This window comes from Neorhizobium sp. 05N33, assembly GCF_056397445.1.
Genome location: NZ_JBFTNK010000001.1, coordinates 1 through 113506 on the forward strand (window position 1 = coordinate 1; position 113506 = coordinate 113506).

The 113506-nt window shown below is 59.3% G+C and carries 104 protein-coding genes and 6 pseudogenes (1 of these 110 cut by a window edge); 58 read left to right on the forward strand and 52 right to left on the reverse strand.

The genetic code is table 11. The annotated features are described in order from the left end of the window. Positions 1-150: 150 nt before the first annotated feature. Together istA and istB are read left to right on the forward strand one after the other, a co-directional pair. A pseudogene (gene istA, locus AC1DLT_RS00005) lies at positions 151-1311 on the forward strand (IS21 family transposase); the annotation flags it as partial. Next, positions 1311-2111: an IS21-like element ISSme2 family helper ATPase IstB gene (istB, locus tag AC1DLT_RS00010; RefSeq protein ID WP_477485466.1), complete on the forward strand. Its 801-nt coding sequence runs from the start codon at positions 1311-1313 to the stop codon at positions 2109-2111. The pseudogene istA and the gene istB, both read left to right, overlap by 1 nt. A 202-nt stretch (positions 2112-2313) precedes the next feature. On the opposite strand, the gene AC1DLT_RS00015 is transcribed toward istB, so the two are convergent. Next, positions 2314-3786 (reverse strand): aldehyde dehydrogenase family protein, encoded by a 1473-nt coding sequence (locus tag AC1DLT_RS00015; protein WP_436112822.1) that lies wholly within the window; start codon positions 3784-3786, stop codon positions 2314-2316. 990 nt (positions 3787-4776) lie between these two features. Between AC1DLT_RS00015 and AC1DLT_RS00020 the strand changes: the two genes are divergently transcribed. Further along, positions 4777-5604, forward strand: a complete 828-nt coding sequence (locus AC1DLT_RS00020) for a MoaF C-terminal domain-containing protein (RefSeq protein WP_436112821.1) — start codon at positions 4777-4779, stop codon at positions 5602-5604. A 124-nt stretch (positions 5605-5728) separates the two neighbouring features. Then, positions 5729-6772, forward strand: coding sequence for an ABC transporter substrate-binding protein (locus AC1DLT_RS00025; RefSeq protein ID WP_436112820.1), 1044 nt, complete (start codon positions 5729-5731; stop codon positions 6770-6772). Between the two features lie 660 nt (positions 6773-7432). On the opposite strand, the gene AC1DLT_RS00030 is transcribed toward AC1DLT_RS00025, so the two are convergent. From AC1DLT_RS00030 to AC1DLT_RS00075, 10 genes are all read right to left on the reverse strand, one after another. Next, positions 7433-8011: a YceI family protein gene (locus AC1DLT_RS00030; protein WP_436112819.1), complete on the reverse strand. Its 579-nt coding sequence runs from the start codon at positions 8009-8011 to the stop codon at positions 7433-7435. A 47-nt stretch (positions 8012-8058) separates the two neighbouring features. Next, positions 8059-8925: a hypothetical protein gene (locus AC1DLT_RS00035; RefSeq protein WP_477485467.1), complete on the reverse strand. Its 867-nt coding sequence runs from the start codon at positions 8923-8925 to the stop codon at positions 8059-8061. Between the two features lie 630 nt (positions 8926-9555). Next, complete coding sequence (locus tag AC1DLT_RS00040) at positions 9556-10596, reverse strand: ABC transporter ATP-binding protein (RefSeq protein ID WP_436112817.1); 1041 nt, start codon at positions 10594-10596, stop codon at positions 9556-9558. Between the two features lie 37 nt (positions 10597-10633). Continuing rightward, entirely contained in the window at positions 10634-12688 is a 2055-nt protein-coding gene (locus AC1DLT_RS00045) for a beta-galactosidase trimerization domain-containing protein (protein WP_436112816.1), read from the reverse strand. A gap of 100 nt (positions 12689-12788) precedes the next feature. Further along, entirely contained in the window at positions 12789-14099 is a 1311-nt protein-coding gene (locus AC1DLT_RS00050) for an ABC transporter substrate-binding protein (RefSeq protein WP_436112815.1), read from the reverse strand. A gap of 65 nt (positions 14100-14164) precedes the next feature. Further along, on the reverse strand, positions 14165-15046 hold the full coding sequence (locus AC1DLT_RS00055; RefSeq protein ID WP_436112814.1) for a carbohydrate ABC transporter permease: 882 nt from the start codon (positions 15044-15046) through the stop codon (positions 14165-14167). Further along, positions 15046-15942, reverse strand: a complete 897-nt coding sequence (locus AC1DLT_RS00060; protein ID WP_436113228.1) for a carbohydrate ABC transporter permease — start codon at positions 15940-15942, stop codon at positions 15046-15048. Before AC1DLT_RS00060 ends, AC1DLT_RS00055 begins: the two co-directional genes overlap by 1 nt. A 226-nt stretch (positions 15943-16168) precedes the next feature. After that, on the reverse strand, positions 16169-18457 hold the full coding sequence (locus AC1DLT_RS00065; protein ID WP_436112813.1) for an NADP-dependent malic enzyme: 2289 nt from the start codon (positions 18455-18457) through the stop codon (positions 16169-16171). Positions 18458-18625: 168 nt separating this feature from the next. Next, positions 18626-19303 (reverse strand): 2,3-bisphosphoglycerate-dependent phosphoglycerate mutase, encoded by a 678-nt coding sequence (locus AC1DLT_RS00070; protein WP_436112812.1) that lies wholly within the window; start codon positions 19301-19303, stop codon positions 18626-18628. Between the two features lie 17 nt (positions 19304-19320). Then, on the reverse strand, positions 19321-20577 hold the full coding sequence (locus AC1DLT_RS00075) for a glycerate kinase type-2 family protein (protein ID WP_436112811.1): 1257 nt from the start codon (positions 20575-20577) through the stop codon (positions 19321-19323). Between the two features lie 190 nt (positions 20578-20767). On the opposite strand from AC1DLT_RS00075, the gene AC1DLT_RS00080 reads away from it, so the two are divergent. Genes AC1DLT_RS00080 through glcF form a run of 3 tightly spaced genes read left to right on the forward strand, consistent with a single transcriptional unit; the run spans position 20768 to position 24740 of the window. Further along, the gene (locus AC1DLT_RS00080; protein WP_436112810.1) at positions 20768-22204 is read left to right on the forward strand and encodes an FAD-linked oxidase C-terminal domain-containing protein; all 1437 of its coding nucleotides are present in this window, start codon (positions 20768-20770) and stop codon (positions 22202-22204) included. After that, a complete protein-coding gene (locus AC1DLT_RS00085) occupies positions 22201-23406 on the forward strand; it encodes an FAD-binding protein (RefSeq protein WP_436112809.1) in 1206 nt (401 codons plus the stop codon). The genes AC1DLT_RS00080 and AC1DLT_RS00085 overlap by 4 nt, the downstream gene beginning before the upstream one ends. Beyond that, entirely contained in the window at positions 23406-24740 is a 1335-nt protein-coding gene (glcF, locus tag AC1DLT_RS00090) for a glycolate oxidase subunit GlcF (RefSeq protein ID WP_436112808.1), read from the forward strand. Before AC1DLT_RS00085 ends, glcF begins: the two co-directional genes overlap by 1 nt. A gap of 226 nt (positions 24741-24966) precedes the next feature. Here the strand turns inward: glcF and AC1DLT_RS00095 are convergent, their stop codons facing one another. The 3 genes from AC1DLT_RS00095 to AC1DLT_RS00105 all read right to left on the reverse strand — a co-directional run bounded on the left by AC1DLT_RS00095 (position 24967) and on the right by AC1DLT_RS00105 (position 27301). After that, positions 24967-25392: a GlcG/HbpS family heme-binding protein gene (locus tag AC1DLT_RS00095; RefSeq protein ID WP_436112807.1), complete on the reverse strand. Its 426-nt coding sequence runs from the start codon at positions 25390-25392 to the stop codon at positions 24967-24969. A gap of 164 nt (positions 25393-25556) precedes the next feature. Then, the gene (locus AC1DLT_RS00100; RefSeq protein WP_436112806.1) at positions 25557-26387 is read right to left on the reverse strand and encodes an IclR family transcriptional regulator; all 831 of its coding nucleotides are present in this window, start codon (positions 26385-26387) and stop codon (positions 25557-25559) included. Between the two features lie 44 nt (positions 26388-26431). Continuing rightward, complete coding sequence (locus AC1DLT_RS00105; protein WP_436112805.1) at positions 26432-27301, reverse strand: 2-hydroxy-3-oxopropionate reductase; 870 nt, start codon at positions 27299-27301, stop codon at positions 26432-26434. Between the two features lie 170 nt (positions 27302-27471). Between AC1DLT_RS00105 and AC1DLT_RS00110 the strand changes: the two genes are divergently transcribed. The 4 genes from AC1DLT_RS00110 to AC1DLT_RS00125 all read left to right on the forward strand — a co-directional run bounded on the left by AC1DLT_RS00110 (position 27472) and on the right by AC1DLT_RS00125 (position 33009). After that, positions 27472-28905 carry an aldehyde dehydrogenase family protein gene (locus AC1DLT_RS00110; RefSeq protein WP_436112804.1) on the forward strand — a complete coding sequence of 478 codons (1434 nt, stop codon included), beginning with the start codon at positions 27472-27474 and terminating at the stop codon, positions 28903-28905. Positions 28906-29171: 266 nt separating this feature from the next. Beyond that, the gene (locus AC1DLT_RS00115) at positions 29172-29891 is read left to right on the forward strand and encodes a ribonuclease activity regulator RraA (protein WP_436112803.1); all 720 of its coding nucleotides are present in this window, start codon (positions 29172-29174) and stop codon (positions 29889-29891) included. A 187-nt stretch (positions 29892-30078) separates the two neighbouring features. Then, a complete protein-coding gene (locus AC1DLT_RS00120; protein ID WP_436112802.1) occupies positions 30079-32247 on the forward strand; it encodes a malate synthase G in 2169 nt (722 codons plus the stop codon). A 309-nt stretch (positions 32248-32556) separates the two neighbouring features. After that, positions 32557-33009: a GlcG/HbpS family heme-binding protein gene (locus tag AC1DLT_RS00125; RefSeq protein WP_436112801.1), complete on the forward strand. Its 453-nt coding sequence runs from the start codon at positions 32557-32559 to the stop codon at positions 33007-33009. 470 nt (positions 33010-33479) lie between these two features. On the opposite strand, the gene AC1DLT_RS00130 is transcribed toward AC1DLT_RS00125, so the two are convergent. Together AC1DLT_RS00130 and AC1DLT_RS00135 are read right to left on the reverse strand one after the other, a co-directional pair. Next, positions 33480-33947: a FadR/GntR family transcriptional regulator gene (locus tag AC1DLT_RS00130; protein WP_436112800.1), complete on the reverse strand. Its 468-nt coding sequence runs from the start codon at positions 33945-33947 to the stop codon at positions 33480-33482. An 83-nt stretch (positions 33948-34030) separates the two neighbouring features. Beyond that, entirely contained in the window at positions 34031-34729 is a 699-nt protein-coding gene (locus tag AC1DLT_RS00135) for a FadR/GntR family transcriptional regulator (RefSeq protein WP_436112799.1), read from the reverse strand. A 718-nt stretch (positions 34730-35447) separates the two neighbouring features. Here AC1DLT_RS00135 and AC1DLT_RS00140 point away from each other — a divergent pair. The 7 genes from AC1DLT_RS00140 (at position 35448) to AC1DLT_RS00170 (ending at position 43884) form a co-directional block, all read left to right on the forward strand. Beyond that, entirely contained in the window at positions 35448-35663 is a 216-nt protein-coding gene (locus tag AC1DLT_RS00140) for an NAD-binding protein (protein WP_436112798.1), read from the forward strand. A 680-nt stretch (positions 35664-36343) separates the two neighbouring features. Then, positions 36344-38413, forward strand: coding sequence for an alpha-amylase family protein (locus AC1DLT_RS00145; RefSeq protein ID WP_436112797.1), 2070 nt, complete (start codon positions 36344-36346; stop codon positions 38411-38413). Between the two features lie 166 nt (positions 38414-38579). After that, entirely contained in the window at positions 38580-39548 is a 969-nt protein-coding gene (locus AC1DLT_RS00150) for a TRAP transporter substrate-binding protein (RefSeq protein ID WP_436112796.1), read from the forward strand. 64 nt (positions 39549-39612) lie between these two features. After that, positions 39613-40113: a TRAP transporter small permease gene (locus AC1DLT_RS00155; RefSeq protein WP_436112795.1), complete on the forward strand. Its 501-nt coding sequence runs from the start codon at positions 39613-39615 to the stop codon at positions 40111-40113. Beyond that, complete coding sequence (locus tag AC1DLT_RS00160; RefSeq protein ID WP_436112794.1) at positions 40110-41390, forward strand: TRAP transporter large permease; 1281 nt, start codon at positions 40110-40112, stop codon at positions 41388-41390. Before AC1DLT_RS00155 ends, AC1DLT_RS00160 begins: the two co-directional genes overlap by 4 nt. A 706-nt stretch (positions 41391-42096) precedes the next feature. Continuing rightward, complete coding sequence (locus AC1DLT_RS00165) at positions 42097-42660, forward strand: transcriptional regulator (RefSeq protein WP_436112793.1); 564 nt, start codon at positions 42097-42099, stop codon at positions 42658-42660. A gap of 222 nt (positions 42661-42882) precedes the next feature. Then, complete coding sequence (locus AC1DLT_RS00170; protein ID WP_436112792.1) at positions 42883-43884, forward strand: IS30 family transposase; 1002 nt, start codon at positions 42883-42885, stop codon at positions 43882-43884. Positions 43885-44204: 320 nt separating this feature from the next. Here AC1DLT_RS00170 and AC1DLT_RS00175 read toward each other — a convergent pair whose 3' ends face one another. Genes AC1DLT_RS00175 through AC1DLT_RS00190 form a run of 4 tightly spaced genes read right to left on the reverse strand, consistent with a single transcriptional unit; the run spans position 44205 to position 48056 of the window. Next, entirely contained in the window at positions 44205-45023 is an 819-nt protein-coding gene (locus AC1DLT_RS00175) for an SDR family oxidoreductase (RefSeq protein WP_105427080.1), read from the reverse strand. After that, positions 45020-46582 carry a tripartite tricarboxylate transporter permease gene (locus AC1DLT_RS00180; RefSeq protein WP_436112791.1) on the reverse strand — a complete coding sequence of 521 codons (1563 nt, stop codon included), beginning with the start codon at positions 46580-46582 and terminating at the stop codon, positions 45020-45022. Before AC1DLT_RS00180 ends, AC1DLT_RS00175 begins: the two co-directional genes overlap by 4 nt. Further along, positions 46579-47049, reverse strand: a complete 471-nt coding sequence (locus tag AC1DLT_RS00185; protein WP_105403653.1) for a tripartite tricarboxylate transporter TctB family protein — start codon at positions 47047-47049, stop codon at positions 46579-46581. Before AC1DLT_RS00185 ends, AC1DLT_RS00180 begins: the two co-directional genes overlap by 4 nt. Positions 47050-47072: 23 nt before the next feature. Then, the gene (locus AC1DLT_RS00190) at positions 47073-48056 is read right to left on the reverse strand and encodes a tripartite tricarboxylate transporter substrate binding protein (protein WP_436112790.1); all 984 of its coding nucleotides are present in this window, start codon (positions 48054-48056) and stop codon (positions 47073-47075) included. A 173-nt stretch (positions 48057-48229) separates the two neighbouring features. On the opposite strand from AC1DLT_RS00190, the gene AC1DLT_RS00195 reads away from it, so the two are divergent. From AC1DLT_RS00195 to AC1DLT_RS00210, 4 genes and pseudogenes are all read left to right on the forward strand, one after another. Then, complete coding sequence (locus AC1DLT_RS00195; protein WP_105427083.1) at positions 48230-48979, forward strand: FadR/GntR family transcriptional regulator; 750 nt, start codon at positions 48230-48232, stop codon at positions 48977-48979. Then, positions 48979-49638: an RraA family protein gene (locus AC1DLT_RS00200; RefSeq protein ID WP_105403650.1), complete on the forward strand. Its 660-nt coding sequence runs from the start codon at positions 48979-48981 to the stop codon at positions 49636-49638. The genes AC1DLT_RS00195 and AC1DLT_RS00200 overlap by 1 nt, the downstream gene beginning before the upstream one ends. A gap of 153 nt (positions 49639-49791) precedes the next feature. After that, positions 49792-50016: pseudogene (locus AC1DLT_RS00205) on the forward strand (integrase core domain-containing protein); the annotation flags it as partial. 87 nt (positions 50017-50103) lie between these two features. Next, a complete protein-coding gene (locus AC1DLT_RS00210) occupies positions 50104-50337 on the forward strand; it encodes a hypothetical protein (protein ID WP_477485468.1) in 234 nt (77 codons plus the stop codon). Positions 50338-50607: 270 nt separating this feature from the next. Here AC1DLT_RS00210 and AC1DLT_RS00215 read toward each other — a convergent pair whose 3' ends face one another. Then, positions 50608-50778: a hypothetical protein gene (locus AC1DLT_RS00215; protein WP_436112789.1), complete on the reverse strand. Its 171-nt coding sequence runs from the start codon at positions 50776-50778 to the stop codon at positions 50608-50610. Positions 50779-51062: 284 nt separating this feature from the next. On the opposite strand from AC1DLT_RS00215, the gene AC1DLT_RS00220 reads away from it, so the two are divergent. Genes AC1DLT_RS00220 through AC1DLT_RS00230 form a run of 3 tightly spaced genes read left to right on the forward strand, consistent with a single transcriptional unit; the run spans position 51063 to position 54807 of the window. Continuing rightward, positions 51063-52559, forward strand: coding sequence for a sugar ABC transporter ATP-binding protein (locus AC1DLT_RS00220; RefSeq protein WP_436112788.1), 1497 nt, complete (start codon positions 51063-51065; stop codon positions 52557-52559). 35 nt (positions 52560-52594) lie between these two features. Beyond that, on the forward strand, positions 52595-53659 hold the full coding sequence (locus tag AC1DLT_RS00225; protein ID WP_436112787.1) for an ABC transporter permease: 1065 nt from the start codon (positions 52595-52597) through the stop codon (positions 53657-53659). 47 nt (positions 53660-53706) lie between these two features. Then, entirely contained in the window at positions 53707-54807 is a 1101-nt protein-coding gene (locus AC1DLT_RS00230; RefSeq protein ID WP_105403723.1) for an ABC transporter substrate-binding protein, read from the forward strand. A 105-nt stretch (positions 54808-54912) separates the two neighbouring features. On the opposite strand, the gene AC1DLT_RS00235 is transcribed toward AC1DLT_RS00230, so the two are convergent. Then, positions 54913-55941, reverse strand: a complete 1029-nt coding sequence (locus tag AC1DLT_RS00235; RefSeq protein ID WP_436112786.1) for a LacI family DNA-binding transcriptional regulator — start codon at positions 55939-55941, stop codon at positions 54913-54915. A 239-nt stretch (positions 55942-56180) separates the two neighbouring features. Here AC1DLT_RS00235 and AC1DLT_RS00240 point away from each other — a divergent pair, with 239 nt between their 5' ends. The 4 genes from AC1DLT_RS00240 (at position 56181) to AC1DLT_RS00255 (ending at position 59124) form a co-directional block, all read left to right on the forward strand. After that, positions 56181-56984 (forward strand): transporter substrate-binding domain-containing protein, encoded by an 804-nt coding sequence (locus AC1DLT_RS00240; RefSeq protein WP_436112785.1) that lies wholly within the window; start codon positions 56181-56183, stop codon positions 56982-56984. 67 nt (positions 56985-57051) lie between these two features. Beyond that, positions 57052-57756: an amino acid ABC transporter permease gene (locus AC1DLT_RS00245; protein ID WP_105403720.1), complete on the forward strand. Its 705-nt coding sequence runs from the start codon at positions 57052-57054 to the stop codon at positions 57754-57756. Further along, positions 57753-58412: an amino acid ABC transporter permease gene (locus tag AC1DLT_RS00250; protein WP_436112784.1), complete on the forward strand. Its 660-nt coding sequence runs from the start codon at positions 57753-57755 to the stop codon at positions 58410-58412. The genes AC1DLT_RS00245 and AC1DLT_RS00250 overlap by 4 nt, the downstream gene beginning before the upstream one ends. Next, positions 58393-59124: an amino acid ABC transporter ATP-binding protein gene (locus AC1DLT_RS00255; RefSeq protein ID WP_105427522.1), complete on the forward strand. Its 732-nt coding sequence runs from the start codon at positions 58393-58395 to the stop codon at positions 59122-59124. Before AC1DLT_RS00250 ends, AC1DLT_RS00255 begins: the two co-directional genes overlap by 20 nt. Positions 59125-59259: 135 nt before the next feature. Here AC1DLT_RS00255 and AC1DLT_RS00260 read toward each other — a convergent pair whose 3' ends face one another. From AC1DLT_RS00260 to AC1DLT_RS00285, 6 genes and pseudogenes are all read right to left on the reverse strand, one after another. Next, the gene (locus AC1DLT_RS00260; RefSeq protein WP_436112783.1) at positions 59260-60279 is read right to left on the reverse strand and encodes a LacI family DNA-binding transcriptional regulator; all 1020 of its coding nucleotides are present in this window, start codon (positions 60277-60279) and stop codon (positions 59260-59262) included. Between the two features lie 163 nt (positions 60280-60442). Next, positions 60443-60775 (reverse strand): hypothetical protein, encoded by a 333-nt coding sequence (locus AC1DLT_RS00265; protein WP_105403716.1) that lies wholly within the window; start codon positions 60773-60775, stop codon positions 60443-60445. Beyond that, positions 60772-61659, reverse strand: a complete 888-nt coding sequence (locus AC1DLT_RS00270) for an NAD(P)-dependent oxidoreductase (RefSeq protein ID WP_105403715.1) — start codon at positions 61657-61659, stop codon at positions 60772-60774. Before AC1DLT_RS00270 ends, AC1DLT_RS00265 begins: the two co-directional genes overlap by 4 nt. Next, positions 61656-61799: a hypothetical protein gene (locus tag AC1DLT_RS00275; protein ID WP_477486000.1), complete on the reverse strand. Its 144-nt coding sequence runs from the start codon at positions 61797-61799 to the stop codon at positions 61656-61658. Before AC1DLT_RS00275 ends, AC1DLT_RS00270 begins: the two co-directional genes overlap by 4 nt. 70 nt (positions 61800-61869) lie before the next feature. Beyond that, a pseudogene (locus AC1DLT_RS00280) lies at positions 61870-62178 on the reverse strand (gluconokinase, GntK/IdnK-type); the annotation flags it as partial. Beyond that, positions 62138-62896 (reverse strand): SDR family oxidoreductase, encoded by a 759-nt coding sequence (locus AC1DLT_RS00285; RefSeq protein ID WP_105418253.1) that lies wholly within the window; start codon positions 62894-62896, stop codon positions 62138-62140. The gene AC1DLT_RS00285 and the pseudogene AC1DLT_RS00280, both read right to left, overlap by 41 nt. 84 nt (positions 62897-62980) lie before the next feature. Here AC1DLT_RS00285 and AC1DLT_RS00290 point away from each other — a divergent pair, with 84 nt between their 5' ends. The 3 genes from AC1DLT_RS00290 to AC1DLT_RS00300 all read left to right on the forward strand — a co-directional run bounded on the left by AC1DLT_RS00290 (position 62981) and on the right by AC1DLT_RS00300 (position 66085). Beyond that, positions 62981-63928: a 2-hydroxyacid dehydrogenase gene (locus AC1DLT_RS00290; protein WP_477485469.1), complete on the forward strand. Its 948-nt coding sequence runs from the start codon at positions 62981-62983 to the stop codon at positions 63926-63928. A 10-nt stretch (positions 63929-63938) separates the two neighbouring features. Beyond that, complete coding sequence (locus AC1DLT_RS00295; protein WP_105403711.1) at positions 63939-64970, forward strand: L-idonate 5-dehydrogenase; 1032 nt, start codon at positions 63939-63941, stop codon at positions 64968-64970. A gap of 218 nt (positions 64971-65188) precedes the next feature. Continuing rightward, on the forward strand, positions 65189-66085 hold the full coding sequence (locus tag AC1DLT_RS00300) for an SMP-30/gluconolactonase/LRE family protein (RefSeq protein WP_477485470.1): 897 nt from the start codon (positions 65189-65191) through the stop codon (positions 66083-66085). 86 nt (positions 66086-66171) lie between these two features. Here AC1DLT_RS00300 and AC1DLT_RS00305 read toward each other — a convergent pair whose 3' ends face one another. The 4 genes from AC1DLT_RS00305 to AC1DLT_RS00320 form a co-directional block, all read right to left on the reverse strand. Next, complete coding sequence (locus AC1DLT_RS00305) at positions 66172-66465, reverse strand: hypothetical protein (protein WP_477485471.1); 294 nt, start codon at positions 66463-66465, stop codon at positions 66172-66174. 51 nt (positions 66466-66516) lie between these two features. Next, complete coding sequence (locus AC1DLT_RS00310) at positions 66517-68088, reverse strand: GMC family oxidoreductase (protein ID WP_477485472.1); 1572 nt, start codon at positions 68086-68088, stop codon at positions 66517-66519. Positions 68089-68168: 80 nt separating this feature from the next. After that, a complete protein-coding gene (locus tag AC1DLT_RS00315) occupies positions 68169-68699 on the reverse strand; it encodes a gluconate 2-dehydrogenase subunit 3 family protein (protein WP_477485473.1) in 531 nt (176 codons plus the stop codon). Between the two features lie 57 nt (positions 68700-68756). Next, positions 68757-69152, reverse strand: a complete 396-nt coding sequence (locus AC1DLT_RS00320) for a VOC family protein (protein WP_477485474.1) — start codon at positions 69150-69152, stop codon at positions 68757-68759. 184 nt (positions 69153-69336) lie between these two features. On the opposite strand from AC1DLT_RS00320, the gene AC1DLT_RS00325 reads away from it, so the two are divergent. The 4 genes and pseudogenes from AC1DLT_RS00325 (at position 69337) to AC1DLT_RS00340 (ending at position 72194) form a co-directional block, all read left to right on the forward strand. Beyond that, a complete protein-coding gene (locus AC1DLT_RS00325) occupies positions 69337-69642 on the forward strand; it encodes a ribbon-helix-helix domain-containing protein (RefSeq protein WP_046665716.1) in 306 nt (101 codons plus the stop codon). Positions 69643-70003: 361 nt separating this feature from the next. Further along, positions 70004-70114 (forward strand): annotated as a pseudogene (locus tag AC1DLT_RS00330) (arginase family protein); the annotation flags it as partial. Positions 70115-70840: 726 nt separating this feature from the next. Then, entirely contained in the window at positions 70841-71500 is a 660-nt protein-coding gene (locus AC1DLT_RS00335; RefSeq protein ID WP_477485977.1) for a transcriptional regulator, read from the forward strand. Between the two features lie 133 nt (positions 71501-71633). Then, positions 71634-72194, forward strand: a complete 561-nt coding sequence (locus AC1DLT_RS00340) for a hypothetical protein (RefSeq protein ID WP_477485475.1) — start codon at positions 71634-71636, stop codon at positions 72192-72194. 435 nt (positions 72195-72629) lie between these two features. On the opposite strand, the gene AC1DLT_RS00345 is transcribed toward AC1DLT_RS00340, so the two are convergent. After that, positions 72630-73496, reverse strand: a complete 867-nt coding sequence (locus AC1DLT_RS00345; RefSeq protein WP_477485476.1) for a LysR substrate-binding domain-containing protein — start codon at positions 73494-73496, stop codon at positions 72630-72632. Positions 73497-73637: 141 nt separating this feature from the next. On the opposite strand from AC1DLT_RS00345, the gene AC1DLT_RS00350 reads away from it, so the two are divergent. The 12 genes and pseudogenes from AC1DLT_RS00350 (at position 73638) to AC1DLT_RS00405 (ending at position 84816) form a co-directional block, all read left to right on the forward strand. After that, a complete protein-coding gene (locus tag AC1DLT_RS00350; protein WP_477485477.1) occupies positions 73638-74399 on the forward strand; it encodes an SDR family NAD(P)-dependent oxidoreductase in 762 nt (253 codons plus the stop codon). 29 nt (positions 74400-74428) lie between these two features. Continuing rightward, the gene (locus tag AC1DLT_RS00355) at positions 74429-75268 is read left to right on the forward strand and encodes a transketolase (protein WP_477485478.1); all 840 of its coding nucleotides are present in this window, start codon (positions 74429-74431) and stop codon (positions 75266-75268) included. Beyond that, on the forward strand, positions 75265-76302 hold the full coding sequence (locus AC1DLT_RS00360) for a transketolase family protein (RefSeq protein ID WP_477485479.1): 1038 nt from the start codon (positions 75265-75267) through the stop codon (positions 76300-76302). Before AC1DLT_RS00355 ends, AC1DLT_RS00360 begins: the two co-directional genes overlap by 4 nt. A 65-nt stretch (positions 76303-76367) precedes the next feature. After that, complete coding sequence (locus AC1DLT_RS00365) at positions 76368-77372, forward strand: TRAP transporter substrate-binding protein (RefSeq protein WP_477485480.1); 1005 nt, start codon at positions 76368-76370, stop codon at positions 77370-77372. A gap of 26 nt (positions 77373-77398) precedes the next feature. Continuing rightward, the gene (locus AC1DLT_RS00370) at positions 77399-77929 is read left to right on the forward strand and encodes a TRAP transporter small permease (protein WP_477485481.1); all 531 of its coding nucleotides are present in this window, start codon (positions 77399-77401) and stop codon (positions 77927-77929) included. Next, a complete protein-coding gene (locus tag AC1DLT_RS00375) occupies positions 77926-79185 on the forward strand; it encodes a TRAP transporter large permease subunit (protein WP_477485482.1) in 1260 nt (419 codons plus the stop codon). The genes AC1DLT_RS00370 and AC1DLT_RS00375 overlap by 4 nt, the downstream gene beginning before the upstream one ends. 12 nt (positions 79186-79197) lie before the next feature. Next, positions 79198-80703, forward strand: a complete 1506-nt coding sequence (locus AC1DLT_RS00380; protein WP_477485483.1) for a sugar ABC transporter ATP-binding protein — start codon at positions 79198-79200, stop codon at positions 80701-80703. Next, the gene (locus AC1DLT_RS00385) at positions 80700-81710 is read left to right on the forward strand and encodes an ABC transporter permease (RefSeq protein ID WP_477485484.1); all 1011 of its coding nucleotides are present in this window, start codon (positions 80700-80702) and stop codon (positions 81708-81710) included. The genes AC1DLT_RS00380 and AC1DLT_RS00385 overlap by 4 nt, the downstream gene beginning before the upstream one ends. 44 nt (positions 81711-81754) lie before the next feature. Next, complete coding sequence (locus AC1DLT_RS00390) at positions 81755-82735, forward strand: substrate-binding domain-containing protein (RefSeq protein ID WP_477485485.1); 981 nt, start codon at positions 81755-81757, stop codon at positions 82733-82735. Positions 82736-82802: 67 nt separating this feature from the next. Then, the gene (locus tag AC1DLT_RS00395) at positions 82803-83696 is read left to right on the forward strand and encodes an amidohydrolase family protein (RefSeq protein WP_477485486.1); all 894 of its coding nucleotides are present in this window, start codon (positions 82803-82805) and stop codon (positions 83694-83696) included. Positions 83697-84019: 323 nt separating this feature from the next. Beyond that, a pseudogene (locus AC1DLT_RS00400) lies at positions 84020-84259 on the forward strand (SMP-30/gluconolactonase/LRE family protein); the annotation flags it as partial. Between the two features lie 221 nt (positions 84260-84480). After that, on the forward strand, positions 84481-84816 hold the full coding sequence (locus AC1DLT_RS00405; RefSeq protein WP_477485487.1) for a helix-turn-helix domain-containing protein: 336 nt from the start codon (positions 84481-84483) through the stop codon (positions 84814-84816). Between the two features lie 52 nt (positions 84817-84868). On the opposite strand, the pseudogene AC1DLT_RS00410 reads toward AC1DLT_RS00405, so the two are convergent. From AC1DLT_RS00410 to AC1DLT_RS00445, 8 genes and pseudogenes are all read right to left on the reverse strand, one after another. Continuing rightward, positions 84869-85033 (reverse strand): annotated as a pseudogene (locus tag AC1DLT_RS00410) (ribbon-helix-helix domain-containing protein); the annotation flags it as partial. Beyond that, positions 84957-85607 carry a beta/alpha barrel domain-containing protein gene (locus AC1DLT_RS00415; protein WP_477485488.1) on the reverse strand — a complete coding sequence of 217 codons (651 nt, stop codon included), beginning with the start codon at positions 85605-85607 and terminating at the stop codon, positions 84957-84959. The gene AC1DLT_RS00415 and the pseudogene AC1DLT_RS00410, both read right to left, overlap by 77 nt. Beyond that, positions 85604-87097, reverse strand: coding sequence for a sugar ABC transporter ATP-binding protein (locus AC1DLT_RS00420; RefSeq protein ID WP_477485489.1), 1494 nt, complete (start codon positions 87095-87097; stop codon positions 85604-85606). Before AC1DLT_RS00420 ends, AC1DLT_RS00415 begins: the two co-directional genes overlap by 4 nt. Positions 87098-87162: 65 nt before the next feature. Next, on the reverse strand, positions 87163-88119 hold the full coding sequence (locus AC1DLT_RS00425) for a substrate-binding domain-containing protein (RefSeq protein ID WP_477485490.1): 957 nt from the start codon (positions 88117-88119) through the stop codon (positions 87163-87165). 62 nt (positions 88120-88181) lie between these two features. Beyond that, the gene (locus tag AC1DLT_RS00430) at positions 88182-89210 is read right to left on the reverse strand and encodes an ABC transporter permease (protein ID WP_477485491.1); all 1029 of its coding nucleotides are present in this window, start codon (positions 89208-89210) and stop codon (positions 88182-88184) included. Then, positions 89179-90669 carry a xylulokinase gene (locus AC1DLT_RS00435; RefSeq protein WP_477485492.1) on the reverse strand — a complete coding sequence of 497 codons (1491 nt, stop codon included), beginning with the start codon at positions 90667-90669 and terminating at the stop codon, positions 89179-89181. Before AC1DLT_RS00435 ends, AC1DLT_RS00430 begins: the two co-directional genes overlap by 32 nt. 4 nt (positions 90670-90673) lie before the next feature. Continuing rightward, a complete protein-coding gene (locus tag AC1DLT_RS00440; RefSeq protein WP_477485493.1) occupies positions 90674-91303 on the reverse strand; it encodes an SIS domain-containing protein in 630 nt (209 codons plus the stop codon). Positions 91304-91382: 79 nt separating this feature from the next. Next, positions 91383-92327, reverse strand: a complete 945-nt coding sequence (locus AC1DLT_RS00445; protein ID WP_477485494.1) for a sugar-binding transcriptional regulator — start codon at positions 92325-92327, stop codon at positions 91383-91385. A gap of 592 nt (positions 92328-92919) precedes the next feature. On the opposite strand from AC1DLT_RS00445, the gene AC1DLT_RS00450 reads away from it, so the two are divergent. From AC1DLT_RS00450 to AC1DLT_RS00475, 6 genes are all read left to right on the forward strand, one after another. After that, positions 92920-93360 carry a helix-turn-helix domain-containing protein gene (locus tag AC1DLT_RS00450; RefSeq protein ID WP_151046383.1) on the forward strand — a complete coding sequence of 147 codons (441 nt, stop codon included), beginning with the start codon at positions 92920-92922 and terminating at the stop codon, positions 93358-93360. A gap of 12 nt (positions 93361-93372) precedes the next feature. Continuing rightward, the gene (locus AC1DLT_RS00455; protein WP_477485495.1) at positions 93373-95184 is read left to right on the forward strand and encodes a tetratricopeptide repeat protein; all 1812 of its coding nucleotides are present in this window, start codon (positions 93373-93375) and stop codon (positions 95182-95184) included. A gap of 31 nt (positions 95185-95215) precedes the next feature. After that, positions 95216-95434, forward strand: coding sequence for a hypothetical protein (locus tag AC1DLT_RS00460; protein WP_477485496.1), 219 nt, complete (start codon positions 95216-95218; stop codon positions 95432-95434). 19 nt (positions 95435-95453) lie between these two features. Next, positions 95454-96605, forward strand: a complete 1152-nt coding sequence (locus tag AC1DLT_RS00465) for a YcaO-like family protein (protein ID WP_477485497.1) — start codon at positions 95454-95456, stop codon at positions 96603-96605. Then, on the forward strand, positions 96602-97297 hold the full coding sequence (locus tag AC1DLT_RS00470) for a TfuA-like protein (protein WP_477485498.1): 696 nt from the start codon (positions 96602-96604) through the stop codon (positions 97295-97297). Before AC1DLT_RS00465 ends, AC1DLT_RS00470 begins: the two co-directional genes overlap by 4 nt. Before the next feature lie 116 nt (positions 97298-97413). Further along, positions 97414-97605: a hypothetical protein gene (locus tag AC1DLT_RS00475; protein ID WP_040124909.1), complete on the forward strand. Its 192-nt coding sequence runs from the start codon at positions 97414-97416 to the stop codon at positions 97603-97605. Positions 97606-98225: 620 nt separating this feature from the next. Here the strand turns inward: AC1DLT_RS00475 and AC1DLT_RS00480 are convergent. From AC1DLT_RS00480 to AC1DLT_RS00510, 7 genes are all read right to left on the reverse strand, one after another. Then, a complete protein-coding gene (locus AC1DLT_RS00480) occupies positions 98226-99914 on the reverse strand; it encodes an ABC transporter permease subunit (RefSeq protein ID WP_477485499.1) in 1689 nt (562 codons plus the stop codon). Then, positions 99911-100960 (reverse strand): ABC transporter substrate-binding protein, encoded by a 1050-nt coding sequence (locus AC1DLT_RS00485; RefSeq protein ID WP_041364942.1) that lies wholly within the window; start codon positions 100958-100960, stop codon positions 99911-99913. Before AC1DLT_RS00485 ends, AC1DLT_RS00480 begins: the two co-directional genes overlap by 4 nt. 22 nt (positions 100961-100982) lie before the next feature. Then, entirely contained in the window at positions 100983-102008 is a 1026-nt protein-coding gene (locus tag AC1DLT_RS00490; protein WP_477485500.1) for an ABC transporter ATP-binding protein, read from the reverse strand. Further along, positions 101998-103623 carry a CocE/NonD family hydrolase gene (locus AC1DLT_RS00495; protein ID WP_477485501.1) on the reverse strand — a complete coding sequence of 542 codons (1626 nt, stop codon included), beginning with the start codon at positions 103621-103623 and terminating at the stop codon, positions 101998-102000. Before AC1DLT_RS00495 ends, AC1DLT_RS00490 begins: the two co-directional genes overlap by 11 nt. 10 nt (positions 103624-103633) lie before the next feature. Further along, entirely contained in the window at positions 103634-104449 is an 816-nt protein-coding gene (locus tag AC1DLT_RS00500; RefSeq protein ID WP_477485502.1) for a creatininase family protein, read from the reverse strand. A gap of 22 nt (positions 104450-104471) precedes the next feature. Continuing rightward, entirely contained in the window at positions 104472-105986 is a 1515-nt protein-coding gene (locus AC1DLT_RS00505; RefSeq protein ID WP_477485503.1) for a class I adenylate-forming enzyme family protein, read from the reverse strand. A 140-nt stretch (positions 105987-106126) separates the two neighbouring features. Beyond that, the gene (locus AC1DLT_RS00510) at positions 106127-107110 is read right to left on the reverse strand and encodes a LysR family transcriptional regulator (protein WP_477485504.1); all 984 of its coding nucleotides are present in this window, start codon (positions 107108-107110) and stop codon (positions 106127-106129) included. A gap of 220 nt (positions 107111-107330) precedes the next feature. Here AC1DLT_RS00510 and AC1DLT_RS00515 point away from each other — a divergent pair, with 220 nt between their 5' ends. From AC1DLT_RS00515 to AC1DLT_RS00530, 4 genes are read left to right on the forward strand one after another with little or no spacing between them, the layout of a single operon-like run. Continuing rightward, positions 107331-107975 (forward strand): lysophospholipid acyltransferase family protein, encoded by a 645-nt coding sequence (locus tag AC1DLT_RS00515; protein WP_477485978.1) that lies wholly within the window; start codon positions 107331-107333, stop codon positions 107973-107975. Continuing rightward, positions 107972-108919 carry a phosphatidate cytidylyltransferase gene (locus AC1DLT_RS00520; RefSeq protein WP_247033379.1) on the forward strand — a complete coding sequence of 316 codons (948 nt, stop codon included), beginning with the start codon at positions 107972-107974 and terminating at the stop codon, positions 108917-108919. Before AC1DLT_RS00515 ends, AC1DLT_RS00520 begins: the two co-directional genes overlap by 4 nt. Continuing rightward, positions 108919-109311, forward strand: a complete 393-nt coding sequence (locus tag AC1DLT_RS00525) for a hypothetical protein (protein ID WP_477485505.1) — start codon at positions 108919-108921, stop codon at positions 109309-109311. Before AC1DLT_RS00520 ends, AC1DLT_RS00525 begins: the two co-directional genes overlap by 1 nt. Then, positions 109308-109985 (forward strand): CDP-alcohol phosphatidyltransferase family protein, encoded by a 678-nt coding sequence (locus AC1DLT_RS00530; protein ID WP_477485506.1) that lies wholly within the window; start codon positions 109308-109310, stop codon positions 109983-109985. Before AC1DLT_RS00525 ends, AC1DLT_RS00530 begins: the two co-directional genes overlap by 4 nt. Here AC1DLT_RS00530 and AC1DLT_RS00535 read toward each other — a convergent pair. The 4 genes in view from AC1DLT_RS00535 to AC1DLT_RS00550 are tightly spaced (at most 25 nt apart) and all read right to left on the reverse strand, a layout consistent with a single transcriptional unit that may run on beyond the window. Continuing rightward, the gene (locus AC1DLT_RS00535) at positions 109943-110860 is read right to left on the reverse strand and encodes an SMP-30/gluconolactonase/LRE family protein (protein ID WP_477485507.1); all 918 of its coding nucleotides are present in this window, start codon (positions 110858-110860) and stop codon (positions 109943-109945) included. The genes AC1DLT_RS00530 and AC1DLT_RS00535 overlap by 43 nt on opposite strands. Before the next feature lie 25 nt (positions 110861-110885). After that, on the reverse strand, positions 110886-111833 hold the full coding sequence (locus AC1DLT_RS00540; RefSeq protein WP_477485508.1) for an ABC transporter permease: 948 nt from the start codon (positions 111831-111833) through the stop codon (positions 110886-110888). Continuing rightward, on the reverse strand, positions 111830-112771 hold the full coding sequence (locus tag AC1DLT_RS00545) for an ABC transporter permease (RefSeq protein ID WP_477485509.1): 942 nt from the start codon (positions 112769-112771) through the stop codon (positions 111830-111832). Before AC1DLT_RS00545 ends, AC1DLT_RS00540 begins: the two co-directional genes overlap by 4 nt. Then, on the reverse strand, positions 112768-113506 hold the 3' portion of the coding sequence (locus AC1DLT_RS00550) for a sugar ABC transporter ATP-binding protein (protein WP_477485510.1). 725 nt of this gene lie beyond the right edge of the window; only the last 739 of its 1464 coding nucleotides appear in the window; the start codon falls outside the window, past its right edge; the stop codon is at positions 112768-112770. Before AC1DLT_RS00550 ends, AC1DLT_RS00545 begins: the two co-directional genes overlap by 4 nt.

The window sequence follows — 113506 nt, forward strand, 5'->3', positions numbered from 1 at the left end:
CAAAGCTAAAAGCCGAAGAAGATCATCACCCGCACTTGGCCTACCCTCTGCAACCCCGGCCAGCGCCGGGCAGGCCAAGCGCTGATCTACAGCACAGGGGGGTCAAAATTGGATAAGCAAAAGGGGTCAATGTTCGGTGCTGATTGACAATCGAAAGAGTTTGGCTGCGCTCGCAACACTGTCCGCCGATATCTGCGGGAGGGCGGAGCAGCGCCATTCAAAAAGCCGGTTCGCCGCAGTGCTTTCGATGGCTTGGATGATTGGCTCCGCGAACGCTTCTTCCGGCATGACGGCAATGCCGATGTGATCCGGCAGGAGTTGGCCAGCGAGCATGGAATTACCATCGGTTTGCGCTCGGTAGAGCTTCGGGTCCGGGAATGGCGGCGCGAACTCAAAGCGCAGAAGCGGGCAACAGTCCGGTTCGAGACACCGCCAGGCCGTCAATTACAGATCGACTTTGGGCAGACGCGTGTCTGGATTGGCGACGAACGAATCCGGGTAAACGTCTTTGTCGCCACGCTGAGCTATTCCCGACGCATCCATATACGTGCTTCACTGCGAGAGGGACAGACCGACTGGTTCGAGGGCATGGAAGGCGCGTTTCTTCGGTTCGGCGGCGTTCCCAGTGAGGTTCTACTGGATAATGCGAAGGCGCTTGTCGAGCATCACGACGCGGTTAGCCGGGAGGTTCGCTTCAATGCACGGCTATGGGCATTTGCGCGTTACTGGGGCTTCGTGCCACGCGCTTGCGCTCCATACCGGGCCCGGACAAAGGGAAAGGACGAGCGCGGGGTCGGCTACGTCAAGAAGAACGCCATCGCAGGTCGCCGGTTTGAGAGCTGGGCCTCGTTCGAGGCACATTTGGATCGTTGGATACGTGAGGTCGCCGATCAGCGCGACCACGGCACGACTGGTGAACCTCCAATTGAGCGCTTCGCTGGCGAGGCCGATGCCCTTCGGCCGCTGTCAGGCCGTGCACCGTTTGGACAGCTGCGCGATCTCGTGCGCAAAGTGCAGGCGGACTGCGCCATCGATCTCGACACGAACAGTTATTCCGTACCCTGGCGTCTCATCGGCGAAAGCGTCCAGGTCGTTGTGCTGGCGGGTCGTGTCATCGTCCGCCACGCCGGCCATGTCGTAGCTGATCATGCTCTCTGCCAGGGACGGCGACAACGGATCGTGGACCGGGCCCACTTTGTCGGCGTTGCGGGTATCGAAGGGTTGGTTCGTTCCGCTCCAGTCGAGACGACGCCAGCAGCCCTGCTGCGACCGCTTGCGGAATACGAGGCTGTGGTTGGAGGTGGCTGGTGATGACAGCCGTGGATAATGATTTACTCATCGCGACGCTCGATCGCCTGAAGCTGACGGCAATCCGTGATCAACTCGACAGCCTGCTGGATGAGGCCGCCCGCTCGAAAATGACTCTGCGCGAGGCACTGGCGTTCTTGGTGTCGCGCGAGATTGCCCGGCGCGACGAGCGGCGTATCTCCATGTCGAGCAAACTGGCGCAGTTCCCCTTCGTACGTGAACTCGACGGCTTTGACTTCGAGGCACAGCCATCGGTGGATCGAGGACAGATCAGAGAGTTGGCGACCTGCCGATGGATCGCTCACGGCGATACCGTCCTATTCCTGGGGCCACCCGGAACAGGGAAAACTCATCTTGCCGTCAGTCTCGGCCGCGAAGCGATCCGCCAAAATTACAATGTCCAGTTCGTGACGGCAGCCACGCTTGTCGCCATGTTGGCCAAGGCTCACAACGACGGAACCCTCGACAAGCAGTTAACGACCCTGTCACGGCCAAAATTGCTCATCATCGACGAACTCGGATATCTGCCCTTCGAAGCGAACGCGGCTCACTTGTTCTTCCAACTGGTCTCTCGCCGCTACGAGAAGGGATCGATCCTGATTACCTCAAATCGATCAGTCGGAGAGTGGGGGAGCGTCTTCGGAGACCCTGTCGTCGCCACCGCGATATTGGACCGCCTGCTGCACCATTCGACAGTGATCACCATCCGAGGTGATAGCTACAGGCTTCGCGAAAAGCGCCGTTCCGGCCTTCTGCAGAAGGCCGGAACGGCGCTCGAGACAAACGAAACAGCAAATCAATGAAGGGGGTCAGTTCTTCGTTTCGTCTACGGGGTCAAATCTTCACTTCGCTTGACAATAGAAGCAGCGTTTGATCGATTTAACGTCGGCATCCAATCCTAGATTTGCTTCTGGGATGGCGAGTTTGATTATCGCTCGGTTGGACCGAGCTGTTTATTAGCGATATTCGCCCGTATTTTACTCTGCGATTAGTCTATCACGGCCGTCAACTGACAATCGACACGGTTTTTTCGGTTGTGTTTGCAAGCAGACCCGACCGGCCGAGTTCCTCGCCGATACCGCTGGTTTTGCGGCCGAGCCACGGCAAGGCCGGATGCGGCGGCCCCCAAGCATTGACCCAAACCGAGCCCGAGCGGAGCTTCCGAATATAGTGATTGGCCGTTGCCAGATCGCGCGTCCAGACTACCGACGTCAGTCCATAGTCGGTCTCATTGGCAAGGTGAAGTGCTTCGTCGTCGTCGGCGAAGGGGATGATGGTGCCGACGGGGCCGAAAATCTCCTCCCGCGCGATCGTCATGTCGTTGCTGCCGCTGAAGATCGTCGGCCTGAAAAAAAATCCGGGGCGATCTAGCCGCGTGCCGCCGGTGAGAAGCGTCGCGCCTTCCGATTGACCCTTCGCCACATAACCGCTCACGCGCTCCAGCTGCCGCGCACTGATCAGCGAGCCCATCTGGGTGTCGGACGCGAACGGGTCACCCACCACGATGGACGCTGCTGCGGCGACCAGCCGTTCGGTGAATTCGCCGACGACGGATCGATGAACGAACAGGCGGCTACCGGAGGCACAGGTCTGCCCTTGGTTGGCGAAAAAGGAAATGGCCGCGCCCCCTATCGCCATCTCGAGATCGGCGTCTGCACGGACGATCTGGGGCGATTTGCCGCCCAGTTCAAGAGCTACTTTCTTTAACGATTGCCCGGCGATGGCTGCGATCCGCCGCCCGACCTCCGGGCTCCCCGTAAACGAGATCTTGTCGATGCCAGGATGCCTGACGAGCGCATCGCCGGCGATAGCGCCTGTCCCGGTAACCAGGTTGACGACACCGCCCGGGAAGCCGGCTTCCTCGATCAGCTCGATCAGGCGTATGGTAGAAAGAGAGGCATCTTCAGCAGGCTTGATGATCACCGTGTTGCCGACGGCGAGCGCGGCTGCCAGCTTCCACGACGCGATCATGGTGGGGGCGTTCCACGGGGTTATCGCAGCCACCACGCCGATCGGCTGGCGGAGCGTGTACGAATAGCGCGAGCGTCCATTGAAGTCTGGCAGGTCGAAGGTTTGTCCGGTGATCTTATCCGCCCAGCCAGCAAAGTGCCGGAAGGTATCGGCTGCGAGCGGTATTTCGATCTGAAACGGCTCGAAAAAAGGCCGCCCGATATCGGCAGCCTCGAGATAGGCGAGATGTTCGCGGTTCGCCTCGATTAGGTCTGCGAGCCGCCAGAGCAGCTTGCATCGGTCCGTGCCGGAAAGGCGCGACCATTCTCCGCTGTCGAACTGGTTGCGCGCCGCATTAACGGCGGCTCCAACATCCGCCGCAGTCGCCAGGCTAAGCATGCCGAGCGGCTGCTCTGTGCTCGGATTGATGGCGACTAGCGTGGCCCCATCGGACGATGGCTCCCATCTACCTCCTATGTAGAGCTCGCCGCGTGGAATGCGCCTGGCTGCTTCGTTTCGCTCGCTCATGATGTACTCTCTCCCTGCGGGGCCCTATCCGCTGAGTGCTTGGTTTCGTTAACCGAGGTACCGGTGGCGCCGACAAGCACCTGGCTTATCGCTCGGATTTCCGGATCCCAGCCGGCCCTCGCCTCGGCTCGCTGCCCCTGCTGCACTTTGAAGTGCCTGATAGGTAGCCGCTCCAGCCGGGTAGGTTATCTGGTGGATTCTTCCGAAGGCCAGCGAACAACCTTGTCTCCGAAGCTATAGGAGACCGGCGGCCGGCGGTTGAAATACAGGACATGTGTGGTACCCACCCGCGACATTGTCGCGTCCAGCCTGGGGCGCGGCGCCGCAGAAAAGCTCATCCGGAATGACCGAGTTAGGCCGCTTATTTTCTCTGCGATCTGACTCATCCCCAAGTCTTTCCTTATGTGGTTTCTCAGTCGGCGGCCATTCTCCAGGTGTCTCTCTCCGTACGCAGTTACGGCGGTCGATAATCGGACATCCTTCGGTCGATAGTCGACACAATATGGGGACTGTTTGGATTGGTCAAGCCAATCGATGACAAACTTGTCACTTTGCCGAGTCCAGATGTTTGCGCAACCTGGGAGAGCGGAGTTTTGTCTTTATATATTTGTTATATAAGGATAATTTCTGAGGCGGTGGCGCCCGGCAAATAACCTTCCGACCTCGCTTGACGCACGGACGCGCCTCCTGTAGCGTCAAATAGCGGACACATTGGTTCGATTATCGTGCATGATGAGATGCGATATTTGAAAGGGAATGGAGATGTTGGCGTCGCAATTCGCGAGACGGTGCGTCAAAATATACGCCGAGGTCAACGGATGCGACTGACCGATCATTCGAATTGGGGCCTGATGAAAGTCTGGCGCGCGTGGACGCCCGGAAAGGCCTTTGATGGGCTTGGCCACGATCAGAAATGCTCTTCATCTCAACCTCAACAAGCGCTGAGGTGCCTTCGGATTAGACACAGGGGTTAACAAGAGGAGAAAAGTCATGCAAAAAAAAGAAGCCGCAAAAGCAAGCTGGCCGCAGATTGGAGACATTCTGCAGAACCATTCCGGCGGAAGGCAGGATCCAACGGATGAACTCATCGACAAACACATTGCACTTACTCTCGCCGCCGGTTCGACTCTCGATCTGACCTTCCGCAGCGGGGCGATCCTGTCTTGGCGCGATAGCGGTGATGGCGGGCATGCTTCGCAGCCCTACCAAGCCTTTCTCGTACGCCCGGGGCAATACTTCGTAGACTATGTCCGGGTGGACGATGACTCCCAGTCGGTTAGCCTCTGGTTGGATCTCTCACTCGGAAAGGCGATGGTCATCAAAGGATCGGTCGTCAATCGGGAGGCCGATGGAGAAAATCTTGTATCACGCGTGGAAAAGACAGGGTCGCAGAGTGTCCCAACCATTACTTACCAGTCAGCGTCGATAAATGGCGCGCCGCTGCCGACTTTTGCCAGAACGTCCCGTCTTTCCGGCAAGTATTTGCGTTTCGTTTACAGCGACACACACGTTTACGACCATTTCTACATCAACGACAAGTTCTACTTCTGGTACTGCTGGCATGGTCCTGACGCCGGCATCGGTGACTATGACGAGGCCGACTATTTCGAACTCGACGACGATCTGTACCTGATGTGCTGGCGCGAAAAGTTCGTGCCGTGCCTGGCCGTGACGGTGGAGGACCATCGCGCGATGCGAACCATCGGCAAAGTCTACGGCGCGGATTCCCATACGTGGAAAACCGGCAACAGCACGGTTGGCGCAGCCATTAGTGTCATCACTGATATTCCGGCAGCTGCCCTTCCGCAAACGTTCTGAATGGCCCCTTAGCTGCGATGAGGCTGAAGAGGGCAATACGCAACTGAGCGGATCTATTACGACGAAGCGCTACCGAATCTACAACAACGGGGAAGCGCTCTAACCGGAGCAAGGGAGAACTGAAATGCTGAACAAACTAACTTTCACAATCTTCTCGAGTGCATTTCTCGCGGCGTCCGTCGCAGCGCATGCGCGCGACTTGACGGTCGTGTCTGCCGGCGGCATCTTTCAGGATGCGCAGCGGCAGGTCTACTTCGACCCGTTTCGCAAGCAAGCTGACATTCCGCTTGCGGAAGACAGTTGGGACGGCGGAATCGGCGTCCTACGCTCGAAGGTCGGTTCCGGCGACGCAAACAACTGGGATGTCGTTGAGGTAGAGTCCGAGGAGGAAGCGCTCGGCTGCGAGGAAGGCCTATTCGAAACCATGGACCCTGCTCTCATCGGCGGCCTCGACCGTTACATACCCGGGTCGGTGACCGAATGCGGTGTTCCGGCCAACATCTTCAGCATCGTGCTCGCTTATGACGGCGCATCCATCAAGGCCGGACCGAAGACCTGGGCGGATGTGTTCGACACAACCAAGTTTCCGGGCAAGCGCGCGTTCCGCAGCGGCCCGAAAATGAACCTTGAATTCGCGCTGATAGCCGATGGCGTTGCGCCGTCGGAGGTCTACAAGGTTCTGTCGACGCCGGCGGGCGTGGACCGTGCCTTCGCTAAGCTTGACACCATCAAGAAGGATATCGTCTGGTGGACCGCCGGCAATCAGCCGATGCAGCTTCTCGGCTCGGGCGAAGTTGCCATGACTACGTCCTACAACGGTCGCATAGGCGCCGCAAATCGCGACAACAAGCGCGATTTCCGCATCATGTGGGCCGGCAACATTCTCAATGTCGACAGTTGGGTCATCTTGAAGGGTACGCCCAACAAGGACCAGGCCACCAAACTCGTCGAATTCCTCGGCCGTCCGGACAGGCAAGTGGAATGGCCGGCGAAGCTTGGCTACGGCGTCGGCAGTATTGAGGCGCAGCAAAAGCTTCCAGCGGTTCTCGCGGCCACTCTACCGACCGCGCCAGAACACTTGGCGGTGGGCTTGAAGCTCGATGCCAACTACTGGATTGACAACATCGACGCGCTCAACACTCGCTTTGCGACGTGGGCGGCCCAATAGGTCATACAGGCAGGTTGCGGATCGCTCGGGTCCGCTGCCTTCCTGACTGGCGTGTCACATTTTTTTCTCTTCTTCCAGTACAGTCGCTTAGACTGCCACCATGCGCCGTCTTTAGGCATGTTTCAGCTTCCACCCCCGGTGGATGTGCGGCTTTCGGATTGACGGGACAACGATTCCGGCAAGTCCCGAACAGTCGTTTCGCTAAATAGCGAGCAGTCTCGCGGGATCGTCTTTCGTTCGCCTGGTTGATTCATTGGCTATTGATTTCGGCGTTTCGCGCTTCGATCACTGCGCAACGGGGAATTCAGCGGTGTTCAGAGTAGATTTCCGGCAGTAGCGCTCTTCGAGATTTGCAGGAGATCGAGCCGCTGCTGATCGCTGAGCGTGAGTTCCCGGGTGATAGAGGGTTATCAAGTGAACACGCGCGAACTGGGCGACTAATCGGAAAAGCCGCCCATCGAGGCGCGACAGCGCCAACCCCTCGAAGAGAAGAGGCATGCGGACATAGAGAACGGAACAATCGAGGGGGCACACTTGCCGTCCGATGGTCAAGCCAGCTGAGTTTTGCCCGTTCCCGTTTGCCCGTCATGATCTATGCAAAGGTGATGGGACCGGAAAAGCCTTACTTCGCCGGTCACCGGAACAAGCGGATCGATTGCGTTACTTCTTGATAGCTTCGATATCAATATCGAGTGACAGGTCGGGGCCAAGCCCGAAATCTGTCAGCTTATTGATGCCGAAATCCAGGCCGCTGAATTTTCCGGTCGCCGAAAATCCGGTCTTTATGGTGTTGGCATCCCACGGCAACGGTGATTCCGCATTCCAGATTACATCCAGCACTACGGGCTTGACGGTGCCGGCCAGCGACAGGCCACCCGTCACTTTGGCAGTCTTGTCGCCAGTCTTTTCGACGGCGGTGCTGGTGAATGTAATCTCGGGAAATTCCGCGACATTGAGGAAGTCAGGGCTCTTCAGGTCGGAATTTCGCTGTTCAAAATTGGTGTCGATGCTATTGGCATCAATCTTCAGGAAGATGTTGCTCTTGGCGACATCATTCTTGTCGAAAGCGATGGTGCCGCTCACAGCTTTGAATGTGCCATGGGCGTTGGACCAGCCTGCATGATTGGTCTTGAACGAAACCCAGGCGTGGGTCGGGTCGATTTCGTAGATGTCGGCGGCAAAGGCCGCCTGTGCGTTGAGTCCACTAAAAAGGACCGCAGCGAAGGCTACTTGCTTCATATTCTCTCTCCTCTCATGTGCCCCGATGGGCAGGACCTAGGTGGCCGTCATCCGTCAAAAAGCGTGGCGGCGATGGCAATTGAAATGATTGCGGGTAGGGCCGCGAGCAGGCCGGCGGCAAAGGGGCGCAGGACCCGAGGAACGCGGCCGAGGCCAGCGCCCCGAACGAGAAAATACGCGACAGCCAGCGGCAAGACTGCCAGCACCAGGGCGATGGGCGATGCCTTCGGGGTGAAGAGCGCCGTCATTATCACATGCACCGAGATGACAAAGCCAAAGGCCAGTCCTTCGGCACCACGCAGTGCTAGCGCGTCGTCATTGCCCATCAGATAGCGGACATAGCCAACCAGCAACCAACCACCAGTGAGCGCCGCCAGGGCCCCGTCGATCTGCGCCATGCCTACAAAAGCACCAAAAGCAGCGTTAAGTGCAGCCGCTAGCGAGACAGCAAGTAAGGCCACCGCTAAGCAAGATTCTCCACCCGGCCGGCCGGCCCGCGGTCTGGCGACGACTGCTCCGAGCGCGACCGATGCAATCAAAAGGATGACGATGGCGGCACCGGCCTTGGTCGGATCGGCCATCATCACGTTCTTTCCGAGAAGCCAGGTCGAGCCGCCGAGCACGACGACCGTCAGTACTGTGCTCATGTGGATTTTCAACGGTCGCCGCACCTTGGCCTGCAACCCGAAGATCAAGGCGCCGCCGAGAAGGATCAGGGGGAGCTTGTGCTTTGCGGAAATCGGCGGCAGGGCCGGCATCCCTTCAAGCAGGACATGGATCGCCACGGCCGCCAGCGGGATCAGGAGCGCGATCTGCAGCCTGCGTTGGCCGGGAATGATGATTGCGAAGGCTGCAATGAAGGTTCCAAAGAGGAAGGGTACGACGACCGTCGTCAATAGGATTTGCAGCAGCATGATTGTTTCTCAATTGGAAGGCCACGTCACCCCCTTCGCAATGCCCAGTCGCCAATTTACTTAACATGGTAACAAAATCGGTCGAGTCACATTGCTGTTACTCGGCGGCGGAAGGGTTGACTAGCCTCAGAAAGAATCGCGCGGAGCGGCTATAACGCCGACTCGTGTCCGGACTTGCCCGTGATTCCGCTTCGCCGCCCCCGATTTCTTTAGGTTAACTGGATCGATGACCTGTGCATCGGAACTAAGACAGATGACAGCGCCTTTCGGTCAAGTTGTACGCAATGCGCGTACAGCCTGATGTGGTTTCAGGACGGACCAGGCTCGTGCCGTTGCTTCTCTCTCTCTCTCTCTCCAGGTAGCTTACCCCAAATCGCGTCGCAAACATGCGGGGTGTGTAGATTGGTGATCTTCTTCCACCGTTCCGCTTGTTGGTAGCCCATTGCGCAGCGAGCCATTCGAGATAGGGCACCGCAACAAACTTTCTCTTGGCCGGAAGGCGTCGTTGCGGTGCCCTATCTCGAATGGCTTGACGCCCCTTACACCGAGTGTCTTGCAAATTTGCCGTATCGATTCGCGGACGGAGACACTGTGATCAGCAAGGGCGGCTTTTGCCGATCATGCGGTCTGTCAAGCCGCGCGCCGGCCGCCGCCGTCAAAGAGGTGCACATTGGTCACCATCGGCCTTAGGCGGATGATTTCGCCCGGAGAAAGAGGGATCCGTTCGCGAAAAAGCGCGGTTACGTTCTGCGTGCCAATAGTTCCGATTACCTGGGTTTCGGAACCCATCGGCTCAATGACGGAGACTGTGAATGGAACCCCATCGGGATCTACCTTCAGATGTTCGGGGCGCACGCCGTAAGTGACCGCCGTCCGAGACCCTGCTCCGTAGGGAAGAATGATGCCGTCAGAGGTCCTAAACCCGTTCTCTGTCAGTTCACCCCTTACGAAATTCATTGCCGGGCTTCCCATGAAACCCGCGACAAATTCATTGGCGGGATTGTCGTACAGTTCAAGTGGGGTACCGATTTGCTCAACTACGCCGTCACGCAGAACGACGATCCGGTCAGCCATCGTCATGGCTTCGACCTGGTCGTGCGTTACGTACACCGTAGTCGTCTTGAGCCTCTGGTGTAGTTGCTTAATTTCCGCGCGCATTTGCACGCGCAGTTTGGCATCGAGATTAGATAGAGGCTCATCGAATAGAAAGACCGAGGGATCTCGAACGATAGCCCGCCCCATGGCCACGCGTTGCCGCTGTCCTCCAGAAAGTTGGCGAGGATAGCGCCCCAGAAGAGCGCCCAGCCCGAGAATTTCGGCAGCACGTCGAATGCGAGTCTCGATCTCGGTCTTCGGCATCCTGCGCAGTTTCAGAGCGAACCCCATATTTTGCTCAACAGTCATATGAGGGTAGAGGGCATAGTTCTGAAAAACCATGGCGATGTCACGCTCCTTGGCGGGAAGCTCGCTAACAACGCGATCGCCGATCACCACGTCGCCGCCACTGATTTCTTCCAGGCCCGCAATCATACGCAAAAGCGTGGACTTCCCGCAGCCCGACGGACCCACAAGCACAACAAACTCTCCATCTTCAATCGAAACGGAGATGTTCTTCAGTGCGTGGAAGTTGCCGTAGTACTTTTCCGCGTGTTTGATTTCGAGATTTGCCATAGGTCAGCTTTCGTTGGATGATGTTTGAGAGGCGCGATTACTGTGAGGTCGGAACATAGAGGACCTCGAACAGCTCCAATTCAGGTAACTCGATCAGCATGTGATCTTCTTCAAACCGCGTGCTCGGTGTGGTGCGCGATTTCAAAAGCTTGGGGGTGCCCGTGCCGTTGCGGACACGGATGGTCGCACCCGAGACAGGAATATGCGGCCCGAACGACTTGCGGCGCGCACCGGTCTGATTGATGAGGTGAATGACCACACCGGTATCAATTCGACCAATCGTCATCTCGACCTGTTCAGGCAAATCAGCCGTTACATCGGTCTCGATGAGGTCATCGATTATACGTAGGAAATAATCTCTCACCGACGCTGCCCCGAATTCATGATAAGTGCGTCCTATCGCCCAGGGGAACTGCAAGACCGATCCCGCGGGGTGCGATAGGCGAACCGCTCCTGGTTCGTCGCTGCTTATGTGACCGTAGCACTTCTCGGGTGGGCCGTAGGGTGCCTGGGGAAGCAGGTTTCCCAGCTTCTTGCCGGTGGGCTTCCAAATGTATCTGGCGTAGCTGCCGAAGACTGGCAAAATTTGCCCGTCATACCTAAACTTTCTGCTGTCGAGCTGCGGCGTCTCCGCAACATACGTTGCCCACAAATCCATCCCCGATTTCGGGGCTTCGATCCGCATCACCGAAGGTGCCGTGGCAAGTTCGACGCTGCCGTCTTGCGTCACGCCACTGTTTGCGGTCAGGACCAAGTTGCCGCCAGCGGCGACGTAGGTGTCCAGGCAATCTGCCGTACCCGTTCCGATGTCGCGAATGTCTGGTAAAACGACAAGGGTGTAGCGAGCCAAATTACCTGCTTTTGCCATTCGCTGGATGAACTCGGCGCCGACCACGTCGAACGGGATATGCTTCTCTTTAAGCGCGTTATAGATCCCACGGTATTCGGAGACCGCTTCCCCGTAGTCGGCGTCTGCCCTGCGCAAGGGGTCGGGCCGGACCAGCGCTACGCGTGAGCTGGGACGGTAGGCAGCATATATATCGCGGTTCGACTGAAAAAAGTGCTGGATCTCGCTCGCTTGCGGCAAATTTGGGTAAGGTATTCGACCTGGCGAACCCATCAAATAGGTTGAAGGATTGCCTCCGCGTGCGAGCGCCTGCAACAGGTATTGTGCGAAGTGCTCAGGCTGCTCTCCGGCCATTCTGTAGGGCATATCTACGAAGCATGTCGAATTGACCAGGACTGCCGACTCCGGTATTCCTGTCCGATAAACGCTCACTGCTTCGGATGTGGCATGATGCCAAAGCTCACGTCCCAAGGCATTATTTGCCTCATAGTAGATAAGAGGCGACTCGCGACTCATGATCAGCCCGACATCAGGGTATTTCTCGTCGAGATGTCTCGCTATCTTATCGACAAGATCCTGGAGTGTCTTAGCCGCGAAACGCAGCCAGACGGAATAGTTGCCGTGTTGAGGGCCGTCAGGAAGCTCCGCATCATCGGTATAGCTCGCAAAAGCGGTTTTGCACCTCTCGCAGTGACAGACGCCGTGATATACGCGACTATAGTCGACCTCCGAGAACTTAAACCAATTAATGAAGAAGCCTTTGACGGGGTAGCGTGAGACGACCTCGTCGATGATATCCAAGGAGCGCTCCTGATAATAGTCTCCGCAGGGGCACGTGCTATAGAGCGTATTGTAGACCTGATATTGACCCTTCGGGGATTGAAAAAGCCATTCAGGATGTTCCCTTGCAATCCGCGCGGAGACTTTCGAGAAATCCATTCTCGCAAGAATCCTGATATTCCTCTTTTGCGCTGCCTCGCATGCGTCGCCGACAAGATCGCCCGAGGGCCGGTCGGCGAGGAAAGGCACTCGTGCCTGGAACGGAAGATCTGTCGGATAAAAAGATTCGATGCCGCCGACGTTCAGAAGCCAGGTGTCTGCTCCTTGGGCTTCGATGAAATCGAGAGCGTGATCGACGCTCATTGTTGCATCAATTTCCTGAAGGTTCGTCTGGATGTTCGAAAACGGCCGACTCCACCATTTCTGCCGTGCAGGCATGTCCGTTTTGGCAGTATTCTCAAGCATACGTTTTTCCCAGTCTGAACACTGATGCGACGTTGCATCAGGCGGCGCTAAGGCAACATGTCCATGCCCGCAGCGGGCATGGACATCGAGTTTTTTTGCTTCACGCTCTCTTCAAAATTGAGTTCGCCTGAGTGATGAACTCCTGAGCGGCATCTTTGACCGAGGACGACCCGAAGCCGACGCTTTCGTTGATGCGGCGCATCAAGTCCGTCATCGCGCGTTGAGCTCGGTGCGTTTGGGGTTCCTTGTTCGCTTTGGGCAAGGCCTCCTGGCTGTATTGCAAGACCTTTTGGTCAGCAGAACTCAGATTTTGCAGTTTGAGAACAGTTTCCAACGCCGGCCGGGATGCAGGAGGCCCGCTCACCAAACCAAGAATCTTGGCCGATTCCGGATCAGTTACAAACCAGTCGATGAGTTTTGCGGCAGCTTCCTTGTTCTGGCTACGTGCGTTGATCGTAAGTGAGCTAGATGGACGTGGATAATATCCTGGTCCAGTATCCTTGCTCGGGCACACCGGCGTCATGAGGTTGAGCTCGTCCTTGGTCAAAGCCTGGAAACCGCCCGCCAAGTCTTGCGAAGTGATACGCGCAAAAACTGCAGTACCACGAACAAGGGGAGCGTTTGGCCATTCCGTACCCGAAAATTGAGCTTGAAGGTCTGCCGGAACTGCTGCGCCGGTCTTGCGCATTTGGTCCCAAATCTCAAGCCAAGCAGCGACGTCATCAGCCTTCACTGCGAGTTGCTCCCCATTGTAAATCTGCCGCCCTTGAGCGACGAGATACATCTGGAAGTCTTCAATCCTCGACGCCATGTCGTGGCTACCGTAGATTTTCTTGTCAGCCTTGTTAATCTCGGCGCAAAACTTCGCGTATTCTGCAAAGGTGAATTTTTCAGGCAGGGAGCCCATCTTCAGTCGCTCGAGAGCGGTCTTGTTGTAGCAAAGGGCCTGGATGCTCACGGCGATCGGTATGCCAAAGAGCTTCCCGTCTCGGTGGCCGAGCTGAAGAACCGGCTCATCGAACAGATTTGTCCGCAGAAGGTGAGGGGCGTAGCCTTGCAGAGGCTCGATGGCACCCCGCTTCGCATACTGGCCGAAGTCGTCGTAACCCATGGTAATTACGTCGGGCGCGTTACCGCCCGCAACCATCGCAGCGATCTTGTCAGGCCAGCTGTCGCTGGGAACGCCTTCATAGACGACCTTTACCTGCGGATTGAGTTCTGCGTAACGTGCAACGGCTCGCCCTCGGATCGCGAGTTTCTCGGCATTGCCGAAGATGCCGAAGCGAACCGTTTCGCCGGCTCCAAACGACCGAATTGGTCCCATCGTGGCCAACGCGATGCCGCCAGCGCCGGCGGCAAGCAGCCGGCGTCGATTTATGGGCATGGCGAGAGAAGCAGATTTAATGTTCATGATATTCCTCCTCCTTTTGGAATACTTCGTGGTTGTAGAGCTGACCTATTCGTCAGTGCAGTCGATTATCCCTTCAGTCCGGATGTGCTGATGCCCTCAACCAGACGACGCTGGAAGAAAAGGAAAACGACGAATACCGGAATCATGCTGAGAACCGACATCGCGAGCAACTGACCATAGGATCCTCCTGACGAGTCGACCAATGAACGCAGGCCTACTGGGACCGTGAGGATCTCCGGCGATGTCAGGTAGATCAGTTGCGAGAAGAAGTCGTTGTACGTCCAGATGAACGTAAAGATGGTGGTGGTGATGATCGCCGGCTGCATCAACGGAAAGATGATGCTTATGAAAATTCTAAAGGTGCTGCAGCCATCGACCCTCGCGGCTTCATCCAGTTCCTTGGGAATCTTTCGAATAAACTGAACCATGAGGAAGATGAAGAATGCGTCCGTCGCCAGAAACTTAGGGACGATCAGAGGCAGATAGGTGTTCACCCAGTCGAGGTTCACGAATAGGACGTATTGGGGTATGAGCAAAACGTGAGACGGAAGCATCAACGTCAACAGCATGATGCCGAAAAGCGCTCGCTTCATCGGAAATTCGAGACGTGCGAACGCGAATGCCGTGAGCGAGCAAGCCAGCACGTTGCCGATCACAGATCCAAGGCAGATAATGAACGAGTTGATGAAATACCGAGTGAAAGATGGGTTTGTTGCCGTCCAACCGTCCACAAAGTTCGAGAAATTTAACGTGCTAGGGAGAGCCAGGGACCTTGAGAAAATCTCCTGGTCCGTGCGGAAGGACCCGAGGACCATCCACAACAGCGGATAGATCATCAGCGTGGCGCCGGCGATCAAAATTACGTAGGTTGCAACGCGTGAGGCGTTGAATCGTGCGGGACGCAGTGCTCGGTCCGAGATGCTCACCGCTTCATCAGCTATGGTCATTAGTTTTTGTCTCCGTAGAAGACCCATCGGCTGGATGCGAAGAAGTTCAAGGCCGTGAACGCGCCTATGATAAGCAGCAATATCCAGCCCATCGCCGAGGCGTACCCCATCCGGAAGTTCATGAAGCCTTCCTGGTAGAGATATAGCGTGTAGAAGAGGGTAGAATCTGCCGGTCCGCCGCTTCCGCCGCTGACGATGTAGGCCGAGGTGAAGGCTTGGAAGGAGTTGATAATTCCAAGCACCAAGTTAAAGAAGATAACGGGTGTCAGAAGAGGAAAAGTTACATTCCGGAACTTCTGCAGTGGACCTGCTCCGTCGACCTCGGCAGCTTCATACAACTCCTTTGGAACTTGCTGAAGCCCGGCAAGAAAGATCACCATTGCTGAACCGAACTGCCATACATGCAGTAGGATCAGTGTGTAGAGCGAGTAGCGGGGATCAGAAATCCAGTTTGCAGGCTCTATTCCCACCAGCGCAACCAGATCGTTGATGGCGCCTTCGCGGCCGAAAAGTTGCCGCCACATGACTGCTACGGCAACGCTTCCGCCCAGGAGCGAGGGAAGATAATAAACGGAGCGAAACAATCCCAGTGCCGCGACCTTTTGGTTCATGAGAACAGCAATCAGCAACGCGAATACGAGATTGAGCGGGACCCCGATCAAAACATAGGTAAATGTCACGCGCAGAGCTCTGAGATATCGAGGGTCGCTCGTAAAGAGTTCGACGTAGTTCTCAATCCCAATCCAGGCAGGCGCTTGCAGGAGATCAAAGTTGGTGAATGACAGATACAATGATGCGAGCAACGGGCCCGCTGTGAAGATTAGTACTCCGCCAAACCACGGAAGCAAAAACAAGAACGCCTCAATCGCTTGCCTGCGGCGTTCCCGTCTTCGCATGGGGGTAGTTGAATTCACGATAATAGCCTCCGGCTCCTCCCGCTCGCCTTTGAAGCGTGCATCCGGGTAGGTGAAAAGATCGATTTTCTGGCGCTTTGAGCTCAGGTCCGTCGCAGACTACAAATGTCAACTAATGACAACTTTGTCAATCTTGTTTTTTTCTGTTTAGCCCTGCGTGGGAATCTGAGGCTTTTGAGGCGGTTTGTAATGATTTGTATTATGCGCCCTAACCTTCGTCAGCTTTGAAAGCAGCGATTGCCGCCATGTTGACGATGTCGCTGTCCTTCGCACCCATCGAGGTGATCTGCACCGACTTGTCGAGACCGACAAGCAGCGGGCCGATCACTGTCGAAGCGCCGAGTTCCTGCAACATGCGGGTCGAGATCGAGGCGGAATGGATCGCCGGCATGACCAGCACGTTGGCTGTGCCCGAGAGCCGGCAGAACGGATATTGCTCCATCCGGTGTGAGTTGAGCGCCACGTCCGCGCCCATTTCGCCGTCATATTCGAAATCCACGCGGCGCTGATCGAGGATCTTGACCGCCTCGCGAACCCGCTCCGACCGTTCGCCGATCGGCTGGCCGAACGTCGAATAGGCAACGAGTGCGACACGCGGCTCATACCCCATCCGCTTTGCGACGCGGGCGGCTTCGACCGCGATGTCGGCGAGATCCTCGGCGTTCGGCATGTCGTGGACGGCGGTGTCGGCGACAAAAATCGTCCGGCCGCGGGCGATCACCAGCGATACGCCGATTATCTTGTGCCCCGGCTTCGGATCGATGCAGCGGCGGACGTCCTGGAGCGCCGTCGCATAATTGCGGGTCGTGCCGGTCACCATCGCATCCGCGTCGCCGATGGCGACCATGGTCGCGGCGAAATGGTTGCGGTCGTTATGGATAAGGCGCTGGACATCGCGATGGAGGAAGCCTTCGCGCTGCAGACGCGCATAGAGGTGGTCGATATAGGCATCGACACGATTGGAGAGGCGTGCATTGACGACCTCGATGCCGGGACGGTCGAGATCGATGCCGGCCTTTTCCGCCGTCGCGCGGATGACGTCGTCACGCCCGAGAAGGATGGCAGTGCCGAGCTTCTGGTTGGTGAAGGAAATCGCCGCACGCATGACCTGTTCTTCTTCGGCCTCGGCAAAGACGACGCGTTTCGGGAAGCGGCGGACGCGCTCGTAGATGCCTTGTGTGGTCGCGGCGATCGGATCGCGGCGGGCGGAGAGCTCTGAGGCGTAGGCGGCAAGGTCGGCGATGTTCTTGCGGGCGACGCCGCTTTCCATCGCCGCTTCGGCAACGGCGACCGGGATCGCCGAGATGAGGCGCGGATCGAACGGGACCGGGATGATGTATTGCGCGCCGAAACGGGGGCGGTTGCCCTGGTAGGCGGCGGCAACATCGTCCGGCACGTCTTCGCGGGCGAGATTGGCGAGCGCGTTGACGGCGGCGATCTTCATCGCGTCGTTGATCTGGCTGGCCCGCACATCGAGCGCGCCACGGAAGATATAGGGGAAGCCGAGCACGTTGTTGACCTGGTTCGGATAGTCCGATCGGCCGGTCGCCATGATTGCGTCGTCGCGGATGCGGGCGACTTCTTCCGGCGTGATTTCCGGATCGGGGTTGGCCATCGCGAAAATGATCGGCCTTTCGGCCATGGAGCGGATCATCTCTTCGGTAAAGGCGCCCTTCTGGGAAAGGCCTAACACGACATCCGCGTCCTTCATGGCCTCGGCGAGGGTCCGCTTGGTCGTGTTCACCGCATGGGCGGACTTCCACTGGTTCATGCCTTCGGTGCGGCCCTGATAGATGACGCCCTTGGTGTCGCAGAGAATGACATTTTCCGAATTGAAGCCCATCGCCTTGATGAGTTCGACGCAGGCGATTGCCGCAGCACCAGCGCCGTTGCAGACGAGCTTGGTGGTCTTGAGATCCCGGCCGGTCAGTTCCAGCGCATTGATCAGGCCGGCGGCGGCGATGATTGCAGTGCCGTGCTGGTCGTCATGGAAGACCGGGATATCCATCAGCTCGCGCAGGCGGCTCTCGATGATGAAACACTCGGGCGCCTTGATGTCCTCGAGATTGATGCCGCCGAAAGAGGGGCCGAGGAACCGCACGCAGTTGATGAACTCGTCGACATTTTCCGTATCGACTTCAAGGTCGATGGAATCGACGTCGGCGAAGCGCTTGAACAGCACGGCCTTGCCTTCCATCACCGGCTTCGAGGCAAGCGCTCCGAGATTGCCGAGGCCAAGGATCGCCGTGCCGTTGGAGATGACGGCAACCATGTTGCCGCGCGTCGTGTAGTCATAGGCGGTTGCCGGGTTTGCGGCGATTGCCAGGACAGGCACGGCAACGCCTGGCGAATAAGCGAGCGACAGATCGCGCTGGGTGGCCATCGGCTTGGTGGGATTGATTTCGAGTTTACCCGGGCGGCCTTCCGAATGGAAATCGAGTGCTTCCTGGTCCGTGACAAATGGACCGATACCTGCGCCCCTTTGCTCGTCTATCATTTCAACAACCTTTCTCGTAGCACATGTCGCACCATCGGAATGGTTGTGGTTGAGCCCACGGGTTCTTCACGATTGAAGAGTGGCGACGGAAGAAGACTTACAGGGGAGGGGCAAATGAGCGGGCAGCGCCGTTGCGGTTTTCCACGAGGTGGAAAGGAAAGCTCTATCTTAACCGTCAGCGGCGGCCTTGTTAGCGCAAAGGATGCGTCGTGATGCCACGGTGCTGTCGGAATTGAGCGTGTAGACCCTCGGGACGCCGGTGGCGACCTCCAGCATCGCAACCTGCACATCGGATATTCGCTCGAGAGCCATGATCAAAACTCTCAAGGAATTGCCATGCGCAACAATAAGAACCTTCTCGCCTCGCAGCGTGCGCGGCAGGATCTCCGTAATGAAGTAGGGCAGGACACGCGCCCCGGTGTCGCGCAGGCTTTCTCCACCGGGCGGTGCCACAACATATGATCGATGCCATTTCTCGACCTGCTCTTTACCCCATACCGAGCGGGCCTCTTCTTTTTTTAAACCAGTGAGGTCCCCGTAATCACGCTCGTTTAGTTCCTTGGCTTGAATAACATTGAGCGACGGCTGCCCTACTTCGTTCAGTATGATGTCAAGCGTGTGCTGCGCTCGCTTGAGTTTGGAGGTGAAGGCTATGCTGAAAGACAAGTGTTCGTGCGCTAAAACACGACCGGCCCACCTGGCCTCCAATACCCCTTGGGGCGTCAATCCCGGATCCTTCCATCCTGTAAACATATCGTTGAGATTACCGTCACTCTGGCCATGACGAACAAGGACCAGTATGCGCTCCTGGGGTTGACCTCGTTCGGGGAATCTCCGGTGTCTCATGCAACCTAAGGCGCCATTCAACGAACAAGCACAGCCCGGAAATCGTTTACATTGGTCCCTGTGGGCCCGGTCGAGAATAAATCACCGATTGCGTCGAATGCGGAAAAGCTGTCATTGGCGTCGAGAAGCTTGCGCCCGTCAAACCCGGCGGCCCGCAGCCGGCGCGCGGTCGTTCCATCGGCAAATGCGCCTGCATTAACCCCCGATCCGTCAATCCCATCTGTGTCGGCGGCCAATGCGGAAATCGGGTATCCATCAATCGCTAGTGCAAATGCTAGCGCAAATTCGCTGTTGCGTCCTCCCTTGCCGCCTTTGGCGCGAATGGTGACGGTCGTTTCTCCGCCAGACATGACAACTGCGGGCTTGGGGAATGGACGATCTCGCTGAGCGATCTCGCGGGAGATTGCCGCAAGCACTAGCGCCACCTGCCTGGATTCGCCCTCCACGGAGTCGGAGATAATGTACGGTGTCACCCCCTCTGCTCGGGCGAGTTCGGCGGCGGCTTCCAGCGATACCCCAGCCGACCCGATAACAAAGTGTGTGTGCTGGGCAAATACTGCGTCGCCCGGTTTCGGCGCCTCGGCGGCGGCCGAGTTCAAATGTGCGATCATCGCATCTGGCAGGCTCAACCGGTACTGCTCCAGGACCGCCAGTGCGTCGTGCCGCGTCGTGGCGTCCGGCACTGTTGGACCAGAAGCTACGAAGGCCGGGTTGTCGCCTGGAATGTCAGAGACGATCAAGCTTACAACACGAGCCTTGGTGGCCGCCGCCAACCTCCCGCCCTTGATGGTGGAGAGATGCTTTCTTACCACGTTCATAGCCGAAATTGGGGCTCCGGATGCCAGCAGCATCTCGTTCATTGCAATCTCGTCTTCCAGAGTAAGTCCGGCAGGCGGTGATGGAAGGAGAGCTGAGCCTCCTCCACAGATCAACGCGATCACGAGGTCGTTTTCGGACAGGTTTGAAATTGTCTCGACGAGGCGTCTGGCACCCGCAAGTCCTGCGGTATCCGGGACCGGGTGAGACGCTTCCAGGACCTCGACGGATCGCGTTTTGCAGCCGTAGCCGTAACGGGTTACGACCACTCCGGAAAGTGGTCCGTCCCAGACACTCTCAAGCGCTGCGGCCATCTGCGCCGCCCCTTTTCCGGCACCAATCACAACAGTTCGACCGTTTTTTGGGGGAGCAGGAAGGTGTCTGCGAATACCTGTCAGCGGATCGGCAGCCTTCACCGCGGCTGTAAAAAGGCGGGCTAGGAAATCTCGATCGTCCATGGGGAATAACCTTGGGTATCAGGCATCTGGCGCTGCCTTGCCGCACTGGGATTCCCATACGCTTCATAAAGCGCCGACTGAACCACGGTTGTCGGGATTTCCGCATTGTGGAAAGCCTATGAACAGGCAGCGATTTCAAATCGGCCAGGCGATATCGTTTTTTATAACCGTAGTGAACCTCGGGGTGGTCATGAGTAAGATACAATTTCTCCCCGCACGGACAGCCGTGCTGAATAACCGGCAATCGATTTTGTCCGACTTGCGCTCTCTCGTGCCCCTCACCAGCCTCGTGCATGAAGCACGGGAGCTTGTACCCTTTGAGACCGATGCCTTCGTCTCTTATAAACGCGTCCCGCTTGCAGTCGTGCTGCCTGAAACGACAGCACAAGTAGCTGCCGTACTTAGCTTCTGCCACCGAAGGGGTATCCCTGTTATTCCGCGCGGCGCCGGTACATCGCTTTGCGGAGGGGCGATCCCGCAGGAGGATGCGGTCGTGCTCGGCTTGTCCAAGATGTCGCGCATCCTGGAAGTCGACTACGCCAACCGCACCGCCACCGTGCAGGCCGGCGTCACCAACCTCAACATTTCCGAAGCGGTCGGCATCGACGGCTTTTTCTATGCGCCGGATCCAAGCTCGCAGCTCGCCTGCACCATCGGCGGCAATATCGGCATGAATTCCGGCGGCGCCCACTGTCTGAAATATGGCGTCACCACCAATAACCTGCTCGGCGTGAAGATGGTGCTGGTCGACGGCACGGTGATCGAGCTTGGCGGCAAACATCTGGATGCGGCGGGTTACGACCTGCTCGGCCTCGTCTGCGGTTCGGAAGGCCAGCTCGGCATCGTCACCGAGGCCGTGGTTCGGCTGATCGCCAAGCCGGAAGGCGCTCGTCCCGTCCTGTTCGGCTTCGATACCTCCGAGCATGCAGGCGCCTGCGTCGCCGATATCATCGGTTCCGGCATCATCCCCGTCGCCATTGAATTCATGGACAAGCCGGCGATCGAGATCTGCGAAGCCTTCGCCCATGCGGGTTATCCGCTCGACGTGGAAGCGCTGCTGATCGTCGAAGTCGAGGGTTCCGAGGCCGAAATGGACGCGATGCTGAAGGCGATCGTCGAGATCGCCGGACGCCACGGCGTCAAGACGGTGCGCGAAAGCCAGTCGGCGACCGAGGCGGCGCTGATCTGGAAAGGCCGCAAGTCCGCATTCGGCGCCACCGGCCGCATCGCCGATTACATCTGCATGGACGGCACGGTGCCGCTCGGCAAGCTCTCCTATGTGCTCAACAAGACCTCCGAGATCGTCGATCGTTTCGGGCTTCGGGTCGCCAACGTCTTTCATGCCGGCGACGGCAACATGCATCCGCTGATCCTGTTCAATGCCAACGACCCCGAGGATGCGGCCAGGGCCGAGGAGGCGGGCAACGAGATCCTGAAACTCTGCGTCGATGCCGGTGGCTGCCTGACCGGCGAACATGGCGTCGGCATCGAGAAACGCGACCTGATGCGCCACCAGTATTCGGAAGCTGACCTCAACCAGCAGATGGCGGTGCGCTACGCTTTCGATGAAGGCTGGATACTTAACCCGTCCAAGGTCTTTCCGCTCGATGGACGGCCTGCCGCATGACGCTGATCCCGAATTCCGAAACGGACGCCGCCTATATCATCGGCAATGCTGCCGGCGACGGCAAGAAGCTTGCGCTGTGCGGCGGCAACACCCGCGCCGGTTTCGGCAACTCCGGCGAGCCTGCCGAAATGATGAACTCGACCGGCCTTTCCGGAATTGTCGATTACGAGCCGGCGGAAATGGTGATGACGGTCAAAGCCGGTACGCCGGTCGCCGAGATCGAGGCGGCGCTTGCCGCCAACCGGCAGATGATGGCTTTCGAGCCGATGGATCATCGCGGCGTGATGGGCACGCTCGGCGAGCCGACGATCGGCGGCGTGTTTGCGGCCAATGTCTCCGGCCCGCGCCGTTTCGTGTCCGGCGCTGCCCGCGACAGCTTGCTCGGCATTCGGTTCATCAACGGCCGGGGCGAGGCGATCCGCGCCGGCGGCCGGGTGATGAAGAACGTCACCGGCCTCGATCTGGTCAAACTGCTCGCCGGCTCGCAAGGCACGCTTGGGTTCCTGACCGAAGTGACCTTCCGGGTGTTGCCGGTGCCGCAGACGGTGGAGACCATCGTCATCTCCGGCCTCGACGACGCGGCCGCCGCAAAGGCGATGGCGGCGGCGATGGCGCTGCCGGTCGAAGTATCGGGCGCGGCCCACCTGCCGCAAACGGTCAAAGGCCGCTTTGCCAGCGGTTCTTTGTCGGAAGGGGAGGCGACCGTTCTTCGTCTCGAAGGGCTTGCCGCCTCCGTGTCGGTAAGGGCAGAAAAGCTCGCAGCCGTTATGAAAGGCTTTGGCCCAGTCTCACGGCTCGGCATGGATCACAGCCATGCCCTCTGGCGCGAGATTCGCGACGTCCATCCCTATGCTGACGGCACCCAGAAACCTCTCTGGCGCGTTTCCGTCGCGCCGTCGGTTGGTCATCAACTCGTCGCTGCCCTTCGCCTCGACGCAGGCGTCGATGCCTTCTACGACTGGCAGGGCGGGCTGATCTGGATGCGCATGGAGGCTGATCCGGAAGCCGAGCTTCTGCGCCGTTATATCAAAGCGCTTGGCGGTGGCCATGCGACGCTCATGCGGGCACCGGAACAGGTGAAGACGGTGACGGCCGCTTTCGAGCCGCAATCCGAGGCGGTTGCGGCACTCTCGGCCCGAGTGAAGCAGAAACTTGACCCCGCGGGCATCTTTAGCCCAGGCAAGATGGCGGGAGCCCTCTGATGCAAACTTCCTTCACGCCCGAACAACTCGCCGATCCGCATGTGGCCGAATCCGAGCAGATCCTTCGCCGCTGCGTCCATTGCGGCTTCTGCACCGCCACCTGTCCCACCTACGTGACGCTCGGCAACGAACTCGACAGCCCGCGCGGCCGTATCTACCTGATCAAGGACATGCTGGAAAACGGCCGCCCGGCGGATGAGGAAGTGGTTACCCATATCGACCGTTGTCTCTCCTGCCTTGCCTGCGTCACCACCTGTCCGTCCGGCGTCGATTATATGCACCTGGTCGACCATGCCCGCATCCATATCGAGAATACCTACCGGCGCCCGCTGATGGACAGGTTGATCCGCGACCTGCTCGCCGCCGTTCTGCCCTATCCCGCCCGCTTCCGCATGGCACTTGGTTTCGCGAAGCTCGGTCGCCCCTTCGCGCCGCTCCTGAAGCGTATTCCTGCGCTGAGCCCGCTGACCGCGATGCTGGACCTCGCGCCGAAATCCGCCGCCAAGGTTTCCGACTCCGCGAGCCCCGGCACTCGCGCGCCTGGTGCCGAGAAGCGCGGCCGCGTAGCGATCCTGTCAGGCTGCGCCCAGCCGGTACTCGATCCGGGCATCAACGACGCCACGCTGCGGCTTCTCGCCCGGTTCGGTGTCGAAGTCGTGGTGCCGGAAGGCGAGGGCTGCTGCGGCGCGCTCGTCCACCATATGGGCCGCGAGGAGCAGGCGCTCGATTTTGCCCGCCGCAATGTCGACGTCTGGACGCGCGAGATCGACAATGGCGGCCTCGATGCGATCATCATCACCGCGTCGGGCTGCGGCACGACGATCAAGGACTACGGCCACATGCTTCGCCTCGATCCGGCCTATGCGGACAAGGCGGCCAAGGTTTCGAGCCTTGCCAAGGACATTAGCGAATATCTGTCGGCGCTCGACCTGCCGAGGCTCGAACCGAAACGGCTCAACGTCGCCTATCACTCCGCCTGTTCGATGCAGCACGGCCAGAAGATCACCATGGCGCCGAAGAACCTGCTGAAGGCGGCGGGCTTCACTGTCCGCGATCCGGGCGAGGGGCATCTGTGCTGCGGTTCGGCCGGCACCTACAACATCCTGCAGCCGGACATCTCGGCGCAGTTGAAGGCCCGCAAGGTCAGGAATATCGAAGCCACCAAGGCCGATGTGATCGCCACCGGCAATATCGGCTGCATCACCCAAATCGCCTCCGGCACCACAATCCCGATCCTGCACACAGTGGAGCTTCTGGACTGGGCTTATGGAGGCCCGAAGCCGGAAAAGATCGTCCTATTGGACGCAACGCACATCGGTATAAATGCACCTTGATCCCGATACCTCCTTCGGGATACGCCCTCGGGCAGGATGCTGTCCTAATCACTGTAAATGCTTTCGAGCAATCGAGGTTTTACGCTCGGCGACGGCTAGATAACGCGCCGCTCCTGGACGAGTTGGTACTCGCGGTCGAGGCGAAGATATCTGCACCGCTACCGGGGCAGGTTCTGAGGCCGAACATGCCCGCGTAGCGCTAATTGTATATCTGATAGCCCACACTTTATCGGATGCTTGAGAGAAAGTGGTCAATGCCGGCCTGAGCGCATTCTGCATCCTGGCTTGGAGTGCCTGAACTGATCCCAATTGCGCCAACGACGTCACCGTCCACGGTAACCGGTATGCCTCCAGCGACGGTCATCAGTCTGCCTCCGATCGCGGAGTTGATGCCATACGCAGGGCTTCCCGGTTGGCTTGCGGCTCCGTAGCTCTCTGTCGTTCGTTTTGCACCAGCCGCTGTGAAGGCTTTATCCATTGCGATGGTTGTGCTCGTGACCTTGCCCCCGTCCATTCTCTCAAAAGCAATCAGTTGTGCTGATTCGTCAGTGACAGCTATACACATCGGGACGCCAATCTCGGCTGCTTTGATGGCCGCGCCCTCTATCAAGATCCGAGCGTCATCCAAGCTCAGTCGCTTTATCGTCAGCATGTTCTCTCTATCTCCATATTAATGTGTTTCGCCAAAGTCTGCGCCAATCCATCTGCAGAGCGGCGGGCCTCTCCAGACGCACCACCATTTCTCGTCAGTCTAGGTTGCTCTCAAATGAGTGCTGGCTGGAACTCATCTCCCGCAACGAAACCGTCTTGTTGGTTTTAGAGGGGATTGATGCCACCTATTGCATCGGTAATTTTGCGAGCGGTATCGACGACTTTTGGCGCAATTTTGTCGATCCGATCCGGAGACATGCGATCAACTTGGCCAGAGATCGAGATCGCACATATCGCCTCACCTCGCTCATTGAACACCACGCTTGCGATGCACCTGACATTGCTCTGGTTTTCGGCGTCGTCGACAGCGTATCCTCGTTCTCTGGCCAGTTTCAACTCCTGGCGCAGGACATCCAATCGCAAGATCGACCGCGGGGTATGTTTCGTCGGCCGCCGCAGATAAATCAACTCATCAATATCGTCGGACGGATAAGTAGAGAGTATCGCTTTTCCCATGGCGGACGAGGTCATCGGGACCCGCCCGCCGACTACGCCGATCGATCTTACGATCTGGCGGCTCGGGATCTGGGAAATGAGGGTAATTTCTCCATCATCTGCCATCCCGAGGTTCGCGGTTTCCTTCGTGCGATCCCGCAAAAGATGGAGAAATGGCTGGGCCACCGATACGAACGCGCTACGCCTTATGGACGCTGCTCCTATCGTTAGCATTCCCAGCCCGATATTCCATCTCCCGGTAGCATGATCAAACTGGACATGTCGCCGCTTCTCAAGCGTCGTTAAGAGGCGATGTGTGGTGGAGGCAGGTAGCCCGGCATCTCGGCCGAGCTGCGACAGCCGGCATCCTTCACTTTGCTGACTGAGCAACTCAAGGAGCACCATTGCACGGTCTACGGACTGAACAGATCCTGATCTTTCGCTCTCATCCTGCACATTGGTCTCCTTGAAGTCGGTCAGGTTGTCTGACCTCGCGGCCACGCTTCACTCTTGGGCTCACCGACTTTTTTGGCTCACAGTGAGCGCTATTCGGCTAACTCTCGAACTTCAAGAAAAAGGGCGGAGTGATCGAGGCCCCCATTTCCTTTTGCGATCGCCGAAGCCATCAGTTCTCGCGTGGTCGTCGTATTGGGCAACTGAACACCCAATGCGGTGCCGGCACTCGTGGCCAAATTCAGATCTTTGTGGTGAAGGCGTATCGCAAAGCCTGGATTGAACGTTTGATCGATCATCCGCTTGCCATGTACTTCTAAGATGCGCGATTGGGCAAACCCGCCCAGCAGCGCCTCTCTGACTTTTTCGAGATTGGCACCTGCTCGTTCAGCAAGGACGAATGCTTCGCTGACGGCTTCGATCGTCAGCCCGACGATCATTTGGTTTGCAACCTTGGCCACCTGGCCCACACCATTGTCCCCGACGAGCGTAATGTTCTTACCCATGACCTCGAACAGGCTAAGTGCTCGCTGGAACTGGGCTTCCCGACCGCCAACCATGATGGAAAGGGTGCCGGCTTTCGCACCAATCTCGCCTCCAGAAACCGGAGCGTCGAGATAAAAGGCGCCTTTCGCTTCTACGCGTTCTGCAAACTCGCGCGTGGCGACTGGGTCGATTGAACTCATATCGATCACCACGGACCCAGCAGCTAGAGCGTCTAGAACACCGTCCTCGTGAAACAATACTTTTTCAACGTCCCCGGTGTTGGGTAGCATCAGGACTACGAACTCCGCCCCTGTTGCTGCCTGTGCAGCCGTCTCCACTGCCTCACCCCCCAGATCAACAAGATATTGCGATGCCTCTTTGACCCTATTCAGTCGGAGTTTGTGGCCTGCTTGAATCAGCCGTTCTGCCATTGGCTGTCCCATTGTCCCCAGACCGATGAATCCGATATTCGACATCGTAACCTCCTTGGGAGCATCCAAGCTCCAAACAAATTTCCGCAACTTAATTGCACAAATAACAAATCTGTGTCAATTCCTGCGCCGATGAGGGTTTTCTGGGCATCCTGTCTAATTTTGTCGCGCGGTTGCTCCCAACCAATTTATGAATAGAGAGAGGGACAGGCGATATGACCATCTACCAGAACCTGATCGCCGGCGAATGGGTCGGCTCGGACGCTTCCAAGAACATCAATCCATCCGATACCAACGATGTCGTGGGCATGTATGCCCAGGGCAGCGCCGAAGACGCCAAACAGGCGATCGCCGCGGCAAAGGCAGCATTCCCCGCCTGGTCGCGCTCCGGCATCCTCGAACGCCACGCGATCCTCAGAAAGGCCTCCGACGAAATCCTCGCCCGCAAGGACGAACTCGGCGCGCTTCTCGCCCGCGAGGAAGGCAAGATCCTTCCCGAAGCGACCGGCGAAGTCATCCGCGCCGCCCAGATTTTTGATTTCTTTGCCGGCGAAGCGCTGCGCCTGACCGGCGAACTGGTGCCGTCTGCCCGTCCGAATATCGGCGTCGAGATCACGCGCGAACCGCTCGGCGTCATCGGCATCATCACGCCGTGGAATTTCCCGATCGCCATCCCCGCATGGAAGATCGCGCCGGCGCTCTGCTACGGCAATACCGTCGTCTTCAAGCCTGCCGATCTCGTACCTGGCTGCGGCTGGGCGATCGTCGACATCCTCCACCGCGCCGGCCTGCCGAAGGGCGTCCTGAACCTCGTCATGGGCCGCGGCTCGGTCGTCGGTCAGGCCATGCTCGACAGCCCGGACCTCGCCGGCATCACGTTTACCGGCTCCACCGGCACCGGCAAGCGCGTCGCGCTCGCCTCGATCGAGCATAACCGCAAGTTCCAGCTCGAAATGGGTGGCAAGAACCCGATGGTCGTCCTCGACGACGCGGACCTCAACGTGGCCGTCGAAGCCGCCGCCAATTCGGGCTTCTTCTCGACCGGCCAGCGTTGCACCGCCTCCTCGCGCCTGATCGTGACGGAAGGCATCCACGACAAGTTCGTCGCAGCACTCACCGAGAAGCTGAAGACGATCAACGTCGACAACGCCATGAAGGCCGGCAGCCATATGGGCCCGGTCGTCGACGACAAGCAGCTGAAGCAGGACACCGACTATATCGAGATCGGCAAGAACGAGGGCGCCAGGCTCGCCTTCGGCGGCGAACTCGTGAAGCGCGACACGCCCGGCTTCTATTTGCAGCCGACGCTGTTCACCGAAGCGACCAACCAGATGCGGATCTCGCGCGAGGAAATCTTCGGGCCCGTCGCTTCCGTCATCCGGGTAAAGAACTACGACGAAGCCTTGGCGGTCGCCAACGACACGCCATTTGGCCTCTCCGCCGGTATCGCCACGTCAAGCCTGAAGCACGCGACGCATTTCAAGCGCAATTCAGAAGCTGGAATGGTGATGGTCAACCTCCCGACAGCCGGCGTCGATTTCCACGTGCCGTTCGGCGGCCGCAAGGCCTCGTCCTTCGGCCCGCGCGAACAGGGCAGGTATACCGCTGAATTCTTCACCGTGGTGAAGACCACCTACACGCTGCCCTAGTGAAGTCCTGCGGCACCACAAATATGCACGAGAAAAGACAACTATTGACATATTTACCCAGATCGGCTTCTCTGGACCCCATGGTGGGACAACCAGTCGAACAATAAACCAGGGTTCAATGAAGCAACCGTCTTTCAGAAAGGGCGGTCGAGCTCTTCCTTGACAGCCTTGGTGGAAGGTTCCCATTTCAAATTCCAAAACGGCGGGGATTGACCGCCGGTATCTCAGCCGTTCGCCGCGGCGACTGCTTTCGCGAGGAGCTAGAATTGACAAACCTTAAGGTCGAAACACGGGAAAAGTTGAAACTTGTTTCGACACCGACCCTGATGACGGCCCTCTACAAGAGGGGACTGAGGAACCAATGGATCCAGGACGTACACCGTATCAACAAGCAAGCCGGTACGATGGTCGGAGAAGCATTTACATTGAGGTATATGCCGGCCCGCGAAGATCTTAATCAGTTAGAGGTCTTTCGCGATCGAGAACACCCTCAAAGAAAAGCTGTCGAGGTATGTCCGGCTGGTGCGGTGTTCGTGATCGATAGCCGCAAGGATCCGCGAGCCGCATCCGCGGGGTCGATATTGATCTCTAGGCTTATGGTTCGTGGCGTCGCGGGTGTCGTGACAGACGGCGGGTTCCGAGATACGCCTGACCTTGAGAAGCTCGGAATACCAGCGTACCACAATCGCCCTTCCGCGCCGACAAATCTGACTCTTCACCAGGCGATCGACATTAACGTGCCTATTGGCTGCGGTGACACGCCGGTGTTCCCTGGTGATATAGTGGTCGGAGATTGTGAAGGCGTAGTCGTCATTCCGGCGCACCTCGCTGATGAGATTGCTGACGAGGCCACTGAGATGACGGCATACGAAGACTTTGTTGCCGAGGAGGTGCTGAACGGACGGTCGATCTTGGGTCTCTATCCAGCTACAGATGAGCAGAGCCTCATCGACTATCGAGCTTGGCGCGAAAAGACTGGTCGTTAAATTTAGTGCGCGAGCTTTCGATCGGCGGATGAAACCGCCATCCCTTGCTGTAACGTGTGCGAGTTTTTAATTTTGTTGGTCAATCCACCAACTCCCGCCTTCGCAGGGCGGGGTCCTTCCCATGCTCGCTGCAAGCACATCTTCCGGATCAATGCTCTTCGCCGCAGTGAAATGACAGGAAATGAAGATGGCCCGTATCGAAAAAAATGGTCTCGCAATCGACGAGAAGCTCCACGACTTCCTGGTCAAGGAAGCGCTGCCGGGCACCAGTGTCGACGCCGACCGCTTCTTCTCCGAGTTTTCGAAGATCGTCCACGATCTGGGGCCGAAGAACCGCGAACTTCTCGCCAAGCGCGACGCCTTCCAGGCAAAGCTCGACGGCTGGTACCGCGAGAACGGTGCGCCAAGCGATCTGGCCGCCTATGAGGCCTTCCTGCGCGACATTGGGTATCTGCTGCCGGAAGGGCCGGACTTTACGGTTTCGACCGACAAGGTTGATCCGGAAATCGCCGAGATCGCCGGTCCGCAGCTCGTCGTACCGGTCATGAATGCCCGTTATGCGCTGAATGCCGCCAATGCCCGCTGGGGTTCGCTCTACGATGCACTCTATGGCACGGACGCCATTCCCGAGACGGACGGTGCCGAAAAGGGCAAGGGCTACAACCCGATCCGAGGCGCCAAGGTCATCGCCTGGGCGCGTGACTTCCTCGATCAGTCGGTGCCGCTATCTGGAGCAAGCTGGACGGACGTCACCTCGTTTATCGTGACGGGCGGAACGCTTGCGGCGGCAGCCCAGGACGGCAAGACGGTCAACCTTGCCGATCCGGCGCAGTTTGCCGGCTATCTCGGCGAGCCTGCCGATCCGACCCATCTGCTGTTGACGAAGAACGGCCTGCATATCGAGATCCTGATCGACGCCACGACGGCGATCGGCAAGGACGACCCGGCCAAGATTTCCGATGTCTGGCTGGAATCGGCACTGACCGCCATCATGGACTGCGAGGATTCGATCGCCGCGGTCGATGCCGAAGACAAGGTCGTCGTCTACCGCAACTGGCTCGGCCTGATGAACGGCGACCTTCAGGAGGAGGTTGCCAAGGGCGGCAAGTCCTTCATCCGCAAGCTCAACCCGGATACCGCCTTCAAGTCGCCTGCGGGCGGCGAGATCACCGTGAAGCGCCGCTCGCTGATGCTGATCCGCAATGTCGGTCACCTGATGACCAATCCGGCAGTGTTGGATAGCGAGGGCAGGGAGGTGCCGGAAGGCATCATGGACGCCATGGTGACGGCGCTGATCGCCATCAACGATATCGGCCCCAACGGTCGCCGCCAGAACTCGCGGGCTGGGTCCATGTATGTGGTGAAGCCGAAGATGCACGGGCCGGAAGAGGTCGCCTTCGCCTGCGAGATCTTTGCCCGTGTCGAACAGGCGCTCGGTCTTCCCACCAATTCCATGAAAATGGGCATCATGGACGAGGAGCGCCGCACCACCATCAACCTCAAGGCCTGCATCCGGGAGGCGCGCGAGCGGGTCGTGTTCATCAATACCGGCTTCCTCGACCGTACCGGCGACGAGATCCATACCTCGATGGAAGCAGGCCCGATGATCCGCAAGGGCGACATGAAACAGGCGGCGTGGATCGCGGCCTACGAGAACTGGAACGTCGATATCGGCCTCGAATGCGGCCTGTCCGGCCATGCGCAGATCGGCAAGGGCATGTGGGCCATGCCGGACATGATGGCGGCGATGCTTGAGCAGAAGATCGCCCATCCCAAGGCCGGCGCCAACACCGCCTGGGTTCCGTCGCCGACGGCGGCCACGCTGCATGCCACCCACTATCACAAGGTTGACGTTACCGCCGTTCAGGCCGGCCTGAAGAGCCGCCCCCGCGCCAAACTGTCGGATATCCTCTCCGTGCCGGTCGCCGTTCGGCCGAACTGGACCGCGGAGGAAATCCAGCGCGAACTCGACAACAATGCGCAGGGTATCCTCGGTTACGTCGTCCGCTGGATCGATCAGGGTGTCGGCTGCTCCAAGGTGCCGGACATCAACAATGTCGGCCTGATGGAAGACCGCGCGACGCTGCGCATCTCGGCCCAGCACATGGCGAATTGGCTCTATCACAAGCTCACCAGCGAAGAGCAGATCGTCGAGACGATGAAACGCATGGCCGGCGTCGTCGATGGCCAGAATGCCGGCGATCCGCTCTACACACCGATGGCCAGGGATTTCGACGGTTCCGTCGCCTTCCAGGCCGCGCTTGAACTCGTGCTCAAGGGCCGCGAGCAGCCGAACGGTTATACCGAGCCGGTCCTCCATCGCCGCCGTATCGAGCTGAAAGCCAAGCTGCCATGAAGTAGATCCAAACAACGGCAGACGTGATCGAAAAAGCAACATCTGCAGGAAGCCGCGCCTCAACAACGCGTCTAGAAAAACGAGCGGTGGCAGGCGTATTCCGGATCGTGAAAAACTGAAACGGCCATCTGCACGTAAAGCTTTTTGCGGATTAATTCCAAACTCCGAATCTCGTTCGCTCGCCAGATGCTCAACCGTTTTATCGACGACTGAGTCCGACCCAGCTGAATAGCTATTGAAGCTGCCTTTCAGCGTGCCGCCTCAATCGAGCCCGGTCTTAAACCTTCACCGCTCCCAGGAGGATAAACTATGCTGAAGATCAACCGAGTCAGTCTGGACGAGGCCCGCGTTCTCATCGCCGGTGCGCGGGCGAAGGCGGAGCAAATCGGGGTGCCTATGTGCATCGCCGTTTCTGACGAATCTGGACAACTCGTTGCCTTCGAGCGAATGGACGGAGGCAAGGTTACGAGCACGATCATCGCGCAGGACAAGGCCTTTACTGCAGCAGGTGCCAGAAGAACAACTGAGAGTTATGGTCTTGCCAGCCAACCGGGAAGTCCGGCTTATGGAATCAACACGGCAATAGGCGGCCGTCTGGTTGTGGTGGCCGGTGGTCTTCCAATCATCGTCGACGGCGAGGTTGTGGGCGGCATCGGCCTTAGTTCTGGGACACCTGCAGAAGATAGCGCGTGCGCGCAAGCTGGCGCCGATTTGTTTCAGAAGTTGACGAAATCGTTGGCCTTCGACCAACTATCACTCTGATGTGCCGACGAAGCGCTTTCAGGGGGCCCCCGTAATCGGACATTTTAAGACATAGCTCGCGAATAATGAAGACAAGGTTCGAGCTCCCAGCCTCCTCCCGGGCACCTAGGCTGCCCTCGCAAAGGTCTCGGCGGCAGTAACTGTTTTCGGGGAACGACCATTATGGCTGGCTTTCACCAGCCTTCAAAGCAGGTACCCGGTACCAGACGTGCTGCTGACGCCTGGTTTCCGAGTGCAATGGGCCAGCGGCTAGGATCGCGTGTCTTGGAAATTCGCCGCCAGTACGTTGGCATCGGTAGTGCGTGGTTACGAGGGTGAACGAAGATCATCACAAACTGAGGACAGTCACCCTGAAGCGCAATATCTGGCTCCGCGAGATTGCAACAGCGGAACCCTCTGGAAAGAGCATGCGCAGGAAGTTGGGGGCGAACGAAGGTTTTCCGCAATATCTAAAACAAGTCCAAGCGACCTCAATAATGTTGTCGGTCAAACTCAACCGGATCCTCTACATCGTCCCAGTGCCTAGTCGACTGTCGGCATCGAGACAGATGTTCGCGCATCATTTGTCGCGCTCCCACATCATCGCGCCTTAGGATCGCCCGGAATACGGCGAGGTGCTGTTGGCGGATAGCCTTACCCTTCGTCTCAAGCATCAGGCTGGATGGTGCAATAGCAAGCAACATTCCGCTTCGGATTGTCAATCGCATGGCTTCAAGGGTGCTCAAGAAATAGCTGTTGTGGGTTGCCCGCGCAACCGACAGGTGGAACTCGAAGTCCGCCTCAAAAGAAAACTGCGAAGCAGAGTGCAGCGTCTCAAGTTCGATCATCGCTGCTTCCAGCCGGGCGATATCTAATTCGGTCCGGTGGAGTGCCGCCGCTGCCGCCGCCTCGCCCTCGACCCCGATCCGGTACTCAAAACAATAGGCGCGCGTATTCATGGTTGAACGTTCCCGTAGGTCACTGAGTCGTACCTTTTTCTCATCTAATAGCTGCGGCGCTGCGCCAAACTCCGACTATGGAACTATTCGACCTCACCCGACTGGCCGTTCATCAACCTGCTGTGAGTCCATCTAATGTGGTAACGCATGGCCGCGCGCGCTTGCTCGGGATTCCGGGCTTCGATAGCGTCTACAATGTCTTGATGCTGCTGGTTCACTTTGGTGCTGAACCCGACACTGAGTGCCGCGACCTTCCAAGTCAAAGTCATGAACAGAGTGACCTGGGTTCGAAGCGACAATAAAGTGTTGGCGTAAAAAGGGTTTCTCGAAGCGTCCGCGACCTTGACATGAAAATCAAAATCATGGTTGGCGCCCTCTTCGCCTGAAATGCCGTGGGGGCAGGAGGACATGGCACGCAGCCCGCCCAGTTGATGATCGCTGCGTCGTTCAGCCGCTAGAGCGGCTGCTTCGCCTTCGACCCCTTCGCGGAAGCTGGCGAAAGGCTCAAGATCGGCGATGCTCGCAATCGCCGGGTATTGTAATTCTGCGGAAGGCTCGCGCGTCACGAAACTGCCGGAACCTCGGCGCGACATAATCAAACCGTCCTCGCGCAGCCGGGCGAGGGCCTGGCGCACGACGGGGCGTGACACTCCCAACTGGCTCGCCATCTCGTATTCCGATGGCAGGCGCGTATTTGCCGCCCAGGTCCCGTCACGGATGAGGCCAATCATTTCCTGATAGGAGAGGTCCGACAGCTTCTGAGTCGTTTCGCTATCTGTCACGCTTCTCCTCCTATCGGTGTCCATGCTTTTGTTCTCTGTGAACCTGGATCAGTACAGCCAACCAAGACCGCACAAGAGAGGCCCATAGGCTCCCGGGTGCGAGCCAATCGCTCGCACCCTCAAGGGTACAACAGATTCGGAGAAATACATATAAGAGCTGAGCGATTAGTCAAAAGTTGTCATATCGATACTGCTGGGGCGAGCAAATAAGTGTTTCTCCAACCGCGATGCAGGAGCGGCCCTTCGAGAAGCTCAGGGAGGCCCCTAGATGTCAATGGTCGCTTTTTTCGGGCTTGGAATGATGGGCGACCGTTGGTCGACGGCTTGTTGAAGCCGGTCACGAACTCGATCGCTCGTGCAAAAGAAGCTTCACGATATTGGATGGGCTCGGGGCGACGGTCTGCGACTCGCCTTCGGAAGTCCCAGAGGGCGGCGATATAGGGATCTTAATTGTTCCCGACGCGCCTGACGTGGGCGCGGTGCTATTCCCCCAAAATGGCGTGGCAAGGACGCTTATTGCGAAAAGAGTTTGGAAACAAAATCAAGCGATTGTGGCGTGGTACGTGGAGGCGCCTGTGTCGGGTGGCGAACTGGCGCACGTGCGAGGACCTTTCAATGATGATGGTCGGAGATGTGAACACAGTTGCTGCTCTGGGCCCGGTGCTTGAAGTCTTGGGCAAGAACATCCCGCGTTGGAGATATCGGTGCTCGGCAAACTGTGAAGGTCGCGAACCAAATCGGGGTCGCACTAACCATCCAGGCGGTGAGCGAAGCTCTTGTTCTGGCGCGGCTTGCAGGCGTGGACCTTCAGGTGGTTCGCGACGCTAGGCTGGGCGGTTTTGCTGGATCGCGTATTCTGGAGCTGCACGATCAGCGGATGATCAACGAGATGTATGAACCCGGTTTCAAGATGGCACTACGCGGAAAGACCTAAACATTGCGATTATTACTGCTGGACAGCTCGATATGGCGCTTCCATGCACAGCTGGCGTCGTCCAAACCATGAAGGCGGCGATAGGACAGGGAGAAGACATAAAGATCACTCCGCATTGTTTTGCACATATAGGAAAATTCTCACGCCGGTGAAATAAAAAATGAACTCATATAGTCTTGAAATAGTGAAAGCCAATTCCGCCTGATATTCTACAGGATATCTACGCAGGTGGTACCAGTACACCGCAATCTATTGCGCGGACGATATTACGTTGTGTGCGAAAGATCTAGTAGTCCCGACTCCCATAGATCTCCTGGGTCGATACCGGAGCCGATCATTTGGTTGCCCGCAAAGTCACACATTTCGTTTGACAAATAAATACAGATATTCAAACATGGCAAAAGTTGTAAAGGTAGAAGTCGCCTGTGAACCGCCTGCAGTGTGATGACCACTGGAGAAGTCGCCGGCAACGGTGAGGATGGAGATATGGCGCAAGAAATGACGAGTCCACCGAGAGTGTGTGTTGCCACCATATCGGGCCGATGGCTGACAGCCCTGCAGTCCGAGTTCTAATAGATACTCTGAGCAAAGATTTTGATCGTGGCGAGAATGACGTGGCGCGTGCGGATCTTCGTCTCTGTCGCCTTCAGCTAGCGCCCAACGTGCCAGGAAAGACTAGTATGCCACCGGATACCGTACTGGATCATACTGCCGATCACGCGAACCCGATTTTTGAAAGGTGGTGGCGGCGCCCATTCTCGGTGTTCCAGACCAACCTGCAGGAAATCGACGCTACGATGGACGTTGAGCAGGCTCTGGATAGGATCGAAGCCCAGGGCGCGACAACATGGTTGCTTAACACTGGGGGTATCTCTTCTTTTTATCCGAGCGATCTGCCCTATCAAACCCGCAATCCGTTTCTTGCGGACCGTCCTTCGGGCGACCTTATTGGAGACGCCGTTTCCGCGGCGAAAAAACGTGGCATCAAAATCTTGTCGCGTTTGGATTTTTCCAAGGTGTCCCGCGGCATCGCGTTAGAGCATCCAGAGTGGTTGTTCGTGTCTCCCACAGGTGCGCCGCAGATCTACAACACCCTCTACAGCACATGTCCAAACCGTGACTATTATCAAATTAGGTCGCTTGATATCCTCGACGAGATAATGGACCGGTATTCGGTTGACGGCTTCTTTTTCAACTGGTTCGACTTCTCTGAAATGGACTACAGTCGCGTCTATCACGGCGTCTGCAACTGCGGGACGTGTCAGGAACGTTTCGCGACGTACTCCGATGGGAAGTGCCTCCCAGATGGTCCAACTCACCCGAACTATGCGCAATGGCTGCATTTCGCTGAGGAGGTTACTACGACCCTCTGCACCCGGATTGCTGCGCATATCAGTTCTCGACGCGCCGATGCGGCGCTGGTCCTGAAGCGTGGCGCTCCGATTGTTTATTACGAGGCGAACAACGCGATTGGTCGCGAGCCCTGGCATCATAATACATCAGAGAACGTTAGCGCGCATATGACCGGGTTGCCAGAGATCTCTCTATTGGTGAACTCGGTATCATTCATTGACATGCCTTACAGAATGTCGGGGGAGCAGCCAGAAATGTTTGCGCAGTACTTGCTGCAGGCTATGGCGCGCGGCGGTAATCCGTCGACCTACATTATGGGGGCGCCAGGGCGTATTCCTTTCGTGAACCTGCCGCTCGCAGGTAATATCGAAAGCTTTCACCGCGACCATCACGCGATATATCGCGGTCTTCGGCCAGCCTCTAACATAGCATTGGTCCGACCCGATCCGGTTCGCCGCTCAGACCCTGATTATCCGCAAAGGGTATCGGAGTTCCGTGGGTTATTCTCTGCAATGACGGAACGTAATCTCCCCTTTGACGTGATAGCCGCCGAGTTTATTTCGAAGATCGCTTCGGAAGGCCGGTTAAGCCAATTCCAAATGATCGTGCTGCCCAATCTCGGCCAAATTGGCTCCAACGTGGCCGAGGCGTTGGATGCTTACGTTCACGCTGGAGGAAATTTGGTGTTGACCGGAAGCAGCGCGACTACCGGTGAGGGCGAAGGCGAGCTTGCTACCGGCCCCTCAGTTATGCGCGTTGGAGAGACGACCACCGGGAGCGAGCTCTGGTCTACCTTCGTGACGGATGTCGAGCAGTGCGAAGCCAACGCTTTTGCTTTTACACCCCGGATCGTGGCGGTCCATGGCGCCTATGCTGATTATATCTGGAAGCCCCGTGCTGAGAAAATCGGATGTCTTTTCCCCCGGGCACCCTTCGGCCCACCCGAAAAATGCTATGGCCACGTGCCAAGCAAACGTCCCGCTGTTGTCCGGCTGGAAAATGGCGGTAGCGTAACGCAATTCCCCTGGACCATAGGTTGTACATATCGCGAATTCGGTACAACCGAGATTCGTGATTTCTTTCTAGATTGTGTAGCCGGTCTTGCGACTCCAGTTGTCACTGCCGATTTGCCCGATCAGGTCGAGATCGTGTTGGGGCGCTCGGAGGCCGGCCTCGTCATTCATCTGATCAATCAGAGCGGTATGCGGACCCGATCCTTCGGGCCCCACCTGCCGATTTCAGGAGGGGTATTGCGAGTTGAGGGACACGGCGGACCCGCTCACCTCTTGAAGTCCGGCACTAAAATCAAAGGCCGTATCGAAAGCGCAGGGGTTGTGTTTGAGCTACCGGAACTCGGTCTCTACGAGGTCCTCGTGCTGCCGGATGTGGTGCATTGACGATTACAGTTCACCCATCCCGGAAGGGTGGGGTGCTATCCCAGACAGCGCCCGCTCGTTCGCGGCGTGCCGCCCGGGGGGCGAGTGGCGTTAATCGAGCATTCGCATGTGAGCGGGGGCTCCCAAAGAACGAAGTCAAAAGTGACAAATAGTGGAGGAGAACGAGATGAAACACTTTATAATCGGCGCATTAGTCGCGATCGCACTGGCAGGACCGGCACAAGCTCAGCAGAAGATCATTCTTGCTACGATCACGTCACCCACATCACATTTCGGTATTGGCGCTGAAGCTTTCTTTGACAAGTTAGAGGAGCTCTCGAAAGGCAAGTTCACCGGTGAACAGGCGCCAGCTGGGCAACTTGGCGGTGAGCGCGATTTAATTGAAGGGCTACAAATTGGGGCGATCGACATGGCAATCGTCTCAACGGGCCCCCTTGGTAACTTTGTTCCAGATGTCTATGCGTTCGACCTTCCGTTTCTGTTCCGCGACTATGATCATGCGCGCAAGGTGCTTGACGGAGAGATCGGTCAGAAGATTCTGAAAAAGGTCGACGACAACAACCTGGTCGGTCTGGCTTGGGGCGAGAACGGCTTCCGGCATATTACCAATAGCACTCATCCGATCCGTAGGCCTGGCGATCTGAACGGCCTGAAGCTTCGTACGATGGAAAACAAGGTCCATATGGCGGCGTTTACTGGCATGGGTGCGTCTCCGACGCCGATGGCCTTTCCTGAGGTTTTCAGTGCGCTACAGCAAGGCGTCGTGGACGGGCAGGAAAATCCTGTAACCGTTATCTCGGCATCAAAGTTCTGGGAGGTGCAGAAATATGCCTCGCTGACGGGGCACGTTTATTCGCCGGCGATCTTTCTCGCGTCTGCCTCAATGTTTGCCGACCTGAATGAAGAAGAAAAGGGATGGTTCTACGAGTCGGCCAAGGCCGGGGTTGCGGCAAACCGAGCCGAGGTCAATCGACTGGAGGACGCCGGCGTTGCCTTAATGCGAGAGAAAGGGATGGAGGTTATCACCGACATCGATAAAACACCTTTCGCCGAATTGGCTGAAAAAGCGTCCTATCCTGTTTACACGAAAGAATATGGCACCGAAACGGTCGAACGGATCAAGGCTGTTCATTAAATCCGTATGCCGTGTACGGGCCGGTGCCTCGAACGCCGGTCCACTTTTCGGAACAGGACATCATATGAAGCTTTTTCTGCGTCTCGAAGCGCTTACTACCCGCTTGGCTCTCGCGCTAGCCATTGCCTTTTTGCTCACGGCCACTGCACTTGCGGTCTATCAGGTGTTAACGCGTTTGATTTTTGGTCATCCCTCGACGTGGTCCGAGGTCATAACCCGGTTTGCGATGATCTGGAGCGTCTTCATGGGGGTGGCGCCCGCTATTCGCGAAGGCGGCATGATCGCGGTAGATATCATCCAGCGTGCGCTGCCGCCGAAGTTTGGCCTCGCGCTCCACATGGTCGCCGCGCTGCTTACAATCGTCTTCTTTGCGATCCTGTTTTGGCAGGGATGGGCGATGGCCGAACGGGTCGCGGGCCAGAAAGTCGCCGCGCTCGATTTGTCAATGTCCTGGGCCTACGCCGCTGTGCCGGTTGCATCCGCCTTCATCGTGTTGGCAGGCGCGGCAAGTGCTATGCGCGCCATTCAAGGTGGGTGGCTCGAGCGTCCGGAGCCATCGAAATGAACACGGCAATCGCTCTTTCGCTCGTTATTTTCTTTTTTGTCGGCGTGCCGATTGCTGTCGCAATCGGTCTGGCATCGATCATCGGCATTGAGGTCCAGGGTCGCCTCCCTCTATTGCTAGTGGCGCAACGGATGTTCACAGGGCTGGATAGTTTCCCGCTGATGGCGATTCCACTTTTCATTCTCGCTGGTAATCTGATGTCAGCCGGAGGCATCTCCTTCCGACTGGTGGAGCTCGCTAAGTCAATAGTCGGTGGCGTCCAGGGCGGACTGGCGGTGTCATGCGTTCTGACCTGCATGCTTTTTGCCTCAGTTTCGGGGTCCTCCGTCGCGACAACCTTTGCAATCGGTGCGATCCTTATACCGGCAATGGTCAAACAGGGATATCCTGCGCCGTTTGCTGCGTCGATACAGGCCAGCTCGGCTGAACTTGGCGTGCTGATCCCACCCTCGATCCCACTCATCCTCTATGGAGTTGCGACCGAAACCTCGATTGGGGATCTGTTTCTTGCCGGCCTCGGGCCGGGTATTCTGGTTGCAGGATCGCTAATGGCGCTGGTGCTGGTTCTATGCCGTATCCGCGGGATCGGAAAACTTGGGAAGGGCGATCGTCCGCGTTTTCTGCCGTCTCTGAGCGCGGCGATGCCCGCGCTTCTTGTTCCCGTCGTCATTCTCGGTGGCATCTATTCGGGAATGTTCACACCTACGGAGGCCAGCGCCGCTGCCGTGTTGGCCGCGGTCGTCGTCGGAGCAATGCTCTATCGCGAACTCAAATTGCGGGACCTCTACCCGATCCTGAAGAATACAGTGCTTGCTACATCGGCGATCATGCTGATTATCTCGGCCGCAGCTCTATTCTCCTTCCTAATCGCCCGGTCCGGCTTGGCCAATGAGATCGCGGCCTTGGTCAAAGGGATGTTCGAAAGTAGGTTCGCGTTCCTGCTAGCAATCAACCTTTTGCTTCTTCTTGTTGGTATGTTCATCGAAACGGCGGCCGCCATACTCGTGCTGGCGCCGATCCTGACACCTATCGCAGTTGCTTATGGGGTCGATCCAGTTCATTTTGGGTTGATCATTGTGGTTAATCTAGCGCTCGGCATGATCACACCGCCTCTTGGGGTCAATCTCTTCGCCGCTTGCGCAGTCGCCAATCTGCCGATCGAAAAAGTCATTCCGCAACTCTTATGGTTCGTTCTGACGGTATTCGCCGCTTTGATGGTAATTACGTATGTTCCGTCGGTTTCGCTTTGGCCCGTGCACTTTATCAAAGGATTGTAATGCGGGTTTGCGACGCCGTCTTGACTTCGGAGAGATTGGCCGATGGCCCACAGGCTGCGGCGAAGTCGATGTCGCCGAGGCCACGGATGCAATCAGTCCTCCAACAGAGGAACCTGCGACGGCTTGTGTTTCACGGTGAAGCCCTCCGGTGGGTGTTTTTTGTTACGCTTATTGCCGTCGGCCGAGGAGGCGGCCCCGCCGTAACAAACCGTAATAATCGCGCAGCAGGAAACGCGGGATCTCGTGAGGGAATTCGCCTCTGCGCAGCGTTAAAGACGCTCGAGGCATCTGCGGGACTGGATAGCGCTAGATCGAGACGGCGGAAGCTGCCATGCTCCCGCACGTTCCCGGCGCGCCTTGTATAACATTGCCACCGGGATTTGAGGGGACGACGAAAGCGTTCGAATGTGGATGTGACTAAGGATACAACGGCGACACAAGGGGTGTTTGTGGCTCCGATCAATTCGCCGGCGGCATGGCATCGAAGATGATTTCTTCTTCGAGCCGACATGCCCAACGGCTTATCCATCATCTTCCGCGGCTGTGCCCGATGCGTCATTGACGGCAATAGCGTCCGAAAGGTCATGCGGCTTGCTGCGGAGGCCATGGGTCTGGACCGCCAGGGCGATAGGGGTTATCTGCATGGCTTGTTGCGATGCTGAAAGCGTCGCCGAAACATCACCGCAGACATCCAAGGCCTCTCAAAGTGAAAAAAGTCCAGCGCAGCTTTGCCGTCGAGTACAGATCGGGCCGGCGAAAACTCAATTCCAATCCGAACTCGATCTGGGGAGACATGGATCTCAAGTCCGTTGCGCAGGATCTGCAGGACGAGGCGATGCCGTTCCTGCCCGAAACTTCCCAGGTTCACAGCACCGGAATGTCTTTCGCCGGAGAACAACGGGCGGCGGCGTTGTTGACACCGCCGATCGAGCAGGAGACAAATGCACCGGCTCTACAGGAGACCATAATGGCCGACGAAAACAATACGATGACTGATGCTGACACGCCGACGGTTGCGGCGCCCGCAACGGTCAAGCCGAAGAGAGGACGCAAGGCAAAGGCTGACGAAGGTGCGCCAAGCGCCAAACGTGCGCCTGTCAAACGTGCTGCGAAGGCGGTGCTGGCAGCGACCGCACCGTCGGTGGCGGCAGTTGACGAGTTTGCGGACCTTCTTCAGCTGGAAGAGGAAAACCAAAGACTGCGCACGCAGTTGGCCGAGAAGCTGCGTGCTGAAAATGCCGATCTGCGAAAGCGGCTCAACCTCGGTTGATCGCCAGCCGTCGGTCGCCGTCGCAATGGAAGGCGATATTCCCGCCAGCGTCTACAAAGGCGAGCTTGGACGGCGCTCCGGTCAAGATGCTAAAGCCGCGCAGCGAGGCTGTGCGTGAGTTCCATAACAAGCGTTACGCCGCAAACGATGCTTCAGCGGTACATTCTATTTTCAAGTGCGACATGCCAATAACATCAATGGCTTCGCCTTGGAGAAATTTGCATGTCGCCCTGCTATTCGCAGCTCACCCTGTCCGATCGCCGCCATCTGTATCAGTTAAAGGAACGCAAGCTGCCGGTTGGTGAGATCGCCCGCCAACTCGGCCGTCATCGTTCGACCATATATCGCGAGCTCAGGCGCAACACGTTTCACGACCGCGAGTTTCCAGATTACACTGGTTACTTCGGCACCATTGCCGACGACATGAGCAAGGAGCGCCGCCGACGGCTGCGCAAGCTCAGACGACATCCACAGCTGCGAGACCTGATTATCGATCGACTGAAGGCCAAATGGTCACCGGAACAGATTGCCGGCCGGCTGTTGATTGACGGGATCAGCCCAGTCAGCATCTGCCCGGAAACGATCTATCGCTTCATCTACTGCAAGGAGGATTATCCACTTGGCCTCTACGAGCACCTGCCTGAGCGACGTCGCCGACGCTTGCCGCGTGGATCCCGCAAGCCGCGTGACGGGCTCATCCCGTTTGAGTGCCGGATCTCGCAACGGCCTGATTTTGTTGATGATCGGTCCGAGTTCGGCCATTGGGAAGGCGATCTGCTGATCTTCAAACGCGAGCTTGGCGAGGCCAACATCACCTCGCTCGTCGAACGCAAGAGCCGCTACACCGTGTTGATCAAGAACCGCAGCCGCCACTCGCGGCCGATCATGGACAAGATCATCAATGCGTTCTCGCCGCTGCCGTCTTTTGCCCGTCGCAGCTTTACCTTCGACCGCGGTACCGAGTTTGCCGGCTTCCGGGCTTTGGAAGACGGGATCGGCGCCAGGAGCTGGTTCTGCGACCCGAACTCGCCCTGGCAGAAAGGTGCTGTCGAGAACGCCAACAAGCGGATCCGCCGCTTCCTGCCTGGTGACACCGACCTATCCAACATCACGCAGCAACAGCTCGTCGACCTCGCCCATCACCTGAATGCGCAGCCACGCAAATGCCTCGGATACAAAACACCCGCCGAAGTGTTCATCGCCCATTTGCGTGAAACAGGCTGATCCCCTACCCTCCAATCGCGTATGTTGCACTTGATGTAGATTCTCCAAGCCGGTTAAGCCGTAATGTGGGTGCCGCGGGTTCGGTTCCCATCAAGGCGAGGGTTCGGCAGCTTTGCGGCCCGAAGTGGGTAGTAGGTGAACGCCTACCGATTGTTCTAGCCGATACAAGTGCTAACCTCATAATAGTGAGCGCTTGTCAAAGCGGGTCCACACGTCGGTTCACCGTTGAGACCTAGCGCGGAAGGGACTCCCTTTGGAGTTTGCTAAATTAAACCCGCTCAGCCGGCCAAGCGGGTTGGGGGTCAGATAAGCGCCTGCGGTCACCAGGCCGTGAAGCCACCGTCCAGAACCAGGTTGGCGCCGGTCATATATGTGGAGGCGTCGGAGCCGAGGAACTGCACGATCGGGCCGAACTCGTCGATCTCCGCCTGGCGGCCCATGGGGACGCGCTCGAGGAAGGCATCAATGAATTCCTTGTCGAAGGAGCCGGTCTTGACGCCGCCGAAGGTAACCAGGTTTACGCGCACGCCCTTTTTCGCCCAGTAGGTGGCAAGATAGCGGGTCATGTTGACCAAGCCGGATTTCGATGCGGCGTAGGAGATCGCCTTGATGAACGGCTTTCCGTCGCGTGCTTCGCGATAGGCATAGAGCGCTTGGTTGGGTGACACGAGACCATACATCGAGCCGACCATGATGATGGATCCGCAGCCGGCTTCGGCCATCTTGCTGCCGATCACCTGGGTGGTCAGCATCACGCCCGTAAGGTTGGTGTCGATCACTTCGTCCCAATATTTCTGCGGATAGTCTTCGAATGGCGCGTTCTGATCAGCGTCGCCATTTGGCTTACTGTCAATGCCGGCGTTGTTGATCAGGATGTGCGGGACGCCCCAGTCGGCAATCAGCTGGTCGGTTGCCTTGATCAGGCTCTCCTTATCGCGCACGCTGGCTTCGTAAACGCGGACGTTGTCGGCGAGTTCGCCAAATTTCTCGACGACCTGTTGGCGCGAGAATGGGCGGCGGCTATAGATCGCGACCTTGGCGCCTGCTCCGGCCAGCGTCTTGGTAAATTGGGTGCCGAGCTGGCCGAGACCGCCGGTCACTACGGCGACGCGATCCTTGACGGAGAATACATCTTTCATTGCAAATTTCCTTTTGTTGAATTGGGGACGTCGGGCAGGACTGTGGCAGGATCACTGGCATCCGGCCCTTGGCCGCGCCGCGTCCAGGCGCGGTGGATGGCAAGCACGAGGATGGTGCAAACCACGATGCCGAGGCCGCCGGCGACCGGCCGCTCGAAGAAGCCAAGCAAGTCGCCGCGGGCAATCTGCATCGACATGATGAAGTTCCGTTCGAGTACGGGTCCCAGAACGAGGCCCAGGATGATCGGGGCGATGGGAAAGCCGTTGCGCTCCAGCAGGTAGCCAACGACACCCGCGACCAGCATGGTCCAGACGTCGAACAGCGTGTTGTTGACGGCATAGGAGCCGACAAAGCAGCACAGCAGGATCATCGGCACGATGACGGCGCGGGGTACCGACAGAACATGCCGCGCACCTTTGATGGCGAACCAGCCCAGCGGCAGCAACAGCAGGTTGGCGACGAAAAACGTCAGGATGATTGCCGTCGGCATTGTCGGGTTTTCGATGAACAATCGCGGGCCGGGCGAAACTCCCTTCATGAACAGAACGCCGACCGCAATCGCAGTGACCGCGTCACCTGGGATCCCGAACACCAGCGCCGGGATCCAGGCGGAGGAAAGCCCGGCATTGTTGGATGAGGTTGCCTCTACCAGTCCTTCCGGGTGGCCGGTCCCGAATTTCTCCGGCGTCTTGGAGAACTTGCGGCTCATGCCGTAGGCTATCCAGGCCGCAAGATCACCGCCCACGCCTGGCAACGCGCCGACGGCGGAGCCGAGTGAAGTGCCGCGCACGACGCTCATTGGATACCTGCGCAGCAGCGCGAACATACCGCGATAGGGCTTGATGTCGCCCACCTTCGGCGCTGGCGGCAGCTCACGCTCCAGAGCGGTGAAGCCCCGGATGATTTCCGACAGGGCGAACATGCCGATCATGACCGGGATGAAGCTGATGCCGCCCGAAAGCTCCAGTACGTCAAAGGTGAAGCGCGGCTGGCCTGTGGTCACGTCGAGTCCGACTGTTGACAACAGTAGGCCGATGACAAGCGAGACAGCACCCCTGACCGGATTAGCGGAACTGACCAGTGCGCATGTCATGAGGCCGAGCGTCGCCAGCCAGAAGAACTCGAAGCTGGAGAAGTTCAGCGAGACCTGCGCTAATGCCGGTCCAGAGACGAGCAGGACAGTGGCGCCGATCAGGCCGCCGAGGGCGGAGAAGAAGAAACCGAGCGACAGGACCTCTCCGGCCTTGCCCTGCCGGGTCATTTCGTAGGCCTCCTCGGTATAGGCGGCCGAGGCCGGCGTGCCGGGTATGCGGATCAGGGCTCCGGGAATGTCACCCGCGGTGATCGCCATGGCCGTGCTGGACACGATCAGCGCGATCGCCGCCAACGGCTCCATGTAGAAGGTGATCGGCACCAGCAGAGCTGTCGCCATGGTGGCAGTCAGTCCCGGCAGCGCACCTATGAACAGGCCGTAAACAGAGCCGATCAGAATAGCGAGCAGCACGCTTGGCGCCATCACCATAAAAAAGGCCGTCTCGAAAGTTTCGAAGCTCATCATAGGAATGCTCCCAGAGGCCCGGCAGGAAGTTCCACATGCATGATCCTGGTGAAGCTCAGATGCAGCGCCAAGACGAACAGCGGTGCGACAATGGCGATGGTGAGCGGTCGGGCACCCATCAGAACCATCAGCACGGTCATGAAGATCAGGCCGATCAGCGGGAAGCCCACGGACTGGAACAGCAGCGTTGCCGCCAGCAGGGCACCAATGGTCCAGATCGCCGTGAGCCGTTTTCGCAGGGACACCTCCCACTCGCTGGTATCGACCAGCGGTTCGGTCAGGGGCTTCGACCAGGCTTTCCAGCCAAGCAGCCCGCCGAAAAGGATCAGCGCTCCACCTGTGATGGACGGCATGAGGTCAGCGCCGAAGCGGACTCCGGGCACTTGCGGCAGGTCGGCGGAGGCGATGATCACGCCTCCGCCGAACAAGATCAGCCCGGGGCCGATCAGTCTTTCGCTGAGTTTCATGTCAATGTCTCTTGCTGTGGCCGCTACTTGGCCAGACCAACCGCTTTCATGGTCTCGCTCAGTCCGTCATGAGCGGCCTTTACGGTCGCGGCAAAGGTCGGGGCGTCCTGATAGGCAACGGAGAAGCCGCGCGAGGTCATGAACTTCTTGAACTCTGCGTCCTCTGTGATTTCCTTCAATGCGGCGCTGACCTTCTGTACGACGTCGTCGGGCAGGCCCTTGGGTCCGGCCAGGCCGCGGAAGGGAAGAGGCGACCACTTGATCCCGAGCATTTCGTCCGAGGTCGGAAGGTCGGGATAAAGCGGGCTGCGCTCGCTCGAGATCATCGCGATGGTCTTGGCTTGGTTAGCCTCAACGAGCGCCTTTGCTTCGGCGGGCGAGGTGGAAACCACGGCAATGGCGCCAGATGTCAATTGCTGCAGCGCCGGCGCTGAGCCATCCGAAGCAACCCAGTTTGCGGCAACGGGATCGATGCCCGCCTTCTGCAGCAGACCGACCCAGGCAAGATGCGAGAGACCGCCACGGTTTGCGCCGGAAGCTGCGACGCCCCCCGGGTCAGCTTTGACGGCTTCGATCAGGCCCTTGAGATCTGAATAGGGGGCGTCGGGGCGGATATTCACGGCAATGGCGTCGGCGTTGAAGCGACCTATGAAGGTCAGGTCCGCAGGCGTCACGCCCTTGAGGCCCTGCGCTTCGTACATCGCGCTTTCGATGGTGACGACGCCGAGCGTATAACCGTCGGGCGCGCCTTGGACGATTGCAGAATGGCCAACGAGGCCGCCACCGCCGGTGCGATTCACGACATTGAAGGGCTGACCGAATTTCTTCTGCAGGCCCTCGGCCACAGCCCGGGCGGTGGCATCGGTGCCGCCGCCAGCTGCCCACGGTACCATCACGGTGACGGCCTTCTCCGGCCACTCGGCCATGGCGACGCCAGCACTCAGAACCACTGCCACGCCAGCCACTCCGGCTGCGGCATGGCGCCAGAACTTATTAATTAAAGACACGATGTCTCCTCCCGTTTCCCTGTTGCGTGCGGCGCTGCGACTATCCTCCCGCTGAACCGACACTTGACATATGACTTATGACATAAGTACTGTAAGCGCATGATTGGTGATGCGTCAACCACTTCGCTCAATCTGCAAAAGGTCAAAGCGAAACACGACTGCGGGAGCCCGACATGATGACTGCTGAAACATCCACAGTTCCGAAGCGAGACCGCCTGCACATCATGGTGGCATCGGCGCTGGAGGCCAGCATTCTGAGCGGCGAGTTGAAGATCGGCGACAAGCTGGATTCCGAAAGCGCAATCGCCAAGGAGTTCGGTGTCTCCACCCGCGCCGTGCGCGAGGCAATCCACACGCTCGAAACCAAGGGTCTCCTGTTGCGTCGTCACGGTGAGCGCACGACCGTGGTGCGCGAGGACGTGAACGAGTTTCTCGATACGCTGGCCGTGACGGTCCGTCAGCGGTTGGCGGCGGAGCCGGAATATCTGCAGCAGCTGATGGTGGCGCGTCGCATGATCGAGACGGAGATCCTCGAAATCGTCTGCGCGTCCGATGCGCCGATCGCTCCTGCGGTTAAGGAGAATCTGGATCGCATGCGCAGGGCGCGGGATGAAACGGACTTCTCCGGTTTCGTAGAGGCCGACGCGGCCTTTCATTTGGCCATCGTCCACTCGGCGGGCAATCGCATCCTGTCGATCATCTATGACAATTTCGCCAGCCTCATTAGTGAAGTCATCCAGGTAACGAGCCGTGTGCCGACCAAGTCGCTTGACGAGGCCTACGACGAACACGCCGCGATCTATCAGATGATCAGCGACCACAACGAAATTGGGGCAAAGGCGTTGGTCCGCGCCCAGATCGACAACAGCGCGAACTACCTGCGCATTGCCATTGAAAAAGCATCCAAGGGAGGAAAGACGTAATGCCTGATTTTGACTATTCCGATGTCGACTGGAGCGCGATCGAGCGCCTGAAGAATTGGTATTCGGGTGACGTGCACGACAGCATGGAGGCGCTCGGCCTCTGGGGACATCTGGAAGGCATCAAGTTGCTGGGTGCCTTGGCGGAAGGAGAGGTGATCTGCGGACCGGCCGTGACTGTGCTTTTTGGTTTGTCAGACCGCAAAGGCGAGCCACAGGACGTCTATCACAATGCTGTCGACAACGCGCCGAAGGGCGGGGTCCTCGTCTGCGAAGCTTCCTGTGCGCCGGGCTCCTGCTCCGGCGAGCTAATGAGTTCGGGCGCCAAGACACGCGGTGCGGCGGCCACGATCGTTAACGGCACGGTACGCGACCTCGCACAGGTCCGAAAACTCGGCTACCCGTTATTCGGCACCGAGCCGAGCCCGGTCGGCGTGACCGGAAAGAAGGAACCAATCGAATCGCAGATCCCGATCAAGATCGGCCGCGTCACCATTAAACCCGGCGACGTGATCTTTGGCGATGTAGATGGTGTCGTCTGCATCCCGAAGGAGCACCTGGCCGCTGTCGCCGACCAGGCCGACACGCTTGGAAAGCATGAGACCGTGGCCAGAGATCGTATCTTGTCGGGCGAGAAGCTGCAGTCTGTCTGGCCGGTCTAATCCGGCCAAATGCGAAGTGGCGGTGACGTTAGCACGGCCACTTCGCTGTCGGGACAGCTCGATAGTTTCGATTGAACGGTCCACTTCGAATTCGAATGAGATCTTGACCCGGCCCAGCCTCAAAGTTTTCAGTAAGAACTGGCTCTGACGCGCTTCAAGGCCAGGGACTTCGCGAATGCGTGCAGGCCCTCGGTCTCAAGCACATCCGCACCAGACCCTACACACCCAAGACCAACGGCAAGCCGAGCGCTTGATCCAGACGGCCTTGCGCCAATGGCCCAAAGCATGCGCATATCCATCCTCACAACACCGAAATCGCTTCTACCCGACGGGACGCTTTATGTACGATGGCGTCGCCCCCACGGTAGCCTAAGCTCCGCAATTCGTCTCTACAAAATATACAGCGCAAAGGGCTACTCCAGGCGGGAGCCGTTTGACGACATTTGGCCGATGCAGGAGCCGACATTGCTCGCGGACGTGTTCAAGGCATTGGTCGATGCGGGACAAGTCACAAAAGAAGATTTGCGTGAAGATCTACCACTGTTTCCGCACGACGTCGAAAGTCTGACAGGTCTGCCATCCGGATGGCTAAGCCTGCAGGCTGCGAGAATCGTGGAGCTTAAGCCCGTCGCGACGCCGCGGGACAACCTCGGAGGGGCAAGAGGAGAAGTAATTCCGATCAAACGAAACAGCGAGTGACAACGCCATTTGACCCACCATATCCAGCCGCTTGTTAAATATCGGAAATCATTGCTGAGCGGACGACATCTCCACCGTGTCGACGGTTCGAATACGTTCAAGGCGTGCAAGCCTTAAGAACCGTGAAACCTTCGATAGGTTGGTGGATGAGATTTATGCGTCCAACAACCATTGCGCCTGTGCGGGTCCTAAGTGTCAAAACCACTCCCAGCATCATAACCACCGCCAACATCATGCCGGATTCAGAAACGCCGGGGCTGACCGCGAGAGTCACAGCTCAAAAGGCACCACGCCAAGATGCGACATCGTGAGGTAGCCGCCGCCAACATCGACGCGCGGAACCATAGAAAGCAATGCCGCTAGGTCGATCGGAATGTCGGCCGCAAGTGCCCCTGTGACGGTCGAGACCATAGCAGGCCGGCAATAAATGAATTTCTTCATCGCCGTCTCCTTACGAAATGGCGCGCTTTAGCGGAGGGACCAAACGGATCATCACCTGATCGATCGTGACCATTGCCAGGATGGCGAGGCCCATAAGGGGAAGGCGAGCGCGAAAATCGCCGCGACGATCCACGCGCCAATATGGACCGAGCGCTGACATGGGCGGAACACCAACACGAGCTGCGTTGGATCTATTCCTGACTAGGAGCGGAAAATGCTCTTGACGTCGATGTTATCGATAACATAGTATATGATGGTGGCAGCAAGCTTTGGGAGGAGCAGGGGTGGACAATCGCAAACTCATCGAGTTCCAGAACATCACCAAGGTATTTGGTGGCACTCGCGCCCTCGAGAACGTCTCCATCGATTTGCTCCCTGGCGAGATCCTGGCGCTCCTCGGCGAAAACGGCGCCGGAAAGTCGACGCTGATCAAGACGCTCGCCGGCATCTACAGGCCGGATAGCGGCCAAATCCTCTTTCGCGGTGAGCCTTACAGTCACCGCCCGCCGAAACCCAACACGCGTCAACCCGTTGCCTTCATCCATCAGGATCTCGGTCTGATCGAATGGATGACAGTCGGCGAGAATGTTGGTTTGGCGCAGGGCTTTTCCATGCGTTCGCGGCTGATCGACTGGCGCGGAACGGAAGATCGTGCCCGCGAGGCGCTGGCACTGGTCGGCTGCGACTTCGACCCCAGCACCCGCGTCCAGGACCTCACCCGCACGGAAAAATCGCTTGTTGCAATTGCCCGCGCGCTTGCCGTCGAGGCGGACGTTCTGGTTCTCGACGAACCGACCGCAAGCCTTCCAGCCGACGAAGTCGAGCGGCTGTTCAACGCCATTCGTCCGTTGAAGGAACGCGGCGTTGGCATGATCTACGTGTCGCACCGGCTGGACGAGATTTTTCGCATCGCCGACCGCGTCGCAGTCTTGCGCGACGGCAAGCTGGTGGGCCAGCGGCCAGTCAGCGAGACGGGGCCGGACGACCTGATCGAGATGATCGTCGGCCGCCCGGCCAACCAGCTTTTCGTCAAGGCCGCCTGCACACCTGGCAGGACCGTCCTTGCAGCGAAAAACCTGACCTGCGCCGGCACAGGACCCGTATCCTTCGATATCCGCCGAAACGAACTTCTGGGCCTTGTCGGACTGCGCGGCGCCGGTCAGGAAATCATAGGCCGCACCCTGTTTGGCTGCGAGGCATTTGGCGGCACCATTCACCTGGACGACGAAACCCCGGACCTTTCGAGCGCCGTCGCAGCGATGAGATCCGGCATCGGGTTGATCGCCCGCGACCGGGCGGAGGAATCTGTTGCGATGTCGCTGTCGCTCCGGGAAAACACTTTCATCAACCCCGGTGCATCCGGCCGTGGCTTGTTCTCTTTCCTGTCGCCGGCCGAGGAGGCCAAGCGGGCCCGCAAGATCGGTGAAGCGGTAGGGTTGCGCCCGAACGACCAGAGACTTCCAATCGAAGCCCTTTCAGGCGGCAACCAGCAGAAAGTCGTCGTCGGCCGCTGGTTAGTCACGGCTCGCAAACTGCTAATCGCCGAAGACCCGACCGCCGGCGTCGATGTCGGAGCCAAGGCTGAGATTTACAAACTGATCGCCCAAGCATTGGAAGCCGGTCTAGCCGTCGTTGTCGTGTCCACCGATTTCGAAGAAATCGCCCACATCTGCCACCGCGCGCTGGTGTTTTCGCGCGGCCGCATCGTCGCCGAACTTCAGGGTGAGGCCCTGACCACATCCGCCGTCATTTCCGCCGCTTCGGCATCGGAAGCGGCCTAGACCGCAAGCCTTGTAGACCACAGGAGCCACGAACCATGCAATCGATCGAATCCACGGCGCTTGAGCCGACGCGCGGCGAACTGGCCGGGCTAACCATTGGTCAGAAGATCGCTCGCTATGTCCCAGTTTATGGTCTCGTCATTCTGACAGTCTTCCTGATCCTCCTGTTTTCGGTCCTGCTGCCCGCAACCTTCCCGACCCTGCTGAATCTGCGCTCGATCGTTTCGGACAAGGCGATCATCGCACTTCTGTCATTGGCGGCGATGATCCCGATGGCTTCCGGTCGCATCGATCTCACGGTAGGCTACGGCATCGTGCTCTGGCATATTCTGGCGATCAGTCTCCAGACCATGTTCGGTGTCCCGTGGCCGATCGCTGTTGCCATTGTGCTGGCTCTCGGCGCCTTCACCGGTTTCCTCAATGGACTTCTGGTCGAGGTGGCGCGGATCGACAGTTTCATCGCCACGCTTGGCACCGGCACCATACTCTATGCGCTGGCGCTGTGGCATACCGGCGGTCGGCAGGTGGTGGGTGTTCTGCCCAATGGTTTCTATGCGCTCAACGGCACCATGTTGTTTGGTCTGCCCATCACCGGCTTCTACGTTATGGCCATTGCCGTCACGCTCTGGATCATCATGGAATATCTGCCGATCGGCCGCTATGTCTATGCCATCGGTGCCAATCCGAAGGCGGCTGCGCTAAACGGTATCCCGGTCCGCCGCTTCGTGATCGGCGCCTTCGTTTCTTCGGGGACGCTTGCGGCGCTTGCTGGCGTCCTGCTCGCCTCGAAACTGCGCATCGGCCAGGCAAGCGTAGGGCTGGAATACCTGCTGCCGGCGCTCGTCGGTGCCTTTCTCGGCTCCACCACGATCAAGCCCGGTCGCGTCAATGTCTGGGGCACGATGATCGGTGTCGTCATTCTGGCGGTTGGCATCTCCGGTATTCAGCAGATCGGCGGTTCATTCTTTGTCGAGCCGCTCTTCAACGGTCTCACCCTGCTCGTGGCTATCGGCATCGCCGGTTATGCGCAGCGCAAACGGGGCGCAGCCGGCAAGGCGGCGGTCCCCGGCCCGTTGCCCGCAAAAACGCAGACAAGCTGACGAAAAAGGTTTCCACGAACCGCACTATCTTCAAGGGAGGAAAGAATATGCAACGCAGAACACTGATCCAGAACTCGGTCGCCATGCTGGCACTGATGCTGGCGGGCCCGGCGCTGGCCGATGCCATGGCCAATGCCAAGACCGTGGTGGACAAATACGCCACCCGCGTCACCGCTTGGGACGGCCCGAAGACCAGCCCCAAGGCGCAGGAAGGCAAGACCATCGTCGTGCTGGCCGGCGATCTCAAGAATGGCGGCATCCTGGGCGTGACCACCGGCGTCGAGGAGGCCGCGAAGGCAATTGGCTGGGAGGTCAAGGTGCTGGATGGCGCCGGCTCGATCGGCGGCCGCACGGCAGCGTTCGGCCAGGCACTGGCCCTGAAGCCCGCCGGCATCATCATCAACGGCTTCGATGCCGTCGAGCAGGCCCCGGCCCTGGAGCAAGTGAAGGCTGCGGGAATTCCGCTCGTCGCCTGGCATGCGGGACCAGTCATCGGCCCCGATAAAAAGACAGGTCTCTTCGCCAATGTCAGCACCGATGCCATGGAAGTCTCCAAGGCGGCGGCCGACTACGCCTATGTCGATGCCAAGGGCAAGCCGGGCGTGATCATCTTCACCGACAGCACCTATGCCATCGCCATCGCAAAGGCTGACAAGATGAAGGCTGAGATCGAGGTACTCGGCGGCACGGTTCTCGCCTATGTCGACACGCCGATCGCCGAAACGTCGCAGCGCATGCCGCAGCTGACCACGTCGCTGCTGCAGAAATACGGCGACAAATGGACCCACTCGCTGGCCATCAACGATCTCTATTTCGACTTCATGGGTCCATCGCTTGCAGCCGCGGGCAAGGGCGGCACCGATGCACCGATCAATGTGGCAGCCGGCGATGGTTCGGAATCAGCCTATCAGCGCATCCGTGCCGGTCAGTTCCAGAAGGTGACGGTCGCCGAACCCTTGAACCTGCAGGGATGGCAGCTCGTCGATGAGCTGAACCGCGCATTCGCCGGCGAAACTTGGTCCGGCTACCTATCGCCCTTGCACGTCGTCACGTCGGGCAATGTCGAGTTCGACGGTGGACCGAAGAACAGCTTCGACCCAGATAACGGCTACCGTGACGAATACAAGAAACTCTGGCGCAAGATGTAACAACCGTCTCCCAAACAAACTAGGCACTGCGAATGGTGCCCATTTTTTCAGTTTCTAACAGACACCCCAATAAAACTCCCTGACGGATCAGCTGGAAACCTGCAACTAGATTTTTTCTGTGGTGTTGCCCTGGACCAAATGCAGCGCTGCTTGCCATGACCTGCTGGGGTGAGCGTTCGCGTTCCGAAGCATGTCCAGTAGCGCGCGAGCGGCCGTCTCTCCGATCGCCTCTCGCGGCGTATCGATCGTGGTGAGCCGGGTGCGCACCGTATTGGGAATGGACGTACCGTTGAACCCCACTACCGAGACCTGGCCCGGGACAGCTATACCCGCTTCGTGAAGATATGACAGGCCGCCCAACGCCATTGCGTCATTCAGGAAGTGGATGGCCTGTACGTCGGGATGCGTCCGCATGAGTTGCTCCGTCAAAACGCGCCCGGTCGCGGCCTGTCTCGGTTTCCGCTCGCACGTTACGCTCACCAGGGCGATGTCGGCGGCGGCAAGCGAAGACTGCAGTGAGAGATAGCGGCGGCGGGCACAAAGATCCTTCTCCAGCTCGGCACCAACGTAGGCGATCCTCTGCAAGCCACGCGCGAGAAAATGCATTGCAACGAGACGGCCTGCCTCCGCATGGGATGGGCCTGCCCCGAAATCGAGGCCGGAGTTATCGCAATCCCAAAGCTGAATGGCTGGGCAGTTGCGGTTTTCAAGCAACCTCATGGAAGCGGCGCTCCGCTCCATACCGCCATTCAGCAAAAGTCCGGCCGGCTGAAACGAGAGCATTTCACGAATAAGATCGGCTTCCACGATCGGGTCGAAATGCGACTCGCCGATGAACGTTTGATACCCATTCGGTCTGAGCACCGCGTTCACCCCGCTGAGCACTTCGGAGAAGACGATATCGCTGATCGAGGGGATGATGACCGCCACCATACGGCTTCTGCGCGAACTCAGCGATCCTGCGAGGCTGTTGGGCAGATATCCTAATTCGTCCGCCGCTCGCCTGACTCTCGCTCGCGTCTCCTCTGAGATGCTTCCGACGCCCCGGATCACCTTTGAGACGGTCATTCTGCTGACGCCCGCCCTGGCGGCCACTTCAACAAGAGTGACGGTCTTCGCGCGTTTCTGCCTCACATATTTCTCCTCTTTGCAGGGATGCACAAACAGACTTGACGCTCCCGATTGTTATCGATAACATCAATTTAGGTTAGCGATAACCCCATAACGCCAGATGCGACGGTTTTAAGTCCGGGCAGGCGGTTTGGGAGGAGAACGACGCTCCGAAGGAGCGGAACTGCGAGCTCGCGACCGTGAACGCATGCTCCGTGGCGAGATGCCTTGCAGCAATCATTATGACAAGTGGAGGAAGAACGATGAAAATCTCAAACTATGTACGGACGACGCTGACTGCGATCGGAATAGGAATAGCAAGCCTGGCCGCGACTGCCGAGGCTAGCGCGACGACGCTGAACGACATCGTGTCGCGCGGCTCAGTCCGGATAGGTGTCCTGACCGGTGCACCGCCTATGGGGATGGTGGACGAGAAGGGCAACCCGACAGGTTATGACGTCGACGTCGCCAATCTGATTGGCGGGTATCTGTCGTTACCCGTCGAACTTGTGCCGCTCACCCCGCCCGCCCGCATTCCCGCACTTCAGACAGGCAAGGTCGATTTCCTCGTCGCCACACTTGCGCCGACCGGCGAACGGGCGAAGACCGTCATGTTCACGCAGCCGTACAGCGCCTTCAACATGGACATCATCTCCGGCCCTGACCAAAAGTTCGCGAGCCTTGCCGATCTCAAGGGTAAGCGCGTGGCGGTCAATCGCGGTTCGTCGCAAGAGACTGCGCTACGAAAGGCCGCGGTACCCGGCATGCAAATCGTCGTATTTGAGGACGACTCCACCAGCGCGCAGGCCCTCATCGCCGGACAGGCCGATGCAGTTGCGCTGCCTTCGACAGTGGGTGAAGCGATCATCAAACAGCGCCCGGACGCCGGACTGCAGGTTGGCTTCACCTTTTTCCAGCAGGGCAACTCGATGGCGACCAAGATGCAGGATTTCGAACTGCGCCAATGGCTGAACACGGCGATCTACCTGATGAAGATCTCCGGTGACCTCGACAAGGTTGCAACCAAATGGACAGGCCGTCCAATGCCGACGCTTCCGTCCTTCTAAGTGGGTTTGCGTGAGAGCCTGCCGGCGGAACCGTCGGCGGGCCACGAAACATCGACGGAGCTCGCTTATGTCCTATACGTTTCAATTCGGCGTGCTTGCACAGTATCAGGATGAAATTCTGAACGGCATCTGGCTGACGATCAAACTTTCAGTCCTTTCGATCCTTCTTGGCTCGGCGGCGGGCGTCGTCCTTGCCTCTATCCGCTCAGTGAAAGGCGGCGCCGCGCGATTTCTTGTCGATGCCTATGTCGAGATCATTCGCAACACCCCATTCCTGGTCCAGCTTTTCATCGTCTATTTCGGTCTACCCGGCCTCGGCCTGCGCGTCGGCGCCGATACAGCTGCGCTGATCGGTATGACGATCAATCTTGCCGCCTATTCGACGGAAATCATCCGCGCCGGAATTGAGGCGGTGCATAAGTCACAGATCGAAGCAGGCGAGGCGCTCGGCTTCACCCGCTTTCAAATCTATCGCCACGTCATCATCGTGCCGGCGATCGCCAAGGTCTATCCGGCGCTGTGCAGCCAGTTCGTGCTGATGATGCTGGCCTCGAGTATCTGTTCGGCGATTTCGACGCATGAACTGGCAGCTTCGGCCGCCTTTGTTGAATCGCAGACCTACCGGTCGTTCGAGGTCTATATCGTCGTCACGCTGATCTATCTGGCGCTTGCGCTTGCGTTGCGTGCTTGTCTGGCGCTCGTCGGTATGTGGCTGTTCGGCCGCCGTGTCGCCCGCCGTACCATGACGTCCCTGCCGGAGGTACAGGCATGACGCTTAGAACATTCGGTTTCAATGAATTCGGTTTCCTGCTGCAAGCACTGCAATGGACCATCGTCCTGACGGTCATTGCACTGATCGGGGGCGGTCTTCTCGGCTTTGCCGTGGCACTTGCCCGCACCTCGCGCACAAAGGCGGTGCGTATTGCTGCCGGCACTTACATCCAGGTCATCCAGGGCATTCCTGTTCTGATGATCCTGTTCTTATCCTATTATGGCCTGAGCCTTGCCGGATTGGAGTTGCCGCCGCTGATTGCCGCGGGTGCATCGATGACGATCTACGCATCGGGTTACCTGGCGGAAATCTGGCGTGGCTGCATTCAGGCAGTGCCGAAGCAGCAATGGGAGGCGTCGGAGTCCCTCGCCATGACCCGGCTGCAACAATATCGCTACGTCATCCTGCCGCAGGCTGTCCGCATATCGCTGCCTCCCACCGTCGGTTTCGCGGTGCAGGTGGTCAAGAACACCTCAATTACCTCAATCATCGGTTTCGTTGAACTCGCTCGCGCGGGGCAACTCATCAACAATGCGACGTTCCAGCCCTTCCGCGTCTTCGTCGCGGTTGCAGTTCTCTATTTCGTCGTCTGTTACCCATTGTCCCAGCTGTCGCGTTGGCTGGAAAGGAGGCTCCATGCCGGAAGTAATCGTTGAAAAGGTTCACAAGAGCTTCGGTGCGCTCGAAGTTCTCAAGGGCGTCTCGCTCAGTGTCGGGCGCGGAGAGGTCTTCGCGCTGATCGGTCGGTCAGGCTCCGGTAAGAGCACGCTGCTGCGCTGCATGAACGGTCTGGAAAAGATCAATTCCGGCCACGTGGAAATTGCCGGCCACACGCTTGGGGGAGATGCTAAAGCATTGCGCAGCCTGCGCACCGATGTCGGCATCGTCTTCCAGAGCTACAACCTGTTTCCGCATCTGACTGTCGGTGAGAACATCATGCTTGCGCCACGCATCGTGAAGGGCATAGCAAAGGCCGAGACGCAGAAAATCGCCCGGGAGGTGCTGCAGCTCGTGGGCCTCCTGGAAAAGTTCGATTCCTACCCGGATCAGCTTTCCGGCGGCCAGCAGCAGCGGGTGGCGATCGCCCGTTCGCTTGCCATGCGGCCAAAGGTGATGCTGTTCGACGAAGTGACCTCGGCGCTCGACCCGGAACTGACCGAAGAAGTGTTGACGGTGATGGAGACGCTCGCTCGCGACGGGATGACCATGATCCTTGTAACGCACGAAATGGCGTTCGCCCGAAGGGTGGCGACGAAAACCATCTTCATGCACAAAGGTACGATCTGGGAAGAGGGGCCGTCCAAGGAGCTCTTTGCCAATCCGCAAACACAGGAGTTGCGGCAGTTCGTGAAGTCCGACGTTAAGTAACCGGGTTAAAGCGCATCAAACATCCTGCCGCCGCAGGGCAAGCCCCTCAGGCGGCAGGAGCAGATCGGGTTGGGTGGTGGACGCCGCACCTTGTCGAATGTTCGCTTGGTATCGCAACAGCAAGGGCCGGGGTCGTCAGCGACTGGTCTCTCGCAGGATCAAGTCCGGCCGGATCGTCACGCGTCCCGATTCATTCGCCAGCCGTCCGTCCAGGACGTCGATAATGAGCTTCGCCGCCTTTGTTCCGATCTCAGCCGCGAACGCGTTGATTGTGGTCAGGCTGGGAACGCAGATTGCGCCGATCTCGTAGTCGCCAAAACCACCGATCGCGATTTGTCCGGGCACCGCAAGGCCGCGACGTTGACATTCCGTGAGCGCGCCAAAGGCGGAAAGGTCGGAGACGCAAATCACCGCCTCGGTGTCAGGAAATTGTTCCAGCAGCCGTCCCATCGCGTTCGCGCCCTCCCGCATCGAAATCGGCGGAGGGCCGGCAGCAATCAGGCGTTCCGCATCCAGACCGTGATCCTTTATTGCGGCGATGAAGCCGGCCCGGCGGTCGGTGCCACGCGTGTCGCGGTCGGCGTCACCGCCAATGAAGGCGATCTTTCGATAGCCGGAAGAGACGAAGTGATTGACCATCTCGCGCACCGCGAGTGCATTGGAGAAGCCGACGACGTGACCGATCGGCTCTTCAGGAAGGTCCCAGGTCTCGATGACCGGGATTCCCGCGTTCGACAGGAGCTTGCGGGCGCGTGGGGTGTGTTTGCCCCCCGTTACCACGATCGCTTCTGGCTTGCGCCGCAAGAGCTGCTCGATGAGCCGTTCTTCTTCCTTCGTGTCGTAGTTGGTGTAGCCGAGGAGGATTTGCAGACCCCTCTCCGCGAGGCCATCGCTCAGCGAACGTACCGTATCGGCGAAATTGGCGTTGTTGATTGAAGGAATGGTGACCGCCACGAAGTCAGTGCGTTGCGAACGCAAATTTGCGGCGGTGCTGTCGAAGACATAACCGAGTTCCTCCGCAGCACGCAGCACGGCTTCGCGGGTTTCCTGGCTGACGGAGGCGTCCTGCTTGAAGGCGCGCGACACCGTCATCGGCGACACGCCGGTGCTGCGTGCAATGTCCGCCATCGTGATTGGCTTGCGAATATTATGCATTTTGGCCCATGTTATCGTTATCACCGGCACTACAGCGAGTTTGTCGCAGGATTGCAAGCCCGTTGTGGCGTCGCTCGTGATTGGACGGGAGCAAAGCTTGATGCGGCGGAAACAAAGAGAAGCGAAGCGTTGAAGGGCCTCGCTTGTCGGGGCATCTTGCGGGCTACAGTGGGAATTCGTTTGCCTGTGTCACATGGTGGTGAATGCGTCCGTCGAAGAACCGGGCTAGGACTTCTTCCGTGGCCGCCTTGGCAGCAGTGCGGGCTGGACTCGCCAACGCCGTCTCAACCGTCGCAAGATCGGGATAATTGATCGCAAGGATCATCGGGATTTCCGGCGCCCCTTCGTCCCGGGCATCCGCAAAGGTCACTCTTACTTCGAGCGCACCTGGGAAGGCTTTCCATTTTGGCAGGATATTCTCCAGGACGGCGGTCCGAAACGCTTCGGTCTGACCTTCCTTCACCGTTCCTTCGAAGAGAGCATAGCGTGTGATCATTGTGCGATATCCTTGTTGGGACCCTTGAAAAATTCCATCAGAGCGGCCTGATCCTCACCACCGAGGCCGGCGGCCGTCAGCATCCGATGCACTTCGGCGCAGGTAGCTGTGAGTGGCATGGCCGTGTTGGTCAGGCGTGCAAGATCCTGCGCGCCGTTCAGATCCTTGACCATGTTGTCAATCCGGCCGGTGCGCCGGTAGTCCTTGGCAACGAATCGCGGCATGTATTCCTGCAGGATGGCGCTGTCGGCGCGGCCACCCTTCAGGGCCTGCGGGATTTTGGCGGCATCCACGCCAGCGTCGAGCGCCAACTGCGTGGCTTCGGCCACCGCCAGAAAATTCAGGCCGCAGAGAACCTGGTTGATCAATTTCGTCGTCTGGCCAGCACCTGAAGGCCCCATGTGGGTGTAGTTCGAGGCGACATGTTGCAGCACCCGATGCGCGTCTGCGACATCCTGTTCTTTGCCACCTGCCATCAGCGTGAGCTGTCCGACCAATGCTTTTGGAGCGCCGCCCGAGAGGGGACTGTCGACCCAGCGCAAACCAACCTCCGCAGCGTCCGATGCCAGCGCCTTCGTTGCTTCCGGATCGATGGAGGACATGTCGATGACGAGCGTTCCGGGCGCGGCACCTTCGGCGACACCACCGGTGCCAAAAACAGCCAGCCTCACGATCTTTGGAGAATTGAGGCTGAGGATCACGTAGTCCGAAACGGACGCTGCCTCTGCCGCACTCGCTGCGGTTTTTGCACCCTTGCCCACCAGCTCTTGCACCCTGGCCTTGTCCAGGTCAAAGACCGTCAAGTTGTTGCCGGTCTCCAAGAGCCGTGCGCCGATAGCTCCGCCCATCGCTCCGGCGCCTATCAATGCAACTCTGTTCGTCATCCTCGCATTCCTCCCAATTGTGCAATAATCTTGTCGACGACCCCGTCGAGCGGCTCGTCGATATCCACAGTGATCGCATTTTCCTCCGACCCCGGCGGTTCGAGCGTCGAAAACTGGCTTGCCAGCAACCCCTGCGGCATGAAGTGCCCCGATAACCTCGGGCGTGCCCGAAAGATGGATGAAAATCACAGGCGCTCCTGCTTCCTGCGCGATATGGGCACGGTACGCACGTTTGAGCGCTGAGCAGCCAATGATCAACGGGTTCTCGGAGGCGGCGAGTGCCCGTCCTACTCGCGTCAGCCACGGCCAGCGGTCGTCGTCGTCCAAAGCGATTCCCTGGCTCATTTTCGCAATGTTTGCCAATGGGTGCAGATCATCCCCGTCCAGGTAGGCTGCGCCCAACCCGACGGCGAGCGCCGCTCCGACAGAGGACTTGCCGCATCCGGCAACACCCATCAATATCAATCGTTGCCTGGCCTCAGAGAGAGGCCGTGATGCCGCCGTCGACATAGAGCACATGTCCGTTCACAAAAGAGGAGGCGCTCGAAGCAAGGAACACGCAGGCGCCGACCAGCTCTTCGACCTTGCCCCAGCGGCCGGCCGGTGTGCGTTTCTCCAGCCACGCGGAAAAATCGGCGTCGCCGACCAGAGCGGCGTTCAGCGGCGTGTCAAAATAACCGGGCGCTATCGCATTGCATTGCAGCCCGTATCTTGCCCAGTCAGTTGCCATGCCCTTGGTCAGATTGCCAACTGCGCCTTTGGTGGCCGTATATGGCGCGATGCCGGGGCGGGCTAGGGCAGTCTGTACGCTGGCGATATTGATGATCTTACCGGCGCCGCGTTTGATCATATGCCGGGCAGCCGCCTGTCCGACGTTGAAGACACTGGAAACATTGGTGCGCATCAGCCGTTCGAACGCATCCGCCGGAAAATCCTCCAGCGGAGTTCGGTGCTGCATGCCTGCGTTGTTCACAAGGATGTCTATCGCGCCCGTTTTTGCTTCGAATTCGTCAACGGCGCGCCGCGCGGCCTCATGTTCGGTCACGTCGAAGACCAACTGATGGGCGCCGGCGCCGAAGCTTGTCGCGGCTTGCGCCAGCTTGACCGCATCGCGTCCATTGAGCACGATTTCTGCGCCGGCGTCAGCCAAACCACGGGCAAGGGCAAGGCCGATGCCCTGCGACGAGCCGGTGATCAAGGCCCGGCAACCCGTCAAGTCAAACAAGCTTCGCCCCATTGATCTCTCCGTTTTCTCTCGACATCCACAATATTGTCTCTTATGTTATCGATAACATTGATTGTCAAGAGACGGAGAAGCCAAATGAACAAGCCGCAGATCCTCCAGGTCGGACCCTATCCGGAATGGGACGAGGCGCCCCTCACTGCCAGCTTCGAGGTCCATCGGTATTTCGAGGCCGCCGACAAGGCCGGTTTCCTCGCGTTTGTCGGTCCGAACGTCAAAGCGATCGCAACAAGGGGCGAACTTGGCGCCAGCCGGGCGATGATCGAGGCTTGCCCGGCGCTCGAGCTGGTCTCCGTCTACGGGGTCGGCTTCGATGCCGTTGATCTCGCGGCCTGCCGGGAACGCGGCATCCGCGTCACGAACACGCCTGATGTATTGACGAGCGATGTGGCAGACCTCGGCATAGCGATGATGCTATGTCAGTCGCGTGGCCTGGTCGGTGCGGAAGGTTGGGTCAGAGATGGAAGCTGGGTCGAAAAGGGCCTCTATCCGCTCAAGCGCCGCGTATGGGGGCGAAGCGCAGGCGTGCTCGGCCTTGGCCGCATCGGCTATGAGGTTGCAAAGCGCCTCCAGGGCTTCGATATGCGGATCGCCTATTCCGATGTCGCGCCGAAGGATTTCGCTTCGGATTGGGAGTATATTGCTGATCCCGTGGCGCTCGCCTCCCGGTCTGATTTCCTCTTTGTCACCCTGGCTGCTTCCCCAGTCACCCGCCACATCGTGGGTCGCGAGGTGATTGCGGCACTGGGCGGGGAGGGGATGTTGATCAATATCTCTCGCGCCTCCAATGTCGACGAGGAGGCATTGCTCACCGCGCTGGAAAGCGGTGCACTCGGCTCGGCCGCTCTTGATGTGTTCGAGGGTGAGCCAAAACTCGACCCGCGTTTTCTCGCGTTGGACAATGTCCTCCTGCAGCCCCATCACGCTTCGGGAACCATTGAGACGCGCAAGGCTATGGGGAAACTGGTCCGCGATAATCTCACGGCGCATTTTTCCGGTCAGCCACTGTTGACGCCAGTCCTTTGAGGAGGCCGCGATGAAAACTATCGTTGTTCACGGCGCAAAGGATTTGCGCATCGAGGAGCGTCCGGTTGAAGCACCAGGCCCAGGAGAGGTGCGCCTTCGCCTTGCCGCTGGTGGAATCTGCGGCAGCGATCTCCACTATTACAATCACGGTGGCTTCGGCACCGTCCGGCTACGCGAACCGATGATTCTCGGACACGAAGTTTCCGCACATGTCGATTCCCTTGGACCGGGTGTAGAAGGATTGGAGTTGGGACAGCTCGTTGCCGTTTCGCCGTCCCGTCCGTGCCGAACCTGCCGCTACTGCCAGGAGGGGCACCAAAACCAGTGCCTCAACATGCGGTTCTACGGAAGCGCCATGCCGTTTCCGCATGTCCAAGGCGCCTTTCGTGAGGTTCTCGTTGCGGACGCGATCCAATGCGTTTCGGCCGATGGCCTGACGGCGGGCGAGGCGGCAATGGCCGAACCGCTGGCCGTGACGCTCCACGCGACCCGCCGGGCTGGAGAAATGTTGGGCAAACGGGTTCTGGTGACGGGTTGCGGGCCAATCGGCGTTCTGGCCATTCTGGCGGCTCGCCGTGCTGGGGCCGCTGAAATCGTCGCGACGGACCTCTCCGAATTCACCCTGTCGCTCGCCCGCAAAGCCGGCGCCGACCGGACGATCAACATGGCGAGAGAACCCGACGCGCTGGCCTCTTATGGGGCAGGGAAAGGAACGTTCGATGTCCTCTACGAGTGCTCCGGCGCCGCGGCGGCGCTCGCAGCGGCCATCGCTGTTTTGCGGCCGCGGGCGGTGATCGTTCAGCTGGGGCTTGGCGGAGATATGGCAGTCCCGATGATGGCTATCACGGCCAAGGAGCTGGATCTGCGCGGATCCTTTCGCTTCCATGAAGAATTCGCCATCGGAGTCGGGCTCATGCAGAAGGGTCTCATCGACGTGAAGCCGCTGATCACCCACACGCTCCCCTTGCGGGAGGTCGTCACAGCCTTCGAACTTGCGAGTGACCGCAGCCAGGCGATGAAGGCGCAGATCGCCTTCATCTGAATTGCTGAGAGGTTTTTGACGGAAACAGAAAGGGGGCGATCCGGATCAGCGCCGCCTTTGTTTTCTGCGAGACCGGCAGACCAGGGCGCTGCCGTCCCGGCGGCCATTGAGGTGCCGCAGGCGGGGCCTTCAGACATCTCGTCACCCTTGCCTGTTCATATCAAGGGTATCGGTGATATCGATAGCGTTCTCACAGCTTCCAGAAAGGGAAGGCCGGCATGTCGTACTTTGAAGTGGTCGATCCGCTGTTTAGCCGATACGTCCTTGGCAATGCGCCGGTGAAACAGATTGCGACGGGCTTTGACTGGGTCGAGGGGCCGGTCTGGTTCGGTGATGCAGGATGCCTCCTCTTTTCCGACATTCCGAACAATCGCATCCTCCGCTGGTCTCCAGGCGCTGGGGTCTCCACGTTCCGACAGCCCTCGAACTTGGCCAACGGCAATACGCGCGACAGGCAGGGAAGGCTGGTAACGTGCGAACATGGCACGCGCCGTGTGACGCGCACGGAACTTGACGGTTCCGTCACTGTTGTGGCTGACCGCTACCGGGGCAGGCGCCTGAATTCTCCCAATGATGTGGTTGTAAAATCAGACGGCTCCATCTGGTTCTCCGATCCGCACTACGGGATCATGACGGACTACGAAGGCTTTGTGGCCGAGCAGGAACTGCCGTGCCACGTTTACCGTGTCGATCCTTCTGGAGAAATTGAAGTCGCGTTAACGGACTTCAACTGCCCGAACGGCCTCGCCTTCAGCCCCGATGAAACCCGCCTCTATGTCGCCGATACCGGACGCATGTTCGGCTCAGACCCCCAACATATCAGGGTTTTCAATGTTGCCTCCAGCGGCGAGCTTTCCGGCGGCGAGGTGTTTCACACCATCAGCCCAGGATGCGCAGACGGTTTCCGAATGGATAGCGATGGCAATATGTGGTCCTCGGCGGCAGATGGCGTGCATTGCATTTCCCCGGATGGGCACCTGATAGGAAAGGTACTTGTTCCTGAACTAGTCTCCAACCTCTGCTTTGGTGGCCACGCGAAGCATCAACTCTTCATGACAGCGACGACCAGCGTATACTCGATTACGTTGAACCGCAGAGGTGCTCAAACCCCTTGAAGCCAAAGCGCGTTCATCTTGGCGTAAAGCGTTGGCGTGGGTAGGTCTCACGACAAGAGAGAGTAACGTGTCGGGGCTCAGTTCCATCAAGGCAACCGACCACGAGCCTTAACCCGCATCATGGTTAGCGCGGGTGTGACGTGCTCGACTGCGCGGACCCCGGAAGACAGTTTTGCGACTGTCAAGCAGCCGAGATGGCCGGGGGTTGTCCAGAACTCCCGCTGGAGCAAGTCGAGCGTGGGGTGAAGACCGGTTTCGCCGTAGGCGGCGAGCCCATAGGCGACGATGCAGCCGCCATAGTTGGAGACGTAGAGGCCGCCGGCGTCAAGCGAAGCCTTTGCGTCGCTGACGCTGGAGACGCCTTTGACAATGCAGGGCAATGGGAGCCCAGCTGATGACGCTGGCGGCGCCGGGCATGATCGTAATAGTCCTCAGATTGTGCCAGCGCGCATTTCCTTGGCGATGTAGTCAGCCTGGCGGATGGCAAGCGTGACGATCGTCAGTGTGGGATTCTCCGCCGCCCCCGTCGTAAACTGGCTGCCATCGGAAACGAACAGATTCTTGATGTCGTGCGTCTGGCCCCACTTGTTGACGACACCGTCCCGGGCTTTTTCGCTCATGCGGTTCGTGCCGAGATTGTGTGTCGAGGGATAGGGCGGCGTCGGGAAGCTGCGCGTCGCCCCGACAGCCGCATAGAGCGCCTCGCCTTGCTTATAGGCGTGGTTGCGCATGGCGACGTCGTTTGGATGATCCGTGAACCAGACATCCGGGATCGGCATGCCATATTTGTCCTTCAGTTCGCCGTGTAGTTTCACGGCATTCTGTTCCTGCGGCATGTCCTCGCCAACGATCCAGAGACCGGCCATGTGGGCATAGCTGTCCATGGCCGAGGCGAAGGGACGCCCCCAGCCGCCGGGATCGAGGAAGGCCGCCATGAAGGGTACGCCAAGCGCCAGCGTTTCCAGCTCATAACCGCCGACGAAGCCGCGCGACGGATCGTGCTTCGCCTCGTCGCGGATGATGCCGGCCATGGTGGTTCCGCGGTAGAAATGCACCGGCTTTTCGAACACGGCATAGACCGAGCCCGTCGTATGGCGCATGTAGTTCTTGCCGACTTGGCCGGACGAGTTGGCAAGGCCGTCCGGATATTTGCTCGATGCAGAATTGAGCAAGAGGCGCGGGCTTTCGATCGAATTGCCGGCAACGCAGACGATGCGGGCCTTCTGGCTTTGCAGCTTGCCGTCCTTGCCGGCATAGACGACCGCGGTCACCTTGCCGCTGTCATCATGCTCGATCTTGACGACATGGGAGTTGGGCCGCACTTCCAGCTTGCCGGTCGCCTCGCCCTTCGGGATTTCCGTATAGAGCGTCGACCATTTGGCGCCCCATTTGCAGCCCTGGAAACAGAAGCCCGTCTGTTGACAGCCCATGCGGTCGTCGCGATCGGCCGAGTTGATCGCCATGTTGCCGGTGTGACATTCCTTGTAGCCGAGCTTGTCGGCGCCAGCCTTGAGGATCTTGAAGTTGTTGTTGCCGGGCAGGCCCTCGATGCCGTTGGTGCGGGTGACGCCCATCTTGTCCTCGGCCTTGGCGTAGTAAGGCTCGAGCTCGGCCAGCGTCAGCGGCCAGTCGAGCAGATTGGCCCCCTCGATCTTGCCGTAATGCGTCAGATCCTTGAACTCATGCTCCTGGAAGCGCAGAGATGCGCCGGCCCAGTGGGTCGTGGTGCCGCCGACCGCCTTGACGATCCAGGCCGGCAGGTTGGGAAAATCCTTCGAGACGCGCCAGCCGCCGCCCGTCGTGCGGTTGTCGAGCCAAGCGAGCTGGGAAAAGCTCTCCCATTCATCGTTGATGAAGTCTTCGTGTTCGACGCGCGCGCCGGCTTCGAGCACGACGACGTCGATGCCCTTCTGAGCCAGTTCGTTTCCGAGTGTGCCGCCGCCGGCACCCGAGCCGATGATGACGACCACGCTATCGTCGTTGAGATCATAAGGAGCTGTCATAGTTTCCTCCCGAAACATGTGCGGTCGGCGTCAAACGCCGTGCAGTCGCGCCTCCTCCGGCGCGGACCGTCAGACCGCCGTCAAAGCCACTCGATGTCGTCGAAGCCGCGGGTGATGTAGCCACCCTTGGAGTAGGATTCGCCCTCATAGCCAAAATGCGGCCAGAGTTCCTTCTGGTTATAGAACGAGACGACGAGGTCACCCCGCACCGCCTGGAAAAAGGGCGTCGCCTCGATCTCGTGCAGGATCTCGACGCGGTCGTCCTCCCAGCCGAGTCCGCGATAGCCGCCCTCACCAGAGCGTTTATCGAGATCGGCGATGCCCGTTTCGATCAGTTCCTTGTGCGCGGCGTCAGTGCCGGCCTTGGTGTCATGGCCTTTCACGGCAATGGCGTAGAAGCGGTCGGCAACGGAATCATGCGGGTAGATGTCGCGGGCAAGCTTGATCAGCGTTGCCATGGTCTGCGGCTTCAGTGCGGTCGCCTCCATCCCCCAGACCTTGTCGGGGCTGATCACCGCCGTGCCGGTGATGATGAGTGCGGCGCCGACCGTGCCGCGCTTCAGAAGCTCGCGCCGGGAAAGTCCTGGCCGCTGCTCGTAGATGGTCGTCATGTCATGGTCCTCCCATTGCGTTTAAGACCGGTGGCCCTCCTCCGGCCGTTAGCCCATTCATTTGTAGCGGCCGTGCCGTTGCAGAACCTCGATCTTGTAGCCGTCCGGATCGGTGACGAAGAAGAAGCGGGCAAGCAGGTCGCCGTCGCGGTTGAGTTCGACGATCTTGCCGGTGGTGAAGCCGAACGCGGAAATGCGGGCATGCTCGCCATCGAGGTCGGAAACCGACACGGCGAAATGGCCGTAGCCGTCACCGAGATTATAGGCTTCGGTGCGGCCCTTGTTGATCGTCAACTCAAGTTCGAATTCGCTTTCGGCATTGCTCATGTAGACAAGCGTGAAAGCATCGAAGTCGCGCCTGTCGGCAACGTCGAGCCCGAATGCCTTGTTGTAGAATTCCACGGACCGGTCTTCGTCCAGAACGCGGATCATGGAATGGATTGCCGCTGCCACCTTCGCCTCCCAAGTTTTCACAAGTTTAAACTTCGGTGAAGCTCTTTGGTAGCAGTGGCTTACCCCAGGAAAAAAGTGACTGGGGACGTCCGATGAAGAATTTCTTACCGAAGGGGCGCCTACGATTTGACGGTTCAATTGCGCGGGCACATACTTTGATACAATAAGAAGCAGGAGGAACGCCATGTGTGAAATCTATGCTGGGCAAGACCCCGGTCGATATCGTCCTATCAATCGGTCCGTTCGCATTGGGGGCCACTCCACAAGTATTCAGCTCGAAGCAGCTTTTTGGGTGCTGATCGATGAAATCGCAGAGAAGCAGGGGCTTTCGACCGCTCGTTTCCTCTCTAAATTGTATGATGAGGCGCTGGAGATTAACGGCTCAGTTGCAAACTTCAGTTCGCTTCTGCGGACAAGCTGTCTAATCTACGTGATGAGCGTTAGCCACGGCGCGAGCCAGTCGCGCTTTCGCATCATTGCCGCAGAGTAGGCCTTTTGCATTAGCGATGGAACTCGCCATTGGGGAGGCCCCGAGATCCTGGCTACTGTGCTGGCAGGGACGTGTCCCTTGCAAGCCAAAGATGAATGCCCTCGCCCCTGGTCCGATATGCCATCCTTCATATTTCTACGCTGTTGCCCGCACATGTTATAGACCGTTGTTCGAGACAGGCCGAGCTCCCGTGCAGTCCGTGAGATGTTCAAGTCCGCCTTCCGGCGAACCGTTTGGGTTTCCTGACATTTGGCGGGACTGAGCGATCGACCGCTGCATTCGTCGCGGCAGTCGCGAGAAGCGCTGAGATCGGACCGGCTTCGACAAAAACAGCTTTTGTCAATGTAGTCGGCGCGCCGCGGAGGGCCGCGGCCCGCCGGTGCGACCGGACGACGTCGTCGCGCTCGCCTATCGCGATCACAAGGATCAGGAAGAGTTCGGAAGCCCGTTTCTGATTTCGCCCGACAAAGCAGGGCGGGTTAATACACGTCAAGTCGACGGAACGCCAGCGGGACCCTGGCAGCGGCATTCAGCATTTTTCGAGATATATAGGGCTCGCGGCCTTCTATCGGAACCGGATCTTCATCACGAGCGTATCGCCTGCGCGAGCGCCATGCTGTCGCGGACGATCCTCCTGCCATTCGATGAGTATCAGCGCGCCGATCTGCGCGGAACAACAATGGGAATTTCCTGGCGAAGGGAAAACCTCCCCTATGCCGCACGGATGATTTGGCGGCATGTCGGCGCCGAGCCAGATTTATGTGAACTGCTTGCCTGCTGTGGGTCTCTGCCGCTGTAGTCGCGCCAGTTGCCGCCGACGGTGCCCTCATTCCTCGCCGATCCGTAGGCAGAAGTATATGCGGTGCCAGCAGAGTATTGAGTACCTGATTGGCCCTGTTCGGCGTGGCAGCCCGCGGGGGAACGATGTTGCCGGGCGGTTGATGCTCATGATTGCAATTACAATCCATACGGACGTGGTGAATCTCTGCTTTTCCGCCAGTTGCTCAGACCCCGCCAATTGGCGTATCCAAGACCGCTCAGGCTCCAATTGCTGCCGGTGAAACTTCAGTCGCCGGCCGGGCCGGCGGGGTATCTCGATGGGTATAGATCGCCGGGGCGATAGGGGTTATCTGCAGGGCTTGTTGCGATGCTGAAAACGTCGCCGAAACATCACCGCAGACACCCAAGGCCTCTCAAAGTGAAAAAAGTCCAGCGCAGCTTTGCCGTCGAGTACAGATCGGGCCGGCGTAAACTCAATTCCAATCCGAACTCGATCTGGGGAGACATGGATCTCAAGTCCGTTGCACAGGATCTGCTGGACGAGGCAATGCCATTTCTTCCGGAAACGTCTCAGGTTGGCAGCGCCGGAGTGTCTTTACCCGGCGAACAACAGGCCGCGGCGTTGTTGACACCGCCGATCGAGCAGGAGACAAATGCATCGGCTTTACAGGAGACCATAATGGCCGACGAAAACAATACGATGACTGATGCTGACACGCCGGCCGTAGCGGCGCCCGCACCGAAGAAGGAGCGCAAACCTCGCGCCAAAAAGGCGGCGTCTGAGACGGCCTCAGCCGCAGTTTCGGCGCAACCGGCAGCGGCTTCGAATGCCGCAGCGGTCAAGCCGAAGAGAGGACGCAAGGCAAAGGCCGACGAAGGTGCGCCAAGCGCGAAGCGTGCGCCTGTCAAACGTGCTCCGAAGGCCGCGCAGGCGGCGACCGCGCCGTCGGTGGCGGCCGTTGACGAGTTTGCGGATCTCCTGCAGCTGGAAGAGGAAAACCAGAGACTGCGCAAGCAGCTGGCCGAGAAGCTGCGTGCTGAAAATGCCGATCTGCGAAAGCGGCTCAACCTCGGTTGATCGGCAGCCGTCGGTCAAGCGCTGGCCGCATTCTCAAGGCTATATCGAGACGAATATCTTGGCGGCGGCTGGTCCTGCCGCCAACGCTTTTGCTCGCAGCCTGCATGCGAGGTAGAATACGAGGTCGAATAAAATGGCGTCTCCATGGAAACTTCTTGCCCGGCTTGTGTCACCGCGACGTCAGCAGCGCCAGGAACACGGCTCGACCGATGACGTGAAGCCGGACGTATTGGCCATCGCCAAACCGACTGAAACGGCTGCCGACAACGGGCTCAACACCGCGGATCCTCTGGTCGACGAAAAGCCGGTCGCTTACGAACAATCGGAGGCGGTGTCAGCGGACCCGGATCATTCCGAAGAAACGGCAAGCGGTGTTCACGGCACGGCAGCTATCGAAGGCGCTGGGCCCGTGGAGGCGGCTGATCCGGCCTTATCCGATGAGGCCGATACTGCCGCACACAACGCACCAAAACCCTCCCAGGCGGGCGAAGGTGCAACGCGAAAGCGCAGCATCCGGGGCAAGAAAGCGGCAGGGGGTGAAGCCGTTCCGTCACCCGCTCCGACCGTTCCGGCCGTTTCTGACGATGCAATCCGCCTTGATGAAGAGATCAGGCTGCTGCGGGACCAGCTGGCGCGCAAGCTTCAGCAGCAAAATGCGCAACTGAAGAGAATGCTGGAGCGGTTCCAGCGCTGAACGTGTCACAAGATCCAGCCTCCGAACCGCGAACTTGATCAGTGTCTCAAACTTCTCCGATTTTTAAGCTCGGCCGAATACGGACACTGAGCCTTGCCACCCAACCAAGCAGCAGCCGTACTTTCACTGAGCTCCAGTTACTCAACAGTAGGAGGCGGCGGTTCGTACATCATCGAGATCTACAATTCGCACTCCCGGTTACCCTTGATGCGCCGAGATCGGAGCCTAGGCCCGAGTGGCGCACATGCTGATATGGTCAGAATTTCTAACGGAATTTCCTGGAAGCCTGGGACCTCCTACCTGCTCCAGCCTGTCCTGTCATACCGAGCTTCCTGCTCGTGACACCATCATTGTCGCTTTTCCTTGTTGTTGTGCGTGCCGGTTTCCTGGATGCCACATCCGATCCAGTCCGTTTCTCGACTTCCCTGAAGGGGATTATCTTGCCAGCCACTCGGCAAAGACCTTCGCCAATCGCCTCTGGCTTCCGGTTTTCGGATAGGCGAGATAGTGGCCGATATAGCGATTGTCTCGACAAGCTCCGGCAAAAGCCGGGACCAACCGCCTGCACTCCAGATCAGAACGAGCCAAAATACTGGACTCCAGCGCGATGCCTAGACCATTTGCTGCGGCGTCCAGGGCCATAAAGCTCCGATCGAAGCTCATCGTCGGCACAGGAGGACTTCCGAGGTTGTTCGCTTCAAACCAGTCGATCCATTGAATTCGCTTCAGATCGCTGCGGATCAGCGGGAACCTTAAGATGTCGCGGATGGATCTCAGCGATAAAGCCATCTCCGGAGAGCAGAGAGGCGATACGATCTCTTCCGCAAGTGGGATCACGATGAGATCCTCTCTGTTCTGCGGTTCCCCGTAGATGATATCCACGTCGAACAGACCGTCCGTGAAGCGTGCATAGGTGGTGCTGGACGCAACGCGCACCTCCACCTCAGGATTTTCCTTCAGGAACGCAGGCAGACGTGGGGAAAGAACCTTGGCAGCGTAGCTTGGGGCGCAGTGAACGCGCAGCAGGTGGGCCTTGTTCGATGAAATCATCTCAACACCCCGTCGCAATTCTTCGAACGCGTTGGATGCGTGATTGAGAAGCGTTTGACCCGCCAGGGTCAAGGTGACGTTGCGGGTGTTTCGTTCGAACAGGGCCGTCCCCAGATCACGCTCCAGCTTGGAGATCGCGTGACTTATAGCACTTGGGGACAGGTTGAGCTCTTCCGCAGCGGCTCGGAAAGAGCCAAGGCGGGCAGCCGATTCGAATATGCGCATCGCAGAGAGCGAGGTAAGGTGCAGCATCGGATTAATGAAACATATTCACCTACCGGTGTAAACTTCGCGTTTGTCGCCTTGGCGGTCTTCGGTCACAAATTCGCCCGGGGATGTCTCGTCCCTTAACCGGAATTGCCAGATGCCGGGAGAGCATCGGGAGGAGATTTAATGCTACTGCAGGGAAAGACCGCGGTTATATCGGGCGCGGCGAGCAAGCGCGGCATTGGCCGCTCCACGGCCGAACTGTTCGCGCAGCATGGTGCCAGGGTCGCGATCCTGGATATCGATGCCGGGGCTGCCGACGAGGCTGCGGCCGAGCTTTCGACCTCCGAGCAGGTTCGCCACATTGGACTTGGCTGCGACGTATCCGACCGGGCTTCCTGCCAGGCTGCAGCGGAAGCCGTCGTGGCCGCCTTCGGCTCGGTGAATGTGCTGATCAACAATGCGGGCATTACCCAGCCCGTGAAGACGCTCGAAATCACCGAGTCCGACTGGCATCGTATCGTCGACGTCAACATGACGGGCGTTCTCTTTCTGAGCCAGGCTTTCATTCCGAACATGCGCGAAAACGGCGGCGGGTCGATCGCCTGCATGTCCTCCGTGTCGGCGCAACGCGGCGGCGGGATTTTCGGCGGCCCCCATTATTCGGCAGCGAAAGCGGGTGTGCTTGGACTTGCCAAGGCCATGGCGCGCGAGTTCGGTCCCGCCGGCATCCGGGTCAATTCGGTGACGCCGGGGCTGATCCAGACCGATATCACCGCGGGCAAGCTCGGCGACGATGCGCGCGCCGAGATCATCAGGGGGATTCCCCTCAGCCGCCTCGGCGAGGCGCGCGATGTGGCGAATATCTACTTGTTCCTTGCATCCGATCTCTCCGCCTATGTCACCGGCGCCGTGATCGACGTCAATGGCGGCATGCTGATCCACTGACCGGCACAATTAGGGGAGATCTCTCGTCAATGGCTCAGATCGGTCACAATATCAGTCTTTCCGAGCGCGCCCGGCGCATACGCCGCCACGCGCTGCGGATGGGCGAGGTGCAGGGCCAGGGCTATATCGCCCAGGCGCTCGGAATTGCCGACGTCCTTGCCGTTTCCTATTTCCATGCGACCAACTACCGGCTGGAAGACCCGGAATGGGAAGGGCGCGACCGCTTCCTTCTGTCGATCGGGCATTATGCAATCGCCCTCTATGCCGCCTTGATCGAGGCCAAGATCATCCCCGAGGACGAGCTTGAGACCTATGGGACCGACGACAGTCGACTGCCGATGTCCGGCATGGCGGCATACACGCCGGGCATGGAGATAACCGGCGGATCGCTCGGCCACGGACTTGGCATTGCCGTCGGAATGTCGCTCGCGCTGAAGCGCAAGAAATCCGCCTCGTTCGTCTACAACCTTTTCTCGGACGGAGAACTGGACGAGGGATCGACCTGGGAGGCCGCAATGTCGGCAGGCTCCTATAAGCTCGACAACCTGATCGGTATCGTCGACGTCAACCAGATGCAGGCGGACGGCCCCTCCATGGCCGTTCTGAACTTCGAACCGCTGGGTGCGAAATTCGAAGCTTTCGGCTGGTTCGTCCAGCGCGTCGACGGAAACGACATCGCTGCGTTGGTCGCTGCCTTCGATGCGGCGCGCCACCACAGTGGCGAGCAGCCGCGCATCATCATATGCGACACCAAGATGGCGAAGGGCGTGCCTTTCCTAGAGGCGCGCGAGCGCAACCATTTCCTGCGGGTCGAGCCACATGAATGGGCCGAGGCGATCAGGATCATCGACGCGGGAGTGGTGGCATGAGGCGCTCGAAATATGTCCGGCCGGAACAGCTGACCCATGGCGACGACCGTCCGCGCCTTACGACATCGGCGATGATTGCCTCGATCGCGGGAGCGGACCAGCCGACGAAATCCGCCCCGTTTGGCCATGCTCTGGCGGGACTCGCCTCGCGTGACGAGAGGATCGTCGGTCTTTCCGCAGATCTCGCAAAATACACCGATCTGCATGTCTTCAGGGCGGCCCATCCGGACCGTTTCTACCAGATGGGCATGGCTGAGCAGCTTCTGATGATGTCGGCCGCCGGCATGGCGCGCGAGGGATTCCAGCCTTGGGTGACGACCTATGCCGTGTTCGCTTCGCGGCGGGCCTACGACTTCATCTGCCTTGCGATTGCGGAAGAGATGCTGGACGTGAAGATCGTCTGCGCGCTTCCGGGGCTGACGACGGGATACGGCCCCAGCCATCAGGCAACCGAGGACATAGCCATGTTCCGTGGCATGCCGAACCTGACGATCGTCGATCCTTGTGATGCAAGCGAGATTGAACAGGCGGTGCCGGTTTTGTCGGCACACAGGGGGCCGGTCTATATGCGTCTCCTGCGGGGCAATGTTCCACTCGTCCTGGACGAGTACGGCTACAGGTTCGAACTCGGCAAGGCCAAGCTCATCCGTGACGGCAGGGATACCCTGATCATATCATCCGGCCTCATGACGATGCGTGCGCTCGAGGCTGCGAAACACCTGCAGAAGGACGGCGTGGATGCCGGCGTGCTGCATGTGCCGACCATCAAGCCGCTCGACGAGGAGGCCATTCTGGCCGAATGCCGCAAGCAGAACCGGCTGGTCGTGGTTGCGGAAAATCACACGCTGATCGGTGGGCTGGGCGAGGCGGTCGCAGCAGTTCTCATGCGCTCCGGCGTCCGGCCGGCCGCTTTCCGCCAAATTGCGCTTCCCGACGAATTCCTCGAGGCTGGAGCCCTGCCGACCTTGCACGAGCGCTATGGACTGTCGACGGTGAGGGTGGAGGCGGCGATCAAGTCCTGGCTGAATGAATAAGCCCTGAGTGCCCGTCAGGGAGAGACGGGCAAAACAACTGGCGTAAGCACATTACGGAGGAGAATATGAGCTTGCATATCAATCGGCGTGGATTTCTTTCTGTTGCGGCGGGTGCCTTGGCTGCGCCCGCACTGGTGGCCGGCGTACGGCCGGCCAGAGCCGCGACAACCCTCACTCTCGGTCATGGTGCGGCCCCCGGCAATCCGCGCACGATCGCCGCTGCCAAATTCGCGGAGCTCGTGGCGGAAAAGACGTCCGGCCGGGTAAAAATCAATGTCGCCGGCGCGGAGACACTTGGCAGCGACTCCGCGATGCTGACCAGCCTTCGCACGGGGGCGCTCGATTTTACCGCCAACAGCCAAGGCGCGACATCGGCCCTTGTTCCGGAATTGGCGGCTCTCGGGCTTCCCTTCCTGTTTCCCGATACGGAAAAGGCGATGAAGGTCCTGAACGGCCCGGTCGGCGCCGAACTGAACAAGCGGTTCGAGACCGTCGGCGTCGTTCCGCTCGACTGGTGGGACAACGGCATTCGTCATCTCACCAATTCCAAGCGGAAAATTGCGGTGCCCGGTGACCTGAAGGGCCTCAAGATCCGAACGCCCGCCGATCCGATGACGATCGACATCTTCCAGGCGCTCGGTGCAGGCACCGAACAGATCGCTTTCGGTGAACTCTATATCGCCCTGCAGCAGGGCGTCGTGGATGGCCAGGAAAACCCGCTCGCCAATATCGAAAGCTCGAAACTTTTCGAGGTCAACAAGTACATCAGCCTGACGGCCCATAAGTGGGAGTCGACGCCGGTCCTTATGTCGAAGATCGCCCAGGCCCGACTCGGAGCTGATCTTGAGGCGGTCAAGGCCGCCGCGAAGGAAGCGGGTGACCTGCAGCGCAAACTCTCTGCCGAAAAGGATGAGCAGGTTCTCGGAACCTTCAAGAAGAACGCGGCCATCGAAGTGGTGGAAGTCGACCGGGCAGCCTTTGCCAAGGCGACCGCCTCCGTGGCCGAAAACTGGAAGAAGAAACCGTTCGGCGATTTCGTCAGCAGGATCGAAGCGGAAGCAAGGGCCTAATCCCTTTCCAGTGAACGGAGTCTTCCATGCAAAGCTTGCTGCAGGGCGTCGACATGCTATCGCGCGCAATCGTAGTGCTGTCCCGTTTCGTCGTCATCGCCAGCGGTATCGCGCTGACGGTGGTGACGACGGCCAATGTCGTCGCCCGCTACACATCGCAGAGCGGCGGTTTCTCCTTCGCCCAGGAGCTGCCGATGCTGATGTTCCCCTGGTTCATCCTGGCGGGGATCGTCGTTGCAGCCCATGCCGGCGGCCACATGGCGGTCGAATGGCTCTATGACAAGCTTGATGGCGGCATGCGGATTTCGGCCTTCGTCCTGGCCAATGTCATCAGCATCATCGCCTTTGTCATCCTCGCCTATCAATCGATCGTGGTGGCCGAAATCGCCGGCATGGAACAGAGCCCCGTCCTGCGGCTGCCGAACAGCATTGGTTATTATGCGCTCGCCGTCGGCGCCTTCCTGGTGTCGATCGTCACCGCCGCTGCAACCATCCGCGTGCTCCGGTTCGGCTGGGAAGCCCGGATCGAGATCAAGACCGAGGAGATGTCCCTGTGACGCTGATCATGATCATCTCGTTCTGCGTGCTTATGGTCCTGGCGGTGCCGGTCGGTTACGGGCTGATCATCGCCGCCGGCCTCGGCATTCTCTTCAACGGATACGTGCCGTTGTCCGTGGTCGCCCAGCAGGTCTACGACCAGACCCAGTCGTTTCCGATGCTCGCCCTGCCGTTCTTCATGCTGGCGGGCACGCTGATGCTCGGCGGCGAACTCGGCAAGCAGCTCTTGGAACTCGCCTCCCGCGCGATGCAGCGGTGGCGCGGAGGGCCGCTCTCGACGACCGTAGTCTCTTCCGTCGTCTTCGGTGGTGTTTCGGGATCCGCGGTTGCCAATGCCAGTGCGCTCGGCTCGGTGCTGATCCCGTGGCAGAAGCGGCAGGGATTTCCGCCGGCGCTCTGTGCGGCCAACAACGCGACTTCTTCAGTCATCGACGTTTTGATCCCTCCTTCGATCCCCATGATCCTCTACTCGCTGATCAGCGGTGTCAGCGTCGCGAACCTGTTCATCTCGGGCATCCTTCCTGGCTTGATCATGGCGGTGAGTTTCATCTTCGTCTGCTGGTTCATCTCGGTCCGCAGGGGATATGCCGCCGAGGAGGTCAGAATCCGCAAGCGCGATCTCGCAAGGCTCGCGATCCAGAGCCTTCCTGCGATCCTCCTGCCGATCCTCATTATTCTCCTGCTTCGCTTCGGGTTCGCGACGCCGACCGAGGTCGCCGTGCTGTCGGTCGTCTATTCGCTGCTGCTCAGCCTGTTGTTCTACCGCGATCTCAGCTGGAAACGCTTCTGCGACAACCTGGTGGAAGCGGGAGTAGCCACCGGCGTCGTCATGCTGGTCATCATGGGCAGCGCTGCCGTCGGCTGGGTTCTCACCTTCGATCAGGCGCCGCAGCAGATGGCGGAATGGGTTGCCGCCAATATCTCCAGCCCGATCGTCATCATCTTGATGATGAACGTCCTGATGCTGATCGTCGGCATGCCGCTCGACATGCCGCCCGCCATCCTGCTGCTCGGACCGATCTTCGTGCCGATGGCCGATGCCATCGGCCTCGACCGGGTGCAACTCGGCCTGATGATGGTCATCAACCTCGGCATCGGGCTCTACACGCCTCCGATCGGCACGACGCTGTTCATCTCGTCATCGATCGCCGGAGCGCCGCTCGGAGCGACCACACGTGAGCTTTGGCCGTTCTTCGGCATGGCAATGCTGCTGCTGCTCGCCGTGAGCTTCATCCCGGCGCTGACGATCTACTAGGAGGCGGACGCGATGGAAGATGCCTCCCAGTTTGTCGCAAGGGTCAAGGGGTTGACCAAGTCCTACGGCGCCACATCCGTTCTCAAAGGCGTGGATTTTTCGGTGACGCGGGGCGAAGTTCATGCACTGCTCGGCGGCAACGGTGCCGGAAAATCGACGATGATCCGTATCATCACGGGGCTCACCGGAAAGGATGGCGGCGACATCGCGTTCAGGGATGCGGCCGGTAATCCGCTGAGTGGCGCCGAGGGCAGGTCGAAAGTGGCAGTCGTCCACCAGGAACTGGCGCTTCTGCCGCATCTGACGGTCGCCGAGAACATCGTCCTGCCGCGCTTTCCGATCGGTCTGCGCCTGTTTGACCGCAAGCGGTCGTGGCGGCAGGCCCATGACGCTCTGGCGATCATCGACCGGGAATTCGCCGACACCTCGCTTCACGAAACGGTCGGCGATCTCAGCCTCCACCAAGGGCAGATGGTCGAGATCGCAAGGGCGCTTTCCTCCGGGGCCGAACTTATCCTTCTCGACGAACCGACCGCCAACCTGACGGCGCTCGAGACGGAGCGATTGTTCTCTGTGCTGAGACGGCTGACCCGGGAAAACGGCCTGGCCATCGTATTTGTCTCGCACCGGATGAAGGAGATCAGGCAGATCGCCGATGTCTGCACGATCATTCGGGACGGAAGGACCGTCATCGACCGGGTCCCCACGGGAAGCCTGTCGGACACGGCGATCATCGAGAAGATGGGCCAGATCAACGCGAGGCAGGTCGAGGGCGGGGGGACGGCACGTCCGGTGCCCCGAAGTGCGCCGGCTTTCGGCGACGACACGCTCGTCCTCCGGGACGCAGAAGTCGAAATTACGTTGGCTCCGGGAACGATCCTCGGCGTTGCGGGTGCTCCGGTCGGCCCGGATTCGTTGATTTCGGCTTTGGTCGGAGCGGCGAAAGCAAGGCGATGGACGGTTGCGCGGGCCGGCTGGCCGCAGGCCTTCACATCCCCCCGGCAGGCCGCCCGTTCCGGATTGGGTTTTATCACCGGCGACCGCGCCCACAAGGGCATTCTGGGCAATCTTCCCATCATCGACAACGTGATGGCCTCGCGCCGCATCCTGCGTCACGGCGTCTTCACGAGCGGGCGGGAGAGGGCGGAGTGCCTGGATCTGGTCGAGGCACTGAAGATCAAGGCAGCCTCGATCTGGGACCTGCCCGACACGCTGAGTGGGGGGACGCAGCAGAAGCTCCTGCTCGCCCGCTGGCTCGGCCTTTCCTCCCGTCTTCTCGTGCTGGAGGAGCCGACACGCGGCGTCGACATCGGCACCAAGAAGGAGATCTACCAGCTGATCCGTCAGATGGCGGCAAGCGGGACGGTCATCGTTTGGTGGTCGACGGAAAACGCCGAGCTCCTGGAGGTCTGCGACCGGGTGGTGGCGTTCGATACAGAAGGCCGCTGCGCCGGCGTGATCGAAAAGCAGGATTTAAGCGAGGATGCTCTCGCGAACATGACGGGAATGGCGGCATGACATACGCACCAGACACAAGTTCGGCCAAGGCGGGGCAGGAGCCGACGACAAGGCAGCGGGAAAGCCTGCTTTCGGCTTATCGGACGGAGATCGCCATCGCATTCGCCATCGCGCTCGTGGCTCTCGCCGTCGGCTACCAGGTGCCGCAGGCGTTAAGCTGGGGCAATTTCGCCAACATCACCCAGGCGGGCGCACCGCTCATCATCATGTCTCTGGGCGTGCTGCTTGTCGTCATCACGGGCGGTATCGATCTGTCGGTGGGGTCGGTTTTCTCGCTGACCGGCATGGTGACTGCACAGGCGATGGCACAGGGACTGGGCGGCGTCGGTGCCGCGCTCGCTGGTCTTTCGGTTGGGCTCGTATTCGGATCGATCAACGGCTTCCTGGTGACGGTCGTCGGGCTTGCTCCCTTCGTGGTCACGCTGATCACCTTCGCCGTAGCGGGGTCACTCGCCTTCATCGTGACCAACGGCCGTTCGATGCCGATCGGCGATCCGGATTTCTGGCTGCTCAATAGTGGAAGTCTCGTTCCGGGCATTCCCAACTACATTCTATTCTGCCTGGTGCTTCTGATCGCCATCGAATTCTTCCTGAAGAAGATGGTCGCGGGGCGGTGGTTCTATGCGGTCGGCAGCAGCTCGACCGCCGCCTATCTGCTCGGCATTCCAGTCAAGCGAACGAAGTTCATGGCCTATGTCGCCTCGTCGCTTCTGGCCTCTTTTTCCGGCCTCCTGACGATCTCCTACATCCTCAACGCCGAGTCGACGGCGGGCTCCAGCCTGATGCTTCAGGCGATCGCGGCGGTCGTCATCGGCGGAGCCAGCCTGCTGGGCGGGACGGGCACGGCCGTCGGAGCGGTGCTGGGCGCACTGATGATCACGGTCATCCAGAACGGGGTCAATCTCATCGGCATCAACAGTTTCTGGCAAGGCTCCGTGACCGGGCTCGCCATCCTTGCGGCGGTACTCATCGACCGCTTCGGCAAGTCACGGCGCAGTCGACGTTGAATTATAAGGCCGGAATCGTCCGGCGTATTGGAGGAGGAACTGAAATGAAAACCAAGAAAAAGAGAAGCCTTGCGCTTGCGACAGGCCTGGCACTCGCGGTGATTTTCGCGAACGCCCCGGCCGAGGCACAGGAAAAGAAGACCGTCGCCTATCTGGCGCCGTCGCTCGACATCTCCTACTGGCAGTGGGTCGGTTACGGGGTGAAGCAGAAGGCTCAGGAACTCGGCATGGACTATGTCGAATATACCTCGGAAAACTCGCCGGCCAAGCAGATGGACAATGCCCGCACCGCTATCACCAAGGGCGTCGATGCGATCGTCATCGGTCCCGTCAGCTCGACCAGCACGCCGCCACTGCTTGCCTATCTGAAGTCGCAGAATATCCCCATCGCCTTTGCCGGGATCGGTCCGCAGCCGGGCCAGACCGACTATACGTCGTCGGTGACCGCAAACAATTACGAAACCGGCAAGGCGCAGGGAAGTTTCGTCTGCAAACTCGCCAAGGATCGCGGCGGCAATAAGGTCGGCATGCTGTCGCTGCCGCAGGACCGCGAGAACGCCCAGAAGTACCTCAAGGGTGCCGAGGAGGCATTCAAGACGGATGGATGCACGCTGGCGCAGATTCTCGAGACCCGCGGCTTGACCGTCAACGAAGCCGTCACGCAGGCAAACGACATGCTGACCGCCCATCCCGACATCAAGGGGATCTACGGCATGTATGACGAAGCGGGAACCGGTGCCGCCAAAGTTCTCCAGACCCGCGGCCTCACTGGAAAGGTCGGAGTCGCGGTCGCGGACGGCAGCCCGACGACGATCGCGCTTTTGAAAGCGAACGCGATCCAGGGCATATTCTTCCAGGAAGCGGTTGGGCAGGGCATCGACGGGACGCAACAGGTCTTCAACGCTCTGACCAAGGTTCCGGTCAAGAAGGATTTGGCCCTGGTCATGCCGCTGGTCACGGCCGACAAGGTCGATTCACCGGAAGCCAAGGCCGTCATCGCCCGCGTCTTCCCGCCGGCCAAGTGACATGAAGCGGGTGCGGGTCCTCGACGCCGTACCCGACCCTTTTACCCATAGGAGCGGAATCCGAAGCATGGACCAGTTTCCCATCATAGATCCCCATTTCCATCTGTGGGATCTGGACAACAACTATTACCCGTGGCTCTCCGACGGCGTGAAGCCGTCCGCATTCGGCGACTATACCGCGATCAACAAGACCTATCTCATCGAGGATTTTCTTGCCGATGCGCGCAACCAGAACCTGGTCAAGGCGGTGCATCTCGATGTCGGCTACGATCCCAAGGATCCGGCCGGCGAGACGCGCTGGCTGCAGGCGGTGGCCGACAAACATGGTTTCCCGCATGGCATCGTCGGTTATGCGGATCTTCGCAAAGACGACGTCGGCGACCTGCTCGACCAGCACATGCAGTATGCCAACTTCCGCGGCATAAGGCAGTCGATGAACTTTCATACCGACCCGGCCAAGACGTATCGGACCGAGGCGGAGGTCAGCCGTACACCGGAATGGCGCAGGGGCTTCAGGGAACTGGCGCGACGGGGCCTGAGTTTCGACCTGCAGCTCTATTACTGGCAGATGGAGGAGTTTCTCGAACTGGCGCGCGACTTTCCGGATGTGCAGATCATCCTCAATCACACGGGCATGCAGGTGGATGGTCCCGAACACTTCGAAGGGTGGTGCAAAGGCATGAAGACCTTGGCGCAGGCGGCCAACGTCGCCTGCAAGATTTCCGGCCTTGGCATGGGCAATTGGTCCTGGAGCACCGAAGAGATCCGGCCCTATGTCGAAGAGGCGATCGCTGCTTTCGGGGTGGAGCGCTGCATGTTCGCCTCGAACTTCCCCGTCGACAAGCTTTTCTCGAGTTACGACGCGATATTCGAGTCGTTCAAGGAGATTTCGAAGACCTTTGCCGAAAGCGAGCGGAGATCCTTGTTCCATGACAACGCTGCGCGGCTTTACCGGATCTGACGAACTCGGTCGGATCAATGCGGCTTCGACAACGCCAGCAAAAGGGCCGCGCAAGACTGACGCGGTTCAAGATCTCATAGGCAAGCCAAGGCCGACAGACGTAGAGGCCATGCAGATCACGAGTTCGAAGACCGTTCACCAGATCAAGCTCCGTCAAATGGTGACCATGACTTTAGAGAGGGTCGGGGACGATCGAGAACGATCCTGCATCCGGACGGGTTGGTGGAGCCGGAGGCAGCTAAGACGCCTCGAGAACTACAAAGCAGCCAAAATAGCGGCCGACGGAGGCGGCGGCCCTTGAGATATGAAAGTCAAAACATCCAGAGGGGCCGGTCTGGCTCGGTGATGCAGGATGCCTCCTCTTTTCCGACATTCCGAACAAGCGCATCCTCCGCTGGTCTCCAGGCGCTGGGGTCTCTACGTTCCGACAGCCCTTGAACTTTGCCAACGGCAATACGCGCGACAGGCTGGTAACGTGCGAACATGGCACGCACCGTGTAACACGCACGGAACTTGACGATTCCGTCACTATTGTGGCTGATCGCTACCGGCGCAGGCGCCTGTGTGAAACGGCACCGAAGGTTGACCCTGTTCGAAAATGCGGTAAGCGCCTGATTGTGTTTGCCAATTCACAACGAGGCTTGGGGGCATCACCGGCGCCGATCGTGACCCCACCAGAACTCCGTTTCATCTCAGTAAATCAAGCGCTTATAGAAACGATCATAGGGGTCAACCTTCGGCGCTGTTTCACAGTACGTTCTCGCAACGCGTGCGCGAGAGATTGATGGCGAAGCTTGATGAAACGTGGACGGCAGCAATTGTTGCAGGCCAATTTCATATGAGCGAGGCGACGCTGAGACGACATCTCGCTGCAGAAGACTCAAGCCTCAGCTCCCTTCTTACAGATCTGCGAATGACGCATGCACTTTCTCTGCTGCAATCAACGGATTTGCCTGTGGGTAGTATCGCTAGAGACGTCGGCTACGAATCTGCTTCACGATTTGCTTCGCGATTCCGCAGGCGTTTCGGGTTCTCACCTACCGCTGTCCGAGGTCATCGACGCGATTGTTCTTCCTCAGAACCCCGAACGCACCCATTGCGGGCGGGTGAGGTTGCGTAGGATGCCTTTTGACTATGACGCCGCCAACAGCGCCCGGGCTGATTGGGAAATCAGCGCGGTTTATTTCGAGCCCCTCGTCGTGGAGCCGATAGGAAGCGCGCAGTGGCGCAATCTCGTCAATCAAAGCCCAGAAAGTTGCTTCAAGTTGGATGCTGGTAGATAACTTCCCCAGTAAGCATCTGTGAGAAGGCCTTTGATCGTTCCCTGGGTTCGCCATCTATGAAAAGGGCTGCTCCCACGACAGCAAGATTCACCCGAAGTTCATCCAGTCGCTTGAAGTGATCGGGGCCGATCTTTCCGTCCACGACGGTGTAAAGTCCGATGGGACGTCGTTTAAGGCGCGCAAACGCATGCTCGTCAAAGGATCCGCCCCCAGCCGGGGCCGTCAGAAAAAGGCAACCATCCGAATGCTCTGCAACTTCTTCTAACGCCGACACCTGCGTAGTATGCCGAAGCGCGGCATAGGCCCTCACTCCATTGCTGCGAACGATCTTCGACAGCACCCCGAAGTCTTCCTCCGCCTCTAAATGGATCGCAATCGACCTCACACCCATCTCCGAAAATCGGATCACAGACTGTTTCGGTCGCGCCACCATGAGGTGCACGTCCAAGGGTGTAGAAGTGCATTCACTAAGGTCGCGTATGACTCTCGTGGTCAGGCCGTATTCAGGGGCAAATACCCCGTCCATAACATCAAGATGCAGGGATTCGACGTGAGCGAGGACCGCTTCAATCTCTTCCGCCAGGCGAAACGGATCGGCCGCATAAACGGATGCCGAAAGCGCCGTCATGTTGCTGTGGGCGCCCATGCCGCTTCACGCAGCTTTGCATGGGACCATTCGCCCACCGGCTTTGGCTCAGCCGCGCAATAGCCGTGCTGAAAGATCGCGATGCGATCGCAGATCTCGACGAGCTCTTCCTCCTCCGATGAGACGACCACGATGCACCTGCCTTCGTCAGCCAGGCGTCGGATGATGTCATAGATGTCCGACTTTGCGCCGATGTCCACGCCCTTCGTTGGCTCGTCGAGTAGGATCAGATCTGCGCCCTGTTCAATAATCCGCCCAAGCAGCACCTTCTGCTGGTTTCCGCCCGAGAGCGATCTGGTGGGCGCATCAAGACGACCTCGCGTGCCAATCGAGGCGAGAGTTCGTTGTGCCGACGCCCTTGCCGCTGCAATGTCGACGAACCCCCGCCGCCGATATTTGATCAACGTGGACAGCACGACATTTTGGAACGAAGACATCAATGGAATGAAGCCATCCACCTTGCGCTCTTCGGTGAGGAATGCGATCCCCCTTGCAATGGCACGCTTCGGATTCACCGGCTCGTATGCCTTCCCAGCGATCTCGATTGTCCCAGCGAAGGCAGGCTCCATACCGTAGAGAGTCCTGAGGAATCTGGTGCGACCTGAACCGACAAGACCATACAGCCCGAGGACTTCGCCGCGGCGCGCCTCGATGTCGGCGCCTTTGAGCCTCTTGCCGGCCAACCCCTGCACCCGCAGGAAAACATCCTCGGCCGCGCGGGGCGCGCGCCGGGTTGTGGTCTGCTGCCCATGGGCGTCGCCGACGATTGCACCAATGATCTCCCGCTTGCTGACGTCAGCACCGGCAGCGTAATAAACCACTCGCCCCCCAGACAGGACGGTCGCCTCATCGCAAACGGTTAGCACTTCATCAAGCTTGTGGGAGACAAGCACAATGCCAATGTTTCGCTCGAGCGCGATGCGACGGACGTGCGCGAGCAACTCGGTCGACTGGTTGCCGTCTAGTGCTGTCGTCGGCTCGTCGAGGAACAAATAGCGTACCTTGCCCTCGAGATTGGCGATCACCTCGATGAGTTGCTTCTCAGGGTGGGAGAGGCCCTTAACACTACGAGTCACGTCGATGTTGAGACCGTAACTCGCCAGCAGCGTCCTGGAATAGTTGTTCATCTCGGCGGTGCATTTGAAACCGCCAAGGGTGACCTCGCGCCCCAGGAAGAGATTTTCAGCCACGGTAAGGTTCGGGATAAGACGAAGCTCTTGGTAGACGCAGCCGATTCCCTGAGAGAGCGCCTCTCTGGGTGAAGAGAGCCGTACGACCTTGCCGTCCACTGCCATTACGCCGTCGTCCGGCGACTGAGCGCCAGCGAGGATCTTGAGCAAAGTGGACTTGCCAGCGCCGTTGTGACCGAAAAGCCCGTGAATAGTACCTGGCTTCACTTCGAAGTCGATTCCGTGCAGCACCCCCACACCTGAAAAGGACTTCGTGACGCCTTCTGCCTTGTAGGTCGACATTTCATCTACCTCAAATCTACCGATGGGAGGTGGACGCGCGAACAGGTCCGCGCGTCCGGGCGTGGTTAGTAGGCCTTGTCGACCGTCGCGCCGGCGTTGTCTTTGTTGACGAGCAGGGGAGGGCTGTCGATAACCGGCTCGAGCTTTTCCCCAGCGAGGAACTTCTTGATATTCTCGACCTGGATCTGGGCGAGCTTTGCGGGCTCCTGGATGGCGCCGGCCTTGAGGATCGAGTTTTCCTCGATATGCTTCACGCCAAGTTTGTCGACGAACGCATAGAGCTTCACGTCATCGCGGCCGAGCTGCTGAATGGCGGCAATAGCACCGAGTGCGGACGGCTCGGTGTCAGAGTAGACTACGGTGATTTTGGGATTGCCCTGCAGCATTTCGGTGGTGACCTTCAGCGACGTCGTCTCTTCGACTTTTCCGTTGACGAGCGCCACGAACTTGACGTTCGGATTGGAAGCAAGTGCTTCCTTGAAGCCGTCGTCACGGGCATTTGCTGCGACCGAGGTCGGCTCGCCTACGATCCCAATCACGGCCTTGCCATCGGCGCCGATGTCCTTGAGGAGCTGCTTGCCGATGTAAACGCCGCCAGCCTTTTGATCGGTCTGGACGGCCTGCTCAACCTTCAGGTTCTCCGCCTTGAGGCCGGCCGGATCCGGCAGCAGGTTGATGGTGAAGACCGGGATCTTTGCCTGGTTGAGCTCCGAGACGGATGCGACGCAGGGGCCTGAGGAGACACAATTGAGCGCGACCGCGTTCACGCCCTGCTGGATCATCGTCTGAACCTGGGAAAGCTGCTTGGCATCGTCGTTATCGGCAATGAGGACGCGTACCTCAAAGCCCTGCTTAGCCCCGTTTTCCTGGAAGCTCTTCTTCATGGCGACGTAGTAGGGATTGGTCAGGTTCGGAAGGGCGACGCCGAGGACCTTCTTGTCCTGGGCATTGACCACTGCCGCCGACATCGCGAGCGACATTCCAAATGCCGCCAATATCGAATTCTTCATAACCTTCTTCATCGTACTCCTCCTTGTGGATGATGAATTTCATTCATTGCCGGTCCGGCCGGCGCCGTCTCGTTTCACGCCTCAGGCGCTGCCGAAAACTTTTTCTTCAGCGCGGCGATCCAAGGCAGGGAAAGCCGGCTGGAGGAACGCATGGTGTCGAAGGTCACGCCGACGAGGATGATCACGCCGATGACGAGCGGTTGCCAATAAGCGCTGACGTTCAACACGTTCATGAGATTGGAGATGGTCGCGATCAGCGTCGCGCCGATCATAGCGCCCCAGATCGAGCCTATGCCGCCAAACAGGCTGACGCCGCCGACGACGGCACCTGCGATCGAGAAGAAAAGCTCGTCACCGCGACCCGCGGTCGGATAACCGGTCATCAAACGGGAACCATATATCAGGCCGCCGCACGCGCCGCAGAAGCCTGAGATCGCATAGACCAGGATCGTGATCCGCGAAGTGCTGACGCCTGCCAGGCGGGCGGCCTCAACGTTTCCGCCAACCGCAAAAATATGGGTGCCGGTCACCGTTCGCTTAATGAAAGTTGCCGCCGCGATGACAGCAACGACCAGAGCGATGACCGGGAACGGGATGCCGAAAAGTTTGAACTGGCCGATGAAGCGGTAGCCGAAATCCATCACACGGATAGATTCCGCACCAGTGATAATCTGCGGGACAGAAGCAGCCACGCCCATCATCGCAAAGGTCACGATGAACGGCGGCACGCCCGTCTTGTCGATGATCACTCCGTTGAGTGCGCCCGCGAGTGCTCCGAATCCGAGCACGAGAACCGCAGCGATCGGCCACGGCAGACCGATGTATTCTATGAAGACCGCAGCAAGGACGCAGGTCATCGCCACGACGGAGCCGCAGGACAGATCGATGCCGCCGGTGAAAAGAACGAAGGACTGTCCCAAGCAGAGGAAGCCGATGACGGCTCCGTTAAGGAGCAGCACGAACATGTTCGACAGAGTGAGGAAGTTCGGTGACGCGATTGCGCCAGCGATCATCACGACTAGAAGAACGAATGCGATACCTGCTTCGGCAGGAACTCTTATTCCCTTACCTTCATGCGGCTGGAGTTGCGTCATGTCCGTCATTGTCCTTCCTCCACTTTGCAAGGGGCAGGGCAGCTCTGTAGGCTCCCCGCACTTCTTCCATTCGGCCGACGTCTCCCGCGCCCGGCTCCGCCACGACGTCATATCGCGGCTCCCATTGTTCGGCGATTCGCGAGGTGTGGTGTCCACCGACGGCGGCGGCAGCCTGTACGGCGGCGCCTGCCGCCGCCGCTTCTGGCAGATTGCAGGTCCAGATTTGTCTTCCCGTCAAATCGGCGAGGATCTGGCGGTAGGCGCTGGATCGGGAGGCACCACCTGTCACGATCAGGCGGCCGTCCGCCTCAAGTCCTTCGGCAGCGAGCAAATCGCCGCCTTCCAGCAGTCCGCAAATGACCCCTTCGATCGCCGCTCTCGCAATCTGTCCCGGTTCTATGTCGCTGCGAATTCCGGCCAGTACGCCGGTCGCATATGGGAGATCGGGCGTGCGTTCGCCGTCGAGATATGGAATCAGGACAAGGCCTCTTGATCCTGGCTCGGCGGCGAGCGCCATCGTGTCGAATTCGTCCGTCGTAACACGGAGGATTCTACGAAACGCATCCGTCACTTTCGCCGAATTGAGGGTGGTGATCATCGGAAGAAAGGCGTCGCTTGCATCGGCGTAGCCGTTGATCGAGCCGGTGACGTCCTTGATGCCGACAGGGGTTCGGCCGTAAAGAGTGCCGCTAGTGCCGAATGAGATGACGACGTCGCCTTCGCGAACACCCATGCCAAGCGCGGCGGTCATGTTGTCGCCGGAACCGGCGCCGACAACGGCGCCCTCAAGTGCTTCGAGTCCTTCGATCCGCTGGACCTGTCCCGATGCGTCGCTGGATGCAATGATTTCAGGGAGGGCCCGTTCCCAGTCTATGCCAGGTACGGCCAGGTCGGCGAGGGAGGGATCCCACTTGTTCGTGAAAGGATTGAAATAGCCGGTTCCCGAGGAGACGCCGCGTTCCGTCGCAATCCGGCCACTCAACCTGTAGAGGAGGTAGTCCGATGGAAGCATTATGTGCTTGGCCTTGGCAACCAGGCCGGGAAATACCCGTTCCGTCCATGCGAGCTTGCTGACGGTCAGAGCCGGTGCGGGAACGGATCCCGTGCGCTGCGCCCACTCCTTAAGGGAGAGCTTTCGGCGGAGTTCCGAAGCGTCCAGCGCGGCCTCGGTGTCGTTCCACAACTTGGCATCTCGAAGCGGCAGCCCATCAGAACCGAGCATCACGAGGCCATGGCCCTGTCCACCAACTGAGACGCCGGCAATGCGGGGTAAATATGCGGTCAAGTCGCCGAACGCCGAGACAAGTGCCTGCCACCAAGCCTCAGGCGGCTGCTCGCTCCGCGGCGGCGTCGTCGGAGGATGTGGCTTGCGAGCCTCCGCCACGACGACACCATCTTCCAAGCGGCGAAGCACTATGGTGCAGGACTGAGTGGAAGAGTCGATACCGGCGACCAGATCGCGCTGCATGTGCTCAGTCCTCTACGATCTGAAGGCGCTTGAGGCTGTCTTCTGCATCGCGGCCGACGGCGCCCGAAGGGTGCGTGAAGAGAAGTCTGTCCCATCCATAGCCACGAGCGGCGCGGCAAACCTCGACCAGCGCATCGGTTACTGCCGCCGTCGCAAGCGAGCTTCCGGTCGCTACGACCGCGCCGAGATCGCTGTCCGCCGGAAGCGTCAACTTGATGACGTAGTCCGACATAAGCGCCAGCGGTGACGCGGGATCTGCCGTGATCGAGATCAGCCCCGCGCAGAGCGTCTTTGCGCGTTCGCAAAAGTCGTTGAGTTCATCCGAGCTTCCGCCCTTTGAGAGAGCAAGGACGAGATCTTCTGACTGAAGGACACCCAGCCCTCCGTGAAGACCATCGGCCGGCGGGAGGTAGAAGGCGGGTGTACCGCCTACAGAAAGGAGATGGGCTGCACGGCTGGCGATCGCGCCGGAGGTGCCACTCCCGGTGACCAGGACCTTGCCCTTGCACTCGATGAATCTCTTGGCGACCTCAAGAAAAGTATGGTCGATTCCCGCAAGCGCGCCAAGGATTGCCGAGGCATCCGCACGGATAACCTGCTTAGCGCGTCCAACCCATTCGTGTTCCGACTGCATGAAAAGCCTCCCTGATGGCGACCATCATAGGACAGGCTTTAAAAATCGTCAAGTGAGTGCATTGGTGCTCATTTGAGCGCTATCGAATTCCGGCCATCAATTTCCGCGCCACGCCGGCATCCGTGATGAGGGTCGTTACCCATTGCCCTCTCAACGCGGCCCTGATGGCATCGACCTTTTCGAGGCCGCCGCCGATGCCAATGCGCTCTGGAATGCGCCGAAGCTGGTCGGTGCTGAGACACAAGCCGGTTTGATCAAGGGGGCTAGGGACACTTGCACCTTCTTCGTCGATCAGGGTCGCACAGACGTCGGCGCATACGTTTTTCTTCAAGGCGTCCCGTCGCCAATTCTCAGGAAATCCGGAGCAAAGACACGACTCTGCCGGCCTCCATGAACCGATGCCGACCGCGAGAACGTCAATCCTGTCGTATCGTGACATGGCGTTCGCGATAGACGTCTCGTTTCGGAGTTTTGCAATTAGATCCGGGTCGTCCACCCACATCGGCCCGAACAGCGCATACGCGGCGCCTCCGCTCGTTCTTGCGAAGCGGTGGACCAACTCGGTTGGGTTCTGGGAAAGATCGAGGCCAGCGGGGCTTCCACCTGCCTGAACGACGTCAACCCGCGGCAGGCGGCTGAGCGCCTTTGCAGTAGCGGACAGCGTTCGTCCCCAGGAAATACCGAGTAACTGTCCGTCGATAAGCGACTCCTCCAGGAAATCTGCCGCGAGTAGCCCGAGAGAATCGAATAGCTCAGTTGCATGGAGGTCCGGTCCGTCGAGGACCAGAGCTGCTTTCAAGCCGTATTTCTGCCGAAGCTTTTCCGCCAGTTCGATGTTCATGTCTCCCTGGTCGTTGATTTCGATCTTGACGATCCCATCGGAGAGGGCCGTATCCAGCAACCGTGCAACCTTGAACCTCGATATTCCGAGTTCATCCGCAATCTGTGACTTGGTTTTTTGCTCGATGTAGAAGCGACGGGCAACAAGGGAGGCCTGCAATTTCTGTAGAGGGCGCCGCGGCATTTGAGAACACCTGTGCTCATTTGTTGGAATTGGCCTGATCTATTTGACAGATTGCGCGCGGAGGGGCAACGGCGCGCGGAGCTTCGGTCCGGCGAGCACCTCAAGCAGAAGCAAAATCCTTTGGTCCAGCGCGACGAAGCAGGCTGATCTAACGAGGATTGACGTTCACCTTCGTTGGGGAAGTTTGGGAGGCGCCCGGCTGAAGCGTGACAGATCGAATCAAGTTCCATAATATCTCTTATGCGACCTTTGCACGTGTGGAGGTACATTCTATTTCCAAGTGCGACATGTAGCACTGCTATTCGCAGCTCACCTTGTCCGACCGCCGCCACGGTGACACCGATCTATCCGACGTCACATAGCGACAACCTTGCCCGTCACCTGAATGCGCAGCCACGCAAATGCCTTGGATGCAAAACCCGGCCGAAGTGTTTATCGCCCATTTGCGCGAAAGTGGCTGATGCCCTGCCCTCCATAACCGGCATGATGCACCTGCCGTAGATTCTCAAAAAGTGCACACCTTTGCCGACAGGTCCTAGTTGCACGAAGTCTCGGTTTATACCACTGTGTAGCCGTGACGGAGGGTACAGTGATGGATCAGAAGAAGCCGAACCCGATTGATGTACATGTTGGATCAAGGATCCGATTGAGACGGGCCATGCTGAAGATGTCCCAGGAGAAACTGGCCGACGGGCTTGGGATTACCTTCCAGCAAGTGCAGAAATACGAAAAGGGAACCAATCGGGTTGGCGCCAGTCGTCTTCAGATGATTGCAACTATACTGAACGCGCCTGTCGGCTATTTCTTTGCCGATGCGCCAACCCCGTCATCGGCAACCGATAGCAAGCCTGTCGTGCACGAGGAAGATGCGGTGACCTCCTTTCTGGCAACCCGTGAGGGGGTGGAACTCAATCTGGCATTCCAGAGGGTGGCAAATGCGAAGCTGCGCCAAAACATCGTTCAACTGGTCAAATCCTTGGGGCCCCCGTCAGGTCTGGATCGCGATCACGCGGATCCGGGCGCAACGCGTTAACGGATCATTCCGATGCTCCGGCTTGTGACATTCGGCGGCCTTTGGCTTGCTGACGAGGAACGAGGGACAGTGCCACTGCCACAGAAGGCACTGTTCGGCCTCGCCTATATGTTGGCCAGCGATGAATTTGAGCTGCCGCGAGATTATCTGGCGCGGCTGCTTTGGGCAGGCGATCAAGACGCCGCCAAAATCAACTTTCGAAAGATGACCGAGCGCGTGCGCAAATGCGCCATGGACGGCTGGCCCGCTCCACTCGATTTCACGGCTTCGACCGTACAGCGGTCCACCGAGCCGCTTGAGGCGGATTTCTCCGTCTTCTCCAATGATCTTGAAGCGCTGCCGCGATTGAACGCGATGTCGGAATTGATGACGCGGCAGTTTATGGATGAAGCCAATTTACCCGTCGGCCTGAAACCATGGGTCGAGAAACAACGTTCGGTCCAGTGGCAACGTTTTCGCGCGGGGCTCTTCGAGGCACAAGCAGCCGCGGCAAGTCGGTCGGAATGGGCCGATGTCAAGGATAGCGCAAAACAACTCCTCGAACACGATCCGGGCGATTCTGCCGTACGCGAGGTGCTGTTTGGGGCGCATCGTCATGAAGACCAAATCGGATCCTCTAAATCATCGATCGGTCGAGCCGAGTTCACGTTGCCCATGGGGACAGCAATCGTCCCCCAAATGCCCATGGAACTCCCCCGGCTGGTATTGCTACCCCCCCAGGAAGCGGAGCAAAACTCTGCTTATCCAGCCCGGGCATTGATGGAAGATATCACGATAAGTCTTTGCTCCTTGAGGACGGTGGCGGTCGTTGCTCCGTATACGGCAGCCCGCATCCGGCAGGATGCGGATAAGATGGCCCAGCTGGAGAGACATTCCATCTCCTACGTCCTTGACACCAACATCAGCAGCGAAGGCCTCTTCGTACAGATGGTGTTCCTTCCCTCGGATAGCGTTTTGTGGGCGGAGCGTTTCCGCCTCAACGCCAGCTCACTTGCTTCACACCGCAGACAAGTGGCGCAGATGATCGTGATGGCCATCAGCGACCACCTGCAGCGCACCGAAATTGTGCTCGCTGATTACCGTGCTCATCCGGATGTCTATAGGTCTTATCTTGCAAGTGCCCAGCATCTCAACAAGTTCACGCTCCCTGACGTGCGCCGGGCCAGAAATGCCTTTCGAGAAACGCTGAGAATGCGCGGAGATTTCGCGCCGGCGTTGGCGGGTTTGTCCCGTACCTACTCCTGGGAATGGGTCTTGACGGCGCGGGGAGAGACAGAGCTGCTGGTTCAGGCGGAAGAAACGGCAAGAAAAGCGGTGGCCTTGGAGCCGGAACTGGCATCGGCGCACAGGGAGCTTGGGCTATCGAGGCTTTACCGCGGCGATGTCGACGGAAGCCTGGAGGCATTCGATCGGGCGGAGGGATTGAGCCCGCACCTTGCCGACGCAATATGCGGATATGCCGACGCTTTGGTTCATGCATCGAAGCCTGCCGATGGGTTGGCGAAGATCAGCAAAGCTATCCGCTTAAATCCGATATGCCCCGACGATTATTTCTGGATTGCGGCTGGCGCCAGCTATTTCCTGGGTGAATTTCATCAGGCTGTCAGCTACATAGATCAAATGGGGGACTCCTCGTCGGCCCGGAGATTGCTTGCGGCGAGTTATGCCATGGCCGGCGATACCGCAAAGGCACGCGTCCATCGCCGCAGGGCTCAGGAGCTCAACCCGCAATTCGATCTCGACAAATGGCTTTCCGTGCTCCCGGTGAAAGAACAATGGCAGAGGGAACTCTACCGAGAGGGCCTGATGAAAGCCGGATTTTAGATTTTTCGTGCCAACAACCTGAGGGGTAAATATGGCAAGAGTTGTGATAATCGGGCTGCCCGGAGACGATCAGCTTTATCTCGCGGACATTGACGCAGGAACGGTCCTGCCGATGCAGCCGCCAGTTTCCGGACCGCTGGCTGCGGCAAACGATCTTAGAAATGTAGGGGGAACAATTGTCAAAGACGTCAACCTGGCGGTTGCAGTCTCCTCTTCCGAACAGGCTTTCTCCGGTGTCTTCGATGGCTAAGCTGCCGACGGCGTAAGCGATGGACCGCATCTGCTTACCCGAGGAGACCTACGAGCGGGTGCGTCCTTTTCTGAAGACGCTTGGAATAACCCGTATCGGCCGCCAGACCGGACTCGATCATATCGGCATTCCGGTCTGGTGCGCCTATACTCCAAACGCAAAATCGATCGTGGTTGCTCAAGGCAAAGGACTTGCCGATGCCGATGCGCGAACATCCGCGGTCATGGAGGCCATAGAGCGGGCCGTTGCTTGCAATCCGTTCCTGCCGATCAGGAATGTCTCCGCGTCAGCTCTTTCGGATGCCGACGAGCGTGTCGATTTGCTTGTGCCGCTTCTTGGCCGGAACCAGTCCCCTCCCCGAGCAACCGAAATTATGGCATTTGCGGCGGGAGAAGACCTCTTCAGTTTTGATCGCGTCTACGTTCCGGCCGAAGCCGTGTCACTCGATCGGACCCTGTCGAACTGCCGATACTGGCAATCTTCGGATGGCCTTGCATCGGGCAACACATATGACGAGGCAATTTTCCACGGTCTTCTCGAGCGCGTCGAACGCGACGCTCATGTCTTGTGGCAGGTTCTTCCTCAATCCAGTCAGCACTCCAGGTGTCTGGAACCCGACGCATTCAGCGATGAGGACATTAGGTCCCTCATCGTGAAGATCGAGGATGCGGGCATCCTGCTGCGCATGTTCGACATGACAAGCGATATCGGCGTACCGTGTATCGGCGCCTTCCTTGCGGCGAATGCCGCGCTCGCGTCCCGCGCGCCGCGATATGTCGACGTGACGTTCGGCTGCGGTGCTCATCCATCCCCCGAACGCGCTGCCATACGCGCGCTGACGGAAGCCGCGCAGTCCCGGGTCACTTATATTAGCGGCGCACGCGATGACGTATTCCATGAGACCTATCGGCGACCGCTGCCCGAGCGGTTGCTAAAGTTGTTTTCTGCGGATCCTTCACGCAGCGCGCCTTTGCCCGGTCCAGGCGACCTCGCAGGAATCCTGGGGAACTTGGAGCGGTCGGGTATCACGCAAGCAATCGCCGTCCGATTGAGCGAGCCGACATCACCTTTTGCGGTCGTCAAGATATTGGTGCCCGGACTGGAAAGCCCCGAGGGAGAACGACGGCACAGATTTGGCGGCAGGGCGATGACAGCATCGTTTAGCTCATGAAAGTACTTTTTGTCGGTCCAAGCCTGCCGGAGGCAGGACGTTTCGTTGCTGATGATATGATTGTGAGGCCGCCGGCGATGCAGGGAGACGTGCGGCTGGCAGTCGACCAGGGCGCGCGGGCCATCGGATTGATCGACGGCGCCTTCGAATATGTCGCCCCCGTCTGGCACAAGGAAATTCTCTACGGTCTCTCGAAAGGCGTGGCGGTCTTTGGAGCGGCGAGCATGGGTGCCTTGCGAGCGGCAGAGTGTCACGCCTTCGGCATGATCGGCATTGGGGAAATCTTTGCGGCCTATGCGAGCGAAACCCGTATCGACGATGCGGATGTCGCTCTTCTGCATGGACCGAAAGAGCTTGGATATGTCGCTATCACCATTCCGATGGTCAACGTCGACGCAACGATCGCCGGCTGTTGCACGCGCGGTCTGATCTCCGCCCGGGAAGCGCGGCATCTCACGGAAAGCGCGCGATCTTTGTTCTTCAAGGCCCGTAGCTGGAACGCGGTCGTGGCAAACTGCTTGGAGATTGCGAGTGGGCGCGCCAACGAATTGCTGCGAATTCTTCGCCACAACTATGTGGACCAAAAAAGAGCGGACGCCATGGCCCTGATCGATGCCCTGCGTCACGCCGACGCCTATTCTCCCCCCACCCACTTTGAATTTAACCGAACATCTCTCTGGCGCGATGACTAGCGTCATCAGCCATGCGTTGTGTCACGCCGATGTCACGCCCGACGCCCTCAAAGAGTTTTAGATTGCCCGCACAGGTTGGGGGTTGGTGCATGGCATGCTCGGATTTGCAAATTGATATGGAAGCAGAACTCGTCGCTCTGGCGAGGTTGGTGATCTACGCGAGAGAGATCGCAAAGGGTCTCAAATCGATCGAGGTCGAGGCTGGACTTTCCGTGACGCTTGAAGCGATCACCAAGGAGCTTACTGGTGATCTGGATGTTACGGCGGCCAAGCACTCACGCAAAACACCAAGTCAAACCTATCAATAGGCGGGAACCGCGATCGGATAGTGAGCGACGGTTGATGTCGCTGAACGGTGCAGTGGGGGCGGCACGAAGGGCTCGACGGGCGGTATGGAAGCACGTCGAGCCCTCGCCGCAGTGGGGGTAACCGCTGGGGGCGGCCCTGCGGCAGTGGAACCTCCATACAGCTGTCGCTGTCGTCCAGTTCAATCAGGAAATGTAGCGTATCTTCGGCAAATTTCCACCGCAACCGGCGAGTTACCGGGACAACTTTTGCAGGTGCATCATCTTATCGCCGCGCCGGATCAATGCGCCAGCAGAATGCCTTCAAAATTAGATGGATTTGAACAAATCGGATAAAACTGGCATGAAAGCGAGACTGTCAAAAACTGCTTCTGCTGAAGAAAGTATATCGGTCTTCGGAGTTCCAACCGCCCGCAATAACACGTCGGCCATGAGCCTGCGCGGTCCACGGCCGTGGGTTCAACTTGACCGCAGAACGGTTGCTGTTTCTCTAGCTCTTCTGAGCGCGCTTTGGATATTGGGGGCGGCGATCCTTGTCTATCTACTGACATAGAGCGTCGGTTGGTCCGAACCTCCTGGATATCCAGCTTGATTCCGGATCTCCACCCGTTGTTCCACCTTGTCTATCTGGCATAGAGGCGATCAAGACGCACGACCTTGCCCAGTACGGTCAGCGCGATCACGGTAAACAGTATCAACACCGCTGAGATTGCATGCGCGGTCGGCTCGAGGCTGAAGGTTGATTCCGCGTAGATCCTGACCGGCAGAGTCGTCAGCCGGGCGGTGGTGAGGAAGCTCGTCACCGTCACCTCGCCGAAGCTCAGCAGGAAGCCGACGATGCCGGCCGCGAACAGCCCTGGCGCCAGTCCCGGCATGATGATCAGGAAGAAGCGTCGCACCGGGCTTGCCCCAAGGCTCGCCGCCGCCTCTTCCTGCGCCCGATCGAGCCCCATGACCGAGGTGGTCAGAAGCGTGATCGCAAACGGCAGGATGACGATCACGTGGATCGCCACGAGACCGAGGAAAGGCGGGATGATCAGGTAGATCTGCAGCAACCGCAGCATACCGACGCCGATCGCCACATGCGGCAGCGACATCGGTAAAAGCCAGAAGGTCAGCAGCGTGGACCGGCCCTTGAAGGGATAGCGAGCAAGCGCGAACGCTGCAGGCAGCGAGAGCGCCAGTGCCACGAGCATGGAGGTGACGGCAAGCTGCACCGACACCCAGAAGGCATCCGCATAGGTTCCGGCAAAGAATACCGCCTCGTACCATTTGAGCGTGAAGCCGCGGAAGCCGGAAGCGGTCGCCTGCGGCACATCGTTGAAACTCTGGACACAGACGAGCACCAGCGGCAGCAGCAGGAGCAGCAACGAGGTTGCAAGCAGCAGCTTCGACACGATCGGCCCGAGGATGTCGATGATCTGCACCAGCCAGCGCGGAATGCTCCACGGATTGCTGGGCTTGCCCTTCAACCACGGCATCAGGCGATTGAGCGCGTAGGCGCAGAGCGCCGCAAAGGCGAGACCGGTGACGGTCATGACGATCGCAAGTGCGGCGGCAAGCGGCGCATTGAGGTTCTTGATCGCTTCCTGCAGCACCAGCATGCCGGTGGTCCAGACCTTCTTGCCGCCGAGCAGCGAGGCGGACACATAGGCCGTGGTCGCCATCAGGAAAACGATGACGGTACCGGAACGCAGGCCCGGCAGGGAGAGCGGCAGGTCGACGGTGAGGAACCGAACCGCCGGAGATGCGCCAAGGCTCTGGGCCGCTTCATGCACCCGCGGCGAGGTGTTCTGCAGGTTGTCGTAGAGCGCCAGCACCATGAACGGCAGGAAAACCTGCGCCAGTGCAACCGCGACCGCACCATGGGTGAACAGCATGAACCGGGCCGGTGGAATGCCGATGAGGCCGGTGACGGAATTGACCAGCCCTTCGGGTGCCAGCAGCAGGATAATGCCGAGCGAGCGGACCACGACATTGGTCAGCAGCGGAATGAGGATGACCGCAAACGCGGCTGCGCGGTATTTCACCGGCATCCGCGCCAGCCAGTGGGCGAGCGGATAACCGAGAAGCGCGGTGATCACGGTGACGCCAAGGCCGAGCAGGATGGTTTCGGAGACGACGCCGAAATAGAAGCCGTCCGAGACGATATCCCGGAACTGCGCGATCGACGGCGCCAGGAACAGCGGGCCGAAAGGATCAGGATACTCGTGCAGGGAAAGCACGAGTACCACGAACATAGGCGCCGCGAAGGATAAAAGCAGCCAAAGGGTGACCGGCGCTGCAAGCGCCGGCCCGATCCAACGGTTCATCCGGCGATCTCCCGATCGTATTTCGCCTGCCATTTGGCGCGGCTGGCATTGATCACGTCCCAATCGAAATCGACGAGTTTGGCGACATTGGCATCGCCGAGCACGAGCTTCGACTTGATGTCGTCCGGTACGGTAATGTTGCTGACGGTCGGCGAGTAGTAAATCTGGCGTGCGTAGGCGAGCATGCAGGGCTCGGAGAGATGCAGGTTGATCCACTCTTCGGCGAGCTTCTGGTTCTTGGTGCCTTCGGTGATGCAGGCGACGTTCATCGAAAGCGCCTGTCCCTCGACCGGGGTGGCGATCGCAATATTGGGATTGCGCGTTTCGACATAGGACTGGGTGAAGCTGCCGAATTCGACGGAAAGATCGGCGAGCTTCTGGTCGAACATTTCGAAAAGCTGCGCCTGGCTGCCTTGGATCGCCGCGAAAGGCTTCAGTTCCTTGACCTTTTCGAACGCGATGTCGGCGTTCTTCTCGTCGCCGCCCCAGACCCGGGCGGCCATCATCAGCGCGGAAATGCCTTCGGCGCCCAGACCATCCGGCCAGGCGATGCGGCCCTTCCATTCCGGGTTCCACATGTCCTTCCAGGAGGTGATCGGCTTCGACGCCTTGGTCTTGTCGTAGACGATCGTGCAGGGGTTGAAGGCAACCCCGTAACCGCCCTTGCGGGCGCTCGGATAGAGCGCTTCGAAATTCTTGACGGCAGGTGTCGGCGCCTGGGTCACGCCGTCCTTCACTGCCTGACGGCTTTCGAAGATGTTCAGGTAGAGAACGTCGAAGCTCGGACGGCCGCGTTCCGCATAGGCGCGGGCGCGACGGTCACCGGTGCCGCCGAGAACATAGCTGATCTTGCAGCCGTATTTCTCGACCAGCGGCTTCTCGACATGTTCCTTGACGATCTTTTCCTGCGCGCCGCCCCAGATGCCGACGACCAGTTCGTCGCCCTTTTTTGGCTCCTGCGCGGAGGCGGGACGGATGATGTGGAACGGTGCGGCAAGGCCAGCACCGGCGATCAGCTTGTTGAATGTACGACGCGAGACGTTCATGTCTTGGTTCCCCTTTTTTCGGTCAGATGAATGTGGCGCCACCCGGCTGGGTCTGGATGCTGCACGGCGTCCCAAGGGGCGGAGGCGGCATATCCGAAGGCACGATCAGGCGGATCGTGCCGCATGCGGATTGGATATCGGCTTCGTAGGTGTCGCCGAGGAAGGCTGCATTGACGAGCGTGCCTGAGACATGCAGCGGGCCTGTCTCACCGGACAGTCTCAGGCGAGATGCGCGCAGCACGAGACGGGTGGCACCGGCAGGCGCCCCTTCGCATGTCAGCCCCGGCGCGGAAAACAGGCCGTTCTCGGTCTTGCCCTCGATCACCGTGCGGGCACCGAGGAAGGAGGCGGTGAACGGCGAATGCGGCCGGTCACAGAGCCCGACCGGCGTGCCGATCTCGGCAAGCAGCCCCTTGTTCATCACCGCGACGCGATCTGACATCGCAAGCGCTTCTTGCTGGTCATGGGTGACGAAGACGGTGGTGATGCCGAGCCGCTGCTGCAGCGTGCGGATTTCGGTGCGCATGTCGGCGCGAAGATGGGCATCGAGGTTGGACAGCGGTTCGTCGAGGAGGAGCACGTCCGGTTCGATCACCAGCGCGCGGGCAAGCGCCACGCGCTGCTGCTGGCCACCGGAAAGCTGGCCGGGATACCGATCGTAATAGGCGCCGAGCCCGACCGTATCGAGTGCTGCGGCAGCGCGGGCACGGCAATCGGCCTTGCCGACATGGCGCATGCGCAGGCCGAAACCGACATTGTCGAGCGCCGTCAGATGCGGAAACAGCGCGTAGGACTGGAAGACGACGCCGATATTGCGGGTATGGACCGGGCGCTTGCTGATGTCCTCGCCGTTGAGGATGACGCGCCCTTCCGATGGCTGCACGAAACCGGCGATCATCCGGAGCGTCGTCGTCTTACCGCAGCCGGACGGCCCGAGCAGCGACAGAAGCTCGCCCTTGGCGACCTCGATCGTGAGGCCGCTGACGGCGACGGAATCGCCGTAGGTGGCCGTGATGTTGTCGAGCGTGAGGTAGTGCTTATGCGACATGGTCGAGAGCCTCGGGCATGATCAGGCGGGAACGAGTCGTCCCGCCATGGCAGATGGAAATGGTGATCGGTCGCCGCGCCATTTCGGGCACGGACGCGAAGGGACCGTCGCCGGGATGAACTTCGAAGACCGGCGCGCCGGCGCCCTGCAGCGAAAGCCGCAACGCGAAACCTTCGGAAACGGTGACGCAGATAGGGCGCAGACTGATGCGCGCCGAAACCCTGCCGCCGCCTGCGAAGCGGGCATAACCGGTGCTCAGCACCCTCGCCTCTCCAGATGGCGCGACGAGCGACAGTGTCGCGCCGAGGTCGAAACCTTCGGATTGCGTCTCCACCTCGATCTCGGCCGAGGCCTCGCCAACGAAGAAACGCGCCGCGTCGAAGGGTGCACTGGTATAGACGGCGACATCGGCGCGGTTATCGTGGTTGCTGCGATCGGCAAAGCCGACAGGCGTGCCGAGATGGCCACCGACAAGCGGCGTCGGCCGGGTCGGATCGTGCACGAACGTGTCGCGGGCTTGTGCGCCGCTCTCCATCAACAGGCTACCGTCGCTGACCATGGCCGCGCCAAGGCCTGAGGAGGAGAGGAAAAACTCGGCTTCGGAGCTGACGGGGCGATCTGCGCAATCGCACCAGGCCCGACGCCCCATGTCGAACAACCTTACCGGCTGCGGTCTCTCGCCGAGCCCCTTGAGATAGAAATCAAAGAAGGCCAGTTGGGCGCGGTCGATCGAGAGTTCCGCACCAGCACCCATATCACTTGCGCCGCCTGCACGGTTCCAGGGTGCATGTGCCCAGGGGCCGATCACCAGATGAGTGCTATCCGGATGCTTGGCCCTGAACGCGGCATCTGCAGCCCAGGTGCCTTGAAGCAGGAAGTCCGCCCAACCGCCGGTGTGAAGGACCGGAATATCGAGCGGATCGTCGGCCAGCAGCGCACCCGGCGAAACCGCATCCCAATAGTCCTTTTCGTCCGCCACCCATTTGCCGAGATGCGATATGTCGGGCCTTAAGACGAGCAGGTCGCGAAGGGCTGCATCGTCTCCGGCACCGCCGATCTCCGCATAGGTCCTGGCATCCTCGCGCCGTGCAGCGGTCAGCCGCGCCATCTGCGCCGCCCAGCTGGCATTGAGCCCGAGCCGGAAGGCATTGCCCTCATAGGCCCAGTCGTCACGGGGCATCCACGAACCCATGGCAGGCGCAATCGCATCCGGCCGCACCCTCCCCTTGCCGGCAATGGCGAAATATTGTGTCACGGCCTGATAACTGAAGCCGTAGAGACCGAGCTTGCCGCTGCTTCCGGGCAATTTAGCCGCCCATTCCAGCGTGCGCGCGCCGTCGGCCATCTCGCTGACGAAAGCCTCGAAAACACCACCGGAATCGCCGCAACCGCGCACGTCCTGGATGACGACGATATAGCCGCGCGAGGCATACCACGAGGGGTGCGCCAGAACGAGGGTGGAGGCGATGGCCCTCCCGTAGGGCTGCCGCATCAGGAGGACCGGAAATGTGCCCTCCCCGATCGGACGATAGATGTCGGACACCAGCACGACGCCGTCATCGAGCAGAAGCTCGCCCCTTTCGGGGCCGGAAACGCCGTATGGTGCGGGTGACATCGTCAAATCATCAGCCCTTGTACATGGTTTTGGAAGTGATCCGGTCGAGCGGGAAATCCAGTACTTCCCTGATCAGCTTCAGGAGATTGGTGGCGCTGCGCTCGACATAAAGCCGGCCGCGCTCGGCATCGCCGGCAGCGGCATTGCCGCAGGCGCCGGAAGGCTGCACGTCCTGGGTCTGCCAGCCGTAACCGATCCGGCCTTCCGGTATCAGCAACCCGCCGGCCGCCTCCAACTCGACGGAGACGGGAACAAAATCCTCGGCATACTGCATGTCGATCAGCTCGCGATGCAGATACAGCATCACGCTGGTTTCCGCCTCGCCGCCATGGATGCCGTGCTTCATCTCATGGGCGCTGAACAGGTCGGAGAAATCGGCGCCGGCACTCGCCCAAGCACTGACGGCGAACATGTCGAGCTTGATGCGCAACTCGCGGCAGACGATGTCCATCACCTGCGGCTGGCCGCCATGCGAATTGACGAAGATGATCTTGCGGCAGCCGGCGCGATTGACGCTCTCTCCGAGTTCGAACCACATCTTGGCAAGCGTGTCGTAGTTGAAGGTGAGCGTGCCCGGATAGGCGGTATGCTCGACCGACTTGCCGACCGGCATCATCGGCAGGACCAGAACTGGCAGGTCGTCATCCATCAGTTCGACGGTGCGGGCAACGACGCCGGCATTGATCGCGGCATCGACGCGGACCGGCAGATGCGGCCCGTGCTGTTCGACGGCAGCGATCGGCAGGATCGCCACGAACTTCTCCATCTCGAATTCGGAGAAATCCCGCGCCGTATGGTCCCACCACCAATGCGATTTCAGTTTCATGGTCATATCCTCGGTTTCATTGTCAGGCTGCGGCGGCGCGTGCCGCCAGCTCCGCCTTGGCGATCTTGCCGGTGGGGGTCATGGGCAGCTCTGCGAGCGAGATCACCGTCATGACGGAGAGGTCGTAGGGAAGCGTGGCGGCGATCTGCGCCTTCGCGGCCTCACCATCGATAGGTGCGGCGGCCTGCACGAAAGCGACCGGCCGGGTCTTCATCACCGCATCGGGAACACCGACCACCGCCGCCTGCTCGATGCCGGCGACCGTCGAAAGTGCCTCTTCCACATCGCGCGGATACCAGGTCTTGCCGCCGACTTCGAGAAGTTCGGAGCGACGTCCCATCATGGTGACAAAACCGTGCCGGTCCATCGTGCCGATATCGCCGGTCCACAGCCAACCGTCGCGCAGTGTCTCGGCGGTCTTTTCGGGCTTGCCCCAGTAACCCCACATGAAACCGCCGCGAAGCGCGATCTCGCCGACCGAACCGCAGGGAAGTTCGCTGCCGTCGGAATCGAGAATGCGCACTTCCTTGTCCGGCAGTGGCATTCCGGCGCGGCGGGTCTCGATGTCGGCGGCATCGAGCTTCGGAAAGCCCAGCGCCACGAAACCGCCGAGCTCGGACTGACCATAGCTTTCGACCAGCGGCAGCTTCAGCTTCTCGTGCCAGCCAGCCTTTAGAACTGGTGGAACCGGACCGCCGCCGGACATGCTCATGCGCAGTGCCGCCGGCACCCGGCTGCGGATGGTGGCCTCGTTGAGGAGATCGGTCAGGATCGGCGGATTGGCGATCAGCATGGTGGCGCCACGGGCCTCAAGCGCATCGAAGCCGGCCTGTTGCGTCCAGCGCCCCATGACATTGATGGCCGCACCACGCGAAAGCTGCGGCAGGAGATTGCCGACCAGCTGGTAGGAGCTCGACAACGCGCTTGGGCCGAACGAAACGTCGGCCGCGGTGATCTGCAGCCGCTCGGCGATGCAGCGGGTCGCCCGCACCGTCGGCTCGTGCTTCAGGCAGGCGCCCTTCGGTTTGCCGGTGGTCCCGGATGTATAGGAAAGATGGGCAATCGCATCTTCATTGCCCGGATCGGCAGGCGCCGGCAGGGCAGCCGCCATCAGGTCCGGCAGGGAATGAGCGCCCGGTTGCGGCCCATCCATGCAGATCAATGCCCGGATTGTCGGCACGCCGGCGGCGGCCGCACTCACCTGTTCATGCTTGTCATGGGTATAAACAACCGCGGTCGGCTGATGGTCGCCGAAATAATAGGCAAGTTCATCGGCGAACTTGACGTTTACGAGAGCTGAAATCGCCCCGAGCCGCCAGCAGCCCAGCATCGTCGTCAGATAGTCCATGCCGTTATGCGCAAAGATCGTCACCCGATCGCCCGGCTTGACCCCGAAACTGTGCAGCGCGCCTGCAGCCCGCTCCATGGCTTCGACGGCCTGAGCATAGGTCAGGCTCTTGTCGCGATCGACCCAGTGGAAACAGGCATGGTCAGGATCGCGATTGGCGCCATCCACGAGAAGAGTGTGCATCAGCATTCGAAATTCCCGGTGCTAAATCTGCCTGCTCAATTCTTTGGCAGATGTAAATCCTGCCTGCAGCATGGGCAAATTTTGTCCGCGGGTGAATGCCACGACCGTCGATAGCGGGTATATCCGTTTGCTTATACCTGCCGGCCTCAAGAGGCAGCCCGCAGCGGGATTGCGGATGGCGCGGGGTGCAGCGTCTGGTCGAAACGGCGCGCGACGGTGCGGATGACATTGCGCAGCCACCGGTTGGCGCCGCTGTTGTGAGCCCGCTCATGCCACAACAGATAGAGGTTCATCTGGTCGAACTCCCTCGGCGCCTCGACGAGCTGCAAATGATTGGCCGGGGCGTTGGCGACGATATATTCCGCATAGGGCCGCGCCGTGGTGAAGATCAGGTCTGTTTCGGCAAGGATCGCCGGGATCAGCGCGTATTCCGGCACCGACATCGCGATGCGGCGGCGCATTCCAAGCTGCGCCAGCCGCCCGTCGATCGGGCTGTAGACGGCGTTGGAGCCGGGCGTCGGCGATACATGGTCGGCATCCATGTAATCGTCGAGCAGTAGGCGTCCGCGCTTCGCCAGCGGGTTCGATTTCTGCACCACGCAGGCGATGTCGCAATGCAGGAGTGTGCTCGATTTCAAGCTCTGCTGTGGCGCCGGCCAATTGCCGATTACCATGTCCACCCGGCCCGATCCCAGATCTTCGATCAGGTCGCTCTGTTCCGAGGGTGCAAAAAAATCGACCGATATGCCGGGCGCTTCGCTTCGGATGCTGGTGGCGATCGGCGGAATGAGGAAGGTGCCGAAGCAGTTGACCGCGGCGATCCGCATCCGGCTGTGGACCATGCCGGGATCGAACTGGCTGCTGCGGTTCAGTGTGTCCAGAAGGCCTTCGAGCATGGCCGCGATCGAGGCCATCACCTCTTCGCCGCGCTCGGTCAGCACCAGTTTCTGGCCGCTGCGCACGAGAAGCGGATCCGAAAATATCTCCCGCGCCTTCTTCAGGCAGGCACTGACGGCCGGCTGACTGTGTCCGAGCAGCATGGCGACCTTGGAGACATTGCGCTCCCTCAGCAGCAGATAAGTGGTGCGCAGCAACCTGACGTCGATCGAGGGATTTATGTTCGCGTACACGGCCGTTTCCTCTTGCAGGCGGATCGCAGGACGCGATGCAAGCGATGTGCCACCTAAGGAACTTGTCTTGCTCCGGCAGTGGAGGACGTATGAGCCCTTTATAAAGTGGCAGAGCAGCATCTCTGCGATTTTCAGCTGGACGTCTGCGAAGTTCCTTTCTTCCGGCGGCGACGGTGCTAGAGTTTGGGCGGCGCGATCGCGAGCTTCGGCCGGGGGGTGGATGAAAAGTTTTATTGCAAAGGCCGCGGCGGCGGTAATCGTCCTGTTTGCCCGGGCGGTCACGGCGGTTCGCGCCATATGGCCCGAGGAGGGGCTGCCTTCCCGCCCCTGTGTCTATTTTGCCAATCACTCCAGCCATGGCGACTTCGTGCTGGTCTGGGCGGTGTTGCCGCCAAGGCTCCGCCATCAGGCTCGTCCGGTTGCCGGCGCTGAATACTGGCTGAAATCGCCGCTCAATCGCTTCATCGGCAGCGACGTCTTCAATGCCGTCCTCATCGAAAGGGAGCGAGACAAGAGGACAGAGGATCCCATCGCGCAAATGGCCTCGGCGATCGACGCCGGTTCATCGCTGATCCTCTTTCCGGAAGGCACGCGAAACCAGTCCGAGGCCCCTCTCCTTCCATTCAAAAGCGGCATTTTTCATCTGGTCGCGGCGCGACCTGACATCGATCTCGTTCCGGTCTGGATCAACAATCTCAATCGCGTCATGCCGAAGGGCGAGATCGTCCCGATACCGCTGATCTGCACCGTCACCTTCGGTAGTGCCCTGCAGTTCACTCCGGGTGAAACCAAGGACGCTTTCCTTGAACGAATGCGAAGCGCTCTTTTAGCTTTGTCTCCTAAACCTGCAGGGAGTGGCGAATGAGTGCCGCGAGTTCCGATCTCTTGACGCTGGTGGCGGGTATCTTCGGCGTGCTGATTCTCGCCTCGGCCATCGGTTACGTGCTGCAGCAGCGCCTCTCGCCGACCGGCTCGAACGCGTCGATCGAAAACCTTAATGCCCGGATCAAGGCCTGGTGGATCATGGTCGTCCTGATCGGCATTGCCTTCGTGGCGGGCCGCATCGGCGTTCTCATCCTATTCGGGTTCTGCTCCTTTGCCGCGCTTCGAGAATTTGTCACCCTCATCAACACCCGCCGGGCCGATCACTGGGCACTGGCGGCCGCCTTCTTCGTCGTGGTGCCGCTACAGTATTATCTGCTCTGGGCGGAACAATACGGCATCTTCTCGATCTTCATTCCGGTCTATGCATTCCTGCTGATGCCGATCATATCCGTGCTCAGGGGCGATACGGAGCGCTTTCTGATCCGCATCGCCGAAGTGCAATGGGCACTGATGATTTGCGTCTTCTGCGCCTCGCATGTCCCGGCACTGCTGACCTTGAACATCCCGGGCTACGAGGGCCGCAACGTGCTGCTGATCGCCTTCCTGGTGATCGTCGTCCAGTTGAGTGACGTGCTGCAATACGTCTGGGGCAAGTTGTTCGGGCGCACCAAGATCGCTCCGAAATTGTCGCCATCGAAAACGGTCGAAGGTTTTGTCGGCGGCGTCATCAGCGCTACCCTTATCGGTGCGGCCCTTTGGTGGATAACGCCGTTCACGCCGGTTCAGGCGGGACTTCTCGCCTTCGTCATCACATTGATGGGTTTCTTCGGCGGCCTGGTGATGTCGGCGATCAAAAGGGATCGCGGCATCAAGGATTGGGGCAATCTCATCGAAGGACATGGCGGTCTGATCGACAGACTGGATTCCGTCGTCTTCTCGGCACCGATCTTCTTCCATATCGTGCGCTACTGGTGGTCGCTGTGATGCCGGATGTGCTGAAACGGCTTGCGCGCAGCGGGACGGTGCATGTGCTGTTTGCGTTTCTTGCCATGGGCGGCTGGGCCGTTTTTGCCAATCGCGCTTATGAAATGCCAAGGCCGCTTTATTCCGGTGCGGTGCAGGGCGTGATGTCGGCTTGCCTGACGCTTTTCCTGAAATCCGTGATCGACGGGCTTTCGAAGCGCTTTGACGGCCCGGTACGGTTTTGGGCGCCGCCGCTCATTGCCTGCCTCGGCTCGGCCGCTGTTCTCGTCGCGATCCATGCGGCAAGCGGCACACCGGAAATCCTCAAGACCGTCGCGGTTCCGCTTCTGGTATCGACGAGCTACGCCACGATCTACAATTATTCGATCTCCGCACGAGGGGCCAAGACATGACAGAGACAGGCGACCGGCGGCCTCTGGCAAGCCGCAACACCCGCTGGGCAGGCGCGATCGCGCGGTGGATGGCGTCGAAAACCATCACTCCCAACCAGATATCCCAAGCCAGCATGGTCGCGGCAGCCCTTGCCGGCGGCGCCTTCTATCTGGCGGGACAAACGGTCGGATGGACGCGGATTGCCTGCCTGCTGCTGGCCGTCCTATGCTGCCAGGGCCGGCTGCTTTGCAATCTGTTCGACGGCATGGTCGCCGTCGAAGGCGGAAAAGGAGAGCCGGACGGCCCGTTCTGGAACGAGTTCCCGGATCGCGTCGCCGATCTTCTGATATTTGCGGGCGTTGGATACGGGATCGGCATGCCTGGTCTCGGCTGGGCCGCCGGTGCTTTTGCCGTCTTGACGGCTTATGTCCGGGAACTCGGCCGCGCCACAGGCAATCCGAGTGATTTCTCAGGCCCGATGGCCAAGCAGCACCGGATGGCAACGATCACCGCGGCAGGATTGGCATCGATCCTTGAACCGTTGTGGGGCGGATACAACCAGATCCTGATGATTGGTCTCGGAATAATCGCGCTTGGCGCGGCCTTCACGGCAATCCGCCGCTCAAGGACGTTGATCGCGCGCCTCAAAGGTCAGCCCAGCGCCGCGCCGTTGGTCGCCAGGAAAACCGAGTAAAGCGACTTGGTGGCGGTGATGAAAAGCCGATTTTTGCGCGGGCCGCCGAACGTGACGTTTGCGACCGTCTGCGGCACCAGGATCTTGCCGAGAAGCTCGCCTTTCGGGGAGAAGCAATGCACGCCATCGCCGGCGCTCGTCCAGACATTGCCCTGGATATCGACGCGGAAACCGTCGGGCAGGCCATTGTCGAGACTGCAGAAGATCTTGCCGTTGGCAAGACGCTTGCCGTCGACCACGTCGAAGACGCGGATATGACGCGGCGCATTGACATCATGGCTCGAGGCAGAGTCGGCGACGTAGAGTTTCGTTTCATCCGGTGAGAACGCAAGGCCGTTCGGCTGGCCGAAATCGGTGACGGCCGCTTCGAGGTCGCCGCTCACCGGATCGAGGCAGTAGACATTGCGTGTATCCTGCTCCGGCTCGGCCCGGTAACCTTCATAATCGGACTTGATGCCGTAGGTCGGGTCGGTGAACCAGACGCTKCCGTCCGAACGCACCACCACATCGTTCGGCGAGTTGAGCCGTTTGCCCTGATAACGGTCGGCAAGAACCGTGATCGAGCCGTCGATCTCGGTCCGGATGACACGCCGGCCGCCGTGTTCGCACGACACGAGCCGGCCTTGCCGGTCGCGTGTATTGCCGTTGACGAAATTCGACGGCGAACGGAAGATCGAGACGCCGCCGTCCGGCGCCCAGCGCAGCATGCGCTGGTTGGGTATGTCGCTCCAGATCAGGCAGTTCAGATCCGCAAACCAGACCGGACCTTCGGCCCAGCGGCAATCGGAATAAAGCTCTTCGAGGGCCGCGCTGCCAACGATCAGGTGCCGAAAGCGGTCGTCGTGGATTTCGTAGATGGAAGGGATCTGCGGCATGGGAGAGGGTCCGATTTGAGTTTGTTCATCGGTTGGATTGACGGCCGCCGGCAACCAGGATGACGGCGATGATGATGAGGCCGGTCAAGATGAGGCGAAACCCGGCACCGAAGCCATAGGTGTTCAACATCGACACGACAAGGAACATGAAGAGCGACGCGCCCCAGATGCCGGGGATGTTGGAGTTGCCGCCCGCGACCGCCGTTCCGCCGATCACCACGACGGCGATCGACATCAGCAAGTATTCGGACCCCATGTTCAGTGCAGCCCCGCCGGAGAAGCTCGCGAGCAGATAACCGCAGATCGAAGCCAGCACGGCACAGAGGATGTAGGTGACGAGCCGCGTGCCGTCGACCGGAATGCCGGTCATCCGGGCGGCGAATGTGCTTTGGCCGATCGCCGATATCCAGCGGCCATAAATGGTCTTTTTCAGCAGGACCCAAGCGATGACCGAGAGGATCAGGGCGACGATCGCGATGTTCGGGATGCCGAACAGGCTGGATGTCGTGAAGCTCGCCAACACCTCCGGCGGCTTGATGCGCAGGCCGCGGTTCGCCCAGATGGCTGTCGACTGCACGATGAAGCTTATGGAGAGGGTCGCGATGATCGGCGGGATGCGCAGGAGTTTTATCAGCGCATAGTTGCCGATGCCGATTGCGAAACCCAGCAGGATCGACGTCAGCAGGCCGACGAGGATCATGCCATCCTGCACGTCCATCAGCTTCAATGCCAGCGTCCCGGAAAGCGTCATCGTGGCGGGCACGGAAAGATCGATATTGCCAGGACCGAGGGTGATGACGAACATCTGGCCGATGCCGACGATGACCGAGAAGGCCGCGAAGGTAAGGGCTGCCTGGGACAAGCCTAGCGAACTTGCGCCGCCGGTAAAGAGGACAGTGACGATCCAGACGATAATCGTGGCCGCGAAAGACCAGATCCAGGGCTTGGTAAAGAGGAGGCGCGCGGCGTTCATCGGCCCTTCTCCTGCTTTTCCAACCTGTTCAGGAAAAGGCGAAGCGCCAGCACGACGATCAGGATCGCGCCCTGCGCACCGATCTGCCAGTCGGGCGATATACGCATGAAGGAGAGGAAGGAGCCGGCGAGCGTGAGGGTCAATGCCCCGATAACGGCGCCGATCGGCGAGACCTTGCCGCCGACGAACTCGCCGCCGCCGAGGATGACGCCGGCGATCGACAACAGCGTGTAGCGCAGCGCGATATTCGCATCCGCCGAGGTCGTAAGGCCGACGAGCGCGATGCCGGATAGAACGGCGAAGAAGCCGGCCAACGCATAGGTTCCGGCGCGGATGCGGATAACCGACCAGCCGGCGCGCTCGACCGAGCGGACATTGCCGCCAATGCCGCGGATCAGCACACCGACGGAGGAGCGCATGATGACGAAATGGGTGACCGCCGCGATGACGATGCTGGCGACGATCGCCATCGGCACAAAAGGAGGCCGGGAGGTCATCAGCCAGCGGGCCCAGATCGGAGCCTCGCCACCGGGAGACGGCAGCATAAGGACCGCAAGCCCGCCCCAGACGAAGCTCATACCCAGCGTCACGACGATCGAGGGCAATTCTCGAACATGGATGACAACGCCGATCACGGCATAGGCCGCAATAGCGCCAAGGAAAATCAACATGCCGATTGTCGGGGAGACCTGCAGGAACGTCGCCGTCACGCAGGCGCAGAAGCTGACGAAGGCGCCCATCGAGAGGTCGAGATCGTTAACCGCCATGATCAGCATTTGCGCCACCGTCGCGAGCGCGATCGGCACGGCGAGATTGAAGAGCAGGTTGAGGCCTGTATAGCTCATGGCGCGCGGCTGCATGTAGAAGACGGCGGCGAGCAGCAGCGCCAGCGACGCGGCAGGGATGATAAGGCGGATTGTGCCGGAGGATATCTTCATGCCGCCTCGCCTGCGCTGAAGGAAGCCTCGAGCACGTTTTTCTCGGTGATCTCGTCGCCCGCGAGTTCCGCGACGATGGCGCCTTCCCGAAAAACGTAGACCCGGTCGCAGAGGCGAATTTCGTCCATTTCCGTCGAATACCATATGAAGGCGCGGCCGGTGGCAGCCTCGGAGCGCAGGATGTCATAAACTTCCTGCTTGGTGCCGACATCGACGCCGCGCATCGGATCGTCCATCAGCACGATCCTCGCGGTCGTCGCCAATGCACGGGCGAACAGCACTTTTTGCTGATTGCCGCCGGAAAGCGACAGGATGCGGTTTTCCATGTCCGGCGTACGGATCTCGATACGCTTCCTCCAGCCGTTGCCGAGCGCGCCTTCGCGATCATGGTCCACGATGCTCCGGGAGCAAAGATCGCGAAGCGAGGCGATGCTGAGATTGTTCAGGATGCTCCAGAGCGGGAATATTCCGTTCAGGCTGCGGTCGCCGGCAACAAAGGCGATGTCCTTCCGGCGTGCCGGCCACCAGTTGCTGTTGCGCGAAAGATAGAGATCGAGGAGCGTTTCCGTCTGGCCATGTCCCCCGAGACCGGCAAGGCCGATCATCTCGCCGCGATGGGCTTGAAAGGCAAGACCGTGACCCCGTCGCGGCGGCATGGCAAGCACCGGCGCGCCATCACGCTTGTCCACCGCGCGCTGCCATTCCTGCTCGCGTACCACGTTGCCCATGGCTTCG

Coding starts and splice junctions, on each gene's coding strand:
- istB (WP_477485466.1), top strand. CDS start 1,311: ATGACAGCCGTGGATAATGATTTACTCATCGCGACGCTCGATCGCCTG.
- AC1DLT_RS00015 (WP_436112822.1), bottom strand. CDS start 3,786: ATGAGCGAGCGAAACGAAGCAGCCAGGCGCATTCCACGCGGCGAGCTC.
- AC1DLT_RS00020 (WP_436112821.1), top strand. CDS start 4,777: ATGCAAAAAAAAGAAGCCGCAAAAGCAAGCTGGCCGCAGATTGGAGAC.
- AC1DLT_RS00025 (WP_436112820.1), top strand. CDS start 5,729: ATGCTGAACAAACTAACTTTCACAATCTTCTCGAGTGCATTTCTCGCG.
- AC1DLT_RS00030 (WP_436112819.1), bottom strand. CDS start 8,011: ATGAAGCAAGTAGCCTTCGCTGCGGTCCTTTTTAGTGGACTCAACGCA.
- AC1DLT_RS00035 (WP_477485467.1), bottom strand. CDS start 8,925: ATGCTGCTGCAAATCCTATTGACGACGGTCGTCGTACCCTTCCTCTTT.
- AC1DLT_RS00040 (WP_436112817.1), bottom strand. CDS start 10,596: ATGGCAAATCTCGAAATCAAACACGCGGAAAAGTACTACGGCAACTTC.
- AC1DLT_RS00045 (WP_436112816.1), bottom strand. CDS start 12,688: ATGCTTGAGAATACTGCCAAAACGGACATGCCTGCACGGCAGAAATGG.
- AC1DLT_RS00050 (WP_436112815.1), bottom strand. CDS start 14,099: ATGAACATTAAATCTGCTTCTCTCGCCATGCCCATAAATCGACGCCGG.
- AC1DLT_RS00055 (WP_436112814.1), bottom strand. CDS start 15,046: ATGACCATAGCTGATGAAGCGGTGAGCATCTCGGACCGAGCACTGCGT.
- AC1DLT_RS00060 (WP_436113228.1), bottom strand. CDS start 15,942: ATGCGAAGACGGGAACGCCGCAGGCAAGCGATTGAGGCGTTCTTGTTT.
- AC1DLT_RS00065 (WP_436112813.1), bottom strand. CDS start 18,457: ATGATAGACGAGCAAAGGGGCGCAGGTATCGGTCCATTTGTCACGGAC.
- AC1DLT_RS00070 (WP_436112812.1), bottom strand. CDS start 19,303: ATGAGACACCGGAGATTCCCCGAACGAGGTCAACCCCAGGAGCGCATA.
- AC1DLT_RS00075 (WP_436112811.1), bottom strand. CDS start 20,577: ATGGACGATCGAGATTTCCTAGCCCGCCTTTTTACAGCCGCGGTGAAG.
- AC1DLT_RS00080 (WP_436112810.1), top strand. CDS start 20,768: ATGAGTAAGATACAATTTCTCCCCGCACGGACAGCCGTGCTGAATAAC.
- AC1DLT_RS00085 (WP_436112809.1), top strand. CDS start 22,201: ATGACGCTGATCCCGAATTCCGAAACGGACGCCGCCTATATCATCGGC.
- glcF (WP_436112808.1), top strand. CDS start 23,406: ATGCAAACTTCCTTCACGCCCGAACAACTCGCCGATCCGCATGTGGCC.
- AC1DLT_RS00095 (WP_436112807.1), bottom strand. CDS start 25,392: ATGCTGACGATAAAGCGACTGAGCTTGGATGACGCTCGGATCTTGATA.
- AC1DLT_RS00105 (WP_436112805.1), bottom strand. CDS start 27,301: ATGTCGAATATCGGATTCATCGGTCTGGGGACAATGGGACAGCCAATG.
- AC1DLT_RS00110 (WP_436112804.1), top strand. CDS start 27,472: ATGACCATCTACCAGAACCTGATCGCCGGCGAATGGGTCGGCTCGGAC.
- AC1DLT_RS00120 (WP_436112802.1), top strand. CDS start 30,079: ATGGCCCGTATCGAAAAAAATGGTCTCGCAATCGACGAGAAGCTCCAC.
- AC1DLT_RS00125 (WP_436112801.1), top strand. CDS start 32,557: ATGCTGAAGATCAACCGAGTCAGTCTGGACGAGGCCCGCGTTCTCATC.
- AC1DLT_RS00130 (WP_436112800.1), bottom strand. CDS start 33,947: ATGAATACGCGCGCCTATTGTTTTGAGTACCGGATCGGGGTCGAGGGC.
- AC1DLT_RS00145 (WP_436112797.1), top strand. CDS start 36,344: ATGCCACCGGATACCGTACTGGATCATACTGCCGATCACGCGAACCCG.
- AC1DLT_RS00150 (WP_436112796.1), top strand. CDS start 38,580: ATGAAACACTTTATAATCGGCGCATTAGTCGCGATCGCACTGGCAGGA.
- AC1DLT_RS00155 (WP_436112795.1), top strand. CDS start 39,613: ATGAAGCTTTTTCTGCGTCTCGAAGCGCTTACTACCCGCTTGGCTCTC.
- AC1DLT_RS00160 (WP_436112794.1), top strand. CDS start 40,110: ATGAACACGGCAATCGCTCTTTCGCTCGTTATTTTCTTTTTTGTCGGC.
- AC1DLT_RS00170 (WP_436112792.1), top strand. CDS start 42,883: ATGTCGCCCTGCTATTCGCAGCTCACCCTGTCCGATCGCCGCCATCTG.
- AC1DLT_RS00175 (WP_105427080.1), bottom strand. CDS start 45,023: ATGAAAGATGTATTCTCCGTCAAGGATCGCGTCGCCGTAGTGACCGGC.
- AC1DLT_RS00180 (WP_436112791.1), bottom strand. CDS start 46,582: ATGATGAGCTTCGAAACTTTCGAGACGGCCTTTTTTATGGTGATGGCG.
- AC1DLT_RS00185 (WP_105403653.1), bottom strand. CDS start 47,049: ATGAAACTCAGCGAAAGACTGATCGGCCCCGGGCTGATCTTGTTCGGC.
- AC1DLT_RS00195 (WP_105427083.1), top strand. CDS start 48,230: ATGATGACTGCTGAAACATCCACAGTTCCGAAGCGAGACCGCCTGCAC.
- AC1DLT_RS00200 (WP_105403650.1), top strand. CDS start 48,979: ATGCCTGATTTTGACTATTCCGATGTCGACTGGAGCGCGATCGAGCGC.
- AC1DLT_RS00215 (WP_436112789.1), bottom strand. CDS start 50,778: ATGAAGAAATTCATTTATTGCCGGCCTGCTATGGTCTCGACCGTCACA.
- AC1DLT_RS00225 (WP_436112787.1), top strand. CDS start 52,595: ATGCAATCGATCGAATCCACGGCGCTTGAGCCGACGCGCGGCGAACTG.
- AC1DLT_RS00230 (WP_105403723.1), top strand. CDS start 53,707: ATGCAACGCAGAACACTGATCCAGAACTCGGTCGCCATGCTGGCACTG.
- AC1DLT_RS00240 (WP_436112785.1), top strand. CDS start 56,181: ATGAAAATCTCAAACTATGTACGGACGACGCTGACTGCGATCGGAATA.
- AC1DLT_RS00245 (WP_105403720.1), top strand. CDS start 57,052: ATGTCCTATACGTTTCAATTCGGCGTGCTTGCACAGTATCAGGATGAA.
- AC1DLT_RS00250 (WP_436112784.1), top strand. CDS start 57,753: ATGACGCTTAGAACATTCGGTTTCAATGAATTCGGTTTCCTGCTGCAA.
- AC1DLT_RS00255 (WP_105427522.1), top strand. CDS start 58,393: ATGCCGGAAGTAATCGTTGAAAAGGTTCACAAGAGCTTCGGTGCGCTC.
- AC1DLT_RS00260 (WP_436112783.1), bottom strand. CDS start 60,279: ATGCATAATATTCGCAAGCCAATCACGATGGCGGACATTGCACGCAGC.
- AC1DLT_RS00265 (WP_105403716.1), bottom strand. CDS start 60,775: ATGATCACACGCTATGCTCTCTTCGAAGGAACGGTGAAGGAAGGTCAG.
- AC1DLT_RS00270 (WP_105403715.1), bottom strand. CDS start 61,659: ATGACGAACAGAGTTGCATTGATAGGCGCCGGAGCGATGGGCGGAGCT.
- AC1DLT_RS00275 (WP_477486000.1), bottom strand. CDS start 61,799: ATGCCGCAGGGGTTGCTGGCAAGCCAGTTTTCGACGCTCGAACCGCCG.
- AC1DLT_RS00285 (WP_105418253.1), bottom strand. CDS start 62,896: ATGGGGCGAAGCTTGTTTGACTTGACGGGTTGCCGGGCCTTGATCACC.
- AC1DLT_RS00290 (WP_477485469.1), top strand. CDS start 62,981: ATGAACAAGCCGCAGATCCTCCAGGTCGGACCCTATCCGGAATGGGAC.
- AC1DLT_RS00295 (WP_105403711.1), top strand. CDS start 63,939: ATGAAAACTATCGTTGTTCACGGCGCAAAGGATTTGCGCATCGAGGAG.
- AC1DLT_RS00300 (WP_477485470.1), top strand. CDS start 65,189: ATGTCGTACTTTGAAGTGGTCGATCCGCTGTTTAGCCGATACGTCCTT.
- AC1DLT_RS00310 (WP_477485472.1), bottom strand. CDS start 68,088: ATGACAGCTCCTTATGATCTCAACGACGATAGCGTGGTCGTCATCATC.
- AC1DLT_RS00315 (WP_477485473.1), bottom strand. CDS start 68,699: ATGACGACCATCTACGAGCAGCGGCCAGGACTTTCCCGGCGCGAGCTT.
- AC1DLT_RS00325 (WP_046665716.1), top strand. CDS start 69,337: ATGTGTGAAATCTATGCTGGGCAAGACCCCGGTCGATATCGTCCTATC.
- AC1DLT_RS00340 (WP_477485475.1), top strand. CDS start 71,634: ATGGCGTCTCCATGGAAACTTCTTGCCCGGCTTGTGTCACCGCGACGT.
- AC1DLT_RS00345 (WP_477485476.1), bottom strand. CDS start 73,496: ATGCTGCACCTTACCTCGCTCTCTGCGATGCGCATATTCGAATCGGCT.
- AC1DLT_RS00350 (WP_477485477.1), top strand. CDS start 73,638: ATGCTACTGCAGGGAAAGACCGCGGTTATATCGGGCGCGGCGAGCAAG.
- AC1DLT_RS00355 (WP_477485478.1), top strand. CDS start 74,429: ATGGCTCAGATCGGTCACAATATCAGTCTTTCCGAGCGCGCCCGGCGC.
- AC1DLT_RS00360 (WP_477485479.1), top strand. CDS start 75,265: ATGAGGCGCTCGAAATATGTCCGGCCGGAACAGCTGACCCATGGCGAC.
- AC1DLT_RS00365 (WP_477485480.1), top strand. CDS start 76,368: ATGAGCTTGCATATCAATCGGCGTGGATTTCTTTCTGTTGCGGCGGGT.
- AC1DLT_RS00370 (WP_477485481.1), top strand. CDS start 77,399: ATGCAAAGCTTGCTGCAGGGCGTCGACATGCTATCGCGCGCAATCGTA.
- AC1DLT_RS00380 (WP_477485483.1), top strand. CDS start 79,198: ATGGAAGATGCCTCCCAGTTTGTCGCAAGGGTCAAGGGGTTGACCAAG.
- AC1DLT_RS00385 (WP_477485484.1), top strand. CDS start 80,700: ATGACATACGCACCAGACACAAGTTCGGCCAAGGCGGGGCAGGAGCCG.
- AC1DLT_RS00390 (WP_477485485.1), top strand. CDS start 81,755: ATGAAAACCAAGAAAAAGAGAAGCCTTGCGCTTGCGACAGGCCTGGCA.
- AC1DLT_RS00395 (WP_477485486.1), top strand. CDS start 82,803: ATGGACCAGTTTCCCATCATAGATCCCCATTTCCATCTGTGGGATCTG.
- AC1DLT_RS00405 (WP_477485487.1), top strand. CDS start 84,481: ATGGCGAAGCTTGATGAAACGTGGACGGCAGCAATTGTTGCAGGCCAA.
- AC1DLT_RS00415 (WP_477485488.1), bottom strand. CDS start 85,607: ATGACGGCGCTTTCGGCATCCGTTTATGCGGCCGATCCGTTTCGCCTG.
- AC1DLT_RS00420 (WP_477485489.1), bottom strand. CDS start 87,097: ATGTCGACCTACAAGGCAGAAGGCGTCACGAAGTCCTTTTCAGGTGTG.
- AC1DLT_RS00425 (WP_477485490.1), bottom strand. CDS start 88,119: ATGAAGAAGGTTATGAAGAATTCGATATTGGCGGCATTTGGAATGTCG.
- AC1DLT_RS00430 (WP_477485491.1), bottom strand. CDS start 89,210: ATGACGGACATGACGCAACTCCAGCCGCATGAAGGTAAGGGAATAAGA.
- AC1DLT_RS00435 (WP_477485492.1), bottom strand. CDS start 90,669: ATGCAGCGCGATCTGGTCGCCGGTATCGACTCTTCCACTCAGTCCTGC.
- AC1DLT_RS00440 (WP_477485493.1), bottom strand. CDS start 91,303: ATGCAGTCGGAACACGAATGGGTTGGACGCGCTAAGCAGGTTATCCGT.
- AC1DLT_RS00445 (WP_477485494.1), bottom strand. CDS start 92,327: ATGCCGCGGCGCCCTCTACAGAAATTGCAGGCCTCCCTTGTTGCCCGT.
- AC1DLT_RS00450 (WP_151046383.1), top strand. CDS start 92,920: ATGGATCAGAAGAAGCCGAACCCGATTGATGTACATGTTGGATCAAGG.
- AC1DLT_RS00455 (WP_477485495.1), top strand. CDS start 93,373: ATGCTCCGGCTTGTGACATTCGGCGGCCTTTGGCTTGCTGACGAGGAA.
- AC1DLT_RS00460 (WP_477485496.1), top strand. CDS start 95,216: ATGGCAAGAGTTGTGATAATCGGGCTGCCCGGAGACGATCAGCTTTAT.
- AC1DLT_RS00465 (WP_477485497.1), top strand. CDS start 95,454: ATGGACCGCATCTGCTTACCCGAGGAGACCTACGAGCGGGTGCGTCCT.
- AC1DLT_RS00470 (WP_477485498.1), top strand. CDS start 96,602: ATGAAAGTACTTTTTGTCGGTCCAAGCCTGCCGGAGGCAGGACGTTTC.
- AC1DLT_RS00475 (WP_040124909.1), top strand. CDS start 97,414: ATGGAAGCAGAACTCGTCGCTCTGGCGAGGTTGGTGATCTACGCGAGA.
- AC1DLT_RS00480 (WP_477485499.1), bottom strand. CDS start 99,914: ATGAACCGTTGGATCGGGCCGGCGCTTGCAGCGCCGGTCACCCTTTGG.
- AC1DLT_RS00485 (WP_041364942.1), bottom strand. CDS start 100,960: ATGAACGTCTCGCGTCGTACATTCAACAAGCTGATCGCCGGTGCTGGC.
- AC1DLT_RS00490 (WP_477485500.1), bottom strand. CDS start 102,008: ATGTCGCATAAGCACTACCTCACGCTCGACAACATCACGGCCACCTAC.
- AC1DLT_RS00495 (WP_477485501.1), bottom strand. CDS start 103,623: ATGTCACCCGCACCATACGGCGTTTCCGGCCCCGAAAGGGGCGAGCTT.
- AC1DLT_RS00500 (WP_477485502.1), bottom strand. CDS start 104,449: ATGAAACTGAAATCGCATTGGTGGTGGGACCATACGGCGCGGGATTTC.
- AC1DLT_RS00505 (WP_477485503.1), bottom strand. CDS start 105,986: ATGCTGATGCACACTCTTCTCGTGGATGGCGCCAATCGCGATCCTGAC.
- AC1DLT_RS00515 (WP_477485978.1), top strand. CDS start 107,331: ATGAAAAGTTTTATTGCAAAGGCCGCGGCGGCGGTAATCGTCCTGTTT.
- AC1DLT_RS00520 (WP_247033379.1), top strand. CDS start 107,972: ATGAGTGCCGCGAGTTCCGATCTCTTGACGCTGGTGGCGGGTATCTTC.
- AC1DLT_RS00525 (WP_477485505.1), top strand. CDS start 108,919: ATGCCGGATGTGCTGAAACGGCTTGCGCGCAGCGGGACGGTGCATGTG.
- AC1DLT_RS00530 (WP_477485506.1), top strand. CDS start 109,308: ATGACAGAGACAGGCGACCGGCGGCCTCTGGCAAGCCGCAACACCCGC.
- AC1DLT_RS00540 (WP_477485508.1), bottom strand. CDS start 111,833: ATGAACGCCGCGCGCCTCCTCTTTACCAAGCCCTGGATCTGGTCTTTC.
- AC1DLT_RS00545 (WP_477485509.1), bottom strand. CDS start 112,771: ATGAAGATATCCTCCGGCACAATCCGCCTTATCATCCCTGCCGCGTCG.